The organism is Nocardia sp. NPDC058176, from assembly GCF_042883805.1.
Taxonomy (GTDB): domain Bacteria; phylum Actinomycetota; class Actinomycetes; order Mycobacteriales; family Mycobacteriaceae; genus Nocardia.
The window spans coordinates 1,530,472-1,643,676 of the sequence record NZ_JBHVVA010000001.1 but is presented as its reverse complement, the minus strand read 5'-3'; the positions used below and the strand labels follow the sequence as shown (position 1 = coordinate 1,643,676).

At 68.3% G+C, this 113,205-nt stretch carries 104 protein-coding genes, 1 pseudogene and 1 riboswitch (2 of these 106 cut by a window edge); of the genes and pseudogenes, 47 read left to right on the top strand and 58 right to left on the bottom strand.

Features of this window, described 5'->3' with window-relative positions:
- On the bottom strand, positions 1-906 hold the 5' portion of the coding sequence (locus ACFVVM_RS07730) for a glutathione S-transferase family protein (RefSeq protein ID WP_387614342.1). It extends 111 nt beyond the left edge of the window; 906 of the gene's 1,017 nt are visible here — the first part of the coding sequence; its start codon is at positions 904-906; its stop codon lies off the left edge, out of view.
- A gap of 104 nt (positions 907-1,010) precedes the next feature.
- On the opposite strand from ACFVVM_RS07730, the gene ACFVVM_RS07725 reads away from it, so the two are divergent.
- The gene (locus tag ACFVVM_RS07725; protein WP_387614339.1) at positions 1,011-1,934 is read left to right on the top strand and encodes a D-alanyl-D-alanine carboxypeptidase family protein; all 924 of its coding nucleotides are present in this window, start codon (positions 1,011-1,013) and stop codon (positions 1,932-1,934) included.
- A gap of 72 nt (positions 1,935-2,006) precedes the next feature.
- Positions 2,007-3,551 (top strand): MFS transporter, encoded by a 1,545-nt coding sequence (locus tag ACFVVM_RS07720; protein WP_387614337.1) that lies wholly within the window; start codon positions 2,007-2,009, stop codon positions 3,549-3,551.
- 3 nt (positions 3,552-3,554) lie between these two features.
- On the opposite strand, the gene ACFVVM_RS07715 is transcribed toward ACFVVM_RS07720, so the two are convergent.
- The 10 genes from ACFVVM_RS07715 to ACFVVM_RS07670 form a co-directional block, all read right to left on the bottom strand.
- Positions 3,555-4,940 (bottom strand): DUF1254 domain-containing protein, encoded by a 1,386-nt coding sequence (locus ACFVVM_RS07715; RefSeq protein ID WP_387614334.1) that lies wholly within the window; start codon positions 4,938-4,940, stop codon positions 3,555-3,557.
- 115 nt (positions 4,941-5,055) lie between these two features.
- Positions 5,056-5,529, bottom strand: coding sequence for a hypothetical protein (locus ACFVVM_RS07710; RefSeq protein ID WP_387614331.1), 474 nt, complete (start codon positions 5,527-5,529; stop codon positions 5,056-5,058).
- Positions 5,530-5,622: 93 nt separating this feature from the next.
- Positions 5,623-6,516, bottom strand: coding sequence for a sulfurtransferase (locus tag ACFVVM_RS07705; protein WP_387614328.1), 894 nt, complete (start codon positions 6,514-6,516; stop codon positions 5,623-5,625).
- A 96-nt stretch (positions 6,517-6,612) separates the two neighbouring features.
- Positions 6,613-8,412: a fatty acid--CoA ligase FadD11 gene (fadD11, locus tag ACFVVM_RS07700; protein ID WP_387614327.1), complete on the bottom strand. Its 1,800-nt coding sequence runs from the start codon at positions 8,410-8,412 to the stop codon at positions 6,613-6,615.
- Positions 8,409-9,656, bottom strand: a complete 1,248-nt coding sequence (locus ACFVVM_RS07695) for an alpha/beta hydrolase fold domain-containing protein (RefSeq protein WP_387614324.1) — start codon at positions 9,654-9,656, stop codon at positions 8,409-8,411. The genes fadD11 and ACFVVM_RS07695 overlap by 4 nt, the downstream gene beginning before the upstream one ends.
- Positions 9,653-10,528 (bottom strand): short-chain dehydrogenase/reductase, encoded by an 876-nt coding sequence (locus ACFVVM_RS07690; protein WP_387614321.1) that lies wholly within the window; start codon positions 10,526-10,528, stop codon positions 9,653-9,655. Before ACFVVM_RS07690 ends, ACFVVM_RS07695 begins: the two co-directional genes overlap by 4 nt.
- Positions 10,525-11,982 carry a flavin-containing monooxygenase gene (locus ACFVVM_RS07685; protein ID WP_387614319.1) on the bottom strand — a complete coding sequence of 486 codons (1,458 nt, stop codon included), beginning with the start codon at positions 11,980-11,982 and terminating at the stop codon, positions 10,525-10,527. Before ACFVVM_RS07685 ends, ACFVVM_RS07690 begins: the two co-directional genes overlap by 4 nt.
- A 3-nt stretch (positions 11,983-11,985) precedes the next feature.
- Positions 11,986-13,473 (bottom strand): aldehyde dehydrogenase family protein, encoded by a 1,488-nt coding sequence (locus ACFVVM_RS07680; protein WP_387614316.1) that lies wholly within the window; start codon positions 13,471-13,473, stop codon positions 11,986-11,988.
- A 19-nt stretch (positions 13,474-13,492) separates the two neighbouring features.
- Positions 13,493-14,524 carry a PDR/VanB family oxidoreductase gene (locus tag ACFVVM_RS07675; protein WP_387614314.1) on the bottom strand — a complete coding sequence of 344 codons (1,032 nt, stop codon included), beginning with the start codon at positions 14,522-14,524 and terminating at the stop codon, positions 13,493-13,495.
- The gene (locus tag ACFVVM_RS07670) at positions 14,521-15,402 is read right to left on the bottom strand and encodes a metal-dependent hydrolase (protein ID WP_387614311.1); all 882 of its coding nucleotides are present in this window, start codon (positions 15,400-15,402) and stop codon (positions 14,521-14,523) included. The genes ACFVVM_RS07675 and ACFVVM_RS07670 overlap by 4 nt, the downstream gene beginning before the upstream one ends.
- A 98-nt stretch (positions 15,403-15,500) precedes the next feature.
- Here ACFVVM_RS07670 and ACFVVM_RS07665 point away from each other — a divergent pair, with 98 nt between their 5' ends.
- Positions 15,501-16,112 (top strand): TetR/AcrR family transcriptional regulator, encoded by a 612-nt coding sequence (locus ACFVVM_RS07665; RefSeq protein WP_387614308.1) that lies wholly within the window; start codon positions 15,501-15,503, stop codon positions 16,110-16,112.
- 28 nt (positions 16,113-16,140) lie between these two features.
- Here ACFVVM_RS07665 and ACFVVM_RS07660 read toward each other — a convergent pair whose 3' ends face one another.
- Entirely contained in the window at positions 16,141-17,289 is a 1,149-nt protein-coding gene (locus ACFVVM_RS07660; protein ID WP_387614305.1) for an acyl-CoA dehydrogenase family protein, read from the bottom strand.
- A 195-nt stretch (positions 17,290-17,484) separates the two neighbouring features.
- Here ACFVVM_RS07660 and ACFVVM_RS07655 point away from each other — a divergent pair, with 195 nt between their 5' ends.
- Genes ACFVVM_RS07655 through ACFVVM_RS07645 form a run of 3 tightly spaced genes read left to right on the top strand, consistent with a single transcriptional unit; the run spans position 17,485 to position 21,560 of the window.
- Complete coding sequence (locus tag ACFVVM_RS07655) at positions 17,485-18,696, top strand: acetyl-CoA C-acetyltransferase (protein ID WP_387614302.1); 1,212 nt, start codon at positions 17,485-17,487, stop codon at positions 18,694-18,696.
- Position 18,697: 1 nt separating this feature from the next.
- The gene (locus ACFVVM_RS07650; protein ID WP_387614299.1) at positions 18,698-20,857 is read left to right on the top strand and encodes a 3-hydroxyacyl-CoA dehydrogenase NAD-binding domain-containing protein; all 2,160 of its coding nucleotides are present in this window, start codon (positions 18,698-18,700) and stop codon (positions 20,855-20,857) included.
- Positions 20,858-20,867: 10 nt separating this feature from the next.
- The gene (locus tag ACFVVM_RS07645; protein WP_387614296.1) at positions 20,868-21,560 is read left to right on the top strand and encodes a TetR/AcrR family transcriptional regulator; all 693 of its coding nucleotides are present in this window, start codon (positions 20,868-20,870) and stop codon (positions 21,558-21,560) included.
- Here ACFVVM_RS07645 and ACFVVM_RS07640 read toward each other — a convergent pair.
- Positions 21,529-22,713 carry an AI-2E family transporter gene (locus ACFVVM_RS07640; protein WP_387614294.1) on the bottom strand — a complete coding sequence of 395 codons (1,185 nt, stop codon included), beginning with the start codon at positions 22,711-22,713 and terminating at the stop codon, positions 21,529-21,531. The two genes, ACFVVM_RS07645 and ACFVVM_RS07640, sit on opposite strands and share 32 nt — an antisense overlap.
- A 135-nt stretch (positions 22,714-22,848) precedes the next feature.
- Here ACFVVM_RS07640 and ACFVVM_RS07635 point away from each other — a divergent pair, with 135 nt between their 5' ends.
- The 3 genes from ACFVVM_RS07635 (at position 22,849) to ACFVVM_RS07625 (ending at position 26,252) form a co-directional block, all read left to right on the top strand.
- Complete coding sequence (locus tag ACFVVM_RS07635; RefSeq protein ID WP_387614291.1) at positions 22,849-23,484, top strand: hypothetical protein; 636 nt, start codon at positions 22,849-22,851, stop codon at positions 23,482-23,484.
- A gap of 142 nt (positions 23,485-23,626) precedes the next feature.
- Positions 23,627-25,282 carry a bifunctional 3'-5' exonuclease/DNA polymerase gene (locus ACFVVM_RS07630; protein WP_387614289.1) on the top strand — a complete coding sequence of 552 codons (1,656 nt, stop codon included), beginning with the start codon at positions 23,627-23,629 and terminating at the stop codon, positions 25,280-25,282.
- A gap of 151 nt (positions 25,283-25,433) precedes the next feature.
- Entirely contained in the window at positions 25,434-26,252 is an 819-nt protein-coding gene (locus tag ACFVVM_RS07625; RefSeq protein ID WP_387614286.1) for a cyclase family protein, read from the top strand.
- Between the two features lie 7 nt (positions 26,253-26,259).
- Here the strand turns inward: ACFVVM_RS07625 and ACFVVM_RS07620 are convergent, their stop codons facing one another.
- The 4 genes from ACFVVM_RS07620 to ACFVVM_RS07605 form a co-directional block, all read right to left on the bottom strand.
- Positions 26,260-27,822 carry an FAD-binding oxidoreductase gene (locus ACFVVM_RS07620; protein ID WP_387614284.1) on the bottom strand — a complete coding sequence of 521 codons (1,563 nt, stop codon included), beginning with the start codon at positions 27,820-27,822 and terminating at the stop codon, positions 26,260-26,262.
- Positions 27,823-27,994: 172 nt separating this feature from the next.
- A complete protein-coding gene (locus tag ACFVVM_RS07615; protein ID WP_387614282.1) occupies positions 27,995-28,255 on the bottom strand; it encodes a hypothetical protein in 261 nt (86 codons plus the stop codon).
- 193 nt (positions 28,256-28,448) lie between these two features.
- Positions 28,449-29,246, bottom strand: coding sequence for an SAM-dependent methyltransferase (locus tag ACFVVM_RS07610; RefSeq protein ID WP_387614279.1), 798 nt, complete (start codon positions 29,244-29,246; stop codon positions 28,449-28,451).
- A 179-nt stretch (positions 29,247-29,425) separates the two neighbouring features.
- Complete coding sequence (locus ACFVVM_RS07605) at positions 29,426-30,211, bottom strand: GTP pyrophosphokinase family protein (RefSeq protein ID WP_387614276.1); 786 nt, start codon at positions 30,209-30,211, stop codon at positions 29,426-29,428.
- A gap of 95 nt (positions 30,212-30,306) precedes the next feature.
- Here ACFVVM_RS07605 and ACFVVM_RS07600 point away from each other — a divergent pair, with 95 nt between their 5' ends.
- Entirely contained in the window at positions 30,307-30,927 is a 621-nt protein-coding gene (locus ACFVVM_RS07600; protein WP_387614274.1) for a LysE family translocator, read from the top strand.
- A gap of 128 nt (positions 30,928-31,055) precedes the next feature.
- Positions 31,056-31,520: a hypothetical protein gene (locus tag ACFVVM_RS07595; protein WP_387614271.1), complete on the top strand. Its 465-nt coding sequence runs from the start codon at positions 31,056-31,058 to the stop codon at positions 31,518-31,520.
- Between the two features lie 86 nt (positions 31,521-31,606).
- Here ACFVVM_RS07595 and ACFVVM_RS07590 read toward each other — a convergent pair whose 3' ends face one another.
- The 7 genes from ACFVVM_RS07590 to ACFVVM_RS07560 all read right to left on the bottom strand — a co-directional run bounded on the left by ACFVVM_RS07590 (position 31,607) and on the right by ACFVVM_RS07560 (position 37,601).
- The gene (locus ACFVVM_RS07590) at positions 31,607-32,317 is read right to left on the bottom strand and encodes an ESX secretion-associated protein EspG (RefSeq protein ID WP_387614268.1); all 711 of its coding nucleotides are present in this window, start codon (positions 32,315-32,317) and stop codon (positions 31,607-31,609) included.
- Complete coding sequence (locus ACFVVM_RS07585) at positions 32,317-33,642, bottom strand: hypothetical protein (protein WP_387614265.1); 1,326 nt, start codon at positions 33,640-33,642, stop codon at positions 32,317-32,319. The genes ACFVVM_RS07590 and ACFVVM_RS07585 overlap by 1 nt, the downstream gene beginning before the upstream one ends.
- Before the next feature lie 59 nt (positions 33,643-33,701).
- A complete protein-coding gene (locus tag ACFVVM_RS07580; RefSeq protein ID WP_387614262.1) occupies positions 33,702-34,346 on the bottom strand; it encodes a DUF3558 domain-containing protein in 645 nt (214 codons plus the stop codon).
- Positions 34,343-34,708: a hypothetical protein gene (locus ACFVVM_RS07575; protein ID WP_387614259.1), complete on the bottom strand. Its 366-nt coding sequence runs from the start codon at positions 34,706-34,708 to the stop codon at positions 34,343-34,345. Before ACFVVM_RS07575 ends, ACFVVM_RS07580 begins: the two co-directional genes overlap by 4 nt.
- Before the next feature lie 69 nt (positions 34,709-34,777).
- On the bottom strand, positions 34,778-35,380 hold the full coding sequence (locus ACFVVM_RS07570) for an LppA family lipoprotein (RefSeq protein ID WP_387614257.1): 603 nt from the start codon (positions 35,378-35,380) through the stop codon (positions 34,778-34,780).
- 29 nt (positions 35,381-35,409) lie between these two features.
- Complete coding sequence (locus ACFVVM_RS07565; protein ID WP_387614254.1) at positions 35,410-37,284, bottom strand: alpha/beta hydrolase; 1,875 nt, start codon at positions 37,282-37,284, stop codon at positions 35,410-35,412.
- Positions 37,281-37,601: a hypothetical protein gene (locus tag ACFVVM_RS07560; RefSeq protein WP_387614251.1), complete on the bottom strand. Its 321-nt coding sequence runs from the start codon at positions 37,599-37,601 to the stop codon at positions 37,281-37,283. The genes ACFVVM_RS07565 and ACFVVM_RS07560 overlap by 4 nt, the downstream gene beginning before the upstream one ends.
- Before the next feature lie 123 nt (positions 37,602-37,724).
- Between ACFVVM_RS07560 and ACFVVM_RS07555 the strand changes: the two genes are divergently transcribed.
- On the top strand, positions 37,725-38,204 hold the full coding sequence (locus ACFVVM_RS07555; protein ID WP_387614248.1) for a hypothetical protein: 480 nt from the start codon (positions 37,725-37,727) through the stop codon (positions 38,202-38,204).
- A 34-nt stretch (positions 38,205-38,238) separates the two neighbouring features.
- On the opposite strand, the gene ACFVVM_RS07550 is transcribed toward ACFVVM_RS07555, so the two are convergent.
- The 4 genes from ACFVVM_RS07550 to cynS are packed head-to-tail and all read right to left on the bottom strand — an operon-like array spanning position 38,239 to position 41,703.
- Positions 38,239-39,054, bottom strand: coding sequence for an ABC transporter ATP-binding protein (locus tag ACFVVM_RS07550; RefSeq protein ID WP_387614245.1), 816 nt, complete (start codon positions 39,052-39,054; stop codon positions 38,239-38,241).
- Positions 39,055-39,089: 35 nt separating this feature from the next.
- A complete protein-coding gene (locus tag ACFVVM_RS07545) occupies positions 39,090-39,977 on the bottom strand; it encodes an ABC transporter permease (RefSeq protein WP_387614242.1) in 888 nt (295 codons plus the stop codon).
- Complete coding sequence (locus ACFVVM_RS07540) at positions 39,974-41,221, bottom strand: ABC transporter substrate-binding protein (protein WP_387614239.1); 1,248 nt, start codon at positions 41,219-41,221, stop codon at positions 39,974-39,976. Before ACFVVM_RS07540 ends, ACFVVM_RS07545 begins: the two co-directional genes overlap by 4 nt.
- A 29-nt stretch (positions 41,222-41,250) precedes the next feature.
- Positions 41,251-41,703, bottom strand: a complete 453-nt coding sequence (gene cynS / locus ACFVVM_RS07535; RefSeq protein WP_387614236.1) for a cyanase — start codon at positions 41,701-41,703, stop codon at positions 41,251-41,253.
- A 230-nt stretch (positions 41,704-41,933) separates the two neighbouring features.
- Here cynS and ACFVVM_RS07530 point away from each other — a divergent pair, with 230 nt between their 5' ends.
- Positions 41,934-42,692: a helix-turn-helix domain-containing protein gene (locus ACFVVM_RS07530; RefSeq protein ID WP_387614233.1), complete on the top strand. Its 759-nt coding sequence runs from the start codon at positions 41,934-41,936 to the stop codon at positions 42,690-42,692.
- 12 nt (positions 42,693-42,704) lie between these two features.
- Here the strand turns inward: ACFVVM_RS07530 and ACFVVM_RS07525 are convergent, their stop codons facing one another.
- Entirely contained in the window at positions 42,705-43,751 is a 1,047-nt protein-coding gene (locus ACFVVM_RS07525; RefSeq protein WP_387614230.1) for a 2Fe-2S iron-sulfur cluster-binding protein, read from the bottom strand.
- A gap of 99 nt (positions 43,752-43,850) precedes the next feature.
- Here ACFVVM_RS07525 and ACFVVM_RS07520 point away from each other — a divergent pair, with 99 nt between their 5' ends.
- The 6 genes from ACFVVM_RS07520 to ACFVVM_RS07495 all read left to right on the top strand — a co-directional run bounded on the left by ACFVVM_RS07520 (position 43,851) and on the right by ACFVVM_RS07495 (position 49,913).
- Complete coding sequence (locus tag ACFVVM_RS07520) at positions 43,851-44,855, top strand: alpha/beta hydrolase (protein ID WP_387614227.1); 1,005 nt, start codon at positions 43,851-43,853, stop codon at positions 44,853-44,855.
- A gap of 2 nt (positions 44,856-44,857) precedes the next feature.
- Positions 44,858-45,757, top strand: a complete 900-nt coding sequence (locus ACFVVM_RS07515) for an SDR family NAD(P)-dependent oxidoreductase (RefSeq protein WP_387614224.1) — start codon at positions 44,858-44,860, stop codon at positions 45,755-45,757.
- A 1-nt stretch (position 45,758) separates the two neighbouring features.
- Entirely contained in the window at positions 45,759-46,679 is a 921-nt protein-coding gene (locus tag ACFVVM_RS07510; RefSeq protein ID WP_387614221.1) for a ferritin-like domain-containing protein, read from the top strand.
- A complete protein-coding gene (locus ACFVVM_RS07505) occupies positions 46,676-48,193 on the top strand; it encodes a flavin-containing monooxygenase (protein WP_387614218.1) in 1,518 nt (505 codons plus the stop codon). Before ACFVVM_RS07510 ends, ACFVVM_RS07505 begins: the two co-directional genes overlap by 4 nt.
- Before the next feature lie 100 nt (positions 48,194-48,293).
- A complete protein-coding gene (locus ACFVVM_RS07500) occupies positions 48,294-49,079 on the top strand; it encodes a MerR family transcriptional regulator (RefSeq protein WP_387614216.1) in 786 nt (261 codons plus the stop codon).
- Between the two features lie 312 nt (positions 49,080-49,391).
- Entirely contained in the window at positions 49,392-49,913 is a 522-nt protein-coding gene (locus ACFVVM_RS07495) for a hypothetical protein (protein ID WP_387614213.1), read from the top strand.
- A gap of 102 nt (positions 49,914-50,015) precedes the next feature.
- On the opposite strand, the gene pepN is transcribed toward ACFVVM_RS07495, so the two are convergent.
- On the bottom strand, positions 50,016-52,493 hold the full coding sequence (gene pepN, locus ACFVVM_RS07490) for an aminopeptidase N (protein WP_387614210.1): 2,478 nt from the start codon (positions 52,491-52,493) through the stop codon (positions 50,016-50,018).
- A 237-nt stretch (positions 52,494-52,730) separates the two neighbouring features.
- Here pepN and ACFVVM_RS07485 point away from each other — a divergent pair, with 237 nt between their 5' ends.
- The 3 genes from ACFVVM_RS07485 (at position 52,731) to ACFVVM_RS07475 (ending at position 55,472) form a co-directional block, all read left to right on the top strand.
- Positions 52,731-53,546, top strand: coding sequence for an NAD(P)H-binding protein (locus ACFVVM_RS07485; RefSeq protein ID WP_387614208.1), 816 nt, complete (start codon positions 52,731-52,733; stop codon positions 53,544-53,546).
- 76 nt (positions 53,547-53,622) lie between these two features.
- Complete coding sequence (locus ACFVVM_RS07480; RefSeq protein WP_387614205.1) at positions 53,623-54,447, top strand: DUF1684 domain-containing protein; 825 nt, start codon at positions 53,623-53,625, stop codon at positions 54,445-54,447.
- Positions 54,444-55,472 carry an LLM class flavin-dependent oxidoreductase gene (locus ACFVVM_RS07475; RefSeq protein WP_387614203.1) on the top strand — a complete coding sequence of 343 codons (1,029 nt, stop codon included), beginning with the start codon at positions 54,444-54,446 and terminating at the stop codon, positions 55,470-55,472. Before ACFVVM_RS07480 ends, ACFVVM_RS07475 begins: the two co-directional genes overlap by 4 nt.
- On the opposite strand, the gene ACFVVM_RS07470 is transcribed toward ACFVVM_RS07475, so the two are convergent.
- Together ACFVVM_RS07470 and ACFVVM_RS07465 are read right to left on the bottom strand one after the other, a co-directional pair.
- A complete protein-coding gene (locus ACFVVM_RS07470; protein ID WP_387614201.1) occupies positions 55,469-56,035 on the bottom strand; it encodes a type 1 glutamine amidotransferase domain-containing protein in 567 nt (188 codons plus the stop codon). The two genes, ACFVVM_RS07475 and ACFVVM_RS07470, sit on opposite strands and share 4 nt — an antisense overlap.
- Before the next feature lie 16 nt (positions 56,036-56,051).
- Entirely contained in the window at positions 56,052-56,309 is a 258-nt protein-coding gene (locus ACFVVM_RS07465) for a hypothetical protein (protein ID WP_387614200.1), read from the bottom strand.
- 156 nt (positions 56,310-56,465) lie between these two features.
- On the opposite strand from ACFVVM_RS07465, the gene ACFVVM_RS07460 reads away from it, so the two are divergent.
- Positions 56,466-56,822 carry a hypothetical protein gene (locus ACFVVM_RS07460; protein WP_387614197.1) on the top strand — a complete coding sequence of 119 codons (357 nt, stop codon included), beginning with the start codon at positions 56,466-56,468 and terminating at the stop codon, positions 56,820-56,822.
- 43 nt (positions 56,823-56,865) lie between these two features.
- Here ACFVVM_RS07460 and ACFVVM_RS07455 read toward each other — a convergent pair whose 3' ends face one another.
- Complete coding sequence (locus ACFVVM_RS07455) at positions 56,866-58,230, bottom strand: NtaA/DmoA family FMN-dependent monooxygenase (RefSeq protein ID WP_387614195.1); 1,365 nt, start codon at positions 58,228-58,230, stop codon at positions 56,866-56,868.
- A 9-nt stretch (positions 58,231-58,239) separates the two neighbouring features.
- Positions 58,240-59,448 carry an LLM class flavin-dependent oxidoreductase gene (locus ACFVVM_RS07450; protein WP_387614193.1) on the bottom strand — a complete coding sequence of 403 codons (1,209 nt, stop codon included), beginning with the start codon at positions 59,446-59,448 and terminating at the stop codon, positions 58,240-58,242.
- Between the two features lie 264 nt (positions 59,449-59,712).
- On the opposite strand from ACFVVM_RS07450, the gene ACFVVM_RS07445 reads away from it, so the two are divergent.
- The gene (locus ACFVVM_RS07445) at positions 59,713-61,164 is read left to right on the top strand and encodes an MFS transporter (RefSeq protein WP_387616788.1); all 1,452 of its coding nucleotides are present in this window, start codon (positions 59,713-59,715) and stop codon (positions 61,162-61,164) included.
- On the opposite strand, the gene ACFVVM_RS07440 is transcribed toward ACFVVM_RS07445, so the two are convergent.
- From ACFVVM_RS07440 to ACFVVM_RS07430, 3 genes are all read right to left on the bottom strand, one after another.
- Complete coding sequence (locus tag ACFVVM_RS07440; RefSeq protein ID WP_387614190.1) at positions 61,090-61,887, bottom strand: SDR family NAD(P)-dependent oxidoreductase; 798 nt, start codon at positions 61,885-61,887, stop codon at positions 61,090-61,092. The two genes, ACFVVM_RS07445 and ACFVVM_RS07440, sit on opposite strands and share 75 nt — an antisense overlap.
- Before the next feature lie 112 nt (positions 61,888-61,999).
- Entirely contained in the window at positions 62,000-62,173 is a 174-nt protein-coding gene (locus ACFVVM_RS07435) for a CsbD family protein (RefSeq protein WP_387614188.1), read from the bottom strand.
- A gap of 97 nt (positions 62,174-62,270) precedes the next feature.
- Positions 62,271-62,432, bottom strand: a complete 162-nt coding sequence (locus ACFVVM_RS07430; protein ID WP_387614185.1) for a hypothetical protein — start codon at positions 62,430-62,432, stop codon at positions 62,271-62,273.
- A gap of 207 nt (positions 62,433-62,639) precedes the next feature.
- On the opposite strand from ACFVVM_RS07430, the gene ACFVVM_RS07425 reads away from it, so the two are divergent.
- Positions 62,640-62,954, top strand: a complete 315-nt coding sequence (locus ACFVVM_RS07425) for a hypothetical protein (RefSeq protein ID WP_387614182.1) — start codon at positions 62,640-62,642, stop codon at positions 62,952-62,954.
- Between the two features lie 21 nt (positions 62,955-62,975).
- Here the strand turns inward: ACFVVM_RS07425 and ACFVVM_RS07420 are convergent, their stop codons facing one another.
- From ACFVVM_RS07420 to ACFVVM_RS07405, 4 genes are all read right to left on the bottom strand, one after another.
- Positions 62,976-63,842, bottom strand: coding sequence for a universal stress protein (locus tag ACFVVM_RS07420; RefSeq protein ID WP_387614180.1), 867 nt, complete (start codon positions 63,840-63,842; stop codon positions 62,976-62,978).
- Positions 63,843-63,936: 94 nt separating this feature from the next.
- Entirely contained in the window at positions 63,937-65,682 is a 1,746-nt protein-coding gene (locus tag ACFVVM_RS07415) for a GAF domain-containing protein (RefSeq protein ID WP_387614178.1), read from the bottom strand.
- A gap of 26 nt (positions 65,683-65,708) precedes the next feature.
- Entirely contained in the window at positions 65,709-66,356 is a 648-nt protein-coding gene (locus tag ACFVVM_RS07410; RefSeq protein ID WP_387614175.1) for a response regulator, read from the bottom strand.
- An 82-nt stretch (positions 66,357-66,438) separates the two neighbouring features.
- On the bottom strand, positions 66,439-66,849 hold the full coding sequence (locus ACFVVM_RS07405; protein WP_387614172.1) for a hypothetical protein: 411 nt from the start codon (positions 66,847-66,849) through the stop codon (positions 66,439-66,441).
- A 121-nt stretch (positions 66,850-66,970) separates the two neighbouring features.
- On the opposite strand from ACFVVM_RS07405, the gene ACFVVM_RS07400 reads away from it, so the two are divergent.
- From ACFVVM_RS07400 to crcB, 3 genes are all read left to right on the top strand, one after another.
- Positions 66,971-68,659, top strand: coding sequence for a SulP family inorganic anion transporter (locus ACFVVM_RS07400; protein ID WP_387616786.1), 1,689 nt, complete (start codon positions 66,971-66,973; stop codon positions 68,657-68,659).
- Positions 68,660-68,676: 17 nt separating this feature from the next.
- Positions 68,677-68,764: riboswitch (Fluoride riboswitch) on the top strand.
- Positions 68,765-68,781: 17 nt separating this feature from the next.
- The gene (locus ACFVVM_RS07395) at positions 68,782-69,273 is read left to right on the top strand and encodes a fluoride efflux transporter FluC (RefSeq protein ID WP_387614169.1); all 492 of its coding nucleotides are present in this window, start codon (positions 68,782-68,784) and stop codon (positions 69,271-69,273) included.
- Entirely contained in the window at positions 69,270-69,635 is a 366-nt protein-coding gene (gene crcB / locus ACFVVM_RS07390) for a fluoride efflux transporter CrcB (protein WP_387614167.1), read from the top strand. The genes ACFVVM_RS07395 and crcB overlap by 4 nt, the downstream gene beginning before the upstream one ends.
- A gap of 18 nt (positions 69,636-69,653) precedes the next feature.
- Here crcB and ACFVVM_RS07385 read toward each other — a convergent pair whose 3' ends face one another.
- Positions 69,654-70,655, bottom strand: coding sequence for an Acg family FMN-binding oxidoreductase (locus ACFVVM_RS07385; RefSeq protein ID WP_387614164.1), 1,002 nt, complete (start codon positions 70,653-70,655; stop codon positions 69,654-69,656).
- Between the two features lie 181 nt (positions 70,656-70,836).
- On the opposite strand from ACFVVM_RS07385, the gene ACFVVM_RS07380 reads away from it, so the two are divergent.
- Genes ACFVVM_RS07380 through ACFVVM_RS07365 form a run of 4 tightly spaced genes read left to right on the top strand, consistent with a single transcriptional unit; the run spans position 70,837 to position 73,878 of the window.
- Positions 70,837-71,235, top strand: coding sequence for a molybdopterin-binding protein (locus ACFVVM_RS07380; RefSeq protein WP_387614162.1), 399 nt, complete (start codon positions 70,837-70,839; stop codon positions 71,233-71,235).
- An 11-nt stretch (positions 71,236-71,246) separates the two neighbouring features.
- Positions 71,247-72,023 (top strand): molybdate ABC transporter substrate-binding protein, encoded by a 777-nt coding sequence (gene modA, locus ACFVVM_RS07375; protein WP_387614159.1) that lies wholly within the window; start codon positions 71,247-71,249, stop codon positions 72,021-72,023.
- Positions 72,020-72,832: a molybdate ABC transporter permease subunit gene (gene modB / locus ACFVVM_RS07370; RefSeq protein ID WP_387614155.1), complete on the top strand. Its 813-nt coding sequence runs from the start codon at positions 72,020-72,022 to the stop codon at positions 72,830-72,832. Before modA ends, modB begins: the two co-directional genes overlap by 4 nt.
- A complete protein-coding gene (locus tag ACFVVM_RS07365; protein WP_387614151.1) occupies positions 72,829-73,878 on the top strand; it encodes an ABC transporter ATP-binding protein in 1,050 nt (349 codons plus the stop codon). Before modB ends, ACFVVM_RS07365 begins: the two co-directional genes overlap by 4 nt.
- Here the strand turns inward: ACFVVM_RS07365 and ACFVVM_RS07360 are convergent.
- Entirely contained in the window at positions 73,866-74,402 is a 537-nt protein-coding gene (locus tag ACFVVM_RS07360; RefSeq protein WP_387614148.1) for an AAA family ATPase, read from the bottom strand. The two genes, ACFVVM_RS07365 and ACFVVM_RS07360, sit on opposite strands and share 13 nt — an antisense overlap.
- A 108-nt stretch (positions 74,403-74,510) precedes the next feature.
- On the opposite strand from ACFVVM_RS07360, the gene ACFVVM_RS07355 reads away from it, so the two are divergent.
- The 3 genes from ACFVVM_RS07355 to ACFVVM_RS07345 all read left to right on the top strand — a co-directional run bounded on the left by ACFVVM_RS07355 (position 74,511) and on the right by ACFVVM_RS07345 (position 76,501).
- Positions 74,511-75,098, top strand: a complete 588-nt coding sequence (locus ACFVVM_RS07355; protein WP_387614145.1) for a phosphatase PAP2 family protein — start codon at positions 74,511-74,513, stop codon at positions 75,096-75,098.
- Positions 75,099-75,188: 90 nt separating this feature from the next.
- The gene (locus ACFVVM_RS07350; RefSeq protein ID WP_387614143.1) at positions 75,189-75,680 is read left to right on the top strand and encodes a GNAT family N-acetyltransferase; all 492 of its coding nucleotides are present in this window, start codon (positions 75,189-75,191) and stop codon (positions 75,678-75,680) included.
- Positions 75,681-75,970: 290 nt separating this feature from the next.
- Complete coding sequence (locus ACFVVM_RS07345) at positions 75,971-76,501, top strand: hypothetical protein (RefSeq protein WP_387614140.1); 531 nt, start codon at positions 75,971-75,973, stop codon at positions 76,499-76,501.
- A gap of 9 nt (positions 76,502-76,510) precedes the next feature.
- Here the strand turns inward: ACFVVM_RS07345 and cydB are convergent, their stop codons facing one another.
- The 3 genes from cydB to ACFVVM_RS07330 form a co-directional block, all read right to left on the bottom strand.
- Entirely contained in the window at positions 76,511-77,539 is a 1,029-nt protein-coding gene (cydB, locus tag ACFVVM_RS07340; RefSeq protein WP_387614138.1) for a cytochrome d ubiquinol oxidase subunit II, read from the bottom strand.
- Positions 77,540-77,548: 9 nt separating this feature from the next.
- Positions 77,549-79,054 carry a cytochrome ubiquinol oxidase subunit I gene (locus ACFVVM_RS07335; RefSeq protein WP_387616784.1) on the bottom strand — a complete coding sequence of 502 codons (1,506 nt, stop codon included), beginning with the start codon at positions 79,052-79,054 and terminating at the stop codon, positions 77,549-77,551.
- A gap of 146 nt (positions 79,055-79,200) precedes the next feature.
- Positions 79,201-79,980: a uracil-DNA glycosylase gene (locus tag ACFVVM_RS07330; protein ID WP_387614135.1), complete on the bottom strand. Its 780-nt coding sequence runs from the start codon at positions 79,978-79,980 to the stop codon at positions 79,201-79,203.
- Positions 79,981-80,083: 103 nt separating this feature from the next.
- On the opposite strand from ACFVVM_RS07330, the gene ACFVVM_RS07325 reads away from it, so the two are divergent.
- Both ACFVVM_RS07325 and car read left to right on the top strand, forming a co-directional pair.
- Positions 80,084-81,607: a carboxylesterase/lipase family protein gene (locus tag ACFVVM_RS07325; RefSeq protein WP_387614133.1), complete on the top strand. Its 1,524-nt coding sequence runs from the start codon at positions 80,084-80,086 to the stop codon at positions 81,605-81,607.
- Positions 81,604-85,083 carry a carboxylic acid reductase gene (gene car, locus ACFVVM_RS07320; protein WP_387614130.1) on the top strand — a complete coding sequence of 1,160 codons (3,480 nt, stop codon included), beginning with the start codon at positions 81,604-81,606 and terminating at the stop codon, positions 85,081-85,083. Before ACFVVM_RS07325 ends, car begins: the two co-directional genes overlap by 4 nt.
- Before the next feature lie 4 nt (positions 85,084-85,087).
- Here car and ACFVVM_RS07315 read toward each other — a convergent pair whose 3' ends face one another.
- Together ACFVVM_RS07315 and ACFVVM_RS07310 are read right to left on the bottom strand one after the other, a co-directional pair.
- Positions 85,088-86,860, bottom strand: a complete 1,773-nt coding sequence (locus tag ACFVVM_RS07315; RefSeq protein WP_387614127.1) for an FAD-dependent oxidoreductase — start codon at positions 86,858-86,860, stop codon at positions 85,088-85,090.
- Positions 86,853-88,262, bottom strand: a complete 1,410-nt coding sequence (locus ACFVVM_RS07310; RefSeq protein WP_387614124.1) for an NAD(P)/FAD-dependent oxidoreductase — start codon at positions 88,260-88,262, stop codon at positions 86,853-86,855. Before ACFVVM_RS07310 ends, ACFVVM_RS07315 begins: the two co-directional genes overlap by 8 nt.
- Positions 88,263-88,442: 180 nt before the next feature.
- On the opposite strand from ACFVVM_RS07310, the gene ACFVVM_RS07305 reads away from it, so the two are divergent.
- Positions 88,443-89,081 carry a TetR/AcrR family transcriptional regulator gene (locus ACFVVM_RS07305; RefSeq protein WP_387614122.1) on the top strand — a complete coding sequence of 213 codons (639 nt, stop codon included), beginning with the start codon at positions 88,443-88,445 and terminating at the stop codon, positions 89,079-89,081.
- Between the two features lies 1 nt (position 89,082).
- Here ACFVVM_RS07305 and ACFVVM_RS07300 read toward each other — a convergent pair whose 3' ends face one another.
- Entirely contained in the window at positions 89,083-90,033 is a 951-nt protein-coding gene (locus ACFVVM_RS07300) for an oxygenase MpaB family protein (RefSeq protein ID WP_387614119.1), read from the bottom strand.
- A gap of 116 nt (positions 90,034-90,149) precedes the next feature.
- Between ACFVVM_RS07300 and ACFVVM_RS07295 the strand changes: the two genes are divergently transcribed.
- Entirely contained in the window at positions 90,150-90,845 is a 696-nt protein-coding gene (locus ACFVVM_RS07295; RefSeq protein WP_387614116.1) for a TetR/AcrR family transcriptional regulator, read from the top strand.
- Here the strand turns inward: ACFVVM_RS07295 and ACFVVM_RS07290 are convergent.
- Entirely contained in the window at positions 90,801-91,403 is a 603-nt protein-coding gene (locus ACFVVM_RS07290; RefSeq protein ID WP_387614114.1) for a GDSL-type esterase/lipase family protein, read from the bottom strand. The two genes, ACFVVM_RS07295 and ACFVVM_RS07290, sit on opposite strands and share 45 nt — an antisense overlap.
- 134 nt (positions 91,404-91,537) lie before the next feature.
- On the opposite strand from ACFVVM_RS07290, the gene ACFVVM_RS07285 reads away from it, so the two are divergent.
- The 4 genes from ACFVVM_RS07285 (at position 91,538) to ACFVVM_RS07270 (ending at position 99,056) form a co-directional block, all read left to right on the top strand.
- Positions 91,538-92,083 carry a hypothetical protein gene (locus ACFVVM_RS07285; RefSeq protein ID WP_387614111.1) on the top strand — a complete coding sequence of 182 codons (546 nt, stop codon included), beginning with the start codon at positions 91,538-91,540 and terminating at the stop codon, positions 92,081-92,083.
- Between the two features lie 876 nt (positions 92,084-92,959).
- Complete coding sequence (locus tag ACFVVM_RS07280; RefSeq protein WP_387614109.1) at positions 92,960-93,661, top strand: IS5 family transposase; 702 nt, start codon at positions 92,960-92,962, stop codon at positions 93,659-93,661.
- Positions 93,662-93,919: 258 nt separating this feature from the next.
- The gene (locus tag ACFVVM_RS07275; RefSeq protein ID WP_387614107.1) at positions 93,920-98,191 is read left to right on the top strand and encodes a hypothetical protein; all 4,272 of its coding nucleotides are present in this window, start codon (positions 93,920-93,922) and stop codon (positions 98,189-98,191) included.
- Between the two features lie 367 nt (positions 98,192-98,558).
- Positions 98,559-99,056, top strand: a complete 498-nt coding sequence (locus tag ACFVVM_RS07270; protein ID WP_387614105.1) for a hypothetical protein — start codon at positions 98,559-98,561, stop codon at positions 99,054-99,056.
- A gap of 128 nt (positions 99,057-99,184) precedes the next feature.
- Here ACFVVM_RS07270 and ACFVVM_RS07265 read toward each other — a convergent pair whose 3' ends face one another.
- The 3 genes from ACFVVM_RS07265 to ACFVVM_RS07255 form a co-directional block, all read right to left on the bottom strand.
- Positions 99,185-100,474: a hypothetical protein gene (locus ACFVVM_RS07265; protein ID WP_387614103.1), complete on the bottom strand. Its 1,290-nt coding sequence runs from the start codon at positions 100,472-100,474 to the stop codon at positions 99,185-99,187.
- Complete coding sequence (locus ACFVVM_RS07260; protein WP_387614100.1) at positions 100,471-102,300, bottom strand: AAA family ATPase; 1,830 nt, start codon at positions 102,298-102,300, stop codon at positions 100,471-100,473. Before ACFVVM_RS07260 ends, ACFVVM_RS07265 begins: the two co-directional genes overlap by 4 nt.
- Before the next feature lie 938 nt (positions 102,301-103,238).
- Entirely contained in the window at positions 103,239-104,606 is a 1,368-nt protein-coding gene (locus ACFVVM_RS07255) for a flavin monoamine oxidase family protein (protein WP_387614097.1), read from the bottom strand.
- Positions 104,607-104,667: 61 nt separating this feature from the next.
- On the opposite strand from ACFVVM_RS07255, the gene ACFVVM_RS07250 reads away from it, so the two are divergent.
- Positions 104,668-105,267 carry a TetR/AcrR family transcriptional regulator gene (locus ACFVVM_RS07250; protein WP_387614095.1) on the top strand — a complete coding sequence of 200 codons (600 nt, stop codon included), beginning with the start codon at positions 104,668-104,670 and terminating at the stop codon, positions 105,265-105,267.
- Positions 105,268-105,576: 309 nt separating this feature from the next.
- Here ACFVVM_RS07250 and ACFVVM_RS07245 read toward each other — a convergent pair whose 3' ends face one another.
- Positions 105,577-106,809 carry a PucR family transcriptional regulator gene (locus ACFVVM_RS07245; RefSeq protein WP_387614092.1) on the bottom strand — a complete coding sequence of 411 codons (1,233 nt, stop codon included), beginning with the start codon at positions 106,807-106,809 and terminating at the stop codon, positions 105,577-105,579.
- 235 nt (positions 106,810-107,044) lie between these two features.
- Between ACFVVM_RS07245 and ACFVVM_RS07240 the strand changes: the two genes are divergently transcribed.
- Positions 107,045-108,283 carry a hypothetical protein gene (locus tag ACFVVM_RS07240; RefSeq protein ID WP_387614089.1) on the top strand — a complete coding sequence of 413 codons (1,239 nt, stop codon included), beginning with the start codon at positions 107,045-107,047 and terminating at the stop codon, positions 108,281-108,283.
- A gap of 8 nt (positions 108,284-108,291) precedes the next feature.
- Positions 108,292-109,590 (top strand): NADH:flavin oxidoreductase, encoded by a 1,299-nt coding sequence (locus tag ACFVVM_RS07235; protein WP_387614086.1) that lies wholly within the window; start codon positions 108,292-108,294, stop codon positions 109,588-109,590.
- A gap of 243 nt (positions 109,591-109,833) precedes the next feature.
- On the opposite strand, the gene ACFVVM_RS07230 is transcribed toward ACFVVM_RS07235, so the two are convergent.
- The 4 genes and pseudogenes from ACFVVM_RS07230 to ACFVVM_RS07215 form a co-directional block, all read right to left on the bottom strand.
- A complete protein-coding gene (locus tag ACFVVM_RS07230) occupies positions 109,834-110,199 on the bottom strand; it encodes a hypothetical protein (protein WP_387614083.1) in 366 nt (121 codons plus the stop codon).
- Positions 110,200-110,282: 83 nt separating this feature from the next.
- Positions 110,283-111,413, bottom strand: a complete 1,131-nt coding sequence (locus ACFVVM_RS07225) for an alpha/beta hydrolase (protein WP_387614081.1) — start codon at positions 111,411-111,413, stop codon at positions 110,283-110,285.
- Positions 111,414-111,468: 55 nt separating this feature from the next.
- Positions 111,469-112,278, bottom strand: a complete 810-nt coding sequence (locus ACFVVM_RS07220) for an MFS transporter (protein WP_387614079.1) — start codon at positions 112,276-112,278, stop codon at positions 111,469-111,471.
- A gap of 79 nt (positions 112,279-112,357) precedes the next feature.
- Positions 112,358-112,603: pseudogene (locus ACFVVM_RS07215) on the bottom strand (MFS transporter); the annotation flags it as partial.
- A gap of 232 nt (positions 112,604-112,835) precedes the next feature.
- Here ACFVVM_RS07215 and ACFVVM_RS07210 point away from each other — a divergent pair.
- Positions 112,836-113,205: the beginning of a helix-turn-helix transcriptional regulator gene (locus ACFVVM_RS07210; protein ID WP_387614076.1), read on the top strand. Its footprint extends 545 nt past the window's final position; only the first 370 of its 915 coding nucleotides appear in the window; the start codon lies at positions 112,836-112,838; the stop codon falls past the right edge of the window.

Below are 113,205 nucleotides of genomic sequence, written 5' to 3'. Positions count from 1 at the left end.
CAGGTCAGGGCCCGCCGGGACGATCCCCGTGGGGTTGATGTCGCGGTGCACCACGTAGTAGTGCTCCTTGATCTGGCCGAAATCGACGGTGTCACCGAAACCAGGAGTCTGGAACAGGTCGCGGGCATAGGCCCACAGGACCGGCATCTCGCTGAGTTTGCTGCGGTTGCACTTGAAATGACCGTGATAGACCGGATCGAAGCGCGCCAGGGTGGTGAACAGCCGCACATCGGCCTCGGTGATGGTGTCACCGACCAGATAGCGCTGGGTGCGCAGGCGCTCGGTGAGTCGATCGAGAGCGGCGAACAGGCGGTCGTACGCGGCGTCGTAGGCGTCCTGCGCGCCGGCGAAACCGCAGCGGTAGACCCCGTTGTTGACGTCGCGGAACACCTCCCGATTGATCTCGTCGATCTGCTCGCGCAGCGGTTCGGGATAGAGCTGCGGTGCGCCGGGCCGGTGGTAGTCGGTCCATTCGGTGGAGAAGTCGAGCGTGATCTGGGCGTAGTCGTTGGTGACGACCTGGCCGGTCGGGATGTCGACGACGGCGGGCACGGTGATGCCGCGCGGGTAGTCGGGGAACCGGGCCAGATAGGCGTCACGCAGGTAATGGATGCCCAGGACCGGGTCGACCTCGCCGGGGTCCAGATCGAAAGTCCAGCTGAGTTTGTCGTGCGTCGGCCCGCACAGGCCCAGCGAGAGCACGGGTTCGAGGCCGAGCAGTCGGCGCACGATCAGGGTGCGGTTGGCCCACGGGCAGGCGCGGGCCGCGACGAGGCGATAGCGGCCGGGTTCGACGGGATAGCCGTCGCGACCGTCGGCGGTGATCCGCGTGGTGATGTAGTTGGTGTCGCGGCGGAACTCCCCGGCCTCGACGTAGCTGCCCGTACCCGCATCGGTATCGCTCACCACCCCAGTCTGGCAGATCCCGCCACTGGTGAGCGCGGACCGGACTCGCGGAATCGGGGTCGGAAATACCAGGTGTCGAGGGTGTCGTACGGCAGGATGTCGCCATGCGGACATTTGCCCGGGTGTTGCACGCTGTTGTCGCTGGGGTCGTCATCGCCGTCGCGGCCGGTCACGGAGTCGCGGCCGCGGTGCCCGCCGGAAGCTCCGATGGTCTGCTGCCCTGGGCGGCGCGCGGGCCGGACGGCCTCCAGGCGACGGGCGCGGCGCTGGCGGACGGACTCACCGGAACGGTGCTGTGGTCCCGGGAGGCGAACACGCCGGTCCCCATCGCGAGTATCGCGAAGGTGATGACGGCGGTGGTCGTCATCGTCGATGGTGATCTCGAACGGCCGGTCACCATCCCGGGGGAGGTCGTCGGCTACTGCGCGCAACACAATGGCAGCACCGCCGGGCTCGCACCCGGCGAGGTCCTCACCGCGCGCCAGCTGCTGTACGCGCTGCTGCTGCCGTCCGGCTGCGACGCGGCGTATGCGCTCGCGGAGTCCTTCGGTCCCGGCCAGGGCGGTTTCCTGGCCAGAATGAACGACACCGCGCGGTTCATGGGTCTCGGGGGAACGCATTTCACCGACCCCAGCGGGCTGCCCAACCCGGGCGACTACACCACGCACTCCACCCCGGCGAATCTGGTCACCCTCGCCGTGCGCGCGATGAGCCTGCCGGTGTTCCGCGAGATCGTCGGTGCCAGGGACTTTTACGTGCCCGCGGGCCCGGGCAACCGTGAGCGCCTCTGGAAGACGACGAACCGGCTGCTGCAGGAGTACCCCGGCACGATCGGCATCAAGACCGGCAACACCAATGCCGCCGGACACTGCCTGCTGTTCGAGACTGTCCGTGCGGGCATCCCGCTGATCGGCGTGGTCCTGCACAGCTCCGACCACAGCAGCGCCGCGGCCAAGGACGACGCCGTGCGCATGCTGAACTGGGCCTACGATCCGATCCTGCGTGTCCTGGAACCTGCCGCGGGCTGAACACCGCGTGGCGCAGCGACGTTCGCGCAGCCGCCGTGATGATCTTGCCGCTACCCTGTGCCGGTGAGACCGATGGCCAAAGCCCCGGGTGCGCCGGGACGGCCGGGCATCGCACTGAGCGCAGTCGTGATCGTGGTGTTCGTGACCTTCTTGGACACCACCGTCGTGAGCGTGGCGCTCGGCGATATCCGGAGCGAGCTGAGTACCGATGTCACCCTGCTGCAGTGGGTGGTCAACTCCTACACGGTGGTCTTCGCCGGGTTGATGTTGGCGGGCGGCTCGCTCGGTGACCGCTTCGGCCGCAAGCGGGTCATGATCATCGGCCTGGTGATCTTCTGCGTCGGCTCGGTGGTCTGCGCGGCCGCGAGCAGTGTCGCGATGCTCATCGCCGGTCGCGCGATCATGGGCCTCGGTGCGGCAGCCTCGGAACCGGGGACGCTGTCGGTGCTGCGCCACGTCTTCCCCGACGGCCGCACCCGCGCCAAGGCGATCGGTGTGTGGGCGGCGGTGTCGGGCCTGGCGCTGGCGGCGGGGCCGGTGCTCGGCGGTGTGCTGGTGCACGCCTACGGGTGGCGGTCGATCTTCTGGTTCAACCTGGTGGTCGCCGGGGTGGCGCTGATCGCCGCGCTGTGGTCGGTGCCGGAGAGCTCCGATCCCAGCGACGCGCCCGTCGACTGGGTCGGCGCCCTGCTGGCCGCAACGGCTTTCGGCTCGGTCGTCTATGCCGCGACCGTCGGCCAGGACTGGGGGTACACCTCGCCGTCGGTGCTCGCGCTGTTCGCGATCGGCGCGGTGGCCCTCGTCGCGTTCATCACCGTGGAGCGACGAGCGCGCGCACCCATGCTCGACCTGCGCTATCTGCGGCTGCCCGCCGTGCGCGGGGCGCTGGTGGTCGCCTTCGCCGTCTACTTCGGCATCTTCTCGATCTTCTTCTTCACCGCGCTGTATCTGCAAGTGATGCAGGGCTATTCGGGGTCGCGCACCGCCACCGTGTTCGCGCCGATGGCCGCCGCGATCGTGGTCGGGTCACTTGCCGCGGGCTACTGGGTGGCACGGCGCGGCGCGCGGGTTCCGATGGTCCTCGGCTGTGTCCTCGGCGCGGGCGGGATCCTGTTGACGCGCTACGAGCTGGCCGGAGAACTGCACGATCCCTCACTGTCGGCCGCGATGGCGGTGGCGGGCTTCGGCTTCGGGATCGCGGTGGTGCCGCTGACCTCGGCCGTCATGTCGGGTGTCCCGCCGGAACACTCGGGCATGGCCGCCGCGGTGACCAATACGATGCGGCAGGTCGGTTCGGCCTTCGGCGTGGCGATCCTCGGGGCACTGGTGAGCGCGTTCCTGTCCTCGGATCTGAAGGCGCGCATGGACGAAGTGGGCCTGCCGACCACCCTGCAGCCCGATGCCATTCAGGCGGTCGAACGCGGGCGTATCCCGGAGGGCACCAACATCACGCCGTATCTGCAGTATCTGTCGAAGGTCAACGAGGCGATCGAGGCCGGAAAGGTCGCGTTCCATCACGGCCTCGATGTGGCTCTGCTGGTCTCGGCCTGCCTGATCCTCGCCGCCGCGGCGTTCACCGCGATCGACTCGGCGCGCCACCCCGCGAAGACGACCTGAGGATCACCCGTGGCGGCGGAAATCCGGTAGCCGCCAGGTGCCGTCGAAGGCCGGACCGTCGGGGCCGTAGATGCGGAAGTAGGTGAACCAGCCTGTGCCCGGGACGGTTTGGATCCAGTGGTCGGTGGAGGTGTTCGCCGGTGGGGTCGGCCCGAAGTAGAGCGTGAGCGGGGCGGTGTCGTCGATGTCGGCGAGTTCGTACAGCGAGCGCAGAGCCGCTCGGTTCTGGGGCGCCTTCAGCTCGCTGCGGGTGCGCGCGTCATAGGCGGTGATGGACCAGAACAGGGTCGCCGGAACCGGCTGCGGCACGGTGAGGCTGTAGTAACCCGCGCCCTCGAGATAGATACCGGCGCTGTCGCGCAGGCCGAGCCAGTACAGCGAGCCCGCGCCCGGCTCGCGGGCGAACATGGCGGGGGATTCGATCTGGGCCTGATAGAACCACTTCTCCCGCGCGTAGAGATCGGTGTAGCCCTCGGCGTCGAAGGTCCCGTTCTCCGGGCGGAGCACGGCCCACTCCCAGCGGCTGTCGGGCCAGACGAACCGGTCCGGGCGGCGGTCGGCGAAGGACTGGACACACAGGTGCAGATGGCCGCGCCGGGCCGCGTCGGTGAGAATCGCCGTCATCCGCCGGTCGGGTGCGAACGGTGCGCCGCGCACGATGCCGAGGGCGGCGAGTTCGCCGTACTGGTACCGGTAGGCCGGGGCGGGCGGTTCGGTCTGCAGGATCTCGTGCAGGACCCGCCAGTAGTCGAGGCCGCGCTCCCAGCGCACCGGCGAGAAGTCCAGCCCCTTCTGCACCGACAGGTCCACCCAGTCCAGGGGATTCGAATCGGCTTCGGCACCGAGCGGGTACACCTTCACCTGCTGCATCAGGGCGATGGCGGCGTCGGTGTCGGTGCCGTGCGGCAGTGCGCGCACGAGTACGAGAACCCGATCGGTCGTTGCCGTTCCGGTGAAGTACCCGTCGGGGACCGGCCCGTCATGGCCCGGTGGCAGGAGCAGGTGCTTACCGCCCTCGGCGCCGGCGGGACCGGGCAGGCCGAGGTCGAGGACCCAGAGCTGGTTGAGATCGTTGGCCGTGCCCATGAGCGTGCCGGGCGGCACCTCCACCACCATCGGCCCCTCGGACAGATCGATGGTCAGTCCCGAATAGGGCGTGTCGGAATTGGCGGTGAACACGTACTGGTCGGGGGTGCCGACCAGCAGTGCCATCACCCTGTTGGGCACCGCCCCGGCGGCGAGGTTCTCCCGCCACGTCGCCTCCAGCGACACGGTGGGGTAGAAGAACCGGTACATCGCCAGCGCCCGGTGGTAGTCGAGCTCGTCGTAGGCGCGCCGTACGGCCACACTGGTCGGAAAGCCCCCAAGGATGTCCTGCGGTGCAGTCATTGCCCGACCTCTCCTCGAACAGGGTTCAGCCCGTCCTGGGCGAGGCTAGGCGGCCTGTGGGCCGGGCGACTTCACCCGAAACGGATGAGATGCGTCCGTTCGATCGTCGGCATGCTCAGGGCATTTCGACGGTCTCGGCCCTGGCGATCTCGGCGACGGCGTGCTCGACGATGCGCTGCGCCGGGACCCGGGCCCGGGTGGCGAGGTGATCGATGAGCAGGATCGCCGCGGGCTGAGGATTGGTGCGGGGACGATCCGGTTCGTCGGGGTCGTCGACACCGAGTGCGCCGGTCAGGATGCTGACGACCGTGGCGGGGTCGAGGGTGGGGAGCCAGGTGATCGAGCGGCGCACGACCGCATCCAGGACGGTTCGGATGTCGTCGCCGGTGAGTCCGTCCGGGTGCGCGATCTCCAGCAGTTCGCGCACCATCGTCGACAAGACCGAACCCACCTGATAGGCGGGGAGCGCGGCGAGGTCGGTGACCGCGGTGGTGAACTCGGATTCGTCGGCTGCCTGCGCGGCGATGACAGCCGATTCGATCGTGGTCGCGATCGCGCGGGCTGGCGTCGGCCAGTCGGACGGCCACATGGGCGCGGTTTCTCCTCACAGATCGGGACAGGCACACCGTCGTGCGCCGCTGCCAGCCTAGCGAGCGGAGATCCGGGGGAGCAGAGGGACAGGTCAGGGGTGCGGGTGGTCGGCGTGGGGTGGTTCGCCCAGCACCAGGGGTAGGGCGGGGTCGGCGGTCCATGCGGTCAGGGATCCGTCGTAGACGGCGACGTCGTCGCGACCGGCCAGGGCCAACGCGTGGGCTACGCCGGTTGCCGCGACTCCGCCGCCGCAGTAGGTGACGGGCGTGATTGTCGGGTCGAGCAGGCCGACGTCGGCGAACAGGGAACGCAGTTCCTCGACGGGGCGCAGGGTGCCGGTTGCGGGGTTGCGGATCTGGTCGATGGGCAGGTTGATGCTGCCGGGGATGTGGCCGGGGCGGGGGAAGGGGCTGGTGTCGCCGCGGTAGGTGGCGGGGTCGAGGACGGCGACGAGCACGGTGTTGTCGTCGCCGATCGCTGTCAGCACCTCGTCGGTGGAGCGGAGCAGTGCCGAGCGGCGGCGGGTGGTGAAGGTGGTGGGGGCGGGTGCCGTCGGGGAATCCGAGATCTCGGCGCCCGCCGCCTGCCATGCGGGAAGTCCGCCGTCGAGGACCGCGACGTCGTCGAATCCCTCCAGGCGCAGCTGCCACCAGAAGCGGGTGGCCCAGATTCCGTCACGCTGGTCGTAGACGACGACCCGTACCCCGTCGCCGATGCCGATCGCGCCCGCCGCCGCGGCGAAACGTGGTGAAGACGGTGCGGTACACGGTTGGTCGGACGACGGGTCGGCGAAGTCGGTCAGCAGATCGGCGAACACCGCGCCGGGAATGTGCGCGTCGCGATAGGCGGCCCGGCCGGGCGTGAGGGTGAATTCCCCGTCCTCGGCCACGAACTCGACGCTCGAGTCCACGACGAGCAGACCGGGCTCGCCCAGGTGCTCACGGAGCCAGGTCACCGACACGGAATCCGCACTGTCCTGCCCCATGAGCACCTCCGAATCATGCGCGCGTGCACTACCTCTCGAATCTAGAGAGTCGTGCCCGGCCACGACCAGAGCACCGATCGCCGTGAGCGCAATTCGCTACTGAGGGCCGAGGATTCCCGCGTGCGGGTCCGCGGCGTAGAGCTCGTCGATCTCGGCGGCGTATTTGGTGACGATGACACGGCGCTTGAGTTTCAGCGTGAGGGTGACCTCGTCGCCGCCCGCTTCCCAGAAGGTCGGCAGGATGCGGAAGCGCTTGAGCTGCTCCACGCGCGAGAGTGCGCTGTTGCCCTGGGCCACCCCGGCGCTGATCGCGGCGATCACGCCCGGATCGGTGGACAGGGCGGCCGGCGAGGCATCGGGGAGGCCGTGTGCGCGGGCGTAGGGTTCGACCGATTCGGCGTCGAGCACGATCAGCGCGGTGTTGTAGGGCCTTCCGTCGCCGATCACCGCCATGGCGCCGATCAGGGGAGTGGCGGCCTTGATCGCGTTCTCGATATTGGTCGGGGACATGTTCTTGCCCGCCGCGTTGATGATCATCTCCTTCTTGCGGTCGACGACGGTGAGATAGCCGTCGGCGTCGATGCTGATGATGTCGCCGGTGCGCAGCCAGCCCTCGGCGTCGACGGCCTCGGCGGTCTGCTCGGGTTGACCGCGATAGCCCTTCATCACCAGCGGTCCGCGTACCAGGAGTTCACCGTCGTCGGCGACCCGGGACTCCATGCCGGGCAACAACTTTCCGACCGCACCCAGCTTCGCGTCGCGCGGGTGGCTCACACTGCAGATGCAGGCCAGCTCGGACATACCCCAGATCTCGGCGATGGGAATGCCGAGCCCGGCGAAGAAGGCCAGGGTCTGCGGCGGGATCGGGGCCGCGCCGGACAGCGCCCAGCGCACCCGGTCGAGGCCGAGCGCGGCGCGCAACTTGCTCAGCACCAGCTCGTCGGCGCGCGCCCACTCGGCGGCCAACTCCGCGGGGACGGGTTCCCCCGCGAGCTGATGGCGGCTGCGGGCCGCGGCCACCGACAGCGCCCACTGCATCCCCTGCCGCCGGGTCTCGTCGGGCTCGGCGGCGACCTTGAATTCGATGGCGGCCTTGAGCTTCTCCCACACCCGCGGCACCGCGCCCCACACGGTCGGGCGCAGGTCGGCCAGCGCGGCGGCGATCTGCTTGGCATCGCCCACACTGGTCACCTGGGTGCCGAGCACCTCCTGCACGTAGAGCGCGGTGAGCCGGTCGGCGATGTGGGCGGTCGGCATGAACGAGGTGATGGTGTCACCGAATTCGATACCGAGGACATCGGCGATGCCGTGCACCTGGAACAGCAGGGCGGCATGGGTGGTCTCCACGCCCTTCGGGGCGCCGGTGGTGCCGGAGGTGTAGATCAGCGTGGCGACATCGTCGGGGCCGACCGCGCGCCAGGTGGCGTCGAAATCGAAGCCGGACGGCGCGGCGGCGAGCAGCTCGGGCACCGACAGCGTCCCCTCGGGCGCGTCGTCGACGCACACGATGTGCTCGAGCTCCACCCCCGACGAGGCGATCAGCTTCGCGTACTGCGGCTCACAGATCACCACGCGGGTGCCGGCATTGCCCAGCACATAGGCGAGCTGTTCGGGGGAGAGCGTGTTGTACACCGAGAACGAGGTGGCGCCGACGTGCTGGGCGCCGACCTCGAGCGGATAGAACTCCACGCGGTTGCTCATCATCAAGGCGACGGTGTCGCCGCGGCGCACCCCGAGCCCGGCCAGGCCTGCGGCGACCGCGCGCACCCGGTCGGCGTAGTCGCGCCAGCTGATGGTCTGCGTGTCACCGGGGGTGCGCAGGGCGACGGCGTCGGGATCGATCGCGGCGGTGTGCTGGAAGGCGGCGGGCAGGGTGTCGAAACGGGGAGTGCTCACGAGGCAGCGACTTTCTGGGTGATGACCGCCGGGGCGGTGCCGAGATGGGAGGCGACGAAACGCGCCGCCGCGCGATAGGCCGTCCTGGATTCGGGAACCATGACGGGCAGGGTCTGGAAGGCGTGCATCTGATCCGGCCACACCCGCAACTCGCACCGCGCCCCGGTGGCCCGCCAGCGGCGCGCCAGTTCCGTCGCATCGGCCCCGAAGTACTCGGTGTCGCTGGCATGGATCAGCGTGGGCGGCAGGCACATTCCCGGTTCGGGCCGCAGATCGAACGGCGCGTCGGTGAAGTGCGCGATGGCCCGGCGGGCGAGCCGGGTGGACAGCAGCCCGTCCCGGTCGGCATTGCGGTGCCCGACGGCCAGCACCAGGCTCAGATCGGTCATGGGGGAGAACAGCACCAGCGCCGCCGGGGGCGCCAGACCCGCGCGAGCGTTCTCGACGGCGAGGTGAGCGGCGAGAAACCCACCGGCCGAATCCCCGGCGACCACGACCCGGTCCGGTCCGAACCGGGCGGCCAGCCATCGGAACGCCGCGGCCACATCCACCGGTGCGGCCGGAAAGGGATGTTCGGGTGCGAGCCGATAGTCCAGGTTGAACACGATCAGCTCAGTTGCGGTCGACAAACGGGAGGCGACTCCGCGATACCCGAGCGCCGACCCGGCGACGAATCCGCCGCCATGGACATAGAGGACAACCGCGTCGGTGCGGTCGGCCCGTGGCCCCCGCACCCACTCCCCACGAATCCCGTGCTCGGCGACCGCATCGTGCGCGATCGCATGCGCTGCCACCGACTCGCCTGTGGCCGCGCGTGCCGCCGGCGACTCGCCTGCGGTCTTGCGTGCCGCCGGCGTCTCGCCTGCGGTCGTGTGTTCGGCCGGTGATTCGGCCGCGGTCCTGCGCTCTGCCACTGATTCGCCTGCCGTCCCCTGCCCCGCCTCGACCTCGGCCGCTGTTCCGTGCTCCGCTGCCGGCACGGTCGTGGTTCGGCGCCCAGTCACCCACTCGGCCGCGGACCTGTGCACGGTCGCCGCCGGGGCTGCCGTCGTGCGCTCTGTCACCGCCACTGCCGTTGTCCCGCGCAACGGTGGCGCCGCCGCCCGCAGCGCTTGCTCGACCAGCAGGCGCGCGGTGGGCAGCGTGTAGGCGTTGACGGGGGTGAGTTCGGCGATCCGCGCGGCCGTGAGGGCGGAGACCTGCCGGACCGTGCGGGCTCGCAGCGACCCGCGTTCGGCGGTCATCGTCGCTGCTCGATCGCGTGGACGAGGCGGTGCACGGTCGAGTCGGTTGCCAAGTGCCGGTCCAGCACCACGTTCACCACTCCGCGCAGCAATGCGTAGGGCTCCCAGCCGCTGGGTGCGATGGTGCGCGGCGCGCGGCGGGCGATGCCGTCGGCGATGGTGCGGGCCGCCTGCTCGGCGGTGATCCGGACACTGAGCGGCCAGGGCAGCAGGGCGTCGAGCCGGCGGCCGAGCTCGTCGGCGTCGAGCATGTCGTGGGTCATGGACGTCTCGACGATGCCGAAGTACGCCACCCCGGCACTGGCCCCGCTCGCGGCGAGCTCCACCCGCAGCGCCCGGCCGAACTGTTCGACCGCGGCCTTGCTCACCATGTACGGCGAACCGCCCATGCCGGGTGCGAACGCGGCGCACGAGGACACCACGACCACATGCCCGTGCGCGGCGACGATGTGGTCCAGGGCCGGGTGCACGGTGTTGAACACCCCGGTCAGGTTGATGTTGAGCACCCGGTCGAAATCCGCGGGGTCCATGGTGCGCACGGTCGAGGGCACCGGCGTGACACCCGCATTGGCCACGACCACATCGAGACGACCGAACCGCTCCACCACCTCCGCGACCACCTCGCCCATCCGGGCCCGGTCGGTGACATCGGCGCCGAAGGCGTGCGCCCGCGTCCACAGGTCGGCGGCGGTGCGGCGGGCCGCCTCGGCGTCGACATCGACCACGACGACGATCGCGCCGCGGCGGTGCAGGAGGGCGACGAGTTCGCGACCGATCCCCTGACCCGCACCGGTGACCAGGACGACCTTGTCGCGCACGTCGTAGGTGGGCGCGAACCAGGACGCCGGATCGAGATCGGGCAGCCGAATCATGCCGACACCTCATAGGACTCGATGTCGAATCGCCTTGTGCGCCGCCGGTATTCGAAACTCCAGTTCGGATACAGTCCGGCATTGCCGCCATCGGGCGTGGTGTAGTAGCTCTCGCAGCCGCCGGTCAACCAGACGGTGTCGGCGCTGCGGCGCCGCATCTCCTCGACGAAGTCGTCCTGCACCTGCCCGCGGACCTCGACCCGGCGTTCGCCGCGAGCACGCAGCGTGGTGAGCGCGTCGACGATGTAGGCGATCTGCGATTCGAGCATGAAGATCGCCGACTGGTTCCCGGCCGCGCCGAACGGGCCGAGGGTGCAGAAGAAGTTGGGGAACCCGGCGACCGCCGCGCCGAGGTAGGTCTGCGGGCGCTGGTGGTAGAGCTGGGCGATCGAGACCCCGTCACGGCCCACGATGCGGTCGAACGCGGTGGGGATCGAGGTGAACCCGGTGCCGAAGATGATGGTGTCCACCGGGATCTCGGCACCGGAGTGGGTGATGATCGAGTGCGGGCGCACCTCGGCGACACCGTCGGTCACCACCTCGACATTGTCCTGGTCGAGGGCGGGCAGGTAGGCATCGGAGAAGATGGCGCGTTTGCAGCCGATCATGTAGTCCGGGGTCACCTTGGCGCGCAGTCCGCGGTCGCGGATCTGGCGGCGCAACTGGATCCGGCCCAGCAGCTCGTAGGGGTGGCGGAAGCGGTTGTCGACGAAACCGACGAGGCCGAAGCCTTCGATCAGGGTGTACCAGGTGCCGCGAACAGCCTTCTGCGCCAACGGGATCTGTCGCAGCAGGAGGCGTTCGAGGCCGAGCGTCGGACGGTCCAGGCGCGGCACGATCCACGGCGCCGAACGCTGGAACACCGTCAGCGCCTCGACCTTCGGCTGGATCTCCGGCACGAACTGGACCGCGGAGGCGCCGGTGCCGATCACCGCGACCCGCTCGCCGGTCAGATCGTGGTCGTGGTCCCAGTGCAGGGAGTGGAACGAGCGGCCCGCGAAGGTGTCCAGGCCCGGCAGCGACGGATACTTGGCCTCGGCGAAAACACCTGCGGCGGAGATGAAGTAGTCCGCGGTGAGCTCGCCGCGCGAGGTCTCGATCCGCCACAGCGCGTGCTCGTCGTCCCAGCGGGCGTCGAGCAGTTCGGTGCCCAGGCGCAGGTGCCGGAGCACGTCGTGACGCTCGGCGACGGTGCGCAGGTAGTCGAGGATCTCGGGCTGTTTGCCGTAGGTGCGTGACCACTCCGGGTTCGGGGCGAAGGAGAAGCTGTAGAGCTGAGACGGCACGTCGCAGGCACAGCCGGGGTAGGTGTTGGCCTGCCAGGTGCCACCGAGATCGTCGGCACGCTCGAGCACCACGATGTCGTCGAAACCGGCCTCCCGCAGCTTGACCGTCAGCCCGATGCCGCCGAAACCGGCGCCGAGCACGGCGATGTGCGTGTGTTCTGTGGGCATGGGTCAGCCGATCCTTCCGTGCAGCACCGACACCAGGCGATCGACGGCACTGTCGATCGCGGCGCTGCGGGTGAATGTCGTGAGGGCCAGCGGCGAGGGGAACCGTTGCCGGGTGGTCGCTTTGGCGTAGGTGAACTCGCGCAGGCCGTCGGGGCCGTGCACGCGGCCGAAGCCGGAGGCACCGACCCCGCCCAGCGGCAGGGTCGGGATGGTGGCGTGCGCGACGAACGCGTTGATCGAGGTACCGCCGGACTCGATCCGGTCGGCGATCGCCTGGCCGTGCCTGCGAGCGAAGACCGTGGCACCGAGCCCGTAGTCGGAGTCGTTGACCCGCTCGACCGCCTCGTCCATGGTGGCGACCCGGGTGACGACCAGCGTCGGCCCGAAGGTCTCCTCGGTGACCGCGGCCGAGTCCTCGGGCACGTCGACGAGGATCGTGGGCTGCACGAACTGGCCCTCGATGGCGTCGAGCCCGCCGAGCAGGGCGCGGCCACCGCGGGCGATGGCGTCGTCGATGTGGCGGCGGATCACCTCGAGCTGCTTGGGCATGGTGATCGGGCCGATCTTCGCGTCGCCGGACCCGGCACGCAGTTCGCGGGTCTGGTCGAGGAGTTCGGTGAGGAATGCGTCGTAGACATCGGTGTGCACGTAGACGCGCTCCACGCCGAGGCAGGTCTGCCCGGCATTGGACATCCCGCCCCACAGCGCGGCATCGGCGGCCGCGCGCAGGTCGGCGTCCGCGTCGACGATCAGCGCGTCCTTGCCACCGCACTCCATCAGCACCGGAGTGAGCCGCTGCGCGCAGGCCGCCAGCACCCGCTTGCCGGTCTCGGTGGACCCGGTGAACCCGATCTTGCCGACCCGGCTGCGGCACAGTGCCGCCCCGGTGTCACCACCACCCGTGACCACCTGCAGCACAGGATGTTCCGGCACCGCGCGGGCGAAGGCGTCGGCCAGCCAGACCCCGACGCCGGTGCTGTACTCGCTGGGTTTGAACACCACCGTGTTCCCGGCCGCCAGCGCGAACGAGATCGAACTGAGCGGGGTGAACACCGGATAGTTCCACGGGCCGATCACCCCGACCACGCCGAACGGCCGGTATTCGACTCGGCAGGCGTGATTGAGGGTGAGCAGGCTCGGCGTGACCGAGCGCGGGCCGAGCACCTTCTCGGCATGGCGGGCGGCCCATTTCAGGTGTTCGAGGGCCATCACGATCTCGAGCTTGGCGTCGGAGCGCGGCTTGCCCATCTCGGCGTGCACGAGATCGGCCAGCTCGTCGCGGCCACGGGTGATCTCGGCGCGCCAGCGATCGAGGCGGCGGGCGCGTTCGGCGAAACCCGCTGTCCGCCACCAGGTCGCCGCACCGTGGGCGCGGTCGACCGCGGCCTCGACGGCGAGCTCGTCGTGGCTGGGATAGGTCCCGACGACCGTGCCGGTCGCGGGGCTGTGGACGTCGAAGGTGGTCGGGCGGTCGACAGTGAGTGAGGTCATGGGACCGTGCCTTTCGCGGTCAGAGGTCCAGCGTGAGAACGCCACCGGCGGACCGGGACACGCAGGTGAGCAGGTGATCGGGGCGCTCGGCCGGGGTGAGCAGCCGGTCGCGGTGGTCGACCTCGCCGGCCAGTACGCGGGTCTTGCAGGTGCCGCAGAAGCCCTGCCTGCAGGAGAAGACGACATCGGGTCGCACCCGGCGCAGAGCGTCGAGCGCGGTCTCGGTGCTGCCGACGCGCACGGTCCTGCCGCTGCGGGCCAGGACCACGTCGAACTCCCTGCCATCGGTGACCGGGCGGGCCGAGAACAGTTCGGTATGCAGCGAGGCGGTGGGATTCAGTGCGAACAAGGTGCGTTGCGCGAGGTCGAGCACCGGGGGCGGGCCGCACACATAGACCGCCGCGCCCGGCGCCGCCGTGGCGAGCAGGGCGGGGATGTCGGCGGCACCGGCCTCGTCGTCGGGCCGGATCTCGGTGTCGCCGGGCACCTCGTCCAGGAACGGCATGGTGTCGCGGGACCGCCCCAGATACACCAGGCGCCCGCGCGTACCCGCCGCACGGGCCATCGGCAGGAGCGGGGTGATCCCGATGCCCGCGGCGACGAACAGATACGACGGTGCGGTCTCGACGAAGGTGAACGCGTTGCGCGGGCCGCGGATGCGCAGCCGGTCACCGGCCCGCAGCGTGTGCATCTCGCGGGAGCCGCCGTCACCGTCGGCGATGCGGCGCACCGCGATGCGGTACCGATACCGGTCGCGCGGGTCACCGCACAGCGAGTACTGGCGCTGGCGACCGGATTCCAGGAACACATCGATGTGCGAGCCGGGACGCCAGCTCGGCAGCGACTCGCCGCCGGGGCGGGTCAGGACCAGGCTCACCACATCCGTGGCCTCGGCGCGCACCGATTCGACCGTCACATCGAGATCGAAACCGCTGTGCCGCACCGGATGCGGCGGCGAGATGGCAGGACGGGTGAAGACCTTCTTGTAGACGTCGACGGCGACAGCGATCGCCCGCAGGCTCGGTGTCGCGACGTCGGCCGCAGTGCTCACCCGCGCGCCGCCGGGGAGTGCGCCAGATACCGCAGGGCATTGTCCATCGAGCCCAGCTGGGAGGGATGGAAGCGCGGGTTCAGATAGCGCGGCATCTCGGTGACGAACGTGGTGAAACTCGGAATCACGCCCCGCGCGGTCGCGCTCACGAACTGCCTGGCCCACGAGCGGCCCTTGTCGGTGCTCGGGTCCTTGCGATACAGGTAGGCCGTGGAGATCACGAACAGCGGCAGCAGCGCGCCGCTGGCGAGCAGCCCGGTGCGCGCGCGGCGGGCGTAACCGCCGTCGACATGCATGTACGCGTCGAACACCACGCTGCGGTGCTCGACCTCCTCGGCCCCGTGCCAGCGCACCAGATCGAGCATGGTCGGATCCATTCCGGCCTCGCTCAGCGTTTCCGACTCCAGCAGCCATTCGCCGATGACGGCGGTGAAGTGCTCCATCCCGGCGAACAGGCCCAGCCGTTCCTTGAGCCACTCCTCCTTGGCCCGGCCGGTCAGGCCCTGATCACCGAGGACCCGGTCGACCAGCCAGGCGATCTTGGCGACATAGGACTCGACGTCGAGTCCGATCGACTGCAGATGCCGCCGCGCGCCTTCGTGACTGCTCGCGTGCATCGACTCCTGACCGATGAATCCGGTGACCTCCTCCCGCAATCGCTCGTCCTCGATGTGCGGAAGGGCCTCGGCCAGGCAGTTGGCCATCGCCCGTTCGCCCTCGGGGAGGACCAGGTGCATCACGTTGGTGACGTGGGTGGCCAGCACCTCCCCGGGGATGTAATGCATCGGCACCGAGGAGAAGTCGAAATGCACATCTCGTGCCTGGATCGCGTGCGCTTCTTCCTGATAGGAGCGCGTCGTTGCACTGTTATCAGCCATGTTCCGACCGTACAGTGCAACAAATAACATCGCAATGTTGCAGAGAGAATTGGTCCGCGATGTCCGGTGCTCCCCGCCGTGCCTGCTACCGTCGAGGCGTGCTCTCCACCGCCGCGACCTCGGGAAACCCGCCCACAGCCGACTCCGTCGAAGAACGGATCATCGATGCCGCCCTCGTGCAGTTCGAACGGGTGGGCGTGCGGAAGACGACGATCGAGGACATCGCCAGGGCGGCCGACGTCGACCGGGCCACTGTCTACCGCCGGATCGGTTCGCGCGACGATGTCGTCAACGCGGCCTTCGAGCGGGAGGTGCGCAGGCTGCTGGCGGATCTGAGCGAGATCCCCGCCCGCCACGACACTTTCGACGCGATCGTCGCCGACGTCTTCACCACGGTGATCATCCGGTGGCGGACCCATCCGCTGGTCGAGCGGCTGCTGACGCTCGAGGCCGACCGCATCCTGCCGCAGCTCACGGTCGACGGTGCGTCGTTCTTCCTGCTCTCGGTGACCGCGTCCACCGAGGTGCTGCGCAAAGCGCTGGCGGACAACCGGTTTCCCGACATCCCCGACCTCGCCGCGCGCATGGAAGTGGCCTGCCGGGTCGTGCACTCGCTGATCCTGCAGCCGGTCGGCACCATCGACACCTCCGACGAGCGGGCGCTCGCGGAGTTCGCCCGCACCTACGTGGTCCCGATCCTGACTCGGTGAACCGCCGACGGGCGCGGGCGATCCGGGCTCAGAGGAAGCGGGCGATGAGATCCTTCATGACCTCGTTGGCGCCCGCGTAGATGCGGGCGATGCGGCCGTCGGCCCACATCCGCGCGATCGGATACTCCTCCATGTAGCCGTAGCCACCGTGTAGCTGGACGCACCGGTCGATCACCTGGGACTGCTGATCGGTGGTCCAGTACTTGACCATCGCAGCGGTCTTCACATCCAGCGCGCCGCGCAGATGCTTCTCGACGGCGGAGTCGACGAAGGTGCGCACCACCTCGGCGATCGTCGCGCACTCGGCCATCTCGAAGCGGGTGTTCTGCATGGCGAACAATGGTTTGCCGAATGCGTTGCGCTGCTTGACATAGGCCAGCGTTTCGTCGACGGCAGCCTCGATCGCCGCGGCGGCGGCGACGCCACAGATCAGCCGCTCCTGTGGCAGCTGCTGCATCAGCTGGATGAAGCCCTGGCCCTCGGCGGTGCCGAGCAGATTGGCCTGTGGCACGCGCAGTTCGTCGAAGAACAGCTCGGTGGTGTCCTGGCCCTTCTGACCGATCTTCTTCAGCAGCCTGCCGCGTTCGAAACCGGGGGTGTCGTCGGCGACCTCGGCGACCACCAGCGAGACGCCCTTGGCGCCCTGGTTCGGGTCGGTCTTCACCGCGATGATCAGCAGATCGCAGTTGCGGCCGTTGGAGATGAAGGTCTTGGCACCGGTGATCAGGTAGTCGTCGCCGTCCTTGATCGCCTTGGTGGCGATGTTCTGCAGGTCCGAGCCGGTGCCCGGCTCGGTCATGGCGATCGCGCCGATCCACTCGCCGGAGGCCAGCTTGGGCAGCCAGCGCTTCTTGTTCTCCTCCGAGGCGTAGGCGAGCAGGTAGTGCGGGACGATGCCGGTGTGCACGCCGAGCTGCATCGAGGAGTCGCCGCCCTTGACCTGCTCGGTGAACAGCACGGCCTCGTGGGCGAAGGTGCCGCCACCGCCGCCGTATTCCTCGGGCACCGACATGCACAGCAGGCCCAGCTCGCCGGCCTGGCGGTAGACCTCGCGGCTGGGAAAGCCTTGTTCGGCGAACTCCTCGCGCCGCGGCGCGACCGTGTTCGCGAAGAAGTTGCGGGCCAGCTCGGACAGGCCCTGCAGTTCCGACTCGGCGTCGATGTCGACTGTGCTCATCGAGTTGTTCTCCTCGTTGTCGATGGACTGCGCTCAGCGTGACCACTCTGTTGGCGATATGTCAATAGTAGTTCCAGACTGTTGACATATCGCCAATAGGGGTGTCATCGTTCACGTGATCGGACATCCGACTAATGGATCACCTCCGACCTCCCCATCGACTCGCGCACCCGCTCGACGACCAGACGAGGAAACATGACCGAGGCATTCATCTACGAAGCGATCCGCACTCCACGGGGGCGCGGGAAGAAGGCCGGCTCGCTCCACGGTGTGAAGCCGCTGGACCTGGTGGTGGGGCTCATCGACGAGCTGAAGGCTCGGCACCCGGGCCTGGACCCGCGGCTGATCGACGACATCGTGCTCGGTGTCGTCTCACCGGTGGGCGATCAGGGCGCCGACATCGCCAAGACGGCAGCGCTCGCCGCCGGACTGCCCGACACCGTCGCCGGTGTGCAGCTCAACCGGTTCTGCGGCTCGGGCCTGGAAGCGGTGAACACGGCGGCGCAGAAGGTGCGCTCGGGCTGGGAGCAGCTGGTGATCGCCGGTGGCGTGGAGTCGATGTCGCGGGTGCCGCTCGGGTCCGACGGCGGTGCGTGGGCGATGGACCCGATCACCAACTACGAGTCCTACTTCGTCCCGCAGGGCATCGGCGCCGACCTGATCGCCACCATCGAGGGGTTCTCCCGCGAGGATGTCGACGCGTTCGCGGTGCGCTCGCAGCAGAAGGCGGCCGCGGCCTGGGCCGGTGGCTACTTCGCCAAGTCGGTGGTCCCGGTGACCGACATCAACGGCGCCGTCGTCCTCGACCACGACGAGTTCATGCGACCGAACACCACCGTGGAAAGCCTTGCCGGACTTGCCCCGTCGTTCGCGGCGATGGGAGAGATGGGCGGCTTCGACGCCGTGGCGCTGCAGCGCTATCACCACGTGGAGAAGATCGACCACGTGCACCACGCGGGCAATTCCTCCGGCATCGTCGACGGCTCCGCCCTGGTGCTGGTCGGCAGCGCGGAAGCCGGGCGGGCCGCCGGGCTGACCCCGCGGGCGCGGGTCGTGGCCTCGGCGGTCAGCGGCAGCGACGCCACGATCATGCTCACCGGCCCGATCCCGGCGACGGAAAAGGTCCTGGCGCTGGCCGGGCTCACCGTCGACGACATCGACCTGTTCGAGCTCAACGAGGCGTTCGCCTCGGTGGTGCTCAACTACCAGAAGAAGCTGTCCATCCCCGACGAGAAGCTCAACGTCAACGGCGGCGCCATCGCGATGGGCCATCCGCTGGGCGCCACCGGCGCGATGATCACCGGCACCATGGTCGACGAGCTGGAACGCCGGGGAGCGCGCCGCGCGCTGATCACGCTGTGCATCGGCGGCGGCATGGGTATCGCCACCATCATCGAGAGGGTCTGACATGACCACGATTTCCTGGGACCTCGGCGCGGACCGCGTGCTCGTCCTCACCATCGACGACCCGAGCCAGTCCACCAACACCATGACCGAGGCGTTCGCCCGCGATCTCACCGCGACCGTCGACCGGCTCGAAGCCGAGATCGACACCTTCGACGGCGTCATCCTCACCTCGGGCAAGGACACCTTCTTCGCCGGTGGCGACCTGAACCTGCTGATGAACGCCACCCCGGAGACCGCGCCGCAGATCGCGCTGGGCCTCGACACCTACAAGGTCGCGTTCCGCAGGCTGGAGCGACTGGGCAAGCCCGTCGTCGCGGCGATCAACGGGACCGCGCTCGGCGGCGGCTTCGAGGTCGCCCTGGCCACCCATCACCGGATCGCCCTGGACGCCAAGGGAAGTCTGCTCGGCCTGCCCGAGGTGACCTTCGGTCTGCTGCCCGGCGCGGGCGGTGTCACCCGAACCGTGCGGCTGCTCGGTGTCACGAGCGCGGTGCTCAACGTGGTCGGGCAGGGCCAGCGGATGAAGCCGGCCAAGGCGTTGCAGGTCGGCATCATCGACGAAGTGGTGGCGACCCGCGAGGAGCTGTTCGACAAGGCCCGTGCCTGGATCGCGGCCAATCCCGAGGCGGCCCAGCCCTGGGATGTGAAGGGCTACAAGATCCCCGGTGGCACCCCGTCGAGCCCGGCGCTGGCGGCCAACCTGCCCGCCTTCCCGGCGAATGTGCGCAAGCAGCTCAAGGGCGCGCCGATGCCCGCGCCGGTTGCGGTGCTGGCGACGGCGGTCGAGGGCGCGCAGGTCGACATCGACACCGCCTTCGCGATCGAGACCCGCTACTGCACCAACCTGATCTGCGGTCAGGTCTCGACCAACATGATCAAGTCGCTGTTCTTCGACCTCGGCACGATCAACAAGGGCGGCAGCCGCCCCGACGGGTTCCCCGTGCGCACGCCGGAGAAGGTCCTCGTGCTCGGCGCGGGCATGATGGGCGCGGGCATCGCCTACGTGCAGGCCCGGGCGGGCATGCAGGTGGTGCTGAAGGACGTCACCATCGAGGCCGCCGAGCGCGGCAAGGACCACTCGCGCAAGCTGCTCGACAAGGCACTGCGCAAGGGCGCGATCACCCAGGAAAAGTACGACGAGATCCTCGGCCGCATCCATCCCAGCGCCGATCCCGCCGACGCCGCGGGCTGCGATTTCGTCGTGGAGGCGGTGTTCGAGGACCCGGGCCTGAAGAAGAAGGTGTTCGGCGAGATCGAGGCGCTGGTGAACCCGGACGCCCTGCTCGGCTCCAACACCTCCACCCTCCCGATCACCGACCTCGCCACCGGGGTGGGGCGCCCGGCCGACTTCATCGGCCTGCACTTCTTCTCGCCGGTGGACAAGATGCCGCTGGTGGAGATCATCGTCGGCGAGCAGACCAGCGACGCGGCGATCGCGCGCGCCATCGACTACACCCTCGCCATCAAGAAGACCCCGATCGTGGTGAACGACAGCCGCGGCTTCTTCACCAGCCGTGTCATCGGCCAGTTCATGGACGAGGCGATCGCGCTGGTCGCCGAGGGTGTGCACCCGGCCTCGGTCGAACAGGCCGCCACCCAGGCGGGCTACCCGGTCGGGGCGTTGGCGCTGGCCGACGAGATCAATCTGAAGCTGGCCCAGAAGATCCGGCGCAGCCTGAAGGAGAACCTCCTGGCGGAGGGACGCCGCTGGACCGAATCGAAGGCCTACCCGCTCGTGGACGCCATGGTCGACGACTTCGACCGCCCCGGCCGGCTCGAGGGCCGCGGCTTCTACGAGTACGACGCCGACGGCAAGAAGCTCGGCCTGTGGCCCGGCCTGGCCGAGAAGTACACCCGCGACGACCACGGCATCCCGTTCGTCGACATGCAGGAGCGGATGCTGTTCGCCGAATCCCTCGACACCGTGCGGTGTTTCGACGAGAACGTGCTGCGCACGGTGCCGGACGCCAACATCGGGTCGATCTTCGGCATCGGCTTCCCGGCCTGGACCGGCGGTGTCGTGCAGTACATCAACCAGTACGCGGGTGGTCTCGCCGGATTCGTCGCGCGGGCCGACGAACTGCGCGCCGCCTACGGCGACCGGTTCGAGGTCCCGGCGTCGTTGCGGGCCAAGGCCGCCGCCGGGGAAACCCTCGACTGAGTTGTCGCCCATGACGATGACGCACAGCGACATCCGGCATCCGGTGAACCCGGATGCCGGATGTGCGGCCGTGGGCCCGGCACACGATGTCCGCGGCCCCGGCCTGCGCGCGCACCGGCGCCGCACGGCCATGGCGGCGGCGCGCGAGGTGTTCGTCGCGCACGGGTATCACGGCGCGCGAATGGACGAGATCAGCGCACTGGCCGGGATGAGCAAACCGACGCTCTACAGCTATTTCCCCGGCAAACTCGACCTGTATCTCGCGGTGCTGCAGCACTATCTGGACTGGATGGTGGCCGGAGTCCGCGATGCCCTCGCCGCCGATGTCGGGCATCGGGAGCGGGTCCACCGTGCGGTCGCGGTGTACTTCGACTTCGTCGACGAGGACGCGGGCGGGCACGTGCTGGTCTTCGAATCGCCGGTGCCGAGCGAACCCTGTGTCGAGTGGCGGGTGCGCAACGCGATGAACGAATGCGCGGTCCTGGTCGGTGCGCAGCTGCGTGCCGCGGGCGCGGCGGGGTTCACCGCGGACGCCTGCGCGTGGGGTCTGGTCGGGGCGAGTCACCTCGCCGCGCGCCACTGGCTCGACGCGGGGCGGCCGATCCCCAAGAACGAGGCGGTCGACACCGCGGTGGCGTTGTGCTGGAACGGCTTGTCCGCCGTGGATCGGGTCAGCTCGTCTCCGACTCGTCGGTCGGCGTGACGTCGGGACCGTGGGCGGGTGCCTTCTCGGCGCGTTTGCGGCGGGGGATGGTCTGGTCGATCCGCGAATCCTCGGTCACCGCATAGTGTTTGACGTATTCGGACAGGAACGCCTGCACGGTCGCCGTGGCCGGAATGGCCAGCAGGGCACCGACCGCGCCGAAGAGCGCGCCGCCCGCCAGCACCGACAGCAGGGCGACGGCGGCGTTCACGTCGACCGTGCGCGCGGTGATCCGCGGTTGCAGCAGATAGTCCTGGAACCACTGGTAGGCCACCGCGAAGATGATGATCCACACCGCGTCGAGCGGGTCGACGGTCAGCGCGACGAACACGGGCAGGATGGCCGCCAGATAGGTACCGACCGTCGGAATGAACGCGGAGATCACCCCGAACCACACGCCGAGGGCGATCGGGTTGGGGAGCCCGAGGATCGCCAGGAACGCGCCGTGCACGATCGCGGAGATGATGGCGAGCAGCACCCGTGAGTACAGGTAGCCGCCGGTCTTGTCGATGGCCAGGTCCCACGCGTGCAGGAAGGTCTGCTGCCGGGCGGGCGGCAGCAGCGAACACACGGTGCGCCGCACCTTGGGCCCGCCCGCGGTGAGATAGACGCTGAACAGCGCGATCGTCAGGACCTGGGCGAGTCCGCCGAGCACCGTCGTCGACACACCCCAGGCATTGTTGGCCGCGGTGTGCGCGTACCCCTCGATCAGGCTCGATTCGTGCAGCAGCCGCTGGCTCAGATCGTGCATCGTGAAGTGCTGACCGAAGGTGCGATTGATCCAGTCGACACCCTCGTCGAGCAACCGCGGCGTCTCGTGGGCCAGATTCGTCGCGGTCTCCACCAGCAGCGTCACCAATGCGCCGAGAAAGGCCAGCACACAGGCGAAGGTGCCGACGAACACCAGACCGGTGGCCAGACCACGGCGCACGCCGTGACGCACCAGCGCCGCGACCGCCGGTTCCATCGCCAGCGAGATGAAGAAGGCGACCACCAGGACGATCAGCAGGCCGATCAGCCGGTGGAACGCCCAGTCGGCCAGCAGGAACAGCCCGAAGAACACCAGGGCCAGCACCATCGCCTTCGGCAACCACGGCGGCATCCTGGTACGGGTGCTGACCTGCGGAGCATTGTCCGGGGAATCGGTGTCCACGGTTCCCAGTGTCGCCCCGAACGGGCCCGCTCCCCGGCACCGACGCGGCCGAGTGTGCGACCGGGCCTGCGCCTCGGGCGCGACCATCTCGCTGGTGGCGGTGCGTACTCGGCTGTGCTCGGTACTTTGGTCGTCATGAAATCTCGCGCACCCCAGGGCATTCCCGTCGACAACGCTTCGGAAATGCTGCGGCGGATCCACCTGCTCCGCGAGCGAACGGAAACCGTCGACGATCGCCTGGCGGCCATCGAAGTCCAGCTGTCCGCGGGGGTCGAGGATTTCGACTACCGCTACGACGGTGGCGGCTACATCTACGACGGTGGCGGCGGACTCGACCTGCCCGCGGGACGCGAACTCACCGACCTGCCCGCCGCACTCGTTCGGCTGTACGCCGAAACCGATGGCGCCACGTTCGGCCGCGTCGAGCTGTCCCGCGCCGCCGACTTCCGCGCGGTCACCGCGGTGGACTCGCTCGGTGAATCCGCCTACGACGGACCGCTGCTCGAGATCGGCGACTGTCTGGAGAACAAGATCTTTCTCGACACCGACACCGGCGCCGTCTTCGTCTACGACGACCTGTACTTCAAGTGGGGCCTCGCCACGGGCTTCCTGCTGGAATGCGCCGATGTCGCGGAGTTCGTCGCCACCGTCGCCCTTGGCCCTCGCTACACCGAACTCCTCGGCACCACGAACGTCGACGAGACCTGGTGGCGCACCGACGCCTGGTACCACTATCTCGCCGAACTCGGCCTCTGCCCACCGGTGCGATGAACCGGCTCGCCCGGGCGCCCCGGCAGCGCTGTCGAGGCCGCACCGAGCGGTCGGCGCACCGACAGCGGCCACGGGTTCTTCCGCCCCCGACGGTCGCGCGCCGCGGCCGTGCGTGTCGGACCCCGGTGTCAGACTCTGGGGCGTGCGATGGGCCGTGGCGGAGTCGGGGGATGGGGGTGCGCGGCTGTGCCCGCTCGATGCGGAGGGTCGGCCCGCGGGCGCGGTGATCGAGGAGAGCTCGCTGGTCGAGGCGATACGGTCGCGACCGCAGGTGCAGCGGTGGGTGTGGCGGTCGACGGCGGAGATCTCCCGGACGTTGCTGGCGGCCGGGGTGCGGGTCGAACGCTGCTATGACGTGCAGGCCGCGGAGGCGCTGCTGATCGGCTACGAGGAGGGGCAGTCGGGCCAGGCCCGTTCGCTCCCGGCGGCCTGGGCTCGCCTGCGCGATCTGCCCGTGCCGTCCGACGCGCCCGCGCGGGCCGCCGATACCCAGCCCTCGCTGTTCGAGTCGGCGCCGGTGCCATTGCCCTCGGGCACCGATGAGTTCACCGCGCTGGTCGAGGTCTACGCGGGACAGCTCGCCCGCACGGCGCGGACCGAGCACCCGGACCGTATGCGACTGCTCATCGCGGCGGAGTCGGCGGGCATGCTGGTCGCCGCGGAGATGTCGCGGTCGGGAATTCCCTGGCGTGCCGATGTGCACCGCGAACTGCTGGACACGATGCTGGGTGAGCGTTTCGCGGGCGGGTCCGAACCGCGCAGGCTGGCGGAGCTGGCCGATGATGTGTCGCGGGCGTTCGGCGGCGTGCGGGTGCGGCCGGACCTGCCCAACGAGATCGTCAGAGCCTTCGCCCGCGCGGGAATCCTGGTGTCCTCCACCCGGAAATGGGAGCTCCAGCAGATCGATCATCCGGCGGTGGCGCCGCTGCTGGAGTACAAGTCGCTGTATCGTCTGTACACCGCGCACGGCTGGTCGTGGCTCGAACAGTGGGTACACGGCGGCCGGTTCCGTCCCGAATACCTGCCCGGCGGCACGGTATCCGGTCGCTGGACCACCAATGGTGGTGGCGCCCTGCAGATTCCGAAGGTGATCCGGCAAGCGATCCGCGCGGACCCGGGCTGGACCCTGGTCGTCGCCGACGCCGCCCAGATGGAGCCGCGCGTGCTCGCCGCCGTCTCGCGCGATCCGGGGCTGATGGAGGTCGCCGCCCGGGACGCGGATCTGTACGCGGACCTGGCGGTTCGTGGTGTCGGCGGTGACCGCGCCCAAGCCAAACTCGCGCTGCTGGGTGCCATCTACGGACAGACCTCGGGTGACGCGTTGACGCACATGGCCGGTCTGCGGCGGCGTTATCCGGTCGCGATGGCCTTCGTCGACGATGCGGCGCGCGCGGGAGAGGAAGGCAGGCTGGTGCGGACCCGGCTGGGCCGGACCTGCACCCCGGTCTCGGTCGACGCGCCGGATCAGACCGACCTCAGCGGGTATGCCGGAACCGCCGCGTCGCGCGCTCGCGGACGCTTCACCCGGAACTTCGTGGTGCAGGGCAGTGCCGCGGACTGGGCGCTGCTGCTGCTCGCGGGCGTGCGCCACGCGATCGCGCGTGCCGGACTGCGCGCCGAGCTGGTCTTCTTCCAGCACGACGAAGTGATCGTGCACTGTCCGGTGGACGAAGCCGCCGAGGTCGCCGCGGCGATCACGGCCGCCGCTGACACCGCGGGCCGGCTCGCGTTCGGCCCGACGCCGGTGCGGTTCCCGTTCACCACCGCGGTGGTGGACTGCTACGGGGACGCCAAGTAGGCCACCACCGACCGGCGATCATCCTGCGCGCTCTGGCCAGCCGGACACGCCACCGGCGGATCCGGCGCCTGCCCCGGACCGCTCGGGCAACCCGGACACGCCACCGGCCGATCGGGCACCGGACCCGGACCACTCGACTATCTTGAACCGGATGTGTTCGCCCGAGATCGTCCGTCGCGCCCGTGACGGTGTGCCGCAACCGAGTCGACGGGCCCTGTTCGGCCTGGCCGGTATCACCGCCCTGGCCGCGGTGTCCCCGGCGCCCGCGCTCGCCGCGCCCCGGCCCGGTGCCGTCGTCGATCTCACCCACACGCTCACCCCGCAGCTGCCGGTCTGGCCGGGGAATCCGCCGATCGCCATGGTCCCGGTCGCCTGGCATGCCTCGGGCGGGTTCGGGCAGCTCGCGCTGGGATATTGGGAACACACCGGCACCCATCTCGACGCGCCTGCCCATCGGATTCCCGGCGGTGCCACGACCGAGGCCCTCGCGGTCGAGGATCTCCTCGCGCCGCTCGTCGTCATCGACATCAGCGCCAAGGCCGCCGTCGACGCCGACGCCGTGGTGACCGTCGCCGATCTCGACCGCTGGCGCGCGCGGCACGGTGAGATCCCCGAGCGGGCCTTCGTCGCCATGTACTCGGGGTGGGAGCGGCGCATCGCCGAACCGTCGACCTTCCTCAATCTCGACCCGCAGGGCAGGCCGCACGCACCCGGCTTCTCGGGGGAAGCCGCGGAATACCTCGTCGCGCAGTGCGGGATCGTCGGCGTGGGCGTCGACACCCTCAGCCTCGATTGCGGCGCCGACCCCGATTACGGCGCGCACACCGCCGTCCTCGGCGCCGGGCGCTACGGCGTGGAGATGCTCGCCAATCTCGCGACGGTGCCGCCCATCGGTGCCCGCGTAGTCGTGGGTGCGCCGAAACACGCGGGCGGCACCGGCGGACCGTGCCGGGTGCTCGCACTCACCTGAGGCCAGCTCACCAATCCGGCCGACCGATCGAAAGCTGGTGCGCGAAGGCGTTTCCCGGGTCCCATTCGGCTTTGATCCGGCGCAGGCGCGGGTAGTTGTCGCCGTAGTAGAAGGCGTGCCACGGCAGACCCGAGGTGTTCCAGTCGGCATCGGCCAGATCGGGATCGGGATAGTTGATGTAACTCCCGCCGTACGCCTCGTTCGGCACCGGAACCCCGCCGGTCTCGGCATGCACCTCGCGATACATCTCGCGGGCCCACCGCACATACCGGTCGTCGTCGGCGGGTGAGCGCCAGGCCGCGTGGATGAGCATCTTCATGAACGAATCCCGGGCCGGCATGGCCGTGGCGTCGGGCGCGACGGCGTTGATCGCGCCGCCGAACGGCAGGAATTCGAGCTGGGAATCGCCGAGGAAACCGAGATCGGTGATGTAGCGGTAGAAGATCCGGAGCTGCGCGGGCGAGTACGCCTTGCGCAGGTAGGTGGCCTTCACCTTGACCCGCAGGGCACTCTCGGCCTTGGCGTAGTAGGTGCGGTCGACGGTGTCCTGATAGGACAGCCGCTCGACCGGCAGCAGGACCGGCGGTGGGAACACGCCCTCGCTCACCGTGGCCACGAACTCATCGAATCGCGTTCGGGCATCGGGGGAATCGGCATCGGAGAGGATCAGCAACTCGGCCGCGGCGGTCCCGGTCGTCCGGATCATCAGCGGTGCGTACAGACCGGCGAAGTCATTGCCCGGCGCGCTGTGTCGTTCGAAGAACCCGAGGTAGTTTCCGAGGAACCGGACGAACGAATCCTCCGTGGCGACAGGCAGGATCAGGCGGGCGTTGAGCATGTCGGCGGGCGGTTTCGGCAGGGCGCGGGTGGGATCGGTGCCGTCGGCATCGGGGGAGCGGAACAGGAACCGCGTCACCACACCGAAATTGCCGCCACCGCCACCGGTGTGCGCCCACCACAGGTCGTGGTCGGGTCCGTCCTTGGTCGCGAGGACGATCTTCGCGACGCCGTCGGCGTCGACGGTCACCAGCTCCACCCCGGCCAGATGATCGGCGACCAGCCCGAAGCGCCGCGACAGAGGTCCGTAGCCGCCGCCCGGGACGTGGCCACCCATCCCGACGCCCCGGCAGATCCCACCGGGCACGGTGACGCCCCACCGGTGCAGGGCTTCGTACACCGTGCCGATATCGGCGCCCGCGTCGACCGAGAAGGCGCGCTGATGCTCATCCCAGTAGACAGAGTTCAGACGGCCGAGGTCGATGATCGACCGGGTGCGCGCGTTGTCGACGAAGTCGTCGAAGCAATGCCCGCCCGAACGGGCCGCGATGGCCGAATCCTCGGCGACCGCCGCGGCGACCGCACGTCGGACCTCCTCGGCGCTGGTCGGCACGTAGATCTTGTCCGGCCGGGCGAGAAAGCGCCGGTTGTAGCCACGCCGGGCGAGCGCCTGGAACTCGGCATCGCCTGCGCCGAGTACCCGCTCGCCGGCCCGGGCGGACGGCATACCGAGTGCGGCGACCGCACCACCGATCGTGGCCGCGGTGATCAACCGTCGACGGGAGAGCGGCACCGGAACTCCTCTCGCTCACCACAGATCCGAACGAATCTGTTCGGACAGTAGCGGAATCACCGGTGCGATGCGCCCACCTCGGCCGCGACGGAGGAGAGCAGAAGAAGATGGCGGGAACGGGGTGTTCGAGTCCCGCGGGACGAAGCTTCCCGATGGTGTGGTGAACGGCTGGTCAGGCCGCTTGGATGGTGACCGTGGTGTCGGAGCTGGGGTAGTGGAGAACGCGCAGGCGTCCGCTGGCGACGTCGACCGCGTCGGCGACCACGGCGCCCGTCTCCGGTGTCTCACCGGCGAAGCTCGTGCTGATCACCCGGTAGCTGCGCCCGGTCTGGAGCACGATGTCGCCCGATCTGAGTTCGCCGGCCGGGGTGGGCGCGCCGTCACACTCGTCGACAGTGCCGTTGCGTCGGATGACACCGATCAAACTCAGCATTCTCTTCTCCACCTGTGCAGCGTCGCGAATCCGCGTCCCGTTTGCCGGATGCGCGAACGGGTATACGAGGGTCTTTTACCCGCGATCGCCGCGTTCGAACCCTCGAATTCTCGAGTCGGCTCGAATCCGGTCCACCGGCGCGAGGTGGTCTCCGGCGCCGGTGCGCGGAAACCACCTCGCGGTGCGCCGAGGATCAGGGCTTGCGGGCGACGGCTCCGTAGGCCGAGATCGGCTGGATCTCGCCCACCTCGACGCCGTCGGGCTGCCACTGGGTGATCGACACGAAGCCGGGATCGACCAGCTCCAGGCCGTCGAACACGGCCCGGATCTGCGCCTGGGTGCGCGGGATGTAAGGGGTGCCGCCGGTCCCGGTGTAGTTCTCGCACAGGGTGACGTAGGCCTGGCTGTCGTCGCTGCCGTCCCACATGATCAGGTGGCTGCCCGAGGGCACCTCGGCGAGCACGGTGCGCACGATCCGCAGCAGGTCGTCATAGGTCTTGGCGTGGCCGAGCACGCCCATGAACATCACCGCGATCGGCTCGTTGAAGTTCAGCACATTGCGGGCGTCGGCGACGATCCGCTCGGGATCGTGGAAGTCGGCGTCGATGTAGGTGGTGACGCCCTCGGGGGTGGTACTGGTCAGCAGCGCCCGCGCGTGGGTGAGCACCAGCGGATCGTTGTCCACGTACACGATGCGGGCATCGGGGGTGACGCCCTGGGCGACCTCGTGGGTGTTCTGCATCGTCGGCAGCCCGGTGCCGATGTCGAGGAACTGCCGGATACCGCGCTCGCGGGCCAGGAAGCGCACGGCCCTGATCAGGAACTGGCGCGACTGCACGGCCATGGTGGAGATGTCCGGGTCCACGGCCAGGCCCGCGTCACCGGCGATCTTGTCGATCTCGTAGTGGTCCTTGCCACCCATCCAGTAGTTCCAGATCCGCGCCGAATGCGGGATGTCGGTCCGGATCACCGGGGTGTGCACGTCGGTCATGAGCCCTCGCTCCTCTGCAAAATTTTGACAGCGGTGGTACCCACCCTGGGCAGGAGCCACCAGCGGCACAGCATCTGATCTGTTTGCGACAGTACAAGATTCATGCCGCCGAGGGGTGCTGGATGAAGCATGCGGATCAGCGACGATCAGCGCGGGGAACGGTCGGGAGCGAGACCGGCTCAGGACGGCCGATCGCCGGGGCGCCGGTTCACGGCATGTTCGGCGACGAGGTTGTTGTAGAGCACGCTCAGATCGAGCGAATCGGCCGGGCCCGATCTGGCGTGCGCGCCACGGTCGACCTGGCGGTGCAGTGCTTCCATCTTCTCGTCGAGCTGGGTGGCGACCTCGGCGGCCTGGGCCAGGTCGGCGCGCAGATTCGGCGGGACCTCACCGCGGTACTTGTAGTAGATCTTGTGCTCGAGGCTGGCCCAGAAGTCCATCGCGATCGTGCGGATCTGGATCTCCACCGGAATCCGCTCGGTGCGGTCGGAGCGGAACACCGGGATCTGCACGATCAGGTGCAGGCTCTGGTAGCCGTTCGGCTTGCGGTGGGTGATGTAGTCGCGCTCCTCGAGGACGGTGATGTCCTCCTGACCGGCCAGCATGTCCCGGATCGCGCCGATATCGGAGATGAAGCTGCAGACCACCCTGACCCCGGCGATGTCGAGCACGTTCTCGCGGATGGCGGCCAGGTTCATCGCGTAGTTCTTGCGCTGAACCTTCTCCAGCACGCTCTCGGGAGATTTGAGTCGCGAGCCGACGTGCTCGATCGGGTTGTACTCGTGGGTGTTGTTGAAGTCCTCGCGCAGGATGTTGATCTTGGTGGTGACCTCGTCGATCGCGAACTTGTAGCCGAGCATGAAATCGACGAACTGCTCTCTGAGTACCCGGAGGTCGTCGACGGCGATCTGCTCGCCGTTGCCGAACGGGCCTTCGGTGCTGTGGTCGAGCTGCCAGGGTCTCATCGACCTCCATTGTGCCTTTCCCGTTCCGCGGGCTGCCGTGGTGCTGGTCACGGCGGTGATCCAGGCCACGACCGGCCGGTGTCTACCATGGTCGGATGCTTGCCGCGGTCCTGTCGTTCACCCTCGCGTCGATCGTCCTGGTCCTGCTCCCCGGACCGGACACGCTCGTCGTGATCCGGAGCCTGGTGCGGGGCGGGCGCGGTGCCGGGATCCGGACGGCCGCGGGCGTGCTGTGCGGGCTGGCGGTCTGGGTGGGCGCGGCGGTCCTGGGCCTGTCCGCCCTGCTGCGCGCCAGCGAGATCGGCTACGACGTGCTCAAGGTGGTCGGCGCCTGCTACCTGGTGTGGCTCGGTGTCCAGTCGCTGCGCGCGCTGCGACAGCCTGCCACCTACATCGAGGTGGGGCCGACGGCGCCGATGGACCGGCTCGGCAATTTCGGCGCCGGCTTCCTGACCGACATCCTGAATCCGAAGATCGGCGTCCTGTTCGTCAGCTTCCTACCCGGCTTCGTCCCCGACGGCTACTCCCCGGTCTGGACCACCCTCGGCCTCGGCGCGCTCTACATTGCCCTGACCGCGCTGTACTGCGCCGCGCTCGTCGTCGCCTCCGGGTCGATCTCCACCTGGATGCGGACCACCCGCATCCGCCGCCGCATCGACGCCGTCACCGGTCTGGTCCTCGTCGGCTTCGGCGTCCGCCTGGCCACCGAGTCTTGAACCTGGTCCCGGACTTTCCCGGCCCGCCACCTTCTGGCGTGGCTAGGGTGGTGTTCGTCGCCCGTCGTGAGTTCGTGCGCCGCCGGGCGAGCGCTACCCGTCCAGCAAGCTCGAAGGGATTGGTTCAGTTGACTACACCCACAGGCTCGCGCTCGATCTGTTTCACGGCGATCGGCGCGGTGTCGGCCGCGATGGTCTTCACCGCACCCCTCGCCGCCGCCGAACCGCAGGCCTCGGCAGACAAGTTGTGCGACTTCATCTATCCGACACCCGACGACTTCGAGGTGATCGCCAACAGCACGGCGATCGCGGTGTCGAACGCCGATGGCGCGGTGCATCTGGAACTGCACACCGACGCCAATTCCGAGACCCCGTACGAGCAGCGCTTCTCGGTCATCTGGGCCAATCTCGACACCGGTCGCAACGGGTCCGAGCAGGTGACCGCCACGGTCCAGGGGCCGGACAACGTGCTGTCGATTCCGCGGGTGGTGACCGAACCGGGCCGCATCGCCTTCGTGCTCGCCGCCGCCAACCACGGTTCGGACCAGAACTACACCAACGGTGACTGCAGCGCGGAATACACCGTCCGCTGACCGGTCCGCCGCGGCCGTTCGTCAGCGGCCGCGGCGGGGTGTGGGACGGTCGGCGCGGCCGAGCAGTCCGCACGCCTGGTCGCGGTTCAGGACGGGCCGATCAGCCGCGACACGATTCTGTCGAAGCGGGCCGATGAACAGGGTTCGACGGCGAGCAGGCCGCGTCCGTAGCGGTACACATATCGGCCGTCGCCCTCGGCGTCGAACCAACTCAGATACCGCCGTGCCGGGTCGTCGCCGTGGTGTCCTCGCACGACCTCGATGTGCCCCTGTCCTGAGCGAGGAGTCGTCAGCAATTCGTGCATCCGGTCCGTGGTCGACACCTCGCCGTAGTCGAGGCCGAGCGCCTGGGCGGGGGAGTGCAGCACGTCGACCGATTCCGTCATCTTGGGTGTGGAACCGGCCGGGCGGTCGCCGGCGAATCTGGCCACCCAGGAGACGACCGATTCCGCTGTGCCGGTACGGATCACCACGTTTCCGCCGACTTCGGCGGTCGAGCCCGGCATCTGGGCGAGCGCCACCGCGCTCTGCTGTATCACCGCGCAATACAAGCGAATCGGGTCGCCTCGGGTGCCGATCACGGTGATCGCGGTGTCGGGGCTTGCTGCCAGGTGCAACACCGCGGACAGATCCGGATCGTCGCGCACCGACAGGTGCTGCCGCAGGTTCGCGACGAGTGCGTCCCATTCGTCTCGCCAGCGCACCGACGGAACCACCACCAGTGGCGCCGGAATCCGATCGGCGCCGATCTCACCCCACACGTACATGAACTCGTCGGGGGTGAATTCCCATCGCACTATCTGCGCTCCCGATCCGAACGCGCGGGTCGCTCCGGTACAGCCCCGATGACCGGAGGCACAGTTCCCTGCGGGGGACCGACCAGGTCGTGGCGGTTCCGAGGATGCATCAGCAGCTCGGAGCGCCCGTGATGCTCGTCGTCGTCCTTCTTTCCCTGACGTGCCGCGCCCGGTGCACCCGCCATGCCCGGCATTCCGTGCGCTCCCGCCGCCCGAACGCCGGAACCGCCGACCTGCGCGGGAGTGCTGCCGGACCCCGGCGTCCCACCCCGCAGTGCACCGCCCGGACCCGGACCCCGACCAGCCTGTCCGCCGGGCGAGCCCACCGGTACACCTGTGCCGCCTGTTCCGGGCCCACCTACGCCGGGGCCGCCGACGTTCGGCGAGCCCGAACCGGTCGGAGCGCCGGGCTGGGACGCGGTGGGCGTTCCCGCCGCCGGTTGCCCCGCAGCGGCAGCGGTCGTTCCGGTGCCCTCGGACTGCGCACCGGAACTGGCGCCATCTCCGGAACCGGTTCCCTGCTCAGCTGAGCCCGCACCAACCGAGTCACCGCCCGGGCCCGGCTGAACGGAGTTCGGGGTGCTCGCTGTTTCGGATTCCGTCCCGGAATCGTTCCCGGCACCGGGGCCACCCGAGACCGGTGTGCCCGTGGTACCGGTTCCGCCCGGAATGTCGTTGTGCCCCAGGCCCGTCGCGGTCGGAAACACCGGAACATCCTGCCCTGCAGGCTCATAGGTGGGTACGTAGTTGTTGCGCATCGTCCAGATCGCGGCCTGCCACGCATCCGAGGCCGCTTTCGCCGCGTCGATCGCATCGATCGGATTCTCGGCACCCGGAATCAGAGGTCCGGTCGACGAGGTCGGGGGCGGCTGTATCTGCGCTTTCACGACTTCGGCACCGTGTGCGACGGCATGGACCCTGTACCCCACACCCTGCGCGACGTTCTGCACCTCGGACAACAACTCCGTCATCGCCCGGGTCGCGGCCAGGATGGCCTCGCCCGTCTGCCCTTCCCAGCCGCGCGCGATCGTCCCGTTCACCTTCGCGTTGAGCCCGATCATGTTGGCGGTGAGCGAGGTACTGATCGTCTCCCACCGCTCGGCCACCTGGCTCAGCACGCCGGGCTGCATCTGCTGCGCCTTGGCATAGAGGTCCGCGTGCGGCATGCTCGCGAACTCCTCCATCATCTGGATGTAGGCGGGATCGGCACCGGCCGCCCCGGCCGCGAGCTCGGCCGCCTTGCGCTGCGCGGCGGTGGCGGCGTCGAACGTCGCGGCAGTCTCCGTGGATGACGCCGGCTGTTGGGCGACCACCACCCCGAGCACGCCTGGTATCAGTGGATTCTCACCTGTCACTGTCCCCGCCCGTCATCACTTCGGCCATGTCAGTTACCGGCGCCGATCACGGGCTCGAGGCCCCGCGCGAATTCGATCGCCTTGTCGCAGGGTGCGATCGCGCCGGGCTCCGCCGCGAACTCGAGTGCGGCTTCGACCCCGAAGTAGCCGACGGAGGTCCTCATGTCCACCGCGCACGTCGCATCACCGTTCTTCACGGTCATGACCGATGGGCGGCCGTTGACATCGATGTTCTCGAACCGGCCCTCGTACTTCTGGCGAACCTCATCCAGTGAAACGTTGCCCGAATCGATCTGAACGGTCCACAGTGCCTGCGTCGGCGCGCTCGCGAAGCCACACGTGAGGAAGGTGTATTCGGCGACGAGGTCGGTCCCGCGTTTGCGGGTCGCGGGGTCGAGCCCGAGCCCGCTGATCGTATCGTCGGGTATCCATGTACAGGGATCGACGAGAACCCTCGGACGTCCCCCCGCATTCGTGTATCGGTTGTCCTGCTCCGGCGGTTGCAGCTTCGCGTCGGTAAGTGTCGGACGAACAGTCACCGATGTGGGCGACCCGACTCCGTTCGAGGGGCCAGCTGATGGTGTCGGCGCGGGGTCGCCGCTGCCACAGCCCGTCACCAGCGAGAACGCCACCAGCCCGGCCAGGGCGTGCCATACGATGCTCTGCCGGTTCATGACACCTTCTCGGCATGATGGATCATCGCGGCCGCGGTGGTCAGGTCCTGCTCGGCGAGCAAGCCTCCGGCGCGGAGGACGGCGGCCTGCAACTCTCGACACGTCTGCCGGGCACCGGTCAAGGCGTCGACGGCTTGCTGGGCCTTGCCCTCGAACCCGCCCTGTAGCTGTTGCGCGGAGTCGAACCCGCCGAATCCTGACAGCCTGTTGAGCTCCCGGGCTTCACCGATCCGCGCCGTCAGCTCTTCGGCGATCCAGCCGTAGTGCGCTGCACACTCCCGTGCCGCATCGGCCTCGAGCCGGAATCGACCGTCACCAGCCGCCTGCCACAGACCTGTCGGCGAGGTGTCATCGATTGTCATGGTGTGACTCCGAATCGTCGATGAACCAGAACCGTCGGTCGAACCGCGGCCGTTCGCTGCTGACCTCACTCATCGCGTCGGCTCCACCGACGAACTCAGTGCCGCGGCGGGCAGATGGCAGCCGATGTCCAGGATGAGGTACGTCACGTCGGCCGACTGTGCTGTTCGATTGGTCTTGAGCAGGATTCGAAGATCGCCATCGGGGGTCTCGAATTGGATCCGATTGGCGGCGGGCTCGCTCACGACCAACTCGATGCCGAGTTCCCCAGCGGCGGCCAAAGATTGATCCCGCAGCGCGGCCCATTGATCCTCTGGGAACGGGCTGTTGCCGCGATAGTCGCGCCCATCGACTTTTCTGCCGTCCGTGATGCTGAACGGCCCGTCGCAGTGGGTGATCGAACTGGCCTCCGGCGGTCGGAACTGAAAGCCGGGGACGAGCTCACCGGCAACGCCGCGCAGTCGCTCGACCAGTTGCTCGCCCCTGGCCTCGGCGTCCTCGAGCGAACTTCGTGTGCGCAGCTCGGCGTCCGCCTTCGCGGCGTCTTCCGGACTGATGATCTGGGACTCGTATCCGCTGTCGCGGGCTGCCCAGCCCCACAGGAGAATCGCGACGACCCACAAGGCGATGAACGCGGCGACACCCAACACGACCGTCAGTACGAGCACCTCCACCGTGGATGCACCCTTGCGACCCGTTCTGCTCACCGGACCGTCCTCGGGTCGGTGGCGTTCTCGGGTAGTCCGGCGACGATGGCGGCGAGGTTGTAGCCGGAGCGGTGCAGATTGTTGGTGGCGCCGTCGGTGCGGCCGTACTCGGAGTGCCCGCTCGCGCCCGAATAGTGCTGGCCGTCGACAGTGATCGGGTCGGTGCTGAGATGGGTGACCCAATCCATCTGGTGTGGGCTCCGCCCGAATCCGTCGAGGTCGGCGACCGGGTCGTCACGTTCGGTCATCTCGTAGACGTGTCCGGGCCGTAGGCCGAGGTCCTCGGCACTGGTGACCGCGTCGTTGACCCCGAGTTCGGTGATGAATCCGCCGTTGGGAGCGAAGTGCGGAATGTTGGGCAGATCGGGCACGTTGCGCCCCAGACCGGGGGAGCCGTAGAACACGGCATCGTCGACGACACCTGACTGCTCCTGCAGGGCGAGGCTGGTGGTCAACGAGCCATAGGAGTGTCCGAGTGCGGTGATGTGCGGATCGCTGGTCTCATTGGCGACGTCGAGTCCGGTGAAGAACGAGGCCAGCGGCTGTGCGCCCTCTTGCGCACGACCCTGGAAACCGACGTTCGACATGTCCGCCTCGAGATCGGACAGGCTCCCCAAACCGCCCTGTGGCGGGTCGTAGCCGAACCACGCGATCGCGGCGATCTCCTCGCCTGATCTGCCGTCGACCCCCTCGAGTTGCCGCGTCGAGGTGGCGATCAGTTGCTCGGCTTCGCCCAGCATGCCGCCCTTCGGATTCTTCGGATCTCCGCCACCGAGCAACGTGGATTCCAGATTCGATCCGAGCCCGGGGGTGGTGACCGCGATGTGATCCGCGGTATCCGGATTGCCGACCGAGACCGCGGCACGGCCCTGCCGACCCGACTGCATGTCCAAAGCCATCAACATCCGTGGTGGTTTGCTGTCCGCGTTGACGGCTGTCTCCACCACCGACAGGTCGGCCAGTTTCTGTCGCGTCCGGTCGAGGCTGGTCTGCGCATCGCTCAGTGCCACGGAATCCCGCGTGGTGGCGGCGGCCGCCACCACGGCGGTCAAGGTGGCTTCATCCGCTTCGAGCCTGGCGCGTTCGATCGGGATCATCGCCCGGTTCGCTGTGTCCCGCACGTCGGCGGGCAGCCCATCGAGGTTGCCGATCGAGCCGGGGGAGTTCGACGCGATCTCATCGCGTTGGGCCGTGGTGAGCGAGTCCCACCATGCCCGGTTCTCCTGTGGCGTACCACCTTTCGGTGGCTGCGGAGTGACGGTCGCCGACGTGGTCGCGTTCCCGAACGAATCCGGTGTCGGGAGGTTCGCGAACGCCGCCTCGATCGCCTTCTTTGCGCCGGTGTCGGCGTCGGCGGCGCCGTTGAGCGCGGACTTCACCGCGATCGTGTGCGTGTTCGCCTCGACCTGCAAGGCCGCGATGCCCACGGCGTATTTGTCGGCGATGGTGGCCGCGTTGTTGTCGCCGACCGAGGCGGCGACCGAGGAGTACAGGCGTTGCTTGGTCGTCTCGCTGATCACGCAGGTGCCGTCATCGCGGACTTCGAGCCCTTTGCCGATCGCCTCGGTCTTCTTCGTCACCAGGAATCGCTGCGCCGAACCGACCGACGATTCTGCCGATGTGGCGGCGTCGCGCCCGCGTTCGAGCGCGTCGGCGATGATCAACGCCTTCTGGTGCACTTCGTCGTATCGGGCGCGCATCGCGTTGCCGGTCTCGCGGCGGAAGGTGTCCCGCGATCCGTCGACGGCGCGGTGCTGGCCATCGACGGCCGTTCGCAGCTCGCCTGCCTGCCGGGTGAATTCGAGTGCCTGCGCGCCGAACGCGGCCGGTTTCCACGCTTCGACCAGCGGAACCGTCAGATGCCCGCTCATCGTTCGCCGATCGCCTGCAACTCGGCCGCGCGCCGCTCGTCCTGCTGCCCGAAGGTGATGACAGCCGCGACGGTCTTGCCGCTGAGCTCGGTCAAGGCGGTTCCCACGGCGCCCATCGCCTTGTCGGCCGCGCGCGCCGCGACCTGATACGCCTTCGGGGTGTCCCCGTTGGGCATGCACTCGAAGACGCCGTCGGCGAGCGCCCCGCCCTTCCCGATGAGCTGGATGTCCTGTCCCGCGGTCCCCATCCCGGCGGCGAGCGCGCGCACCGCGTCGGGGTCGAGATCGAACACTTCGGTACCCGGTGTCGGACTCAACGGATTCCTTCCCCCGTGGTGGTGCCGCGCCCCTACGCGATCGCCTGCCGTGCCAACTATAGCTGTCATGACATCTATAGTTGGCATGAGCACCGTCGCGGCGATCGAACAGGGGGAACTGTCATGACCGGCGCACTCGACCCGCTTCCGGCCACCACCGACCAGCTCCACGCCGGTCTGCACGGGCCCGCGTCCGCCGCGCAGGCAGGGGAGGTCGCCGCCGTGCGGGTCGGTGTCGACGGAACCCTCGAATCGATCACGCTGACCGAGGCCGGTCGTCGGCTCGACCCCGACGCTCTCGTCGACGCGATCGTGCGCCTGCACGTGGCCGCGATGGCGCAGTCGCGTCGAGCCGTCGCCGACGCGGTGGCGCGCCTCGAGCAGGATCCTCGGCTACTGGCAGTCCGGGAACGCTACGTCGACGCCCTTCAGCAACCGCATCCGGCCGCCGAGCCACCCGGACAGTCCCAGCCGGTTCCACACCAGCAGCCCCAGCACACCGAGCAGCAGGTGGGCTGGGGCACCTCGTATCGCGAGCCGACCGACGAGGACGACGAAGCCGACGACGAGTACTTCCAGCGCGATACCTGGCTCGAGTACTGATGCCTCGGTCCGCGCTCGGCGATCCCCGGAGCCGTCAGGCGGCGGCGGGGTGCGGTGCGGTCAATGACGTCAGCAGGGTGCTGCGCAATTCGTAGAAGGCCTGGTCGCGGTTGAGTTCGGCCTGGTCGCGCGGGCGTGGGAAGGTGACGGGGATGTCCTCGGACACCGTCGCCGCCGGACCGTGCGACATCACCAGGATCCGATCGGACAGCACGATGGCCTCGTCGACATCATGGGTCACCAGGACGACGGTGCGCCGTTCGGACTCCCACAGGCGCAGCAACTCGCCCTGCAGGTCGACGCGGGTGAGCGCGTCGAGGGCGCCGAAGGGCTCGTCGAGCAGCAGCACCTTGGGTTGCAGGGCGAAGGCGCGCGCGATACCCACCCGCTGCTGCATGCCGCCGGAGAGTTCCCTCGGCTTCTTGTCCTTGTGCTTGCCCAGTTTCACCGTGTCGAGGTAGTGGTCGGCCAGGTCGGCGCGCTCGGTTTTCGACAGCTCGCCCCTGGCACAGTTCAGCGCGAACAGCACGTTCTCCCGCGCCGTCAGCCAGGGCAGCAGCACATGCTGCTGGAACACCATCCCACGGTCGCTCCCCGGACCGGTGATCGGTTGACGGTCGAGCCAGAGGATGCCGCCGTCGGGTTCGGTGAGCCCCGCGATCATCGACAGCACCGTGGATTTGCCGCAGCCCGACGGACCGATCAGCGTCACGAACTGGCCCTCCTCGATGGAGATCGTGGTGGGCGCGATGACCTGATTCCAGCCCGTTTTCGCCGGATACCATTTCTCGACGTTCTCGAGGACCAGTGAGCCGCTGCGCACGTCGTCCGAATCATTCTGTGTGGCCATGGTTTTCACTTCCTGTTCGCAAAGAGGTCGGTGGGTCAGCCGTGCGGGATCTTCGTCGCGCCCCACACCACGAGCCGGTCGAGCGCGAATCCCACCGCGCCGATCAGCAGGATCGCGACGAGAATGGCGGGCACCGACAGCCGATTCCACTGGTTCCACACGAAATAACCCATGCCCCGGCTGCCGACGAGCATCTCCGCGGCGATGATCACCAGCCACGCCGTCGACAGCGACAACCGCAGACCCGTGAGGATCGACGGCAGCGCGGCGGGCAGCTGGATGGTGCGGATCACCTGCGCGCGTGAGGCTTCCAGCGTGCGCGCGAGCTGCATGTACAGCGGATCGACCTTCTGCACGCCCTCGATGGTGTTGAGCAGCATCGGCCACAGCGAGGCCATCACGATGACGAAGATCGCCGTGTTCTCGGCATCGCGCAGCAGCGCCAGACCCAGGGGCAGCCAGGCCAGTGGCGAGACCGGGCGCAGCACCTGGACGAAAGGCTCCACCGCCCAGCGGATCCGGGTCGCGTTCCCGAGGACGAAGCCGAGCGGGACCGCGATCACCGCCGCGATGAGGAATCCGGTGAGCACCCGCTGCAAACTGGCCACCAGATGCCAGAAGATTCCGACACTCGCCGGGCCGGAGACATAGAAGGGGTCGCGGAGGATGGTCACCAGCTGATCCCAGGTTCCGCCCGGGGTCGGAGCGAGTCCGTCGGCGCCCTGGTCGGCGGTCATCACCGACCAGATCCCGAGGCCGAGCACGCAGATCACCACGAACAGCAGGACCGCGCCGGCCACCCGTGCGCGGCGCGCGGCCCGGTCGGCGGCGGTTTTCGCGGCCAGACCCAGGGAGATCTCGCGCGGTTGGGTGCTCGTGGGCGCCGGGCCCGGCGGTACGGTCGGTTCTTGTACTCGGGTCATGTCGTCGATACCTGCTTCGCGGTCCAGTGCAGAAAGTTGTCGGGTTCGAATCGGCGGCCGTTGATGTCGAGGCCGGTCGCCGGTGCGGGGAGTGGGGCGCCGAGCGCGTCGAACGCCGCGCGCGATGCCTCGGCGTCGAAGACCGCGCCGACGGTGTCGCGATACTGCTGTGGTGTCGCCCAGCGGTCGGCCCCGGCCAGGCCCCACCGCTGGAACTGGGTGAGCATCCAGAGGCCGAACGCCTCCTGCGGGTAGGGCTGGAACCGGACTCGATCGGGCACCCGCCGCGGGATGCCGGTGCCGTCCTGGTACTCCCCGGTGAGGATGGATTCGAGCAGCGCCGGTTGCTGGTTGAGGAACTGCTCGGGTGCCATGGACCGGGCGGCCGTCGAACGGTTGTGCGCCTGGTCGCTCCACAGCGCCGCGTCGTGGATCGCGCGGGTGAGGGCCTGATAGGTGACCGGGTTCTCCCGGGCGAACTCGTCGTTCACCCCGAAACTGCAGCAGGGATGCCCGTTCCACAGATCGCGGGTGAGCGTGAACAGGTACCCGGCGCCGGTCGCCACCGCCCGCTGATTGAACGGGTCGGGTCCGAGGAAGCCGTCGATGCCGCCGGTGAGCAGATTGGCGACCATGTCCGGCGGGCGCAGAATCCGCAGTTCCACATCGACATCGGGATCGAGCCCGCCCATCGACAGGTAGTCCCGGAGCAACAGATTGTGCACCGAGTAGTCGAACGGGATGGCCAGCCGGAAACCGGCGAAGTCCGCGGGTTCGCGCACCCTGCCGAGATGCTTGCGATGCAGCGTGATCGCCTGACCGTTGGTATTGGTGATCAGCGGCAAGCGGGTGCGCATCCGGCTTGAGGCCAGCCCCTGGTCGATGGCCAATGGCATCGGCGCCAGCATGTGCGAGGCGTCGATCTCGCCGGTGGCGTAGGCGGCCCAGACCTCGGCCCAGCCGGAGAACTTCTTCAACGTGACATCGAGGCCGTGCTTGGCGTAGATCCCCAGCGCCTTGGCGTTGACGATGGGCGACGAGCAGGTGATCGGAATGAAGCCGACGGTGATCTTCGGCTTCTCGATGCCGGGCAGCGGTCCGACGGTCGCGCCGGGCGCGGCGGCCGCGCTCGACGGGGCGGCCGCGGGCGGAGCGGGCGCCAGTGGTGCGCAGGCGGTCGCGGCGAGCGCCCCGGCGACGCCCGCACCGGCGCCCAGCAGTCGCCGACGGCTGATTTCGGCCATCCTCGGGTTCCTCTCGGTGAATCGTGCGGTCAGAACCGGTAGTCGAGGAATTTGCCGTCGAATGTCACGACCACGCGATCGCCATCCGGATCGGGCCGGCGGTCGACGGTCAGCGTGAAATTGATGGCGCTCATGATGCCGTCCCCGAATTCCTCGTGGATCATTTCTTTGATGGCGGGTCCGTAGACGGTGAGCGCCTCGTAGAACCGATAGATCGTGGGATCGCTGGGAATCGGATTGTCGAAGGTGCCGCGATAGGGCTGGGTTCGCAGCGACTCGATCACGGCCTCGTCGAGGTCGAGCAGGGCGCCGACGCCGCGCGCGTCCGCCTCCGGCATCGGGTGCTGACCGTGCAGGGCCGCGATGGTCCAGGCCAGCGGTTTGCCGATCTCTTCGGCGATCTCGCGCCAGGTGAGCTTCTTCCTGATCCGCTGCGACACAATGTGTTTCGTCGCCTCGGACTTGTCCATGATGGCGGTCATCGGCACTCCTTCGTCACTGGCGCCGCTCGATGTCCGAGCGGCGCGCTCGCTCGTTCAGTCGACCATTTCCGGGATGGCGCGCAGAAGCGAAAAGGGCGCACGAGAAGGGGGCAATTCGCGCGTGAATCACCCTTCCTGGACCGATTAACGGCCACGTAACCGGTCGCGGCCGGGGACGTAACAATGCCGTACCTACACTGGGATTTTCCGGGACGGAAGCGCGACGACAGATGAGTACAGCCGCCATTGCCGTGGCACGGCAGGTGATCGGGTCGATGGATCAGGCCGCCTGGGTCATCGACCCCACCGGACGCATCGTGATGATCAACCGCTCGGCACTGTCGGTGCTCGGGTACCGCACCGATGACGACGTGGTCGGCTGCTGTAGCCACGCCGCGTTCCATCATCACCACATCGACGGCGAGCCCTACGAGCCGTCCAGCTGCCCGATCCTGCACGCCACCCGGCGCCCGCTGCGCTATCGCGGTGGTACCGAATGGATGATCCGCCGCACCGGCACGGCGCTCCCGGTGTCCTGGTCGGCCTCGGAACTCCAGCTCGACGCGGCGAAACTCATGCTGGTCACCCTCACGGTGCTCGACCGGTTGGACGACGAACCCTTCGCCGTCCGTGAGCGGGCCTCGGCGCTCGAGCGGCGCGCACTCTACGAGAAGGCCTGCGATCTGATCGCCGTCCAGGCCGGCGATCCCGATCTTGCACCGAATGCCATCGCGCATCAACTGCACGTATCGCTGCGCCACCTGCAGACCGCGTTCGCCGAAGCGGGCACCTCACCCGCCCGCAGCATCCGTATCGCCCGCCTGACGAGGGCGGCGAACCTGCTCGAATCCGGATTGACCGTCACCGAGGTCATCGATCAGTCGGGCTTCGCCGACCCCTCCACCTTCCGGCGTGCTTTCCGGCGCCACTTCGGCACGCCACCGACCGCATTGCGGGCCACGACGGTCCTCGGGCGTACGGCTCCCTGACGCGCCGGGAGATCACTGGTCGAAGACGATGTCGAGGGTGTCGCTGCGCGGCTCGGATTGGCAGGCGAGGCGGGTGCCGCGCGCGAGATCGTGCTGGTCGAGGGTGTGGTTCTCGCGCATGTGGACCTCACCTCGGCGCAGCGTGAACGCGCAGCCGCCACAGGTTCCCTCGCGACACACGTAGGGCGCGTCCAATCCCTCGGCGAGCAGGACGTCGAGGAGCACGGTGTCATCGGGCCAAGTGATGGAATGGGTCTCGTCGTCGAGTTCCACCGTCGCCGTGGCGGTCGTGGCGCTTTCGCTGATCACGGGTGCGGGGGCGGCGCTGAACGGGTCGGTGGTCAGCGACGTGAAGACCTCGGCGTGAAGATGTGCCGCGTCGAGGCCGTTGGCCTCCAGGGCGGTGCGGGCGGCTGCCATGAACGGCGCCGGTCCGCAGAGATAGGCGTGTGATCGCGGCGCGGCGGTGAGCCAGGACCGCAGTGCCGCCGCGGTGGGCCGCCCGGATTCGGACTCCAGCCAGTGCGTGACGGTGAGTCGATCGGGGTGATCGCGGGCCAGTGCGTCCAGTTCGCGGGTGAAGATGACGGAGGCGGCGTCGCGGTTGGCGTAGGCGAGCGTGATCGGATTGTCGTGGATGGCCAGCGCTGTCCGCAGAATCGACATGATCGGGGTGATTCCGCTGCCCCCGGCCACCAGGAGGAACGGCGCGCTCCAGTCCCGCGGGACGAAGCCGCCCGAGGGCAGAAGAACATCGAAAACGCTACCGGGAGAGGCATTGTCGCAAATCCAGTTGGACGCGCGACCGTCGGGAACGCGTTTGACCGTGATGGTCGGTGGCGTGTCCGAGTGCGGGGAGCTGGACAACGAGTAGCAGCGGGTGAGTGGCCCGTCCTGGCACGGCACGCGCAGCGTGAGGAACTGCCCCGGCCGGTAGTCGAACGAGGCCGTCGGGCCGGTCGCGGCGTCCAGGGTCAACGACACCGCATCCGCTGTCTCCTGGATGACATCGCGGACTTTCACCTGGTAGGCGAGCCGGTGGAGATCGGTGGCTGACATCGTCGGACAAACTCCCTCATCGTGGGTGGCGCTCTCTCCAGAGTGTGGACCATGAATGTGCCATTGACAACTGGCACATACCGTGGTGACACTGTGGTCATGACAACAACTAGGTCAACGGCGACCTCACGGTTGGCGACCCCGGTGCCGGTGACACCCACCCGGCGATCACGGCTCGCGCTGACAGCGGGTCGCGCTGTACTCCGTCCGATCAACTGCGCGCTGCCGCACAATCGGCTCGGCATCGCGGCAGCCCGGGGAATGGTCGCGGCGATCATGGCCGCGGGTGGCCCCGTCCCGCCGGGAACCCGGGTGACGCCGGTGCGCTCGGGATCGGTGCGCGGGGAATGGGTTCGCGCCGCGGGTGTCGAGTTCTGTGACCGGGCCGTCTATTTCGTGCACGGGAGTGGCTATGTACTCTGCTCGGCGCGCACGCACCGCGGGCTGGCCGCGCGGTTGTCACGTGACACAGGTCTGCCGGTGTTCGTGGTCGACTATCGCCTCGCGCCCGAACATCTGTTCCCCGCCGCGGCCGACGATGTCGTGGCCGGCTACCGGTGGTTGCTCGGAAACGGCTATCGGGCCGCGGATGTGGTGATCGGGGGAGACTCCGCCGGTGGTCATCTGGCCATGGATCTCCTGCTGGAGAATGCCAGGACCGGGACCCCGCAACCCGCCGGTGCCGTGCTGTTCTCGCCGCTCATCGACCTGTCGTTCGCCTTGGCCGAGTACCACGAACGCCACGGCACCGAGGCCATGGCGTCGGCGCGGGTCGGCCGTCGCGCGGCGGAGCTCTATATCGACCAGGCACCGGCCGACTCGCCGCGTCTGCGCTTGACCGTGCCGCCGGGCACGGCGCTCCCGCCGCTGTTCGTGCAGGCCAGTGACGCGGAGATGCTGGCCGGTGACGCCCTGCACCTGCGCGACATGGTGGTGGCCGCGGGCGGTTCCTGCGAGCTCGAGCTGTGGCCCGGGCAGGTCCACGTCTTCCAGGCGCTGCCCCTGCTGGTGCCCGAGGCGGCACCGGCCCTGCGCCGCGCGGCCCGCTTCCTCGCCGACGCGCTGGCGACATCCGATGCCTCGACCCGAGAGCGAGTGAGCTGATCATGGGAATTCTGGACAATCTGCTGGGCAACAGCCGCCGGTCCTACGGCGCGAAGGCCGTGGTCACCGGCGCCGGGAGTGGTATCGGACGGGCGTTCGCGCTCGAGCTGGCCGCTCGCGGCGGACAGGTGGTCTGCGCCGATGTCGACAAGGAACGCGCCGACGAGACGGTGCGCCTGATCGCCCGGGTGCACGGCGCGACCGCGCACGCGCTGTTCTGCGATGTCGCCGACCGTGGCGACATGGAGAGCTTGGCGCTGCACACCGAACTGCTCCTCGGCGGCCCGCCCACCCTGGTGATCAACAACGCGGGCGTCGGCATCGGTGGCAGTCCGGTGGGCGCCGTCGGTCTCGACGACTGGCAGTGGGCGCTCGGCATCAACCTGTGGGGCGTCGTCCACGGCTGCGAACTGTTCACCCCGCAACTGCGGGCCCGCGGCAGCGGCGGCATCATCAATGTCGCCTCGGCGGCGGCCTTCACCGCCGCCCCGACCATGGGGCCCTACAACGTCTCCAAGGCGGCGGTCCTGTCGCTGTCGGAAACCCTGGCCGCCGAGCTGTCCGGCAGCGGTGTCGCGGTCACCGTGCTGTGCCCGACCTTCGTCAAGACCAATGTCGCCCGCGACGGCCGGATCGACGCCGCCGCGATGAACCTGGCCGAGACGCTGATGCGCTGGACCGGCTATTCGCCCGAGCGCGTCGTCCGGATGACCCTCGACGCCAACGACCGCGGTCGGCTCTACGTGCTGCCCCAGCTCGACGCGCAGCTGATCTGGCTGCTCAAGCGGCAATTCCCCACGCTGTACACCCGCGGCCTCGGTGCTCTCAATCGTCTGCTCCCGGAGAGCGATTCGACCCCGAGTGCCACCGCGACCATCGACACCGAGAAGACAGGAGTCTGAGATGTCCTTCGACTTCGACGACATGCTCGCCAAGATCAAGGCCCGCCAGTGGGCACTGGCCGACATCGACTGGGACGCACCGGGTGCCGAACTCATCGACCCCGAACTGCACGCCAAGCTCAAGCCGTTCATGGCCGATCTGATGTGGATCGAGAACGTCGGCGCCCGCGGTTTCGCGGCCATGGCGCAGAAGGCGCCCACCGAGACCCTGAGCGAGATCTACCGCTACTTCCACGCCGAGGAGCAGCGCCACGCCAATGCCGAATTGGCGCTCATGCGCCGCTGGGGCATGCTCGACGGCGACGAGATCCCCGAGCCGAACATCAACGTCAAACTGGTGATCGACTTCCTGGACAAGTACGCCGACGGCATGTCGCTGTCGTTCCTCGGCACGGTCATCCCGATGCTCGAGGTCGCCCTCGACGGCGCGCTGATCAAGTTCATCACCGACGAGATCACCGACCCCGTCGCGCAGGAGGCGTTCAAGAAGATCAATGCCGACGAATCACGGCACCTGGCCACCGATTACGCCGTCATGGAGCTGCTCGGCCACTCCACCGCCCGTAAACTGTTCATCGATCTGGTGGGCGGCTGGATCAAGCCGTCGCTGCTGATCGGCGTGCTCAGTTACGTGCCCCTGCTGAACAAGATGCGCGACAACGTCGTGGAGATGGGCGTCGACGAGGAGCGCCTCTACGCGGCCATGCGGCGCTTCAAGGCCGTCGGCGAACGCAATCCGATCGCCAATCGCGTGCCCATGTACCGGATCGTCAAGATGCACGCCAACTGGGTGATCAACCGCGACCACCCGTACCACCTGCTCGCCGACGCACTGGTGAAGATCACCGCGCGCGTTCCCGATCGCTTCCTCGGACCGCAGCCGACCTGGTCCAAGGAACTCACCTACGAGCCCGTCGCGTGAGCGCCGTCGAGCCACTGGATGTGGCGATCATCGGTGCGGGCTTCGCCGGTATCGGCGCCGCGATCCGCCTGCGGCAGAAGGGGATCACCGACTTCGCGATCTTCGAACGTGGGACCGAGGTGGGTGGCACCTGGCGCGACAACACCTATCCCGGCGCCGCGTGTGACATTCCGTCGCGGCTGTATTCCTACAGTTTCGCGCCGAATCCGGACTGGTCGCACACCTACTCCGGCAGCCGGGAGATCCTCCACTACATCGAGTCGATGGTCGCCGAATTCGGGCTCCGCGGTCGGATCAGGTTCGGGCACAACGTCTCCGGTGTGGTGTTCGACGAGACGGACGCGCTGTGGAACATCACCCTGGACGGTCGCGACACGGTGCGGGCGCGCACCGTGGTCCTGGCCTCCGGGCCACTGGCCAATGCCAGTTTCCCGAAGATTCCCGGGATCGACGACTACCAGGGCCACAAGATCCACAGTGCCCGGTGGGATCACGACTACGACTTCACCGGCAAGCGGGTCGCCGTGGTGGGCACCGGTGCCAGCGCCGTGCAGATCGTGCCCGAACTCGTGCGGCGGGCCGCGGCGGTGAAGGTCTTCCAGCGCACGCCCGGCTGGGTGCTGCCCCGGATGAACCGGCCGACGAGCCGGCTCACCAAGCAGATCTACCGGCAGCTGCCCGTCACCCAGAGCCTCGCCCGCCAAGGCTGGTTCTGGGGACACGAATCGGTGGCGCTCGGCGTCGTCTGGAACACGCCGCTGACCAGGGTCGTGGAGTCGGTGGCCAAGCTGCACCTGCGCACCCAGGTGCGTGACCCGTGGCTGCGCCGCCAGCTCACCCCCGGGTTCCGGGCGGGCTGCAAACGCCTGCTGATGACCAGCGACTACTACCCGGCGCTGCAGCGCGACAACTGCACCCTGGTCACCTGGCCGATCGCCCGTCTCAGCGAACAGGGCATCCGCACCGCCGAGGGCATCGAGCACCGTTTCGACTGCATCGTGTTCGCCACCGGGTTCGACGTGTCCAAGACCGGCAGCCCGATCCCGGTGACCGGCCGTGATGGCCGGGTGCTCGCCGACGAGTGGAGCAAGGGTGCCTACGCGTACAAGAGCGTCGCGGTGGCGGGGTACCCGAATCTGTTCTTGACCTTCGGACCCAACTCGGGGCCCGGCCACAATTCGGCGCTGGTGTACATGGAGGCGCAGATCGACTACCTGACCGATGCCATCGGCATGATCCTGCGCCAGAACCTGCGCACGCTCGAGGTGCGCCGCGACAAACAGGACCGGTACAACGAGCGGCTACAGCAGCGGCTGACCGCCACGACATGGAATTCCGGCTGCCGCAGTTGGTATCTCACCGAGGACGGCTTCAACGCCACCATGTTCCCCGGTTTCGGCACCCAGTACGTCCGGCAGCTGGCCGCCGTCGACACCGACGACTACCTGCTCACCCCGGCCGACACGACAGCGGCGATCGGTACCGGCGACCATGCCGTGGTCCCGCTCGGCTAGTCTCGACACAGACCGCCGCGTCCCCGCCCCGGAGGCCGACACCTCCGGGGCAGGGACACAGCACGAGCCGTGGCCGCGAGACGAACAGGAGCGAGACGGGGTGTCGGAGTACCGCATCGACGATCTCGCCCGCGCCGCCGGGACCACCACCCGCAACGTGCGCTCCTATCAGGAACGCGGGCTGCTGCCGGTGCCGACCACCCGGTCCGGGCGCGCGCTGATCTACGACGATTCCCACCTCGAGCGGCTCAAGCTCATCGACGCGCTGCTCCAGCGCGGCTTCACGACCGCGCACATCTCCGACTTCATCACCAGCTGGGAAACCGGCAAGGACCTCATCGACGTCCTCGGGCTGCCGCGCAGCGCCACCACCGACCGCGAGACCGCCTCGCTGGAGGTCCCGCTCGAACTGGTCGAATCCTTCCTCGGTGCCGAGGCGATCGATCCGGCCATGCTGGCTCGCCTCGGCGAACTCGGCCTGCTCCGAGTTCGCGGGGAGACCGTGGAGTTCACCGATCCGCAGCTGCTGGAGACCTTCGCCGACCTGCACGGATACCGGTTCGACCTGCGCCGCCTCGCCGACCTGCAAGCGGTGGTCAAACATCATCTCGACGACATCGCGCACCAGATGTTCACCGTCACCAGGGACCATCTCGTCGAACTGCACGGGGAAGGCTGGCTGCCGACCACCGACGCCGAGATCGCCGAGACCACCACGATGATCAATCATCTCCGCGACGTCGCCGTCGCCGCCGTCCAGCACACCCTGGTCCAAGCCCTCGACCGCGCCCTCACCCAGGATCTGAGCGAATACCTCGCCGAAACCGCCGAAAAGCATTCGGTGCGTCGGGGACAGGCGACCCGCGACGAGACGAGCGATCAGTAGCGGGTGCTCGGTCCGGCTCGTCTGGGCGAGACACCGGCACGTATCCATCGACAACCCTACGGTTGCAGGCGATTCGACGCGCGGCGCGAACCTGACCGGCGCATCGCCGCCGAGGTGTGTCGAAGTGATGATGTTTTTCCGGTATGACCGCTGGTGGGTTCCCAGTGGGGCCGACCCGATGTGAAAATGATCTCGGACCGAGATCCGGTCCGGCAGAGGATGTTCCGCCTCGGGTGGCGGGCAGACTGGAGGGGCAAGATGACTTTCGCGTCTCGAACACGTTCTGGTGCACGGCGATGGGGTTCGGTCGCCGTGCTCACCGCGGGGGCCCTCGGCCTCGCGGCCACTGTCGCACAGGCCGAACCAGCGACGGCCGTTCCGGCCGTGCAGGGGATCGAGAAGGGGGTGGCGTTCACGGCCGGCCCGCTCGCCGACGGTTCCGGGGTCACCGCCTCGGTCGCCGACGGCGTCTTCCGGCTCGACGGGGGAGCGGTCACCCTCGCTGATCGCGACGGCCGGGTCGTCGCGTCGGTGCCGACCCGAATCGCCACTGGCGCAGGGGTATTCGACCTGGCCGCGGGCGTCTCCGCCGACGGTCGTTCGGTGACCCTGAGCCCGGTCGCCGCACCGGCCGTCGTCACCGAGAACCTGGCGAGCTTCGTCGACGAAGCCGCCGACACCCAGGCCCGCAAGCAACACAACGCGGGCATCGGCGCCCTCGTCGGCGCGGGCATCGGCGCCGTACTCGGCTTCTTCCTCGGCGGCGTCGGCGCCCTGATCACCATCCCCATCGGTGCGGGCATCGGCGCCCTCATCGGCTACTCGACGCCGTAACGGATCGTGTGGTGGCCGACGAAACAGCCGGCCACCACACGAGTCGGCCCACCGTCAGCGAAACGAACTCAGTGTCGGCGGACCGGTTCGACGGAGCTGAGGTCAGTGGGTGTGGGCGCGTACTCGGAGATCGCGGGCGAGGTGGTCGCGTTGTTCGATCACCAGGCGGCGTAGGGCGGCTGGGGCGTTGGGGTTGGTGGTGAGCCAGGTGTCGACCTGGTCGAGTGAATCGGTGGCGGGGAAGAGGCCGAGGACGATGCGGCGGGCGATTTCGATGCTGCGCTGTTCCCATACGGGGCGCAGGGCGGTGAAGTACTCCTCGTCGTAGCGGGCGATCAGGTCGCGGTGGCCGCCAGCGCGGAAGCCGTCGATGACGGCGTCGAGGTGGTCGTTGGTGAGGGTGGTGTCGGTGAGTGCCGCGGTCCAGGCCGCCGCCTTCACCTCGGGGTCGGGACGGGCCGACAGTGCCCGGCGGTGCGCGGTGCGGCCCGAGGCGGTGGCGTCTCGGCCGAGTTCGGCGTCCATGTCGGCGGCTTCGGCGGCACCGGTGGCCGCGAGCGCCGTCCAGAGGGCCCAGCGCAGGTCCGGATCGAGGGCGAGGCCCGTCGGTGGCGGTGTCTCGCCGAGCAGGATCTGCCGGATGTCGGCGGCTCGGCCGGGGTCGACGGTGGCGGCGGATGCTGTCGCCCGCGCCCACGCCAGTTGCGCACCGGAGCCGGGTTCCGACGAATGCAGTGTGGCCCAGCAGGATTCGAGCCACTCGCCGCGCCACCGGTCACGCGCGGCTGCGGGCAGGTAGTGGTTGATGGCGAAGGACGCGTTCGCCAGTACCGCGGTGAGCAGTGCCATGTTCGACTCGGTGGGCGCGAAGTCACGTGCCATCCGCAGATAGCGGTCGACCTCGAGCTCGCCGTCGCGCGCCGCGTTCCATAGCGCCGACCAGATCAACCCGCGTGCCAGCGGATCGGTCACCCGGTCGAGCGAACGCTCCACCGTCGCCAGCGAATCCGGGTCGAGCCGGACCTTCGCATAGGTGAGGTCGCCGTCGTTGAGCAGGCGCAGGGGAGCGGGCGGGAGGTCGACCGGCGTGCGCTCGGCGACGAGGTCGAGCTCCACCCGCTCGCGGCGGACCAGATCGCCCGCGTCGTCGAAGTCGTAGAGGCCGACGGCGAGCCGGTGCGGTCGCGGATCGGTCTGCACGATCTCGTCGCTGTCGAAGGTGAGCGTCGAGACCCCGGACGTCTGCAGCCAGGAGCGCGCCCAGCCCGCCAGATCCCGCCCGGATTCGGCGGACAACTCGGTCAGCAGGTCGGCGAGGGTCGTGTTGCCGAACGCGTGTGTCCGGAAGTACCGGCGGGCACCGGCGAAGAACTCGTCCCGCCCGACATAGGTGACCAGCTGCTTGAGCACGCTGGCACCCTTGGCGTAGGTGATGCCGTCGAAGTTGAGCTTGGCGGCTTCCAGATCGGTGATGTCGGCGACGATCGGGTGCGTCGTCGGCAGCTGGTCCTGCAGGTACGCCCAGGCCTTGCGCCGATTCGCGAAGGCCACCCAGGCATCGGTCCACTCGGTCGCCTCGGAGCCGGCCAGTGCGCCCATGTAGTCGGCGAAGGACTCCTTGAGCCACAGGTCGTCCCACCACACCATCGTCACGAGATCGCCGAACCACATGTGCGCCATCTCGTGCAGGATCGTGTTGGCCCTGCCCTCGTACTGGGCGGCCGTCGCCGCGCCGCGGAACACATAGGCCTCGGTGAAGGTGACCAGGCCCGGGTTCTCCATGGCTCCGAGGTTGTACTCGGGGACGAAGACCTGGTCGTACTTGCCCCACGGGTACGGGTAGTCGAACTGCTCGGCGAAGAAGTCGAGTCCCTGCTCGGTCACTGTGAGGATCGTGTCCGCGTCCAGGTAGCGGGCGAGCGAGGCCCGGCACAGCACACCGAGCGGAACGGTGAGTTCTGCTCGTGTCCAGGAGGATTCGACCCGGAAGTACGGTCCGGCCGCGATCGCGGTGATGTAGGTGGAGATCGGCAGGGTGGGGGAGAACTCGACCCGCTGCAGGCCCCCATCGGTCTCGACCGCGGCGACCGGCCGGTTCGAGACGACCTCCCATTCCGACGGCGCCGTGACCACGAAGGTGAACGGCGCCTTCATGTCCGGCTGTTCGAAGCACGCGAACACCCGGCGCGCGTCGGCGGGCTCGTACTGGGTGTAGAGGTAGGTCTGCCCGTCGACCGGGTCGAGAAACCGATGCAGACCCTCACCCGAACGGCTGTAAGCACCCCGCGCCCGGACGACGACCACATTCGACTCGGCCAGGCCACGGAGCGTGAGCCGCGCACCGTCGTACTCCACGTCGACCTCGGCGCCGTTGACCGTCACCGACTCCACCGACAGGCCGAGGAAATCGAGCCACGTCTGCTCGGCGGTGGCATCGAACTCGACGGTCGTCGTGGTGGGGAAGCCGTCGACGGATTGCTCTGGGGCGCCGGACAAATCGAGTTCGACGCGGTAGGCGCGGACGGTGACCGCGGCCGAACGCGCGGCGGTCTCGGAGCGGGTCAGGTTCGCGGTGGACACGCCGTCGATCCTGCCAGCTCGGCTGTTCTCCGACGCCCCGGGTTCCTGCTGCAGGCAGATGCCGATACGCAGATATGCGCATTAAAACATGTATGCGTCAAACGATCCGACGGCCATGACGAAACATGGACCAAAAGAAGCTGAGGACGGCAGGGGGCCACCACGAAATCGCCATGTGCGCCGCGCGAAATCCGTTGGCAGGATGGAGCGGATCTGATCAACGACGGAGGGGTGTAGATGACGATTCTCGTAACAGGCGCTACCGGAAACATCGGACGGAAGGTCGTCGACCAGCTGCTCGCTCGGGGCGCCACCGATGTTCGCGCGCTCACCAACAACCCGGGTAAGGCGGCATTACCCGCCGGCGTCGAGGTGGCGGAGGGATATCTGGGGCGGCTGGACAGCCTGCCCCCGGCATTCGCGGGAGTGGACCGGATGTACCTGGCGCCCGCGCCGGGCAATGTCTCCGAGGTGCTCGCGTTGGCGCGGGAAGCGGGCGTGCGGCACGTGGTCGATCTGTCCGGTGAACCGGAGAGCTGGTGGGGGAGCGTGTGTACCGCCGTCGAGGGCAGTGGCTTGGCGTGGACCCATCTGTGGCCTGCGGACTTCATGGAGAACACGCTGATGTGGGCCCCGCAGATCCGGGAGACCGGCAGTGTCCGCGAGCCGAGGCCCGAGAGCGCGAGCGCGCCCATCGCCATGATCGACATCGCCGCCGTCGCCGCGACCGCCCTGCTGTCCGACGGGCACCTCGGTCGCGCCTATTCGCTCGGCGGGCCCGAAGTCCTTTCCCGCACCGCCCTCGTCGGCCACCTCGCCACCGCGCTCGGCCGCGACATCACCTTCATCGAGTCCAGTCGCGACGAGACCATCGAGGCGCTGCGGTCGGCCATGGGCGACCGGGCGATCTGGTATGTCGACAACGTCCTGACCGACTTCGATCCGGATCCCGAATCCCTGCCCATCACCAGCGTCGCGGACATCACCGGCCGCCCCGCGACCACCTTCGCCGAGTGGGCGACCGACAACGCCGCACTCTTCACCGCCGACTGAGCACGGCGACGGCCGGATTGCGTTCGGCCTGAGCGCAATCCTGGTCGTTAGCCGAGGCATCGGGTTGGATCGATGCATGGCTACACAGGCAACGCCGGTCACCGACGCGGACACCTTCACCGCCGAGTGGCAGGAATGGCATCGGCGACAGGAAGCGCACCTGTCGGATCGGCACGGATTCCTCGCCATCACGAGCCTGCACTGGCTCTCCGAGACCCCCGAGCGTTTCGATGACGCGCCGGGCGCCTGGTCGACCGGGTCCGAGGGCGTGGTCGTCGTGCTCGACGAGGGTGAGGAGATCGTCATCGACGGCGAGCCCGTGCGGGGCCGCCACGAGTTCGGTGTGATCGCCGAGCGTGACAGCGTGAACGTCGCCTGGGGTGACGCGGTGATCGAGGTCGCCAAGCGCGGTGGCAACGACATCGTGCGCCCCCGGCACCCGGACAACCCCCTGCGGACCGCCTTCCACGGCACCCCGGCCTTTGCGCCCGATCCGAAGTGGGTGGTGTCCGGTCGCTATGTGCTGTTCGCCGAGCCGCGCCCGACCACGGTCGGCGCCTCGGTCGAGGGGCTCGAGCACGTCTACGACGCGCCGGGCCAGGTCGAGTTCGAGGTCGACGGTCAGCGGTTGCGCCTGACCGCGTTCCCCGGCAAGAACCCCGGGGATCTGTCGGTGCTGTTCACCGACGCGACCTCCGGGGTCACCACCTACGCGGCGAACCGTGTCGTGCAGGTGCCGACGCCCGCGGCCGACGGCACGGTCGTGCTCGACTTCAACCGCGCGGTGAATCTGCCGTGCGCGTACACGGATCTGGCGACCTGCCCGCTGCCGCCCGCGGAGAATCGGCTGCCGATCGCGGTCGAGGCGGGCGAGAAGATCCCGTACGAGCGCCAGGGATGAGCGCTGATGCCCCGCGGATCAGCACCCTCGCCTTCCTGACCCCGGGCAACTACCTCGACGACGATCCCTACACCGGTCTCGAGGAGACGCTGCAGCTGTTCGAATACGGCGAGCGCCTCGGATTCGACGGCGCGTGGGTGCGGCAGCGGCACCTCGAGCACGGCGTGGGCTCGGCGGCGGTCTTCCTGGCCGCCGCGGCGCAGCGCACCAGCCGGGTGGAACTCGGCTCGGCCGTGATCCCGATCGGCTACGAGAGCCCGTTCCGGCTCGCCGAGGACCTCTCCCTGGCCGATGTGCTGTCGAAGGGCCGGTTGCAGCCGGGTTTCAGCGCGGGCACACCACCACACGCCGACCTGATCGGCGACCTGGTCTTCGACGGTGACTGGCGCTCCTTCGACCTCGGCTACGGCCGGGTGGCCCGGCTGGTCGAGAACCTGCGCGGCAACTACCTGGGCGATCCCGACACCGTCATCCACTCACCGGGCAATACGCAGCGCCCACGGCTCCAACCGCACAGCCCCGGCCTGGCCGACCGCGTCTGGTACGGCGGCGCGAGCCCCCGATCGGTGCGCTGGGCGGCGGAGAGCGAGCTGAATCTGCTCACCGGCAATATCGTCTCCGGTGAGCGCAGCGACGATTTCACGACCGCCCAACTCGGCCTGATCAGCGACTACCGCGCCCTGATCGATCCGACGCGGCCCGCGCGAGTAGCGGTCGGTCGCGTGATCGTCCCGTTCGACAGCGCCGATCGCGCGACCCGCGAGCGGTACCGGGCTTATGCCGCGAGCCGCTACGAACGCACCCTCGGCCCGCAGGGCGAGCGACGGGTGCTGTTCGCCCCGGATGTCGTCGGAACCGCCGAACAGATCCTGGAACAGCTGCGGGCCGACCCGGTCCTCGCCCAGACCACCGAGCTGCGCCTGGAACTGCCCTACGAATTCCAGCGCGCGGACTACGAACAGATCCTGCACGACACGGTGGAGCTGATCGCGCCCGAGCTGGGGTGGAAGCCCGCGCTGGTCTAGGTGGCGGCGAAGTGCCTGCCCTCGGCGAACTCCTCGACGATCGCGGCGCAGAAGGCGGGCAGATCGTCGGGGTCGCGGCTGGAGACCAGGCCGTTGTCGACGACGACCTCCTGATCGACCACGGTGCCTCCGGCATTGCGGATGTCGGTGCGCACGCTCGGGTAGGAGGTCAGCGTGCGGCCGCGGACCGCATCGGCCTCGACGAGCGTCCACGGTCCGTGGCAGATCACGCCGATCGGTTTGCCGGTCGCGGCGAAGTCCTTGACGAAGCGGACAGCGGCGGGGTCCTGGCGGAGTTTGTCGGGATTGGTGGTGCCGCCGGGCAGGATCAGCGCGTCGAAATCGTCGGGACCGGATTCGGCGACGAGTGCTTCGACGGCGAAGACGTCGCCCTTCTCCACGTCGTGGTTCATGGCCTGGATGCTGCCGGATGCCAGGGAGAGCAGCGCGGTGCGCGCGCCCGCGTCCTCCACCGCCGCGCGAGGCCGGACGAGCTCGACCTGTTCCACACCGTCGGTGGCGAGAATGGCGACCCGCTTGCCTTTCAGTGGCTGTTCGGTCATCGTCGGCTCCTTCCTGTCAGGCGCCGAGCAGGCGGATGTCGGTGTCGAGCACGGCGGCTTGTTCGGCGAGACGGCGTTCGTCGCCAGGGTCGCCGAGGCGGTCGATCAGGTCGGCGCGGGTGATGACAAGCATTCCGCCGCCTGCGTCGTCGCTGCCGGAGTGGATGCCGACCTTGCCTTCGGAGAGCACCAGGCGGGCGTCGGGGGCGGCGGCGTCGAGGAGCCGCCGGAGGTCGGCTTTGGTGATGATCGCGTGTTCGTTCGATTCGTCCACGAGTTTCTCCTCTGCTCCGGCCGGGATGACCGTTGTCTTCCTGGCGGTACCGCGGATTCGGCGTCCTAAACAGGATCGCGGCAGGTGGGCAGTGGCGAATTCGTGTGCTCTGATGGAGAGACGGCCGCCACCACCCAGTTCGGGGAGGTACCAGCAATGGCTGATGACGTCGACAAGCCTGGAAACGACGAGCAGAGTTTTCGGCAGGCAGTGACCTACGGCCTGTCGGTGATCGCGGTCGCCGCCGTGATCGGTGTGCTCACGACCGTATGGGCGGCGAATCGCAGTGCGTGCGTGGCGGCCGACACCCGGCTGTGTGACGACGCGGCCAAGACCGCGGTGCTGTTCGGCCCGGCGGTGATCCTGTTGGCCGGCGGTATCGGCGCGTTCGTGCTCGCTTTCCGGCGGTTCCGCGCGGGACGGAACTGGCGGACCTGGCAGGGCGCGGGCTGGTTTCTGTTCGTCCTGATGACCGCCTACCTGGTGATCGGCGCCGGTTCGCTCGCGCGGTGACCGCTGCTGTGGGCGTTGCGGCCGCCCACAGCAGCGGTGCGTTTCAGGCGTCGGCGGGGACGGCGGCCGAGCCGACCCGAGGCAGCCCGAGGTTGTCGCGCAGCGTGGTCCCGGTGTACTCGGTGCGCAGCGCGCCGCGATCCTGCAGCAGCGGCACCACCCGGTCGACGAATTCGTCCAGGCCGGTCGGCACCAGGTGCGAGCCGATGATGAACCCGTCGGAGCCGTCCTCGGTGACGAAGCTGTCGATCTTCTCCGCGACCTGGGCGGGCGTGCCGACGATCGGGCCGCGCTCGAACTGATCGATCACGACCTCGCGCAGGGTGAGCTTCTTGGCCTCGGCGATCTCGCGCAGCTTCTTGACCGTCGCGAAACGATCCTGGTGCAGGAACGCGCGGCCCTGGATGATCGGCGGCGCGTCCGGATCGGGCTCGATGTCGGGCACCGGGCCTTCGGGGTCGTAGGCCGACAGGTCGCGGTTCCAGATCTGTTCGAGCAGGATCAGCGCGGTCTGCCCGGTGACCTGCTCGTCGCGGATCGCACGGTACTTCTCGATCGCGTCCGCCTCGCTGTCACCAAGGACGAAACTGGCCGACGGCAGGATCTTGATGTCGTCGGCGGAGCGCCCGGCCGCCACCGCGCGGGCCTTGACGTCGCGGTAGAACTCGGCGGCTTCGGGGAGCTTGCCGAACGGGGAGAAGATCGCGTCGGCGTTGGCGGCGGCGAAATCGCGGCCCTGCGGCGAGACACCGGCCTGCAGGATCACCGGTCGCCCCTGCGGGCTGCGCGGCACGGTGAACCGGCCGGCGATGTCGAACTGCTGACCGGCGAACTCGAAGGCCCCCGCGTCGGGACGGGCCAGATACCGGCCGCTCACCTTGTCGGCGACGATGTCGTCCTCGCGCCACGAATCCCACAGGGCGCGTACGGCATTGAGCGTTTCCTCGGCGCGGACATAGCGGTCGGCGGGGTCGAGGAAACCGCCGCGGCGGAAGTTCTGTCCGGTGAACGCGTCGAAGGAGGTGACCACGTTCCAGGCCGCGCGCCCGCCGGAGAGGTGATCGAGGCTGGCGAACTGGCGGGCCAGTTCGTAGGGCTCGTTGAAGGTGGCGTTGATGGTGCCCGCCAAGCCCAGATGTTCGGTGACCGCGGCGATCGCGGCCAGTACACCGAAGTTGTCGGGGCGGCCGATGATGTCCTGATCGAAGATCTGGCCCGCGCGTTCGCGCAGGATCAGGCCCTCGGCGAGGAAGAAGAAGTCGAACTTGCCGCGTTCGGCGGTGCGCGCGGTGTGCTCGAAGGAGCTGAACTCGATCTGGCTGCCCGCCTCGGGATGCCACCAGGCGGTGTGGTGGTTGACCCCACCGAGGTAGGCGCCGAGGATGACCTGCTTACGGGGTGTACTCATCGGTGGACCTCACACGCTCGCGAAACGATTGGGGACGGTGGTCGGCAGGCCGAGCAGCCCGCGCAGCGGACCCTCGGGGTAGCTGGTGCGGAACAGCTCGCGGCGCTGCAGGACCGGGACGAGACGGTCGGTGATTGCGGTGAGGTCGTCGACGGCGACGCCGGGCCGCAGCCGGAATCCGTCGACACCCTGCGCGCTCCAGTCGGCGAGCAGATCGGCGAGTTCCTCGGCGCTGCCGGTGAAAATGGTGGCGTCGGAGGTGAATTCGGCGCCGGAGAGTTCGTCGAGCCGGGCCAGGCGGTCGGCGCCGGTGGCCGTGTCGGTGTCGAGGAAGACGACGAGATCGGCGTAGACCCGCAGCCGTTCACCCACCCGGTTCGCGCTCGCGGCCGCGACCTGGCGCAGGATCTCGGCGGGCCCGGCGGCGCGGGCGGGCGTGACGAAGACCAGATCCGCGGCGGCAGCGGCGAATTCGTAGACACGCGGCGCGTGGGCCAGCGCCGTGACGATCGGCTGACCCTGCGGCGGGCGCGGCGTGATGGAGGGACCGCGCACGCTGAAGTGGCGACCTTCGAAGTCGATGTAGTGCAGTTTGTCGCGGTCGATGAAGCGGCGGGTGGCGACATCGCGGATCTCGGCGTCGTCCTCCCAGCTGTCCCACAGCCGCCGCACCACCTCGACCGCGTCGGCGGCCTCCTCGAACAGGACCTCGGCGTACTCGGGAAGGGTGCCGGTCGCGATGATCTCGGCGAATTCGGCCGGGGTCGGTTCGGTGATCGCGCGGCGACCGAAGTGCTGGGCTTCCTCGGTGGAGGCCGAGACCCTGGCTTGCCAGCCCGCGCGGCCGCCGGAGGTGTAGTCGAGCGTGGCGAGGGCGGTGGAGACGTGGAACGGCTCGGTGTGGGTGGTCGTCACCGTGGGGATGAGCCCGATGTGGCGGGTGATCGGCGCCAGCCGCGCGGCGACGAGATGCGCGTCGAGGCGGGCGCGGACCTGGTCGACGGCCTCGTCGGTGCGGGTGTGCAGCGGACCGGGGACGCGCAGACTGTCCTCGATGGTGACGAAGTCGAGCAGGCCGCGCTCGGCGGTGGCGACCAGATCGGTCCAGTAGGGGGCGCTGAACAGTTCGGTGGGCCGCGAGTCGGGTGCTCGCCAGGCCGCCGGATGCCAGCCCGCGCCGTCGAGCGCGACGCCCAGGTGCAGTGGGTTCGGTGCCATCGTCTGCCATTTCTGTGGTTCGGTGAACGGTCTCCGATGCAACGCCCGATTCGTAGACAGCGGCGAAGGCCGACGCTGGCGAACAGTCAGCGGCTAGGCGGTGGCCCAGGGGTAGCGGGCGTGGCCAGCGGTGCGAGGCACCTTCGCGGTCGGCGACGCCGGTGTCAACCGTTGGATTCAGCTCGATCGGGGGGAAATAGCCTGTCGCGCAGCGCGTATTGAACGCAGCGTGCACCTACTCGACTTCGCCTACCGGGCGTTCCCCTGAGCGCCGTCGCCGCGCCACCACGGCGCGCACGCCTGGAAGTACTGGTCTGCGTCGGCGCGGGCTTCGCCACCCTGCTCGACTCGGCCGCGCTCGGCATCGCGATCCCCGCCATCCGCACGGCCCTGGGCGCGGACGCCGTGCAGACGCAGTGGATTCTGGCGGGCTACTCCCTGAGCTTCGGGGTGGCGCTGGTGCCCGCGGGCCGTCTCGGTGACGTCCTGGGCAGGCGCAGGCTGTTCCTGGTCGGACTCGTCGTCTTCGCGGGGTCGTCGGTGCTCTCGGCGGTGGCGGGCGACGCGTGGTCGGTGGTGGCCGCGCGGCTGTGTCAGGGCGCGGCCGCGGGGGTGATCAGTTCGCAGGTGCTCGGGGTGATCTCGGACCGGTTCACCGGGGTCGAGCGGGCGAAGGCACTGGGCGGCTACGGGGTGGCCGCTGGCCTGTCCGGGTTGGTCGGTCCGCTGGCGGCGGGCACGATGCTGACCGCGTTTCCGGATTGGGGCTGGCGGCTGGTGCTGCTGATGAACCTGCCCTTCGCACTGGTCACCGTGATCGCAGGCGCGGTGGTGTTGCGCCGGGATCGCACGGTGCGTGGCAGTGCGCGATTCGACATCGTCGGGCTGGGGCTGCTGACCGCGGCGACTCTGCTGTTGCTGCTGCCGATGGTGTCCGCGCTCGGCGTGGCGGGGTCGGCCGCGAGTGTGCTCGGGTCGGTGGCGGCGCTGGTGGGGTTCTGGTGGTGGGAGCGCGGCTACCACCGTCGCGGTGGCACGCCGGTGCTGCTGCCCGCGCTGGTGCGGTCCCGCGGCTACACCCTCGGCACGGCGGTGGCGATGTTCTGGTTCGGGGCGATCGTCTCGATCAACACGGTGCTGTGCTGGTACCTGATCGACGGCCTCGGGCTCGGCGCACTGCAGGCCGCGCTGGTGATGGTGGGCGGTTCCACCGCGATGGCGGTGGTGTCGGGCGTGGGCTGGCGGGTGGTGGCCCGGTTCGGCCGGGTGACCGTGGTGTGCGCGCTGAGCGTGCAGTGCGCGGTGATCACCGGCTACATCGTCGTGGTCGAGACGATGACGACCTCGGCGGTGTTCTTCGTGATCGCGGGGCTGGCGGTGACCTCGGGGGCCGTCGGCGGCTTCGTCGACGCGCCGAACCGCGCCATGACCCTCGAGTACGCGCCGGTGGGCGCGAACGGCGTCGCCGCCGGATTCCTGCAACTCGCGCAACGTCTTTCGGCGACCGTGGTGTTGACCGCGGTCGCGGGCCTGTACCTCACGGCGCCGGTCGGCCGCCACGGGGTGGCGGCCGGACTCGGCGTGTGCCTGGTGCTGATCGTGCTCGCGCTGGCGTGCGCGGTCGCCGATCTGCGCCGCCGGTCAGTAGAAGACGGGCCCGGGGACGCCGCCACCTGCCGCGACGGCGTCGCCGGTGATGGCGACACTGCGGGGTGAGGCGAGGAAGGTGACCACGTCGGCGACCTCGCTCGCGTCGATCACCCGGTGCAGGGAGTTCTTCACCAGCCGCCGTTCGAGTTCGGCGATCTCGGTGCCGGACTCGGCGGCCTGCGCGGTGAGCCGATCGGTGAGGCGCTCGGTGCGGGTCAGGCCGGGGTGCACGACGGTCACGTTCACCCCGTGCGGGCCGAGCTCGTCGGCGAGGTTCTTGGTCAGTGCCGAGACGCTGACGTTGCGGATCGTCTGGCCGATCGAATTCGCCTGGCGCGCACCGAGTCCGCTGATGTTGATGATCCGCCCCCAGCCCTGGGCGAGGAAATGCGGTGCGACGGCACGCGCGGTGCGCAGATAACCGAGGACCTTGATCTCGACCTCCCGGCGCACGATGTCGTCGGTGGTGGCCTGCAGATCCGTGCTCGCCCCCGCGCTCCACGGCGTGGCCGCGGAGTTGACCAGGATGTCCACTCCGCCGAGTTCGGCGACGGTCCGCGCGACGAGCTGTTTGACCTGCTCGTCGTCCCCGGTGTCGGTCGGCACCGCGAGGACCCGGCGACCGGTGTCACGGGCGAGTCCCTCGGCCGCGGCGCGCAGTGGCTCGGCCGTCCGCGCCGCGATCACCACATCCACGCCCTCGGCCGCCAGCCCACGCGCCACGGCGAGCCCGATTCCCTTGCTCGCGCCGGTCACGATCGCGCGCTTTCCCTGCAGTCTCAGATCCACGAACCCGACGCTAACAAGCCCGGTCACCGCCGAGAGCGCTCCCGCTCGAGCTGATCGCAACCGCCGAACGGAAAACGGGCCCCGATCCGAGGATCGGGGCCCGCTTCGGTGGTCAGTCGCGGAACGCGTCCTTGACCTTTTCGCCCGCGTCCTTGAGGTTGGACTTGACCTGGTCGCCACGGCCCTCGTTCTCGAGGTCCTTGTCGTCGGTGGCGCTGCCCACCGCCTCCTTGGCCTTGCCGGCGAGCTCCTCGGCCTTGTTCTTCGCCTTGTCCGCGATGCTCATGCTTGTTCCTTCCAGACAGTTCGCTCGGCCATCAGGTGACCGTGGGCCGTCCGTTGGACCCACCGACCGCCTACCCGGGCAGGCGCGGTGCAAACAGCTAGGGGCGATATGGCCCGATCATTCTGGTGGTCGCCATGATCGCGGCGGCCAGTCCCGCGGCGCCGAGCGTCGCGAGGGGGAACGATCCGGTGAGGGTCGCCAGGCCGAACAGAAAGAACACGCAGGTGGCCAGCATGATGGCGGTGCTGGTCAGATCCATGCTCGTCGTACTCGTTGTCCGATTACGTGAGTTGGTCATGTATTCATGAGTAGCCCGCGTGAATGGTTATCAAACCGTGATTGGCGAAAAGGGTGTCGATGGACACCGTATCGACGTGTTTACCTCGCAATCGAGGTGGGTACAGTGCGCAATCCGGACACATTGTCGGTGGCAATTGTATGACCGGCCGATATGTATGGTGAATATATGACACTGCGAAGGAACGTCGCCGCTACGATGTTGGCCGCCGCGGCGGCGGCCGTGTTGAGCGCCGGGTGCACTCAGGTTGAGGAAGCCGTCAACAAGGGCGGCGACACCCCGTGCAGCGAGTACACGGACCAGGACGCGGACAAGAAGCGCATCACCGTCACGAAGTACCTCGACGAGGACCGCGACGGCTCGCCCGAACGCGAGACCGTCGACCTCGCCATCGCGGCCATCGACCTGATGTGCGGCGCCCAGGCCAATCCCGACACCCCGATCCGGGAAGCCGATCTCTCCGGCATCCTGGTCCCGAAGTAGCCGCCGCACCGGCCGTTCAGGTCACTTCTGCTGATCCGCGGACCGGATGACGATCAGCGGGCAGTCGGCGCCGTGCAGGACGGCCTGGGCCACCGACCCCAGCGCCATACCGGCGAATCCGCCGCGGCCACGGCTGCCGACCACCACCAGCTGGGCCTTCTCGGCCGCGCCGAGGATCGCGCGGGCGGGCCGGTCCTCGGTGACGACGCGATCGACCCGCACATCGGGGTACTTCTCGCTGTATCCGGCGAGGCTTTCCGCGAGCACGGCCTCGGCCTGCGTCTGCATCGTGGCGCGCGAGTCGTAGTGGTAGAACTCCGACCAGGTGTGGACCGCGATCAGGCGTGCGTTCCGGTGCGCGGCCTCGTCGAAGGCCGTGGCGACGGCGGCGATACTGCACTCGGAGCCGTCGACCCCGACGACCACCGGCCCGTCGGCCGCGTACTCCTGCTCCGGGATCACCGCGACCGGACAGGTCGCGCGCCGGGCCAGTGACGAGCTGACCGAACCGAGCAGGGTCCGGCGGAAGGCGCCGAGGCCCCGGCTGCCGACGACCAGCAGGCGGGCCGACTTGCTGTACTCGAGCAGCGCCAGCACCGGGGCGCCCTCGGTGATGGTGGTCGTGATCTCGGTGTCGGTGATCGTGCCTGCCCGGCTCGTCGCCGACACCAGCAGGGATTCGGCGTGCTTGCGCAGTGCCTCGTGGTCGAACAGCGGTGCGGAGACGCCGGGACCGTAGTCCATCGGCACGTCGATGACGCAGATCAGCCGCAGCGGCGCGCGGTGTTGCGCGGCGAACGTGGCGGCCCAGCTCAGTGCGGTGCGGGACTGTTCGGAGCCGTCGATGCCGACGACCACCGGCGGATTCGGATTCACAGGGAGAGACATGATGTGTGCCTTTCTGTCCCTGTCCACTGTCCTCCACGGACGCCCCCGGCGGCAGGGCCGCACGGCCCGCGCGGCGGGGTCCTAAGTCGTCAGCTCAGGGCAGCGGCGCCGCCCAGCGCAGCAGGGTGCCGCCCTCGGGCCGGTTCTCGATGGTGAAGGTGCCGCCCGCCTGGTCGGCGCGGGCGGCCAGATTCGCCAGGCCGCTGTGGCGGGTGAGATCACCGTGGAGGCCGATGCCGTTGTCGCCGACCTCGATGGTGACGTCGTCGCGGATCACCAGTTCGACCGAGACGGTGGTGGCGCGGGCGTGGCGCACCACATTGCTCACCGCTTCCCGCAACACCGCCTCGACATCGTCGGACAGCGGCGGTTCGAGCACGGTGACCGGACCGGCCAGCCGGATGGTGGTGCGGATGCCGGTGTCGGCGGTCATGTCGAGGATGATGCCGTGCAGGTGCTTGCGGTATTTCGCCGAATCGGCGGAGGTGTTGGATTGCAGGTCGAAGATGGAGTGGCGGATGTCCTGCACGATGGCCTGGATGTCGTCGATCGTCTCGGTCAGCCGGGTCCGCACCTCGGGCGCGCGGGCGCGCTGCATCGTGCCCTGCAGCGACAGGCCGACGGCGAAGAGCCGCTGGATGACGTGATCGTGCAGCCCGCGGGCGATCCGGTCGCGATCGGAGAGGACGTCGAGTTCGCGGCGGCGCTGCTGGGTGTCGGCCAGTTGCAGTGCCAGGGCCGCCTGATCGGCGAAGGAGGCCATCATCGACTGCGCCGCGGCGGTCAGGGGCGGTGCGCCCGCGGGCAGCACGGTGGTGAGGACACCGGTGACGGATTGTCCGGCGCGCAGCGGAAGGATCAGTGCCGCACCGAATTCGGTGGCCGAACCGGCGATCGGATCGTCGGCCAGCTGGTCGACCGAGACCGGGCTGCCGGAGCGGAACGCCGCACCGGCCTCCGAATCCGCCAGCGAAAGACGCTGCCCCACCAGATGTTCCGCGTCGACGCCGGCCCCGGCGACGATGAGCAGTTCGGTGATCTCGTCGGCGTCGGCATCGGGATCCTCGGGCAGCGCGAGGAAGGTGCGGGCGGACCCGGTCAGCGCCAGGCCGCGCTGGGCGACCAACTCCAGCACCTGATTCGGTTCGCTGCCCGCCAGCAACTCGGTCGCGACCTCACCGGTGGCCTCGAGCCACTGCTGGCGGATGCGCGACTGCTCGTAGAGGCGCGCGTTCTCGACGGCGATCCCGGCCGCGGCGGCCAGCGCCTGCACGACCACCTCGTCGTCCTCGGTGAATTCGAGGCCGTTGGCCTTCTCGGTGAGATAGAGGTTGCCGAACACCTCGTCGCGCACCTGGATCGGGACGCCGAGGAAGGTGTCCATGGGCGGGTGGTGTGCCGGAAAGCCCACCGAGGCGGGGTGGTCGGACAGGCGTGAGAGCCGCAGCGGTTTCGGGTCGGCGATCAGCAGGCCGAGAACCCCGTGGCCGCGGGGCAGGTCACCGATCATCACCCGGGTGCGGTCGTCGATGCCCTCGTAGACGAATTCGGCGAGCTGGCTGCTCGCCTCATCGGTTTCGCGGACGCCGAGCGCGCCGTAGCGGGAGTCGACGAGTTCGATCGCGGTGTGCACGATCGAGCGCAGCGTGTTGTCCAGGTCGAGGCCGGCGGTGACGATCAGCATCGCCTCGATCAGCCGGTCCATCCGATCGCGCACGTCGACGATCTGCGCGATCCGGTCCTGCACCTCGGTCAGCAGCTCACGCAGGCGTAGCTGGGACAGCGTCTCGGTCACCGGAGGAGGACCGCTCGCCGCCGAGCGCGGAGCCTGGTTGTCCATGGCGGCATTCTCCCATGGTGCGAGTCCTAATCCAGCTCCGCGGGGCGGTCGAGTTTGGAGGCGAGGACGGCGGCCTGGGTGCGCCGTTCGACGCCGAGTTTGGTCAGCAGGCGGGAGACGTAATTCTTGACGGTCTTCTCGGCCAGGAACATCCGGGCCGCGATCTGCCGATTGGTCAGTCCCTCCCCGAGCAGCGCCAGCAGGGTGCGTTCCTGGGGCGTCAACGTCGAGAGCGGACCGGTCTCGGCCTCGGCCTCCGAGCGCAGTTTGGCCATCAGCGCCGCGGCCGCGCGGTTGTCGAGCATCGATCTGCCCGCGCCGACCTCGCGCACGGCGGTGATCAGTTCGAGGCTCTTGATGTCCTTGACCACGTAGCCCGCGGCGCCGGCGAGAATGGCGTTGAGCATGGCCTGTTCGTCGGTGAACGAGGTCAGGATCAGGCAGCGCAGGCCCGGTTCGGCCGAGAGCAGTTCCCGGCACAGTTCGATGCCGTTGCCGTCGGGTAGTCGCACGTCGAGGACCACCACGTCGGGGCGCAGCGCGGGGATGCGCGCCATGGCCTCGGCGTAGGTGCCCGCCTCGCCGATCACCTCGAGGTCGGATTCGAAGGAGATGAGGTCACCGACGCCGCGCCGGACGATCTCGTGATCGTCGACCAGGAACACCGTGGTCATCGTGTCGCTCCCTCGGTCGGGCCACGGCGTCGGCGCGTCGCGGCGGGTCTGCGCTCCATTGTCCGCGCCGGGTTCGGGGTGTTCACAGCCGGGCGCGTTCGTCGAGCAGGGCCATTCCCAGCGCCACGACGGCGATGGCGGCGAGGATGCAGACCGGTTGGAGCCAGCTGAGTTCGCGCAGCACCACGATCTGGGCCAGGATCCAGGCGACCAGCGCGAATCCGGCGGCGATCGCGGCGCGGGCGCAACGCCGATCGCCCTGCGCGGCGAGGACGGCGACCACGGCCATCGGTGCGGCCACGACCAGCGCCAGCCCGATCGCCGCGAGCGAAAGACTCTGCCAGGGCAGTCGACGTTCGGCCGCGGCGCCGAGGGAGAGCGCTCCGGTGGCCAGCCCGAGCGCGCCCGCGGCCGCCCAGATCGCCACCATGCCGCTGATCAGGCACAACACCGACCGATGCGAGGTCATCCGGTGCAGGTAGGTGCTGATCATGGATCAATTTTCGTCGGTCGACCGCGTATGGGGCAGGGTCCAATGTCCCCGAGTCGAGGGCCCTAGGTCGTCGCCGCGGGGCCCACGGGCGGACAATGTCGGAACGGAACCGACACGATTTCTGCCCGGACTGCGGCAGTTCGATGGTTACCAGCGCGCGTGGCTACGGCCCGACGTGGTCGCCGGTGTCACCGTGGCCGCGTACCTGATTCCGCAGGTCATGGCCTATGCGACGGTCGCCGGTCTGCCGCCGGTGGTCGGCCTGTGGGCCGCGATCGGTCCGCTGGCGGTGTATCTGCTGTTGGCGACCTCGCGTCAGCTCTCGGTCGGGCCGGAATCCACCACGGCACTGCTCACCGCCGTCGCGCTCGCCCCGCTGGCTGCCGGTGATCCCGGGCGCTATGCCGCGCTCGCCGCGGTGCTCGCGCTGCTGGTCGGCGCGGTGTGTGGCATCGCCGCGCTGGCCCGGCTGGGGGTGCTGGCCGATCTGCTGTCCAAACCGGTCCTCGTCGGCTATCTGGCGGGAACCGCGGGCATCATGATCGTCGGACAGCTGGGCCGGGTCACCGGTGTGCCGGTCGAGGGGGAGTCCGTGCTCGCGCAACTGCGGTCGTTCGGCGCGCACGCGGGCCAGTGGCACCTGCCGACCTGTCTGCTGGCCGCCGCGGTGCTCGCGGGACTGTTGCTGTCGGCGTGGCGGATGCCGCGCCTGCCGTGCCCACTGCTCGCGGTGCTGGCCGCGGCGGGGGCGGTGTGGGTGTTCTCGTTGGACCGCTTCGGAATTCAGGTCGTCGGCGCCATTCCCGCCGGTCTGCCGGTGCCGGGGCTGACGGGTGTCTCGGCCGCCGAGGTGGGGCAGCTGATCCTGCCCGCGATCGGCATCGCGGTGGTCGGTTTCTCCGACAATGTGCTCACCGCGCGGGCCTTCGCGGCCCGCCACGGCAGGCAGATCGACGCCAACACCGAACTGGCGGCGCTCGGCGCGACGAATGTGGCCGCCGGGCTGACGCACGGTTTCCCGGTCAGCTGCAGCGGCAGCCGCACGACGATCGCCGATTCCATGGGCGCGCGCACCCAGCTGTACTCCCTGGTCACGCTGCTGTGTGTGCTGGTCGTGCTGTTCGGCGCGCGCGGGGTGCTCGCGGCGTTTCCGACCGCGGCGCTCGGCGCGCTGGTCATCTACGCGGCCTTGCGGTTGATCGACGTCCCGGAGTTCCGGCGGATCGCCCGATTCCGGCGCAGCGAGCTGGCACTGGCGCTGGTGACGGTGGCCGCGGTGCTGGTGCTCGGCGTGCTCTACGGGGTGCTGGTGGCGATCGCACTGTCGATCTTCGACCTGCTGCGGCGCATCGCCCGCGCGCACGACGCGGTCCTCGGGTTCGCGCCCGGCGTGGCGGGCATGCACGACGTGGACGACTATCCCACCGCGAAACCCGTTGCCGGACTGGTGATCTACCGCTACGACGCACCGCTGTGCTTCGCCAATGCCGAGGACTTCCGACGTCGTGCGCTGGCCGCCGTCGACTGGTCGGCCGAACACGGCGGCGAGCCAGTGCGCTGGTTCGTCCTCAGCGCGGAGGCGAACGTGGAGGTCGACCTCACCGCGCTCGACGCCGTCGAACAGTTGCGCGCGGATCTGGCCGGGCGCGGCATCGTCTTCGCGATGGCGCGGGTGAAACACGATCTGCGCGACGATCTCGACGCGTCCGGGCTCACCGAGCGGATCGGTGCCGACCACCTCTATCCGACCCTGCCCACCGCGCTCGAGGCCTACCGGGCCGCCCGCGAGCACGGGCCGCCCACCGGTTGAGCGGCGTGCGCGCTATGCTTTCTCCTGGCGATGGATCTCCGCCGAGACAACCCCGTGGGATTGTCTGAACCGCCCCGCACCGGGGCTGATGGTTCCTTCCCCCTCGAGGAAGGAGTCTGTCCATGTTCGGTCGCCACGATCCCGATGCCGCGCTGCCGGTCGATCCCGATGCCGACACACCCGTACCCACCGCGCTGCACGTGCGCCCCTCGTCGATCGCGGCGGTGGCCCTCGGTGGTCTGCTCGGTGCCCCCGCCCGGTACGGGCTCGGTGTCGCGTTCCCCGAGACCGCCGGGCAGTGGCCGTTCACGACCTTCGCCATCAATGTGGCCGGTGCGTTCCTGCTGGGCGGACTGCTCGAGGCGCTGACCCGCTCCGGCCCGGACAGCGGGTGGCGGCTGCGGATTCGGCTCGGCGTCGGTACAGGCGTGCTCGGCGCGTTCACCACCTACAGCACACTCGCCGTCGACACCGATCTGCTGCTGCGCGCCGACGAGTACTGGGCGGCGATCACCTACGCGTTCGGCAGTGTGCTGGCGGGGCTGGTCGCCACCGTGCTTGGCATCGCCGCGGGCGCGTGGATGGCGGCCAGGTCCACCGGGGAGCCGACATGATGACGCTGTGGGTCGCGCTGGCCGGGAGCGCGGGCGCGGTCGCCCGGTTCGTCCTCGACGGGATGATCCGCTCCCGGCGCGCCACCGACTTCCCGTGGGGGACGGTGATCATCAATGTGACCGGCTCGCTGCTGCTCGGCTTCGTCGTCGGCCTCGTGCTGTTCCGCGGCGCGCCGAGCGAGGTGCAGACGATCGTCGGCGTCGGATTCTGCGGTGGATACACCACTTTCAGCACCGCCAGCGTCGAAACCGTTCGCCTGATCCAGCGCCGGCGCTACCTGGCCGGAGCGACCAACGCCCTCGCGACACTGGTGGTGACCGTCATCGCCGGTGCGATCGGCCTCGCACTGGCGGGGCTATGAGCGGAATCCCCAACGGTCTCAGGGATGTTCGGTGAACACCTCCGTCAGCGGATGACGCGGCGTCGCCGGCGGACGATCGTTCTCGGGAGCGGTACCGACGCGCAGCAGGACCTGCGGGTTGCCCCGGTTGGTGGTGAATCCCTGGAGCAGGGCACGGCCGGCCGAGGTCTCGGTGATGTGGGTGAGCGGACAGGTGGCCCACCCCGCGACGGTGCATTCGAGCAGGATCGCCGAGAGCGCCTCGCCGGTGCGCAACCACTGCAGGGGTGATTCCTCGGCCGTGCTCAACAGGATCAGGTAGGACTGGTCGATCGCCTCGGCGCGGTGCGCCGGGTGCCGGACCGGCGGGAACGACCGGGCCACACCCACGCGTGCGAGTTCGGTCTCGGTGGGCAGCGCGGCGGGCGGGATGCCGTCGGCGGGCCGGTCGTGACCGGTCCACCAGCGCAGTTCGGTCTGATACTCCATGTCGTAGCGGTGCAGCGCGGCCGACTGCTCGGAGGCGGTGGCCAGGCGGGCGCGGGCGCTGTCGGGCAGCATGTCCAGGTCGACGTCGTGGGTCGCGGCCATCTCGCGCAGCACCACCGGCGTCATCGCGTCCCAGCGCTCGGGGATCAGCATCGGCAGCCGGTCGGTATAGCGACGTTCGATGGCCGCGGCGTGCACGGTGGAGCCGGTGGCCGGGTCCTCCCACAGGCGGAACTCGATGGTCGCCAGAAGGTCGGGATGGTCCGGGTCGGGCAGGCGCACGACATCGGTGTGCCAGCCGAGCGCGGCGAAGATCGTCCGCACGTGATCGAGGACGGCGCCGCAACTGATCACGAGCTGACGGCCCTCCGGGTCGGCGACCGGCAACTGCCGTTCGGGATCGCTGAACAGGTGTAGGCGCGCGCCGTCGAAGAACCACCGCCACGGTTGCGAATTGTGGACCGAGGGGGCACGGCAGCCGCGGAGCAGCGCGGCCCGCATCGTCGGTTCGTCGGGCGTGGTGGGTGCCGAAGAGTTGCCGAGGACTGTCATGTGGTCAGTCTCGTCCGCGAACGGCCGGGCGGAAATGGTCTTTGAGCACCATCGTGAGGGACCTCCGGCCCCTGCTTGCTGTCCTTGCGCGGACCGGGCCGGTGGGTGGTCGTGGCTGCCGGGGGATTGTGCGTTGCCGAACCGTGTCGCGATCCGCATCTACGTCGAATATGCTCATCCGGTGTCGAATCTGCGGATCAGTGAAGTAGCCGCCCTCATGGGTGTCAGCGATGACACCGTGCGGCGCTACATCGACCAGGGCCGGCTGACCGCCGTCCAGCTCGACAACGGCCGCAAGGGGGTGGACGGGCGCGAGGTCGCGGAGTTCCTGCGGGCAGGCGCGGACCGTCCCGAGCCGGGTGTCACGATCGCGACCTCGGCACGCAACCGGATGACCGGGATCGTCACCCGCGTCGTGAAGGACACCGTGATGGCCCAGGTCGAGATGCAGGCCGGTCCGTTCCGCCTGGTGTCACTGATGAGCCGGGACTCCGTCGACGAACTCGGCCTCGAGGTCGGCAGCGTCGCGGTCGCCTCGGTCAAATCGACGCACGTCGTAGTAGAAATCCCGGAAAGTTGATGAGGTCGAACATGATTCGTACAGTGCGCGCGGTAGCCCTCGCGGGGGCCATCGCCGTGGCCGCGGTGGGCTGCGGGAACGACACCACCGAGCCCGCGGCGGGCGAGGAGCTCGGCGGCACGGTGACGGTGTTCGCGGCCGCCTCGCTGACCGAGACGTTCACCGAGCTGGGCAAGCAGTTCGAAGCCGCGCATCCCGGGACGAAGGTGGTCTACAGCTTCGGTGCCAGTTCGGCCCTGGCCGAGCAGATCAAGCAGGGCGCACCGGCCGACGTGTTCGCCTCGGCGGCGCCGCGGAACATGCAGCAGGTCGTCGACGCGGGCGAGGTCACCGCGACTCCGGTGACTTTCGTGCGCAACCGCCTCGAAATCGTGGTGCCGCAGGGCAATCCGGGCAACATCACCGGCCTGGCCGATTTCGGCAAGACCGAACCCAAGATCGCGCTGTGCGCCGAGCAGGTGCCCTGCGGCGCGGCGGCCAAGACGGTGTTCGAGGTGGCCGGGGTCGACCCGCAGCCCGACACCAGGGAAGCCGATGTGAAAGCGGTGCTGACGAAGGTCACCCTCGGCGAGGTCGACGCGGCGCTGGTCTACCGCACCGATGTGCAGGCCGCGGGCGACAAGGTCGAGGGCATCGAGTTCCCGGAGGCGGACAAAGCGATCAACGACTACCCCGTCGCGCCGTTGGCCAAGGCGCCCAATGCGGCTGCCGCGGCGGCGTTCGTCGAGTTCATCGGGTCCGAGCAGGCCCGCACGGTGTTCGGTCAGGCGGGATTCGACACTCCGTGACCCGGGTCGCGCGACGGCGGGCGGTGCGTGGACGGCGACCGCTGATCCTGGTGCTGCCCGCCGTGTGCGGTCTGGCGTTTCTGATCCTGCCGCTGCTCGGCCTGCTGCTGCGCGCGCCGTGGCGGAGTCTGCCCGAACGGCTGTCGAGTCCCGAAGTCGGTGAGGCGCTGCGGCTTTCGCTGGTGTGCGCGACCGCGGCGACGGTGGTGTGTCTGGTGTTCGGCATTCCGTTGGCGTGGTTGCTGGCGCGCGGTGACCTGCCAGGGCTCGGGTTCGTTCGCGCGTTGGTGACGGTGCCGCTGGTGCTGCCGCCGGTGGTGGGCGGTGTGGCGCTGCTGCTGGTGCTGGGGCGGCGGGGGATCATCGGGCGCCACCTCGAGGAGTGGTTCGGGTTCTCGCTGCCGTTCACCACGCCCGGGGTGATCGTGGCGGAAGCCTTTGTCGCGATGCCGTTCCTGGTGATCGCGGTCGAGGGCGCCTTGCGCGGGGCGGACCCCCGCTACGAGGAAGCCGCCGCGACCCTCGGCGCGTCACGCTGGTTGACCTTCCGGCGTGTCACTCTGCCCTCGATCATGCCGGGCGTCGTCGCGGGCGCGGTGCTGTGCTGGGCGCGGGCGCTCGGAGAATTCGGGGCGACGATCACCTTCGCCGGCAACTTCCCCGGGACCACGACCACCATGCCGCTGGCGGTGTACATGGCGTTGGAAACCAACCCGGAGGACGCGATCGTGCTCAGCCTGGTGCTGCTCGCGGTGTCGGTGATCGTGCTGACTGCGCTGCGTGATCGATGGACGCGGGGGCCGATGTGACCTTGGATGCCGCGATCCGCGTTCGCCGCGCGGAGTTCGAACTCGATATCGCGTTCACCGTCGCGCCCGGGGAGGTGGTGGCGCTGCTCGGGCCCAATGGCGCGGGCAAGACCACCGCGTTGCGCGCACTGGCCGGGTTGACGCCACTGACCGACGGCCGGATCCGGCTCGACGAGCATCGGTGGGACGAGCCGCCGGGGTGTTTCGTGCCCGCGGATCGGCGTTCGGTCGGGGTCGTGTTCCAGGACTATCTGCTGTTCGCGCACCTGAGCGCCAAGGAGAATGTCGCGTTCGGGCTGCGGGCGCGCGGTGCGCATCGCCGGGAGGCTCGGCAGCGGGCCGCGGGTTGGTTGAAGCGGGTCGGTCTCGGTGAGCATCTCGAGGCGAAGCCGCGGTCGCTGTCCGGTGGGCAGGCACAGCGGGTCGCCCTGGCGCGGGCGCTGGCCACCGATCCGGACCTGCTCCTGCTGGACGAACCGCTGGCCGCGCTCGACGCGGGCACCCGGCTGCAGGTCCGTGCGGAACTGGCGAGTCATCTCCGGGACTACCCCGGCCACACCGTGCTGGTCACCCATGATCCGCTCGACGCGATGGTGCTGGCCGACCGGCTGATCATCATCGAGAAGGGCGCGATCGTGCAGGAGGGCGCCCCCGCCGATGTCGCCCGCCACCCGCGCACCGACTACGTCGCCGACCTGGTCGGCCTGAACCTGTATCGGGGCACCGCCGAAGGCACCACCGTCGACCTCGGCGACGGCGCCCGCCTCACCATCGCCGAACCCGCCGACGGCGCCGTCCATCTCGCCTTCGCGCCGAATGCGGTCAGCCTGTATCCCGAACGGCCCGAAGGCAGTCCGCGCAACACCTGGCAGGCCACCGTCGTCGGCCTCGAACAACACGCCCACACCACCCGCGTCCGCCTCGACGGCGCCCCCTCGGTCCTCGCCGAAGTCACCCCCGCCACCGTCGCCGAACTCCGCCTGCACACCGGCGCCCGCCTCTGGGCAACCGTCAAGGCCACCGAAATCCGTACCTACCCGGCATGATCCGCGCCGTTCCGCGGCACGCCGTCCAACCACCGCCGAACCTCGCTCGCTGATTCCAGGCGCACGATGTCGACAGCCGGAAAGCGGGCGATTCTTTGTGCGGTGCGTTCCCGCCGTGCTTGGTGTTGGCTCCAGGCCCAGCGAATCGGATGGTCCGGTTTCGGCCAGTCACGAAAGGACTCGCGGTTGCCGTTCCACAGCTCGCGGCGGTCGATCGCGCGCGTGAACGAGCGCCGGACGACGCGGGTCATGACGGTGGGTTTCGGCAGATCGAGCCAGATGACGGTGTCGGCCCTGGTCCACAGCAGATCGCCGAGCAGGCGCTGGTATTGGTCCTCGGTGACCCATCGCGACCCCGCGGCGAACCGCTCGACATCGTCCTCGAACTCGGGGCGCTTCACCCAGCCCGGGCCGTGGTGCAGGGCATCGAGTTCGTAGCGGGGGAGTCCCAATCGATCGGCCAATGTGGTTGCCAGCGTGGTCTTTCCGGCTCCCGAGATGCCGCTGATCAGAATCCGTTCCACCCGAATACTCTAAGTGAGGCCTCCCGAGTGGAGTTCGAAGGCTGACATCGAGCTGCTCGGTCTGGCGCCGCGTGGCACGGAATATCGGGACAACGGGAGGGTTTCGCCGTGACGGAGACGATGGCGCCGCCAGCGCGCGCGGCTCGGGTGATCACCGAGCTCGGAGCGCCCTGGGTGATCAACATCGTGACCGGGACGATCGCCGGGTTCGCTGTTGGTGCTCCTGGCTGGGGGCTGTTCGTCGCCGCGATCACGGGCGGGATCCCGATGATCATCATCCTGGCCGGTGTGCGGCGCGGCATCGCGAGCGATCACCATGTGACCGACATCGACGGCCGACGCTGGGTGATCCCGGCGATTCTCGGCATCGTGGGTGTCGGCCTGATCATCGAGATCGTGCAGGGCGCCCCGCGCGCGCTGATCGCCTGGACGGTGGCCGGGCTGGTCGTCCTGTTCGGCATCGGCGTCGTGACCGTGCTCGGCAACTGGAAGGTCAGCGTCCACACCGCCGTGAGCGCGGGAACAACGGTCCTCCTGGCCTTGATCGCCTCACCGTGGTTCCTCGCCGCACTCCCACTGACCGCCGTCAACGGCTGGTCCCGGGTATGGCTGGGTGACCACACCCGCGGCCAGGTCGTCGCCGGCTCCATCATCGGCGCGACGCTCGCGACAGTGGCCTACTTACTGATGGCCTGAGCTCGCGAGTTCGTTGCGCGGCTCCGGCAAGATGGACTCGTGAACCGCGACCGCACCCTTCCGCGCATTCCGGCAGGTTCGGGGGATCCCGTGATCACTGTCCGCCCCAGAACCGCCGATGATCTCCCCTCCTGCATCACGGCTCTTCGCGCGGTGCACGAGGCCGACGGCTATCCGGCAGGGTGGCCTGAGGATCCCGCGGCCTGGTTGAGCCCGTCGAAACAGCTCGACGCCCGCGTCGCCGAAGCCGACGGTGCGATAGTCGGCCAAGTCGGGATCGGCACGAGCGCCCTGCCCCCACAGGTCCGCGCCGCCGCACCCGAGAGCACCCTCGCCTCGGTGATCCGCCTGTTCGTCACGCCGCCCCACCGCCGCCGAGGAACAGGCCGCCACCTCCTCACCGCCGCGGTGACCATGGCCCACGGGCGCGGATACCGCGCGATCCTCGACGTGGAAGTCGGCGCCACCGCCGCCCGGTCCCTTTACGAATCGGCAGGTTGGACCCGAATCCATACCGCACCCGGCAACTGGACCACCACCGATGGCCGCCCAGCAACCCTGCTCTACTACCTGAGCCCTTGAGCGGTCCCGGCCGAGTCGATCGTGGGCCGCGGAAATTGTTGTGTGGGTGCCGGAATCGTCGCGGTAGTGTGACCGCGGTGAGGGGCGACAGGTTGCGGGTTCGACGGCATCCTGCGGCGAGGTCGGTCGAGGAGGCGCTGGAAGCGCTGGATGATGCGTTCGCCACGGTCGCGCCACCCTCGGTCATCGACGTGTGCCCCTGCTGCCGTCGCGCGGAGGACTACACCCAGCTCTTGACCCGGCCGCGCCACCAGCTGACCGGTGCCGACCTCGGCGACTACACGGTCCGCGTGCTGGGCACGGTCGGATCCGCTGCCGACCTGCGCTATCTCACCGGACGAATGCTCCAGCTCCTACACGCGGGTGACGGCGACATGCCCGCCATGGAACTGGTTTACAGCAAGCTGCATCGAGCGGGCTGGCGATCGTGGCCGCAGGCCGAGGCCATCAATGTGGTGCTCGATGCGCTGTGGGTCGATGTGCTCACGAATGCCGTCTCGCGGGAGAGCATCGACAGCGTGCTGTGCGTCCTGGGAACGATGGAGCCAACAATCGCGTCGCGCTTGGATGAGTTCGGCGATCCCGCCGGGAGCCGGCGACTGCACGAGTTCGCCGTTTACCACTGTCGAGTCGAGAACGGTCTGTTGATTCCCGGTAATGCCTACTGGGACAGGGTATCTCCCACCTACGACGAGTTGACCACCTGGTTGAACGACGGCTCGGCGCTCGATGCCGTCACCACCGCTTTCGATCGAGTCGATGATCCGGAGCTGCTGGAGCTGATCGCCGAAACTCACAGTGTGCTCACCCGATTCGGATGACGTTCGCCCTTACGTGTTCTTGGACAGGGGGAGTCCGGTGGGGGCGGGGATCTGGTCGACGGTGAGGCGTTGGCGGAAGACCCAGTAGGTCCAGCCCTGGTAGAGGAGGACGACCGGGGTGGCGAGGACGGCGGCCCAGCTCATGACCTTGAGGGTGTAGGGGGTGGAGGAGGCGTTGTCGATGGTGAGGTCGAAGGCGGGATCGATGGTGGAGGGGAGGACGTTGGGGTAGAGGGAGCCGACCAGCAGGGCGGTGGCGGCGGCGACGGTGAGGGTCGTACCGAGGAAGGCCCAGCCGTCGCGGGAGACAGCGGTGGATCCGGCGGCGACGACGAGGCCGAGGACCGCGGCGCCCAGGGCGATCCAGGTCCACCAGGTGCCGTAGGCGAGTTGGGTCCACAGGCCGAATCCGCCGACGATCAGCACGGTCGGGATCAACAGGAGACGGGCGGCGCGCTGGGCGTCGTCGCGGACCTCGCCGCCGGTCTTGAGGACCAGGAAGATCGCGCCGTGCAGCGCGAACAGCACGCCGGTCGCCAGCCCGCCCAGCAGCGCGTAGGGACTGAGCAGATCCCACACCGACCCGACGATCTGCTTCTTCTCGTTCAACGGCACCCCGCGCACGATGTTGGCGAACACCCAGCCCCACGCCAGTGCCGGTATCCACGAACCGATCCCGATCCCGACATCACACCAGGCCCGCCATTTCGGATCGTTGATCTTGGCCCGGTACTCGATCGCGCAGATCCGCAGGATCAACGCCACCAGCAACAGCAGCAGCGCCAGATAGAACCCGGAGAACAGGCTCGCGTACCACTCGGGAAACGCCGCGAACATGGCACCGCCCGCGGTGATCAACCAGACCTCGTTGCCGTCCCACACCGGCCCGATCGTGTTGAGCACGACGCGTCTGCGCCGATCGGACCCGCGGCCGAGGATCGGCATGAGCATGCCAACCCCGAAATCGAAGCCCTCGAGCACGAAGTAGCCCGTGAACAGCACACCGATCAGCACGAACCAGAACAGTTGCAGAGTCATCGCAGGCTCCTAGTACGCGAACGACAGCGGTTCGACGGGCGGCTCCTCGGGCTTACGGTGCCTGCCGCCGCCACCCTCGTCATCAGGACCGGACTCGTCCTCGGTGACCGCGCCCGGACCCGGCTCCGGCCCGGCGACGGTGTAGCGATGGATCAGGTAGTACCAGACCACCGCAAGCGCACCGTAGAGCAGCGTGAACACCACCAGCGAGAACACGACGGTGGCCGGCGCGTGATCGGAGACGCCCTGCGCCACGGTCATCCGCACCTCCTGGTCACCGGTGGGATTGGGCACGACCACCCACGGCTGGCGCCCCATCTCGGTGAAGACCCAGCCCGCGCTGTTGGCCAGGAATGGCGTCGGGATGGCCAGCAGGCTGAGCCACGAGAACCAGCGCTGGTCGGGCACCCGCCCGCGCCGCGTCAGCCAGAGCCCGGCCAGCAGCAACAGCACCGGACCGGCGAGCAGACCGATCATCACGCGGAACGACCAGTAGGTGACGAACAGATTGGGTCGGTAGTCGCCCGGCCCGAACTTCTCCACCGCGGCGCGTTGCAGATCCTCGACACCCTGCAGGGTGACGCCGGTGAACTGGCCCTCGGCCAGGTACGGCAGCACATAGGGCACCTCGATCAGGTGGTCGACGCTGTCGCAGTTGTTGTGCGTGCCGACGGTCAGGATCGAGAACTTCGGGTCGGTCTGGGTGTGGCACAACGATTCCGCCGAGGCCATCTTCATCGGCTGCTGCTGGAACATGAGCTTGCCCTGGATGTCACCGGTGATCGCGACCACGACGACCGAGATCGCGATCACGAGCATCGACAACCGCGCCGCCGGGCGCCACATGGTCTTCGCCTCGGCGATCTTGGTGGCATCGCCACTGCGCGCGTTGCGCACCATGTACCAGCCCGCGATCCCGGCCATGAAGGTGGCCGCGGTGAGGAACGAGCCTGCGATCACGTGCGGAAACGCGGCCAGGGTGGTGTTGTTGGTGAGCAGTGTCCAGATACTGTCCAGTTCGGCGCGCCCGCTCTCGGGATTGAAACGCGCGCCCACCGGATGCTGCATGAACGAGTTCGCGGCGATGATGAAGTACGCGGAGGCGTTGACCCCGAACGCGACGATCCAGATCGTGGCCAGATGCACGAGTTTGGGCAATCGCGTCCAGCCGAATATCCACAGCCCGATGAACGTCGACTCCAGGAAGAACGCGACCAGCGCCTCCAAAGCCAGTGGCGCGCCGAAGATGTCACCGACGAAACGGGAGTATTCGCTCCAGTTCATCCCGAACTGGAACTCCTGCACAATGCCGGTGGCCACCCCGATCGCGAAATTGATCAGGAACAGCTTGCCGAAGAATTTGGTGAGCCGATACCAGTGTTCCTTACCGGTGACGACCCAGGCGGTCTGCATCATGGCGATCAGTGGGGCGAGCCCGATGGTGAGCGGAACGAAGATGAAGTGATAGACCGTCGTGATCCCGAACTGCCACCGCGAGATGTCGAGAGTGCTCATCGCCAGCGTGCTCATCGTCGGGCCTCCTGCGGTCGCGGTGATCGAGTCATCGAGCGGATGCGGGAAAGGTGACGCCGTAATCGCGATTGATCGTAAATGCCCGCAGGTCAGGGCCGGTGAATATCGAACCTTCGGTGCGTCGACTGCTATTCGAGACCGGCGAGCGCTTTCGCCCGCGACAGGACATTCTCGAGCATGAGCGGAGTGAGACGGCCGGTGAAAGTATTGTGTGGGCTCACGTGATAACAGCCGAGCACGGTGACCGTTCGCCCATCGGGATGGGACAGGGTGATTTCCGCGCCGTGTCCGAAACGCGGACGTGGGCGGGGAATGGTCCAGCCACCCTCGGCCAGCACGGTGAACAATGCCTGCCAGCCGAATCCGCCGAGCACCATGATGACCTTCAACGACGGCCTGAGCAGTTCCAGTTCACGGCTCAGAAAAGGCGCGCACCGGTGCCGTTCTTCCGCCGTCGGTTTGTTCTCCGGTGGCGCGCAATGCACGGGCGCGGTGAGCCGGGTGCCGATCATCTCGATGCCGTCCCCGGCGCTGACCGGATGCGCCCCGGTCGCCAGCCCGACCGCGTGCAAACCGGCGAACAGGACATCACCGCTGTGGTCACCGGTGAACATCCGCCCGGTCCGGTTGCCGCCGTGCGCGGCCGGGGCGAGTCCGACGAGGAGCAGGGCGGCGTCGTCGGGACCGAATCCGGGCACCGGGCGGGCCCAGTAGTCCTCGTCTCGAAACGCGGCCCGCTTGACTCGGGCGACCTCTTCGCGCCAGGCCACCAGGCGCGGGCAGGCGAAGCAGGACGAGACCAGACGGTCGAGTTCGGCGATGCTGTGCACGGTTCCCGCCGCCAGAGGCGCCTTCTCCGGGCCGTCGGGGAGGAGGTCGGTAGGTTCGCAACGCCCGTCGCCCGCCATCGTCCCAGCGTAGTCGTCGTGACACGCCAGTTCCGGATCCGTGCAGGCGGTTAGCCGGGCGAACCTCCTGCGCGGTACCGGCGGTACCACGTACTGTGAGGACATGGTGTCCACCGAGATCGTGACCGCCGACGGAGTCGTGCGCGGTCGTGCGGGCAGTCGAGTGGTGCGCTGGCGCGCGCTGCCCTATGCCGCCGCACCCACAGGAGATTCGCGGCTGCGTGCGCCGCAACCGGTCCAGCCGTGGAAGGGAGTGCGCGAGGCGACCGAGTTCGCCTTCGCCGCCGTGCAGAACCCCGGCGGTGCGCGCACCGGGCCGCGCACCTGGCAACCCACCGGCGAGGACTGCCTGACCCTCAATGTGACCGCGCCGGTGACACCGTCGGCGACGCCGCGACCGGTGCTGGTGTTCATCCACGGCGGCGGATATCTGCTCGGCACGTCGAGCATGTATTCCGGCGCCCGGCTGGCGCTGCGCGGTGACGTGATCGTGGTGTCGGTGAACTACCGGCTCGGCGCGTTCGGCTATGTCGACTTCAGCGAATTCTCCACTGCGGAAAGGTCATTCGACTCGAACCTCGGTCTGCGGGATCAGGTCGCGGCACTGGAGTGGGTGCGGGGCAATATCGCCGCGTTCGGCGGCGACCCCGACAATGTCACCATCTTCGGCGAATCGGCGGGCGCCCACGCCGTGATCACCCTGCTGGCCACGCCCGCCGCGCGCGGCCTGTTCCACCGGGCCATCGCCCAGAGCGCCCCCGCCGACTGGACGATGCGGCCCGAAGAAGCCGGTCGGTTCGCACACCGCGTCCTCGACCGGCTCGGCGCCGACCCCGCCGATGCCACGACCGTGCTGAGCAGTGTGCCCGCGAGCGAACTCGGCCGCGCGGGGGACCGGGCGCTGGGCCGCGCCCTGCGCGACGAACCGGGCAGCTTCCCCTACGCTCCGGTGGTCGACGGCGACTACCTGCCCGAGGCGCCCCTGGACGCGATCGCCGCGGGCCGCGCGCACCCGGTGCCGCTGATCATCGGCACCAACCGCGACGAGGTGACGCTGTTCCAGCGCTTCGCCAAGTCGGTCCCGCACACCCCGCCGCAGCTCACCGCGGCCTTCGCGCGGTACGAACCGGGCACCGAGCAGCGGGTGACCAGCCGCTATCCCGGCTATCCGGCGGCCAGAACCGCGGTCCGCGTCGGCAGCGACTTGATGTTCCTGCGCCCGACCCTGGCGGTGCTCGAAGGCCACAGCCGCCACGCCCCGACCTATGCCTACCGCTTGGATTTCGCGCCGCGCGCGCTGCGGCTGGCCGGTCTCGGCGCCACCCACGCGCTCGACCTCGTTCCCGTCTTCGGCTGGGTCGACGGCCCGGTCGGCCGGGCCATGACCGCCGCCGGTGGCAGGCGCGGATTCCGCGCGGTCCAGGACTTCATGCAGGACAACTGGACGAGCTTCGCCCGCACCGGCCGCCCGCGGTCGAGCTGGCCGGCCTACACCGCCGAACGCCGAGCCACCTGCATCATCGACCACCCACCGCGCGTGCTCATCGACCCGGACTCCGCGCAGCGCGAAGCCTGGCAGGGCATTCGGCTCGTCGAGACCGCCACGGATCGGAAGAACGAGGCATGAGCGTCGATGGCGGGCGCCTGGCGCACCGCATCAAGGAGCTCTACGCCAACGACGCCCAGATCCAGGCGGCCCGGCCCGACGACGCGGTACACGCTGCTGTGACCTCGCCCGGGCTGCCGCTCGCGCGCATCGTCGCGACCGCGATGACGGGCTATGCCGAGCGCCCGGCACTCGGTGCCCGGCGGACCGAACTGGCCCGCGACCCAGTGACCGGCCGCGCCACCCGGCGGCTGCTGCCGGAATTCGAGCTGCTGAGCTACGGCGAAGCATGGGAGCGGGCCCGTGCGCTCGCGGCCGCGTGGCATGCCGATGGATTCGGTGCGGGCGATTTCGTCACCATGCTCGGGTTCACCGGAGTCGACTACACGGTGCTGGATCTGGCCGCCATCCACCTCGGCGCGGTCGCGGTGCCCCTGCAATCGGGCGCGGGCCTGGCCCAGCTGCGCTCCATCCTCGACGAGACCGCGCCGCGGATCTTCGCCGTCGACACCGCCCACCTCGGCATCGCCGTCGACGCGATACTCGCCGGGGCGACACCACGCACCCTGGTCGTGTTCGACCACCACACCGACGACGACGACCACCGCGACGCCCTCGCCGCCGCCCGCACCCGGCTCGGCGTCGCCGGGTCCGGCGTCGTGCTGCACACGCTCACCGACCTCGTCGACCACGGCAGGCACGCCCCGGCCGCCCCACTGTCCGAGCCCGCCGAGGGCGAGGATCCCCTAGCCCTGCTGATCTACACCTCGGGCAGCACCGGCACACCCAAGGGCGCGATGTACACCCAGCGGCTGGTCGCGGTGGGCTGGCAGCCGCCGCGTCCGCTGGCCGCGATCAATGTCAACTTCCTGCCGATGAGCCACATCGCCGCCCGGCTCACCCTCAACAGCGCGCTGGCCCGCGGCGGCACCGCCTATTTCGCCGCGGCACCGGACATGTCGACCCTGTTCGAGGACATCACGCTGGTGCGGCCCACCGAGATCTTCCTCGTGCCCCGCGTGTGCGACCTGATCCAGCAACGGTTCCGGCACGAGGTCGAACAGCGCGGTGGCGTCGACAGCGAGGCGCTCGCCGAACAGGTGCGGACCGAATTGCGCGAACAGTTCCTGGGTGGCCGCCTGCTGTCGGTGCTGTGCGGCAGCGCGCCGATCGCGCCCGACCTGCGCGTCTTCGTCGAATCGGTACTGCAACTGCGCCTGCACGACGGATACGGCTCCACCGAGACCGGCGGCGGGGTCATCTTCGACACCAAGGTGATGCGCCCGCCGGTGCTGGACTACAAGCTCGTCGACGTGCCCGAACTCGGCTACTTCGGCACCGACAAGCCGTATCCGCGCGGGGAACTGCTGCTCAAGACCACCACCATGATCGCCGGGTACTACCGCCGTCCCGAGGTGACCGCCGAGGTGTTCGACGCCGACGGGTTCTGCCGCACCGGTGATGTGGTGGCCGAGCTCGCGCCGGACCGGCTGGCCTATGTCGACCGGCGCAACAATGTCCTCAAGCTCTCCCAAGGCGAGTTCGTGACGGTGTCGCGGCTGGAAGCGATCTACGCCGGGGCCGATCTGGTGCATCAGATCTATGTCTACGGCAGCAGTGAGCGCGCGTACCTGCTCGCGGTGGTCGTGCCGACCGCGGCCGCGCTGGCACTGCCCGCCGCGGAACGGCGTGGCGCGGTGCGGGCCTCGCTGCACCGTGCCGCCACCGTGGCAGAACTCGAATCGTTCGAGATCCCGCGTGATTTCCTGCTCGAACCCGAACCGTTCACGGTCGCCAACGGTCTGCTCTCCGGCGTCGGGAAACTGTTGCGGCCCAAGCTGAAACAGCATTACGGCGAGCGCCTCGAAGAGCTCTACGCCGAGGTGGCGCGCGATCAGGATGACGAACTCCAGCGCCTGCGCCGCGACGCACCCGGCCTGTCCGTCTACGAGACCGTCGCCCGGGCGGCCCGCGCCGTGCTCGGTTGCGCCGCCGAGGACCTGCGCCCCGACGCGCGGCTCGCCGACCTGGGCGGGGATTCCCTTGCAGCACTGTCGTATTCGACGCTGCTGCGCGAACTGCTCGCCGTCGAGGTCCCGGTGAACGTGCTGCTCGGCCCGGACAGCGACCTGGCCCGCATCGCCGACTACATCCGGCTGGAGCGCGAACCCGGCTCGCGCAGAATCGATGTCGACGCCGTCCACGGTGCCGGCGCCACCGAGATCAGGGCCACCGACCTGGTGTTGGAGAAGTTCCTCGACGCCACGACTCTCGCAGCGGCGGCCGAGCTGCCCGCGGTCACCACGGTGAACACCGTCCTGATCACCGGCGCGAACGGCTATCTCGGCCGGTTCCTGCTGCTGAGCTGGCTCGAACGACTCGCACCACACGGCGGCACGGTGATCTGTGTGGTGCGCGGTGCCGATGCCGCCGCGGCCCGTGCCCGCCTCGACGCGGCCTTCGCCACCGACGACGAGCTGAGCGAGGAATTCCGGCTCCTGGCGAAACAGGCACTGGAAGTGCTGCCCGGCGACATCGGCGAACCGGAACTCGGTCTGCCGCAACCGGTGTGGCGGCGGTTGGCCGACCAGGTCGACCTGATCGTGCACTCGGCGGCGCTGGTGAACCACGTGCTGCCCTACCCGCAACTGTTCGGCCCGAATGTCGTCGGCACCGCCGAGGTCCTGCGGCTGGCCTTGACGGCGAAACGTAAACCGGTGAGCTATCTGTCGACCGTGGCTGTCGCGGCGCAGGGGGAGTCCTTCGCCGAGGACGGCGACGTGCGGGTGATGAGCCCGGTGCGGCGCATCGATGAGAGCTATGCGAACGGGTACGGCAACAGCAAATGGGCCGGTGAGGTCCTGCTACGGGAGGCCGCGCAGCGGTTCGGGCTGCCGGTGGCGGTGTTCCGTTCGGACATGATCCTGGCGCATTCGCGCTATCGCGGGCAGCTCAATGTGCCCGATGTGTTCACCCGGCTGCTGCTGAGCGTGCTCGTCACCGGGCTGGCGCCGAAGTCGTTCTACCGCACCGGCTCCGACGGTGAACGTCAGCGCGCACACTACGACGGTCTGCCCGCCGACTTCGTCGCCGCCGCGATCACCGAACTCGGCGCCGCGGCGACCAGCGGCTACCGGACCCACGACGTCCTCAATCCGCACGACGACGGCATCAGCCTCGATGTCTTAGTCGACTGGCTGATCGCGGCGGGCCACCGCATCGACCGCATCGACGACTACGACGACTGGTTCGCCCGCCTCGACGCCGCGTTGCGCGCACTGCCGGATCGGCAACGCAAACACACCCTGCTGCCGCTGCTGCACGCCTACCGGCGACCGGGCCGAGCGCTGCCCGGTTCGGCGCTGCCCGCCGAGGGATTCCGGGCCGCGGTGCGCGCGGCGCGGATCGGCGCCGACCGGGACATCCCGCACCTCGGCCCGGAACTGATCGACAAATACGTCCGCGACCTCACCGAACTCGGCCTGATCGACCCTTGATCGTTCAGCCGTCAAGCAGGTGTGGCAGCCCGGCCCGGAACCGGTCGGCGTCGATCGCCTTGGCGGCGTCGAAGACGGGCAGCGAGACCAGCGGCAGGATCGGTACGCGCGGGGCGGGATCGTCGGCGGCGTCGAGGATCGCGTTGGCGACGGCCCGCCCGGATTCGTTGGCGCCCTCCATGGTCGCCAGGTCGATGTGGCTGCGCACGTGGTCGCCGCCGAAGAACAGGTTCGGGATCGCGCAGTGGGCGTCGGGCCGGTTGTCGTAGGAGCCGACGGTGTTCACCAGCAGCGGGGTGGCGTTGTGGATCGCGCCGCCGGACCAGGTGATTCCGGGGTCGAGGTGCCAGGAGTGGATGTCCTCCTTGCGCAGCCAGCCGGTTCCGGTGTTGAGCCAGGCTTGCAGTTGCGCCCAGACCTCGGTGGCGATCTCCTGCGCGGTGCACTCTTTCGCGGTGCGGCCGTAGCGGATTCCGGGGGTGTCCCAGTCGGAGATGTCGACGGAGAGGCATTCCACCACCGAACCGTCGCCATAGGTGGCCGCGAAATCGCCGACCCACATGGGCGCCTGGCGCAGGGCGGTGATGGCCCAGGGCGAGCCGAGCGCGGCGATGTGGCCCTCGGGGATGTCGGTCGGGCGGCGCAGGAAGTACTGGATGCCGACCATCCAGTCGGTGTGCAGGTGGCGGATGCCGTCCAGGCGGGGGTCGGCGTCGAGGATCGCGCCGCTGAGCAGCGGTGCGGCCCGGTCGACCGGCATCGCGCACACATAGTGGTCGGCGGTGACGGTGCTGGTGCCCGCCGTGCCGGATACGGTGGCCGAGGCGATCCGGCCGCCGCTGAGGTGCAGTGCGCTCGCACCCTGGCCGAGGACGAATCGCACGCCGAGCGCGCGCAGATGCTCGACCCACGGATCGATCCACGCGGCATTGGTCGGGCGATTGAGGATCCGGTCGACCCCGCCGGAGAATTCGGGCACCACCCCGCTGCCCGCCAGGACCAGGGCCTCACCGATCGTGCCGATGGTGCGCGCGGAACTGGTCTGCGGTTTCGCGGCGACGGTGATCCGGGTCAGCGCGTTGACCAGGTACTTGCGATAGGCGGGCGACTTGCCCTCGGCGCGCATGATCTGCTCCCACGTCACGTACTCCCACTGCCCGAAACGGCGTTCGGTGCTCGAGGTGAACCAGACGAGCATCTGCTTGGCGAAGAACGCCAGCTCGTGCGGGGGCAGCTCCGGGACGAAGCCGAGCGTGCCGATGAGGTTGTTCTGCAACACCTCCGGGGTGAGCTGCCGCAATCCGCCGGGTTCGACGGGCAGGAAGATCGGTGGCAGATCCTGGAACCCGGCGATCGTGCCCTCCACCCGCACGAGATTGTCCAGGACGCCGTTCGGGTTGCCGGGGAACGGGATTCGGTTCATGGTGTCGGGCACATTGCGATAGCAGCCGGGGAAGAAGCGGAAGCCGTGCTCGCCGGGCAGGTCCTGTCGGCCCCCGGCGGCGGTGCCGGCCACTCCGAGACTGCGGGCCTTGCCGCCGAGGAAGGCGGGCTCGTAGACCGTCACCTGATAGCCGCGTTCGACCAGTTCGTGCGCGGCGCTGAGTCCGGCCATCCCGCCGCCGAAGATCGCGACGGTCTTGCCGCCGGTGCGGAGCAGCGGGGACCGGCGGGCCGCGCTCGCGACGGTCGGGGTGGTGATGGCGAGCGCGGCGCCCGCGGCGAGTCCGGCCCGCAGCGCGGTGCGACGGGTGATCGAGGGCAGTGGGTCAGACATGCTGTTCTCCCGGAGCGGTGGAGCGCGCCGAGCGAGCCTCGGGCGGTGTGCTGACGGGCGCGAGCGAGCCGCGCAATGTCGTTCGCGCGGTGCGCCATTCGTGCGCCGCGCCGCGGATCTCACTGCCGATGTCGGTGAGCACGGCCGCGGTCGGCTGCCGGCGGAGCGCGCTGAGCGCCAGGCCCGCGGCGCGCACCGGGGTGGACAGCTCGGCGGGGCGACGGGTGCGGGAGAAGATGCCCGTGGTGATCTCGGCGAGCTCCGGGTCGGTGGCGGCCCGGCGATAGAGCTCGATCTCCATGGGGCGCAGTGGTTCTCCGCGCGCCAGCCGGTTGGTCCAGTGGAAGATCTCGCGGCATTCGATGATGCGCCGTCGCTCCCAGGCGGCCAGCGCCAGGTCCAGTGCGGGCGGATCATCGAGGACCTCGGCGACCGATTCGGCCAGCAGGCGTCCGTAGTGCAGGGCGTCGCGAATGCCCTGGGCGGTGACGGGATCCTTGAAATGTCCGGCGTCACCAGGCAGCGCCCAGCCCGGGCCGGTGGAGCGACGGAAGTAGGAGGAGAGGTGGGTCGCCGCGCGGACGCGCCCCACCCGCTCACACCCGCGTAGTCGCTCGGCCAGCGCCGGAATCCGCGCCACCGCTTCGGTATAGCGCCGCTCCGCCGCGGCCGGACCCGGCCGGTCGTCGGTGGCGGGTGGTTGCACCAGGCTCAGCAGGAGGCCGTCGTCGCAGGGAAACGCCGTGCCGAGATCGGCGCCCGCGCGCCACTGGGCGGCGATGTGGCGGGCGCCGTCGACGGTGTCGCGCCAGTAGGCGAAGTAGCAGTCGCGTCCGCTGGGCACCGACAGGAACGGCTGCTCGGCGCCCACCGCGCGGGCGACGGTGCTGCGCCGGCCGTCCGCGCCGACGACCAGTGCCGCCCTGAGCTCGACCACCGCGCCGGTGCTGTCGGTGTAGCGCACGCCGACGCACCGATCGTCTTCCCACACCAGGGATTCGACGCGACACCGCTGCCGCACCTCGGCGCCCGCGGCGATCGCGGTGCGGGCGAGAACGCCGTCGAGGCCGGTGCGCCGCACACACAGCGCGTAGTCGATGCCGTCCACGGCGGGAAACGCGGTGCCGATACCGAAACCGGCCGCCTCGGCGTAGGCCCGCGTCAGCCGGGGCGCGCCCAGGGCGGTGACCTCGTCCAGAGCGCCGAGGCGTTGCAGCTCGGCGACTCCGGCGGGCCAGAGCAGGTGCGTGGACAGCGTGTCCGACGGCAAGGCGGCGGCATCGAGGACGACCACGTCACGGCCCGCCTTCGCCAGGGTGACGGCGGTGGCGGAACCCGCGCAGCGGGCGCCGACCACGACCACATCGGCCCACTCGATCGCGGTGACGGGGGAATCATCCATGGGAACCGCCTCGGTCATCGAGTCTCGGACAGTGTGTCCGATTCGATGATGAGGTGACGGCGGTCACATGTCAATACCGCACCGCGCCAACGGGATTGCCGTGGCCGACACCCCGCGGACGCGGGGCGGGCACAATGTGGGCATGGTCAACGCCCTCCCGACCTCGGTGCCGGGTCACCGATGCCCTCGCTGACCCGGGTCCCGCGCTCGGCACGCAAACCCGCCGAGGACCGGCGGGTCGACTTCGAACGCCGGGTCCTGCGCGCGGTGGAAGACCTACTCGCCGAGGGCATTCCGTTCACCGAACTCGCCGTGCAGAAGATCGCCGCCGCCTCCGGCTCGGCCAGATCGACCTTCTACCGGTACTTCCCGGACAAGAGCAGCCTGCTCATCCGGATGGCGGAGCTGGCCACCACCGACCTCTTCGCCGCCGCCGAACAGTGGTGGAGTGCCGAACACACCGATCGCCGCGCCGGTGTCGTGCGGGCGATCGGCGCGATGATCGACGGGTTCCGCGCGCACCGCTATCTGCTGCTGGCGCTGAGCGAGGTGGCCACCTACGACCGTGAGGTCGGCGCCTACTGGCAGTCGCGCGTCGCGACTTTCGCGGCACTGGTACACACCCGCCTCGACACCGACCGCGCCGCGGGCCGCCTCGCCGAGGACCTCGACCCGCGGGCGACCGCGCTGGTCCTGACCTCCATGGTCGAGCGCACGATCACCGTCGCCTGCGGCCTCGACACCGGGCTCACCGACGAGGAGGTGGCCGAAGCGCTCGGTCGCGCCATCTGGCTCGTCGTCTACGGCGACGCGCCCTAGTTCACACGCTGGTGCGCGAACGGAAGGCGACGTCCGGGGTGAACGAGGTGAGGCCGACATCGCGGTAGCGGGTGACCAGCCGCTGGTAGGCCCGGCGATTGCGGGCCATGGGGGAGTCGGTCAGGTACGTCGGCAGGCGGTCGAAGGCGACGCGCAGCACCGCGGTGATCGCCTGGAACTCCCGATCGTGGCGGCGCGTCCAGGTGTAGGGCATCCGGGCACGCACATCGGGATGCATGATGCCGCAGCCGAGGACCATCACCACATGGGACAGCGCGGGCGAACCCACGCGCCACAGCGGTCCGGTGAGCGCGGGCAGGAAGTCCGGGCGCGGCGCGTGGCGGATCGCGCTGGTCGCGGCCTGCAGCGCGGGCGTCTCGCGCAGTTCCTCGGCGGCCATCCGCTCGTAGTGGGCGACCAGGTCGGGGTAGTGCCGGATCGGGCTGGACTGGCCGGGCAGGTGCAGGCCCTCGGTCTTGTGGCGGTAGTGGTCCCAGATCGCCTGGTTCTCGGCCGCGGTCGGTTCGGTGCCGGTCAGCGCGATGTAGGCGCCGCGCTGGACGAAGAACGCCGAGTACAGGATCCAGTTCCACGCTTGGGGGTTCAGTGCGGAGTACCGCTGCCCGTCCGGGCCGACGCCTTTGACATCGCGGTGCAGCAGCATCAGGCGGTGCGCCTCGGCCGCGCGATCGTCGTCTTCCCCGTGGTAGATCAGCTGGTCGGCGGCCGCGGTGCGGATCGCCCTGGCCCAGGGCTGATACCGCGAGCGACCGGTCGCCTCGAGCGCCGCCGAGACCGGCGGCAGCATCGGCTGATCGAACAGGCCGACGGCGAACAGGCCGAACAGGACCGAACCGCCGACCCGCTCGAAGCGTTCGACCGCGGCGGAAACGTGGTGTGGCGGTGCGAATTCGGTGGGAAGCGTCTGCTGGTGCGGCACGGGACAGGTCATCGGTGAACTCCTTTGTTCCAGCGTCGGGACCGTGCCGGCCCCGACGCCCTTCCGCAATTCTGGTGCAATGCGACACCAGAAGTTTGTATGGTGTCAGGGTGCACCAGAATGGGGAGATGGTCAAGAGTCCGCACCCCGACGTAGCTCCGCGCGCCTACGGCGGTGTGACCGCCGACGAGCGCCGATCCCGGCGTCGCGCCGCCCTGCTGGACGCCGCACTCGACCTGCTCGCCGAGGACGGGGCACCAGCGGTCACCAAACGCGCGGTCTGCGCCCGAGCCCGCCTCAACGACCGGTACTTCTACGACCAGTTCGCCGATCGCGACGCGCTGCTGGTGGCACTGGCGGAGGAGCTCACGGCCCAGGGCATCGCCGCCGTCGTGACCGCCACCCACGCGGCCGCTCCCGATGTCCGCAGCCAGGTCCACGCCGCCGCCGACGCCGCGCTCGGCTTCCTCCTCGCCGACCCGCGCCGCCACGCCCTACTGATCGACGCGCACAGCACCGCGGCGCTGCAGACCGCGCGTCTGGCCACCCAGCACGCCATCGCCGATGCCATGACCGCTGTCGGCCGGGAGCTGCGCCCCGACCCAGACGATGACCCGACCTACGCCGCGATGAACGCCTACGCCCTGGTCAGCGGCGCCCTCGAACTCGTCGCCGCCTGGATGCGCGGAGAATTCGACACCACCCGCGCTCAGCTGACCGACCTCATCGCCCGCCAGTTGCTGCAGGCCGCCGATCAGCCCCGGTCCGGCGGGTTCGCCTCACGGGTGGGCGATCCAGTCCCGCCAGCCGCCGTCGAGGACTAGATCGGCCAGGCGCCGATAGCCGCCGCTGCCCGGGTGGGCGCCATCGCCTGCCCGCACCTCCTCGACCCAGACGGGGTCGTCGGCCAAAAGTTTTGTGATGTCGATGAATCGGACATCGAGGGAACGGCACAGCGTCGACATCGCCTCCGCCAGTTCCGTCGTTCTACATAGGTGCTCCTCGCCCGCGTCGACCACCGGGGGTGGGCCGATGACCAGGGGATGGATCGCGCGGTGCCGGGCCTCGGTGAGAAGCGCGGACAGATTGTCGAGAGTGCGCGCGTGCGTCACACGCACAGCGCCGTTCTCCTCGACTGCGTCATTGCTGCCGAAGGAGAGGACGAGTCGATTGTCGGCCCCGGGCAGGAATCGAGGACCCACCTCGGACCAGCAGCGGCGGCGGACATCATCGGAGGTGTTGCGTCGGATGCCCAGATTGAAGCCCGTGATCTCGGCACCGGAGTCCGCGAGGACCCGACCGACCCAACCCCGGTACTCCGGGTCGCCGATGCCCTGAACAAAGGAATCGCCGACGAAACAGATACGTAGATCTCCGCTCACCCCAGAAACCTAACAGGAGCTCGCGGCACCGATCCGGGGTGTGCCGACCCCGTTCGACTGTCGCCGAACAGTGTCGCGGGGCAGAATGAGCCAGGTAACCGACTGCAGTGCTTCGCTTTTGGGGAGGAGGCGCGGTGAGCACCATACTTCTCGCCGTCCACGACGGAATCGGCACCGTGCTGGCACAGGAACCGACCACACCGGTGTTCGCACCGGAGGCCCCGCCACTGTCGGACAAGTACCTGCAACTGGTCAGGTACTTGACCTGGTTCCTGGTCCTGCTGATCCCGGTGGTCGTGGTCATCCTCGTGATCGTCCTGGTACGCGCGTCCCGCCGCCGCTCCACCGAACCGGGAAGCCACCTGAACTGGACCCCACAGAATCCCGGTGCGGGAGTCGACCCATCACACCCGAACTCCGAGCCGCCCGGATCCGCTGACATCACGCCGGAACCCGAAGCCGCACAACCCGATCCGGTGTTCCGCCAGAACCCACAGGGAGTCCCCCACAACCCCACCCCCGCCCGCCACATCCCAGGCGCCGTCCACCGCACCGCCGGCACCCCACCGCCCAACCCGATCGTCCCGCCACCGGGCTCGGCACCCACCCACGAAATTCCCGGCCCCGACGGGTGGGGACCGCCGGATCCCACGGTGTGGGGACGACCGAACCAGCGCTGATCCGCTGGCGCGTCACGACAGGCTTGCGAATGCTGTCCGTGTGGACGCTTGATTGGTCATGAAGTCGGCACACCGTTTCCGCAGGTTCCCGAAGGTGCCCGACTCTTCCCATGATTTCCCTGTCTTCGCAGGTAGATGACTATCTGGCAGCCCTGACGCTTCCCATCGCTTCCAGCAAGACTCGATGCAAACCCGTCTGCAAATCGTAGAAGAATCGTAGAAACACCGGCGATGGAAGCTGGTAGCCCGTTACCGGAATGAGGGATTGCGGTACACCAGCATCCAACCAGAGTCATTGGTGAGCGCTTGAAATCCTGGGTCTATCGGGTGTCGCGAGAGGCGGCGAAAGGTGATCGAGATGGTGCGCCCGGACGTTCGGGTGACTGGTTCTGTTCCGGCGATGCTAGAGACACTGTCGGAATTGGAGTTCACTGGTCGGTTTGTTCCGCAGCCCGAAGGAGCTGCGCCGCGAGGTTGTGGTCGTGGTGCTGGTACCGCTCCTCATCTTCAAACCGGGCAGCACATACGTGGGGTAGTTGGGCTTGGATCTCTGCGACCAGCCTCTCGAGAGGGAGCCACGGCGGCACGTCGCGAATGTGAGTGGCGATGGTCGCCGCTTCACCAGTAGTGGAGTGGCGTTCGATCCATGTCGCCGCAGCGTTGAACACTGCATGGAGCAGACCTGGTTCACGGTCGAGGGCGTCGGTGATCGTGGCGGCTAGGTTCTGTCTCGAAGTGAGTGACGGGGTGGCCCCGCGTAGCAGTGCCACCCCCATCAGCAACTTTGACTGAAGCTGTTGCCCGCGTTGGCATATAGGTGAGGTCTCCGGTATTCGGATTAGCGACCAAGCAAATCTGAACAGCCCCGGAGACCTCGTGACCAGCCTAGCGGTGGCGGGGCGAGCGGACCTGACCGATGCCCAATGGGCCCGGCTGGAACCGCTGCTGCCTCGACCGAAGAAGGCGGGACGCCCGCCGAAATGGACGAAACGGCAGCTCATCGACGGGATCCGATGGCGGTGTCGTGCCGGAGTGCCGTGGCGGGACGTGCCAGCCGAGTACGGGTCCTGGCAAGCGGCATACGGGCTGTTCCGCCGCTGGCAACGAGCCGGGGCATGGGCCGCGATCGTGACCGCGCTGCAGGTCCTGGCCGACGCGGGTGGGGTCATCGACTGGCAGGTCAGCGTGGATTCCATGATCACCCGAGCCCACCCGCATGCCGCCGGTGCCCGCCGCGAGGGCGGCGGGCAAGCCGAATCACCGGCCGGCCCTGGTCAGTGCGAGCCGGCCGATCGCGGGCTGGGACGGTCACGGGGCGGGTGGACCAGCAAGCTGCATCTGGCGTGTGACCAGGGCTGCCGAGTGTTGTCGGTACTTGTCACCGCAGGTCAGGCCGGTGACAGTCCGCAGTTTCAGGCAGTGCTCGATGGCATCGCGGTGCCCAGACTCGGTGGCGGGCGAGCGCGAGTGCGGCCGGAGCGGGTGCTGGCCGATAAGGCCAGCGCTTTGAACAGCCTCGACAGCCTACTCAAAGCGACTGGGCGGCTCGGCAAACTCAAGAAGCCCGATAGCTCTTGAATGTAGTGCACACGCTGGTGGTGTCTGGTTGGGATACACCCCAACCAGACACTCGCGGCGGACCTGTTTCCGGTTGGAGGGCGCTGTAGTCGACGTTGGGCATTGCGGGTGCCCCGCTGACGTCTGACGACGAGCGGAATAGATCGTCGGGGCGGGTCGCTCGAGCGCTAGTATTTCTTGCCGCCCGGGTGGTGAACGGCAGTCCGGGAGTGGGCGCGAGCACTCTATCGTGTGGTGTTGGAGGGGAGTGGATGTGTGGTGAGTTCGGGATCCGAGGTGCGGCTGCGGGACATTCGTGTGCATGAGGGTGATCAAGCGCGCGCGTGGGAAGAACTCGTCTACCAATTGCGCCCGCCGGTCGGCGGTGGCCATGTCGAGACTCGTAAGACTCGGGCGCCCGATGGCGGGGTGGAGTGGTATGAGCTCTACGACGACGGCCATCACGAGGGCTTCCAGGCCAAGTTCAACGCGACGCTGGCCGACGCGCTGGGCGGCATGCGGGAATCGGTGAAGGCTGTTGCGAGCAAGCGGCCGCAGATGACTCGCCTCACCTTTATTGTGCCCTACGATTTCACCGACGCAGCATCGGTCAGATCCAAATCCGACCAGGATCGTTGGGATGATGCCGTCAAGGGCTGGAAAGCCGATATCTGCGGGGCCGATCGTCTCACCTTTGCCGTGATACGTGCAGGTGATGTGCTCGATACGCTGATGCGGCCCGAGCACGTCGGTCGCCGCACGTACTGGTTCGGGGCGCTCGAACTGACGGATGACTGGTTCTCGCAGCGGTGGGCGGAAGCCTGCAGCGTCGCCGGTGACCGCTATACCCCGGAAGCCGATGTGGCGTCGAGGATCCAGCAGGTCCTCGACGCCGTGTCTGGGGCCGAACCGTTCCTGGCCACTCTGGATTCGCTCATTTCGAAGACCGTCGCCGCGTGCCTGCTTGACCGCGGAGTGTGGGACGGCGGTTTCCCAGAAGTGCAACAGTATGTCGGTGCCTTGCAGGCTGCACGCGAGAAGTGTCTTGGGTCGGTCGGTAGCGAACCAACACATCTTGCGAGCTCCGACGTCGACTTCGCGCAGATACTTGAGTCCGCGCAAAGCCTCATCTCGCTCGCACACGATCATTGGCCTCATTCCGGCCTCGATGACACCCACCAGCATCGCCGCATCATGTCGGCGCTGGACGCACTGGTTGCGTTTTCGACGAGTCGGTCGCGCGAGGTGTACGAGGCCCGCGCTGTGGCGATCGAGGGCGCCGCAGGGCAGGGCAAGACACATGCGTTGGTGCACGCGGCGAAGGTCTTGCTAGACCACGGTGTGCCAGCGATCGCGATTATGGGGCCCCGAGTCCGGGATACGAACTGGTGGACTGCATTCAAAGATGTCCTTGGTGGCGTACCGGTTACCTGTGACGAGTTCCTTCAGGCGCTGGATTCGCTGGCCGAGGCCAGGGCGTGTCGCGCGGTGATTCTGGTCGATGCCCTCAACGAGGTGCAGCGCCCGCGAATGTGGCGCGAGGAACTGCCGGCGCTGCTGACTCAGGTAGGCAAGTACGCGCATATCGCGCTGATCGTGTCCTATCGCACGGACTACCGAGAGATCGTCGCGCCGCCGCCGTACCTGCGACGTGTGGTTCATCCCGGGCTGGCCGGTCATGAAGACGAAGCGTTGGCGGCCTATTGTGCGTTGTACGAGATCCCGGTGCCAGCCCACGCGCAGCTCGATCCGGCGTTCAGCAACGGCCTGTTTCTGCGCATGTACTGTGCGGTCGCCGCGGACGGTGCCGGCGCGATGGCAGAGCTGCCCACGCGCACGTCTCTATTCGCGCGTTTCGCCGAGATGCAGTCCCGCAGAGTGCGTGACCACTTGGGCTTGCCGCCGATTTCGGGGGTGGTATCCGAGGCGCTGGATCTGGTGGCCGACCGGTTGCTGGCCAACGATGGGCAGGCGGTACTTCGTAGTGATCTTGAGCCCGCCGTGGATGAATTGGCCCCTGGGCGGCACTGGCCCGAGACCTTGTTCGCTCGGCTGGTCAGCGAAGGACTTCTCGAAATGCGGCCCGGCTACGATGGAATCGAGTCGGTAGCATTTCCGTTCCAGGCCTACTCGGAGCAGCTGCTTGCGGCGCGAATACTGACAGTGCTCGACGCACATCGCCCGTCGTGGGTGGCGCGAGTTCTGCGCCGCGAGGGCAGCTACCGGAGACTCTCTCTCGTGCGGCGCCTGCGTGACGCTCCATGGTTGTGGTCCGCGATGAGCGTGTTGCTTCCCGAGCGGCGCGAGGTCGAGCTGATAGATCTGCTCCCGGACCTCGCCGACGAATATCTTCTGGGCGAGGCGATCCGGGCGAGCCTGATCGATCGCACGACCGCGTCGTTCGGACCGCGGGCGCTGTCGCTTCTCGAGGTCGGTATCGATACCCGCGAGCCCGAGTGGATGGACGCGGAGCTGTCGTTGGCGCCCCGGGTGGGCCATCCGGCCAACGCCGATTGGCTCCACCAGCGATTGGTATCGGTTCCCATGGCCGAACGCGATGCGTCCTGGTCCATCGACACCTTCACTGTTGACGACGATTCCGCGGCGTTTGAGCGTCTTGCCGTGTGGGCGGAGAACGGAGCTGCTGGGGCGAGGACTGAGCAGGTACGGCTGGCCGGGCTCACTTTGATGTGGCTATTGACCTCACCAAACCGGTTTCTGCGTGACCGGGCGAGTAAAGCCCTGGCCGCGCTGTTGTCACGCAAACTGACTGCGGCGGTGCCGCTGCTTGCCGCCGCCCGAGAGGTCGATGACCTCTATGTCCAGGAACGGATGTTGACCTGCGTCTATGGCGCGGTGATCGTAGGAGGTGACGGCGACCTCGACGCAGTCACACGGATCGTCGAGGTGCTGAATGGCTGGCTCGATACCGGGCTTCCTGTCCATGTCTTGGCTCGTGACTCGGCCCGGGGAATTGTGGCGTGGGCTTACAGCCGGGGCCGGGCGTACGCGGGTTTGGTAGAGCGTTTCGTACCGCCCTACGGCGCCGAGGCTCCTATCGAACCGCCCACCGCCGACGAACTCGAGGAGAGACACGGCCGGATCAAGGACAGCGCCGGCACCCGCGGCGACGGGCGCGCGCAGACGATCTTGATGTCCTGCTTGGACTGGCTTGGCGACTTCAACAAGTACGTCGTCAAATCCGACGTTGGGTTTTTCAGCGACCACCCATTGTCAGGACCTGCGCCCACGGAGAGGAGGTACAGCGACCCCGAAGGCGTCGTCGATGCCGATTGGGCTGGACGGTGGATCGCAAGTCGCGCGATCGAGCTCGGATGGACGGCCGAGCGTTTCGCCGAGTTCGAGAAGCGTCACGATCTGCGGAAAGGCAGGGAGGCACACAAAGCCGAACGATTCGGAAAGAAGTATCAGTGGCTCGCACTGCACGAACTACTCGCACGCCTGGCAGACAACCGTCACCCCGCCTACGAGGCCTGGAACCCCGACCCGATGACCTATCAGGGCCCCTGGAATTGGTCCGGCCGTGACTTCGACCCAACTCTCCCGCCGAGTGTCCGCCAGGACGAGACGAGCATATGCCCAGTCCCGCGACGCGACCGCGACCGATGGGCGGCCTTGAGCCCGCCCATCTTCGACCTGTCGCGACCGGGGGACGAGTGGATAGCTGACCTCGGCGATCTACCCGCCGCTGGTACCCTCTTCGCGCCAACTGATATCGGGGGGCGCGAATGGATCGCGCTGCAACGCCACTCCAGCTGGCATCGTGACAACGCCCTCCGGCGAGGGACCACACAGCGAGAACGCGACCTCTTCTTTCTCCAGTTCTCCTGGCTCACGCCCCGCAATCAAGGGAGCCCGGTCTACGACTACCTGGCCGAGCGGGGGCTGGGCGGGCGCTGGATGCCCAATCCCAAGAGCCGCCCCTACACTCAATACCTCGGCGAGCAGCGCTGGGCGCCGGTCGTGTACGCGTCTGCTGCCGAAGATAGCGATCACGACATCCCGCGCGAACTGCGCGAGCGTGACCTACAGGTGCGGCCAGCGATCGAACAGTACGTGTGGGAGGGCACCGCTCTGGACTGCTCACTCGACGAATCTGTGAATTTCTATCTCCCGACAGCAGAACTGCTAGGTTCCGCGGTATGGGTAGCCAATACCGCCGAATGGCGCGAGGGAAACGCTGTTATAGCCAAGACAGTTCGCATCGAGGATGGCGAGAACGGGCAAGACGTCCTACTCGCGGATCCGGATTGGCTCGACAAGCGTCTGCGTGAACTCGATGCCGATCTGATCATCGGCACGTTGAGTGAAAAGCTCGCGCAAATGGGAGACGACAACGACCGGGTCGTCTACTCGACCATCTGGTACGTCGCCCGGATGGCGCCAGCGGAATCACTCAACTGCACCGGTCCGCACCTTCAGGTGCCCGACCCCGGCGAGGCGCTCACGAAGCTACACACCGAACCACCGGCCGACGCTACGGCACCCGCCTCGACCATCGAAGACGCCACCAACTGTGAACGCGAGTAGACCCGGAAGGACGGGAGCGCCCGCTACTCGATCAACCCGTACTTGGCTTGCAGCGAGGGCAATCCAGGCTCATGACCGCCCGCGAGGTCCCGATCAGATCAATATCTGGCAGACAGGCCCAGTGTCATACGCATCGGACGACACAGCCAACAGCTGATCGTGCCCGACCTCCGATAGCGCCAAGATGGGCGCCTTTGCCGAGTTCGAGCGTTCCTTGATCCTGGACGCCAACGCGCAGGCATCGCCCCGGCCAAGACCCGGCGGCGCCTCATCCTGTTCCGCTCGACCGACTGAGCCTCGTCGAGGCCTTCGCTCGCCCGTTTGCGGCAGCGGTACCTCGGTGCCGACTGCGTGCTATAAGAACAGGGTGGATGTTGCCGCGCTTGTGATTTCGTTTCTCGCCCTGGCCGTATCAGGCTACTTCGCCTGGCAGGCGGTGAAACTTTCGCGGCAGGCAAATGCCAGTCGAGTACTGATCGACTTGTTCACAGAACATCGCTCGGAACGTCTCGCCAAGGCGCGGCACTTCGTGCATAACGAACTGCGGCCCTACGATCCGCGAGACGGACTGGACGCGCTGCCACCTGACAAGCGGGCGCTCGTCCAGGATCTGGCGTGGTACTACGACAACCTGGGTGTCCTGGTCCATCACAAGGTTGTCGACATCAAACCGATCTCCGGCTACTTGGGCGGGTCGGTTCTGGACGTCTGGCCAAAACTCAAGCCATTCATCGATGCCGAGCGAGAAAAGCGACGAGTCGCTGGTACTGCCCACCCTGGGCGGTGGCAGATCTACTTCGAAATCTTGCACCAGCGCGTCCAAGAGCAGCCGCCAGAGAAGGTGCTTCCGCACGCTTCTCGATAGTGCTCACCCTGTTCAAGAAGCACGCGGCCTCGGCGCGCTCTGCGGCAGTAAGGCCGCCGCGTCACTGCCGACCTGCTGGCTCTGGACTTTGACGAGGCACCGTGGTAACGCGTTCGCGTCGTTTCTGGCTACCTGAGGTGTGGTCGCGGAACCAGCTGCTGCATCGCGGCAATGCAGTGGTTGGCGGTGACGGGTAGGCGTTGGAATCTGACTGTGTGGCCGATGGTGGTGATCCATGGGCCGAGTCCTTCTGCTCGCGAGATAGCGGTCTGCCCAGGGAAATCGACGTAGGCCAGCATGCCCAGCGGGAGTGGTGCGCTGGCGTGTGTGCCCAGGTAAGCGTTGATCTGGTACAGGTCTTCACGTACGACACCGACGGGGTCGACCAGGCGCTTGTATTTTGCGTCGACGATTGCCCACGGGTGTCGGAGTGGGCCGATGACGACGTCAGGGTAGAGCCGTCCCAGTGTGCGAGCGGGGTTGTCGATGGCGTGCAGGAGTGCGCCCGAGTTGGTGAGCCGGGTGCCGTGAGTGACGTGCGCTGACCCGTACGCGCGGCGGGCGCAGTGCAGGACGAATAGTTCCCATAGTTCGGCGACGTCGATGAGGAGCCCGCTGTCGGTGTGGTCGGCGGCGTTGGCGAGCAAACCTCGGTGGCGTGCGATGCGCCAAGACAGTTCGGCGGCGCCACGATAGGGCAGCGTGATGGGGGTGTAGCGCACGCGGGCGAGACTGCGCTGTGTGGGGAGGGCGGGTCGGCTGCCGACCGCGGCTTTGAGTTGTGGCAGCAGTTCATCGATGCGTTGCCCCCGCCATCCTGTGCGGTGCAGTGCGCGATCGAGTACGCGGTCGGCGAGCACGATTGTCGAGGAGATCGGGTTGTCGAGTTGTTTGGGCCTGCTCGTCGAGACCACATTCGGGCTACGCGCCGACCTCAACGCCAGTGTCGCTGGTAGGTCCAATCGCCCACGGACGTGGGGCGATACGTGACGCACTGGTGCACGGAGTGCGGGTGGTCCGTGGCGTGCGGCGCTGGTGACGGTGGCACGCCAGGCGGCGGCGAGTAGTTCGGCGACAAAACTGGGGGAGTGTGCGTGTTCGGCGGCATCGGGCACGATGCGCACGTTCAACGCCGCACCTGCCCATGCTGCGATTGTCTCGATTCCCAGTCGGGGCCGGATTTCGAGGACGCGGCCGTCTCGGTAGATCTCGCCGATGTACCGTCCGGCCCGCCATATTCCGTCTGGTCCACACTGCACGACGGGCTCTGGAGTACTGGCAGTGATCGATTGTCCGAAATCGATGACGTAGTCGCTGGTTGTGGTGTCCTGGGCCAGTTCTTCGAGCCACCGGCGCTCGTCCTCGGACGGGGTGGTGTCCAGAGGTGCAAGGTCGTGGATGACGATCCTGTTGCTCATGGTCGGCCGAGGAATGCTTCGGCGAAGCGGCTGATTTCGTCGGTCCGCAGGTCCGATCCCGCGAGGTATTGGTGCAACAGCGGCTCCAGGGATCGCTGCCACAGATCGGTCAGTGGAGGTTGGGGGTTGCCTCGGCTGTTCCACAAGTACGTGCCGTTGGGCGGTCGGTTTCTACGGCCTTCTGTCCAGGTGCCGACGAAGAAGGTGATGTCGGCGAAGTAGGTGTGGCCGATCTGATAGTGGCGGCCGAGCTCGGCAGAGTTCTCGATCTCGGCGTTGAGTGCTTCTGCCCGGTCGGCCAGCATGTGGACTTGCTCGATCGCGGCCTCGTCGAGACCGAACCGCGCGGTGATGTCTTGGGACCAGCGGCTGGAGATGATCTCGATCAACGCGTCACGATCGAAAGGGCATTCGCGCCACAGGAATCGGCGGCGCAGAGCGAAGTCGAGACTTTCCACCGAGTGATCGATCTCGTTCATCGTGGCGATCACATACAGATCCTCGGGGATTACCAGGACATCCGGTTGTTGGCCCTCGTCGAAGCCAGGCAGCTGGACCGGTTTGCCGCGCTGGTCGCGTTCGAGCAGGCTGAAGGCCTCGCCCAGCATCTCCGAGACGTTGGTGCGGTTGATCTCGTCGAGAATCAGAACTCCGGGCAGTGACGCCAGCCCGTCTGGATGGTGCTGGGCTTCGAGCTGAGTGACAACCCAGGGCAGATATCCAGGGCGATACCGGGTGACATTGCCCTCGAGGCGCAAACCGCGGATGAACTGCTCGTAGCCGATCCCGGGGTGGAGCTGCAGCCGGAACACGTTGTCCTCGACGGCCTTATCCAGCGCCTGAGCATGGGTGAAGAACTGCTTGGCACCCCACCGTTTCATCGCTTCCTGCCGGATGAGGGTTTCGGCGAGCTTGCCGGCCTGCCAGGTCTTGCTGGTTCCGGGAGGGCCGTAGAGCACCAACTGTTTCTTCCACAGCAGAGTTTCGATGTCGGCTACCCCGTCACTCGATCCAGATGACGTGGTGCCCCATACAGCGTGCAACGGCTGATGATAGAAGTCGATGGAGCTGCGGCCGTCGTGGGTGTTGCCGTCGGGCAGAAAGCTCTGTAGGCGCTGGCGGATTGCGAAGAGCCGTTCATCGACGTCAACGGGTGCGTCGGTGTCGAGGAACCCAGCGAATGCTTTGGCGATCTGGCGTTTGTGTGCTCCGCTGGAGATCCGCTCGAACTCGTCGGGACACAGCAGATGTAGAAGGATGTGTCGCATCTCGTTGGTCGACCATCGGGTGTCGTCAGCGAAGTCCCTGAGTTGCCAGGGGTTTTCCAGCAGTTCGATCCTCTCGTCGAGAGGTTGCTGTTTGAGCCGGAGTACGAACTCGATGAAGTAGCCGAGCTGTAGATCGCGCCGGAGGTTGAACCGCATCCCGGGATCGCCGATACCCTCGCCCAGTGCGGCATCCACCGAGGCGGGCAAGCTGACTCCCGAGTCCTGCATGGTGCGTTCGATCGTCCGCCGCTTGCCCGCGGTGGTCATGGCGCTGGAGAACAGCAGATGCACGAGCATGGCTTCGGCGGTGAGGAGCCGCACCTCGACCGATGCGGTGGACAGCTGTTCGTCGAGCTTGGTGAAGAACCGCCCACCAGCGGCCTCGCCAGCGAGGGGGTTGTCGTTGAAGAGTCGGTGTAGTTCCTGCAGCCTGTCTACCGACCACAGACCGGGGAAGTCCGCGAAGACGAGTGGCTCATCGCCGAGCAGGCACTGCGACTTCCACCGGTGCACAGTCTGATCGAGCTGTCCGCGTTGATGCTCGGTGTACCGGGCCACCACACCTCCTGAAGTACATGCCCCACTGACTCATCCGTCGTCGAGAATCCTAGAGCGGGAAGCGCATTGGCCAGCACACGTAGTGCCGCGCGGCCAGAGACAACGCCTCGGTGATATCGACGTGTCCCAAACTCTCAGGTGCCGTCGGTGTTCGTGGTGGTTATGGCCTGAGGAGCTGCACCGCGGACTGATCTCGCATAGCCGCGTTCACGCCACTGATCGGACCGGGCGGACGACGGGCCCGGATTCCGGGCGGTGCCGGGTAGCCGGGGCGTCAGCGGCCAGTGCGGGGCACGGTTGGTCCGGCGTCACGGCGTCCGTCTCCAGTGCCAACGTCTTCTCCGGTTGGCTACTCAATCGTGGCAGGTTCGCTGATCTCGGCGGAGTCGGTCGCCCTCTGTCAAACCTCGCCCCTCCCGCTTCTCACCTGCGATTCGGGAATACAGATAGGTGATACACGTGTTGGAAATCCTGGGTAAATCGTAGAAAGCAGGGGTGGGCCCCAAAGATGACCAGGTCAGCGGTGGTATAGGCTTTGTCGGTCATGAAGTCGGCGCAGTGTTTCCGCAGGTTCCCGAAATTGCTCGACTCTTCCCGGTAGCACCTTGTCTGTGCTGGCAGATAGCTATTCAGGCTCCCTGAAACTACGGACAACAGCGAATCTCGTGTGGTCACAGTCATCGCATCGACTCCAAGCAGGCCGCTATGGCTTCGAGTGCGGCGCTGGTCGTCGGTGGCTGCGGACTCGACGGTTGGGACCACCCGGTCACGCCGATCTGCGACTGCGCCCGCCACCGGGGACGTCAGGCCGATACGCGCACCGGAGGTGCGAGATCGCTATGCGGTTGGACAGCAACCAGGTGGCGAAGGGCCGACCACTCGACGATCCGGCCCGGCTCGGTGATCACGGCGGTCACGGCGTCGACCTCGCATGGACGCTAGCGAGATGCCCGAGCGGATACTTTCCGGACGACTTCCAGGGCAGCGCGTTGGCCTGATTCGGCGGCACCGTCCATGGCTCCCACCCAGGTGGTGGCGGTTTCGGCACCGGCCCAGTGCAGAGGGCCGATCGGTGCACGCAGGGCGTGACCGAAGCGGGTCAGTGTTCCAGGCGTGGTGAAGGAGTGGTAGCAACCGCCGCTGTATTCCTCGGCGGCCCAGTCACGTTCGATGTATTCGATGTAGTTCTGCGCTGCGGGCCCGAAGTAGCCGACCAGGTCGCTGATCACACTGGCGCGACGCTCGTCGAAGCTCATTCGGGCGCAGGTGTCGGCGTCTTTGCCGTCGACGAAGCCCACCAGAACTCCCGTCGAGCTGTCCAGGGGCGTGTTGTCCATGACGGTGCTGACCAGTCGGCGGTCGCTGTTTGCCAGTCCGCTGAGACCGCTCGCACGCCAGAACGGTTTCTCGTAGGCGACATTGACCTTGATCACCCGGCCCGAGGCCATCCGTTGCACGAGTTGTTCGCGGTCACCGGGCAGGCCGGGTGCGAAACGGATGCGCCCGGTCAGCGGGGGCGGCATGGCGATCACCGCACGCTGCGCGCGCACGGTCGTGCCTCCGGCGACGACACGCACGCCCTGCTCGCTCCAGTCGATGTCGGTCACCGCTGCATTGAGCAGGATTCGTTCGTCGAGCTGTTCGGCCAGAGCCAGCGCGATGCGCTGAGAGCCGCCGACGATGCGGTCTTGCTGCGCGCCACCTGCGAAGCTGATCAGTGGATCCAGACCACCTGCGCCACCGATGTAGAACGCGGCCCACAGAGCTGAGAAGTCCTCCGGCTCGGCTGCGAACACGACCTCGGTGATCGTGCGGAAGAACGAGTATCCGCTCGCGGTGTAGGCGGCCTGCCGGAGCCAGGTCGCGAAGGTCTGGCCGTCGAGCTCCTCGGCGCGGGCGCCGTCCCACGGATCGGCGGCCGCGACCTGGCGTGCCATTCGATCCAGCCGCCACTGGATCTGGCCGATATCGGCCAGGACCAGCGGGTTCATCTTGGGGACTTTGCCGGTGTACTGCGAGCGCGTTTCGCCGATCTCGGCGATGTTGCGGCCTGCGGTATGGGTGGGATAGGTCTGCAGGCCCAGTTCCTCGATGAGGGCATGGATCCGGTGCTGACCCGGTCCTACCCATTCACCACCCACCTCGATGGGCTCGCCTCCTGGAAGTTTCTCGTTCAGGATGCGCCCACCCACCCGGTCACGCGACTCGAGCACGAGCACCTCGAGGCCCGCATGTACCAGGTCGCGGGCGGCCACCAGGCCCGAGATCCCGGCACCGACAACGACGACATCCACTGAGCGTTCCACTTCGACTCCGATCTATACAGCATGTATCAGATATACAGAGTGTATATGGTATCCATGGGGTGTGGAATCGCTTCGGGACAAGTACACCGAGAACACCCGCCAAGCCCTGCTCGACACCGGGTTGAGGTTGTTCGTCGAGCGTGGCTACGACAAGGTCTCGGCCGAGGTGCTGGTTCGGGCCGCCGGTCTGTCCCGCGGTGCGCTGTACGGTCACTTCGGGGGGAAGAGCGGGCTTTTCGAGGCGATCTTCAACGATCTCGAAAGCCATGCGGCGCAACGTATCCGAGCCGCGATCGACGCGGTGTCCGACCCTTTCGAGCGTGTCGATCGCGGTGTCGCGGTGTTTCTCGACGTCTGCGGGGAGAACGACTACCGCCAGATCGTGATGGTGCAAGGCCCCATCGCGCTGGGCTGGGAGCGCTGGCGCGAGCTCGACAAGCACCACCTCGGCAGCCTCTTGCTCGCGGCCGTGGACACGCTGCGCGAGTCCGGACTGGTCAAGCCCTATCCGGCCGACCTGATCGCCCGCGCCTTCTTCGGCAGCCTGACCGAACTGTGCTTGGGCATGGCCGAGGCCGAGGACCCTGTGCTCGCCCGCAGGCAGGCGGCGGATCTCATCCACGATCTGATCGGCGGATTGATGATTTCCGATCGGCCGTGATCTGCGAATCGGGGGTCGCGCGATTCGAGAGAGGTTGACCAAGCTCGACGAAATGGCCCGGGGGTAGCTACCGTCGTGCGGGAGGCACCTGGTTGCTGTTCCAAGATGGGAACGCAGGCGACCTGGGAGATTGCTCTGGCCAACTGGTTGTCGAGGCGGATTTCTCCCTGGGCTGACAGAGGGTGCGGTGCTCCTCGGACCAGCCCGCCGGTTCCCGCATTCGAGTGAACCCGGAGCGGGGCACGATCGACCGCGCGGGCAGTGTTGATCGCGCGATTCTGCACCATGCACCACCGTGTCGTTTGTCGGCTAGGGGGTCCGGTCGTCGGGGCCGCTCCGCCAATGTCGGATCTCCAGCGCCATCCCGATGTTCAGCGCATTGTCTTCGAGGGGGTGGGGCAGTAGCTCATTCGCGCGCTTGATGCGCCGCAGCACCGTGTTCCGGTGAGTGAACAGCCGGTCCGCCGTGTTGGACACGTTGCACAGTTCACTCAGGTACACGCGCATCGTGTCTCGCAGTTCCGGATAGTTGTCCAGCGGCCCGAGCGTCGACGCGACAAACCTGTCTGCCAGATCGGGTGAGGCCGTCAGCAGCAGGACACCTTCGACATCACCGAAGGTCGCGACGCCGCGACCGGTGTCCAGGCGCGCCATCATCCGCTGCGTCCTGACAGCGTCCAGGTGCGACGTGCGAAATCCGTCGATTCCATGTCCTGTCGACCCGACGGCGACCTGGCAGTGGGGCCGCGCACCGACGATGCTCTCGATAGAGCTCAACTGGTCCGTGTCGATTTCGCCGAGCCAGGCCCAGATGGTGCCCGCGCTGGCGACGGCGCGCACCACACTCGTCGCTCGCAGATGGCGTGCTACCTGGTTGACCACGCGGTCCAGTTCGGACAGCTGCGGCGCTGCGTCGGTGGTCCACACCACGACCGCTGTGTGTGCCTGATCGAGCCGATAGCCGAGGGCGCGCTCGATGGAAGCAACGTTGGCCCCGCCGCCACCGATGACCAGCGATACCGCCTCCAGCCTGGCGGCGTCTTGGCCGCGGAGCAGCTGCTCGCGTTCGGCGGCGATCCCGGCAGCGAGCGCGGTGATGGTCTCATCGATGAAGGTTCCCATCGACTCCGCGGTGATATCCAGCATGTCGCGCAAGTCATCGGTATTCGTCGTCAGATCGAAGGCGATGTTCATCCAGCGTCGCCACGCGACGTTGTGCCCGAGGCGATACGCATCGACGCTGGCCTCGGTGTGGCCTCGAAAGACGAGGCTCCTGGCGATCATTTCGACATCGTCGACGAAGGCCGGGACGGGGCGTCCGGGATCTCTCATGTTGGCGGCCACCCAATGCTGCACATGGGCGTGTATGTCCCGCAGAAAGAGCTCCCGAACCTCCGGGTCGGCCGAGAAGGGTGCGATGTCGGCAGCCGAGAACGCCGCCTCGTCGACCTCGGCGATCCATTCCGCCGATCCCGCGGACACTATTGCGGCTGCTCGACGTATCAACTCGGCCACCGCGGGCCTGATTCTGGCCGATTCCATGGACCGAGCATAGAGGTGCGGTGCATAGTGCACAAAGCTGCTGCCAGATTGGTGTGGTTGCCCCTTCCGTAGGCGAGGGTGTGGCGCGCATCATCGAATCAGCCCAACGTGCCAACGTCGGCCCGGGGTGGAGGAGTCCAGAAATGCGTCGATGTCGAGTTTCCCTGGGGCACACCGGTTTGGCCTTACCGTCATGGACGGACGCAGGACAGCATGAAAGGAGTCAGGAAGCCTGATGGGCACCGCACCACTGCACACTCCGATTCGTATCGGCAAGCTCGACATCGGCGGTCGCCTTTTCAAGTCGGCCACGCACGAAACGCGTGCCACCGAGGATGGCGCTGTGACGGACGAACTACTCGATTTCTATCGCCCGATGGTGGAAGCCGGCACCCCCCTTATCGTCACCGGCAACATGTTCGTGTCATGGCAGGGCAAGTCGGCCTACCGGCAGGCCGGCATCCACTCGGACCAGATGCTTCCGGGGCTGAAGGAGTGGGCCGATCTTGCCCATTCCGGTGGGTCGAAGTTGTTCGCCCAGCTCAACCACGGTGGCCGGCAGATGGTGCGACCAGCACCAGGCGTTCCCGAGGCCATCTCGGCCTCGGCCAGGCGGGAGAAGGCACAGGGAACAATGCCGCGACCGCTACGACTCGACGAATTCCCCGCACTCATCGAGTCCTTCGCTGCCGCTGCGGCTCGAGCCCAGAACGCCGGTATGGACGGTGTCCAGATTCAGATGTCACACGGCTACATGCTCAGCCAGTTCCTCAGCCCGGAATCCAACCGCCGAACGGATGCGTACGGCGGCAATGCCCGCAGTCGCATGCAGCTTCCGCTCGAGATCTATCGAGCCGTGCGTCAGCGGGTCGGCCCCGACTTTGCCGTGATCATCAAGCTGAACGGCACGGACACGATCCCCATCGGGGGTGTGCGACTCGACGATCAGATCGAGCTCGCCCTTCGCCTACAGGACGAAGGGCTCGACGGGGTCGAGGTCACACGCGGGCATTTCGCGTCTTTCCCGAGCACAACCTCCGGGCACTTTCGCGGGTACGTCACGGCACAGCTGACGAAAGGGGCGATGCAGGAAGCGTCGATGCTCCGGCGGCTGACCTTTCGCGCATTGGCACCCGTCATCGAGTTCGGCCTGGAACGTGCCTTTCCATACCGCGAGGGGTACAACCTTCCCCAGGCGCAAGAGTTCACGAAGGCCCTCGACATCCCGGTGATCACGGTCGGAGGCTTCCAGACACCAGCCGCGATGGCCCAGGCGATCCGTTCGGGTGCGACCGACGCGGTCGCTTCCGCACGCGGCCTCATCGCCAACCCCTACCTCTACCGGGACCTCGACAAACCCCGAACCGAGGTTCCCGCCTGCACCTACTGCAACAAATGCATCGGCGTCGCCGGCGGCCTCCCGATCGCCTGCTACGACCAGACCGTGGGCTCCCCGCTCGCCCGCACCCTCTAGGAGTCACGATGCCCACACCCGGTACCCCGCTGCGGATCGGCACGATGGAAGTGACGGGACGGCTCTACAAGTCGGCCACCAGCGAGACCCGTGCCAGCGACGACGGCTACGTCACAAACGACCTGCTCGACTTCTATCGACCGATGGTCGCGGCAGGCACGCCCCTCATCGTGACCGGCAACCTCTTCGTTTCCCGCCAGGGCAAGTCGGCAGGACGACAAGCAGGTATCGACACCGACGAGAAGATCGTCGGGTTGGCCGCATGGGCACGTCTGGCGCACAGTGGCGGGACGAAACTGGTGGCTCAGCTCAACCACGGTGGCCGACAGGTGGCCAAGGCTGCGCCCGGCGAGCGTATCGTCTCTGCCTCGGACGTCCGGGAGCCGATGTACGGCTGTAAGCCCAGCCCCCTGCGGCGCGACGAGCTGCCCGGCATCGTCGACTCCTTCGTGCGGGCAGCGGGCCGAGCGGTAGCGGCGGGAATGGACGGACTGCAGATCCACGCCGCTCATGGCTACCTACTGAGCCAGTTTCTCACGCCACACACCAACAGACGAAACGACGATTACGGTGGCTCGCTCGAGAATCGAGCACGCCTCTTGCTCGACGTGATGGCCGCGGTTCGTGCCGAAGTCGGCGACCGTTTCCCGATTCTGGTGAAGATGAACGGGACCGATGACCTGCCGTATCGCCGAGCCTGCACGACCTCCGAACTCATCCGGGTCGCACGCTGGCTCCAAGATTTCGGCGCCGACGCGATCGAGATATCACGCGGCCACTACGAATCATGGCCCGGAATGGTGCAGGGAAACTACCGAGGATTCGTCTACAACAGTGTGACCCGGGGGCCGCTCGCGTCGTCCTCCCGCGTTCGCAAAGCAGCGATGCTCGCTGTCGGACCAGTCATGGAGCGTGTGGCCGGCCGACTGCGGCCGCCAACCGAAGGCTTCAACCTCGACAGCGCCGCCCAATTCACCGAGGTACTCTCCATCCCGGTGATCTGTGTCGGCGGATTCCACACCAAGCAGGGTATCGAGCAGGCGATCGGCAGCGGCAAAGTCGACGCAGTATCGGCAGCTCGCGCTTTCATCGCCGACCCCCACCTTTACCGCAACGTGGTATCTCATCCGACTCGAGATCGCCCGGTCTGCGGATACTGCAATATCTGTATCGCGTCTTTCAGCACTACACGGATCGACTGCGGCAGCGAGGACATTCGCACATTCCGCGACGCGAACGTCCGTCGGCTCAGCGCCGACGAACTGAGCATTACTCCGGCAGACCGCGTACCCACCGCGCCATCCTGATCATCACCGGCCGAACATGGAATCGCCCACAGCCCAGTTCGCGGACAGTCTTCGTCCTGGCTATGACGGTCCGGGCTGTGGCCCGGTGCGGTCGATCCTTCTACATGGTCACAGACGAGACGGTAACCCTGTGGTCATCGTGGGTGCCTACAGGCTATAACTCCGGGCCGATCTACCTGTACCCGCTCTCGTGAGGAAGCGGGTACGGGTAAAGCGGGACGAGTTGTGCGGATCGAGCGGGGGCTATCCGACGCCGATTGTGGTTCGGAACGGTCGCTGTTCGGTGTGGATTGCCCAGAGTTGTTCGGCGAGAGCTTCGGGTGCGTACTGTGGGTCGCCGCCGCCGATGGTGCCGGGGATGATCACCTGCCCGACCCGGATATTGCGTGGCTCGAGTGCTTCGTGGAGCATCGCGCCGTAGGCGGATTCGCCCGCGAATGCGATCGAGGTGCCCGCGACGTTGGTGTTGGGTTGAGTTGCGCTGGAGCCGTTGACGAACAGGATCGTGCCTCGGCCGAGTTCGGTCATTCCGAGTACGTGCTCGACGGCGGTGGCGGGTCCGAGGATGGAGAATTCGGTCGCGGCGGCCAGGGCTGGCCGGTTCTGCACATCGGTGGCATACCCGGCAGCGGTGATGCGGTCCTGGGCCAGTTCGTCGACAAGCCGGTCGAGTTTGTCCCGAGTGCGCGAGATCAGCGCAGGTTGGTCTGGAAGAACGAGGTCAGCTTGTCGAAGGGGATGAGCTCGGTGCGGTCGTAGAGGTCGACGTGTCCGGCGCCGGGGACGATGACGAGTTCCTTGGCGGTCCCGGCGCGCTGGTAGGCGTCTTCGCTGAACTCGCGGGAGTGGGCGTTCTCGCCGGTGACGAACAGCATCGGGCGCGGGGAGATGGTTTCGATGTCGTTGAAGGGGTAGAAGTTCAGGAACTTGACGTTGCTGGACAGGGTGGGGTGGGTGGTGGTTTCCGGGGTCGCGCCTTCGGGAGTGACCGCGCCGCGCTGGGTGCGGTAGAAGTCGTAGAACTCGCGCTCGATCGGGGTCGATTCGGCGGTGAGTTCGTGGACGGTGCCGCTCGTGTATTCGGTGGGGCCGCCGGTGAATTCGATGTCGCGCTGGTCGGCAGCGGCGTCGATCATGGTGCGGCGCTGGTCGAGGGTGACCGAGTGGTTGAGCCCGTTGCGGGCGGCGGCACCCATGTCGTACATGCTCACCGTGGCGACGGCCTTGATGCGTGGGTCGATCTTGGCGGCCGAGATTACGAAGCTGCCGGAACCGCAGATGCCGAGCGCGCCGATGCGTTCGGGATCGACGGTGTCCTGGGTGCGTAGGTAGTCGACACCGGCGGAGAACGCTTCGGCGTAGAGGTCCGGTGCCACGGCGTTGCGGGGTTCGCCTTCGCTGCCGCCCCAGAACGGCAGGTCGATCGAGAGGGTGACGAAGCCCTGCTCGGCCATTTTCGTGGCGTAGAGGTCGGCGCTTTGTTCCTTGACCGCGCCCATCGGGTGGCCGACGACCATGGCCGGTGCGCGGGTGCCGGTCGCGAGGTTGTTCGGGACGAACAGGTTGCCCGCCAACTCCATCCGGTACTGGTTCTGGAAGGTCACCGGTTGCCGGGTGACCTGGTCGCTGGTGTAGAAGTTGTCCGCGCCGTGGGACAGGTCGCCGGTGGCCAGGTTCGCCACCGGGGAGATCGGGGCGGAGCTGGTGGTGGTGTCGGCACCGGAGCAGGCGTCCGCGGCGAGTACCGCCAGGGTGGTGATTCCGGCTCCGGTCAGCTTCCGCAGGCGGTGGCTGCCGGTTGTGGGAGAAAGATTGGGACGCATGGTGATGACTCCTCGATCGTGTGGAAGTGGTGGAAGAGGTTTCGGGGCTGGGTCGTTATCGGGCGAGGGCGAGCTCGTGAGTTCCGGGTAGTGCGGGGAGCTGGCGGGGGCGCGCGGCGGCGAGGAAGGCGAGTGGGATCAGCGCCGATGCGGTCAGTCCCGCCCCGAGTACCGCGGGCCCTACTACGCCCAGCGTGGTGGTCAAGGTGGTCGCGGCCACAGCCGATCCTGCGGCGGTGCCGAGGTTGAACGCGGCGGTGGCCAGCGACGACGCGAGCGTCGAACCGGGTGCGGCGTGGCGCATGGTGTGCGCGATGAGCACCGGATTGGCGCCCAGACCGGTCGCGCCGAGCACCACGACCACCGCGACAACGATCAGCGAGTGCGACGCGGTCGCTGCCAGGACGAGTAGCAACGTGGCGGTGGCGGTGATCGCGGCGGCGATGACCGGCAGCGGGAACCGGTCGCCGAGGCGGCCCCCGAGGGCTGTACCGCCGGCCGCGCCGATCCCGAAACCGACCAGCACCAGCGGAACCAGCGTGGTGGCGATGCCCGCGCGGTCGGTGAGCAGTGGGCTGATGTAGCTGTAGGCGCCGAGGAACCCGGCTTGGGCCAGCGTGATCACCGCGAGCACCAGCCACATCCGCCACGGCCGCACTGCCGCTACCTCGGCCGACAGCTGCGTCCGCAGCGACAGACCTGCGGTGTCGGCGTTGTCAGCGGGGGCCAGCTTGGCGACCGCCGCGATCGTCGCGAAGGACAGGATCGCGAGGAGCCAGAACGACCCGCGCCAGCCGATGAGCTGCCCAGCGAGGGTCCCCAGCGGGACACCGGCGACCACGGCCAGGCTCAACCCACCCGACATGACCGCCAGCGCTCGCGCCCGGCCCGGCGGCGCGAGCTGCCGTCACGGCCCCGACGGCCCAGAACGTGCCGGTCGCCAGCGCGGTGACCACGCGCGAGACCGTGACGACAGTGAACGAGTCACTCACCGCACCGAGGACGTGGCCGAGCCCGAAGACCGCGAGGGCTCCGATCAGGGTGGCCTTGGCCGGGAGCCGGACGGTGGCCAGCGCCATCACCGGCGGGCCGATGATCATCCCGACCGCGAACGCGGTGATCAGCAGTCCGGCCTGGCCGATGTCGACGCCGAGGTCGCCGGCCACCTCGGGCAACAGGCCCGCGAGCATGAACTCGGTGGTGCCCATGAGGAAGATGCCTGCCCCGAGCACGTAGACCACGCTGGGTAGCCGGGTTGCCTGCGTTGTCACTGCCGCCTCTTTCGTCGCTGCTGGTTCGCTGTCCGGAATCCATGCAACGCCGGAAGCGGCGTGGGTGGGAGGTGAGGACCAGAGGGGTGCCGGCAACACCCCCCTCGCAGCACCTGGCACCGGTGGTGAGCTGGGCCGTAGCCTCGCAGACATGGACAGCCAGCAACGCGCGGCCCAGATCGGGGAGTTCCTCGCGTCCCGGCGCGCCAAGATCACCCCCGAACAGGTCGGATTGCCGGTCTATGACGCCACCAAGCGCCGGGTGAAAGGTTTGCGCCGCCAAGAGGTCGCCACCTTGGCCGGATTGTCGGTGGACTACTACACCCAGATCGAACGCGGCAAGGTCACCGGTGTCTCCGAGCAGGTCCTCGACGCGATCGCCCGCGCCCTCGAACTCGACGAAGCCGAACGCTCTCACCTGTTCGACCTGCACCGCGCGATCACCACCGGCCCGCAACGCGCCCGGCCCCGCCGCACCAAGACCACCCGTCCGATAGTGCAGCGCCTGCTCGACGCCTCGA

What these genes read in the sequence shown, in the direction of transcription:
- ACFVVM_RS07530 (WP_387614233.1), top strand. Translation starts at nt 41,934, where the DNA reads ATGAGTACAGCCGCCATTGCCGTGGCACGGCAGGTGATCGGGTCGATG.
- ACFVVM_RS07225 (WP_387614081.1), bottom strand. Translation starts at nt 111,413, where the DNA reads ATGCGTCCCAATCTTTCTCCCACAACCGGCAGCCACCGCCTGCGGAAG.
- ACFVVM_RS07335 (WP_387616784.1), bottom strand. Translation starts at nt 79,054, where the DNA reads ATGAGCACTCTCGACATCTCGCGGTGGCAGTTCGGGATCACGACGGTC.
- ACFVVM_RS07540 (WP_387614239.1), bottom strand. Translation starts at nt 41,221, where the DNA reads ATGGCCGAAATCAGCCGTCGGCGACTGCTGGGCGCCGGTGCGGGCGTC.
- ACFVVM_RS07245 (WP_387614092.1), bottom strand. Translation starts at nt 106,809, where the DNA reads ATGGAATCGGCCAGAATCAGGCCCGCGGTGGCCGAGTTGATACGTCGA.
- ACFVVM_RS07425 (WP_387614182.1), top strand. Translation starts at nt 62,640, where the DNA reads ATGACACTGCGAAGGAACGTCGCCGCTACGATGTTGGCCGCCGCGGCG.
- ACFVVM_RS07695 (WP_387614324.1), bottom strand. Translation starts at nt 9,656, where the DNA reads ATGACCGCCGAACGCGGGTCGCTGCGAGCCCGCACGGTCCGGCAGGTC.
- modA (WP_387614159.1), top strand. Translation starts at nt 71,247, where the DNA reads ATGATTCGTACAGTGCGCGCGGTAGCCCTCGCGGGGGCCATCGCCGTG.
- ACFVVM_RS07485 (WP_387614208.1), top strand. Translation starts at nt 52,731, where the DNA reads ATGACGATTCTCGTAACAGGCGCTACCGGAAACATCGGACGGAAGGTC.
- ACFVVM_RS07520 (WP_387614227.1), top strand. Translation starts at nt 43,851, where the DNA reads ATGACAACAACTAGGTCAACGGCGACCTCACGGTTGGCGACCCCGGTG.
- ACFVVM_RS07430 (WP_387614185.1), bottom strand. Translation starts at nt 62,432, where the DNA reads ATGGATCTGACCAGCACCGCCATCATGCTGGCCACCTGCGTGTTCTTT.
- ACFVVM_RS07265 (WP_387614103.1), bottom strand. Translation starts at nt 100,474, where the DNA reads ATGAGCAACAGGATCGTCATCCACGACCTTGCACCTCTGGACACCACC.
- ACFVVM_RS07645 (WP_387614296.1), top strand. Translation starts at nt 20,868, where the DNA reads ATGACGATGACGCACAGCGACATCCGGCATCCGGTGAACCCGGATGCC.
- crcB (WP_387614167.1), top strand. Translation starts at nt 69,270, where the DNA reads ATGATGACGCTGTGGGTCGCGCTGGCCGGGAGCGCGGGCGCGGTCGCC.
- ACFVVM_RS07600 (WP_387614274.1), top strand. Translation starts at nt 30,307, where the DNA reads ATGCTTGCCGCGGTCCTGTCGTTCACCCTCGCGTCGATCGTCCTGGTC.
- ACFVVM_RS07690 (WP_387614321.1), bottom strand. Translation starts at nt 10,528, where the DNA reads ATGATTCGGCTGCCCGATCTCGATCCGGCGTCCTGGTTCGCGCCCACC.
- ACFVVM_RS07655 (WP_387614302.1), top strand. Translation starts at nt 17,485, where the DNA reads ATGACCGAGGCATTCATCTACGAAGCGATCCGCACTCCACGGGGGCGC.
- ACFVVM_RS07385 (WP_387614164.1), bottom strand. Translation starts at nt 70,655, where the DNA reads ATGACAGTCCTCGGCAACTCTTCGGCACCCACCACGCCCGACGAACCG.
- ACFVVM_RS07470 (WP_387614201.1), bottom strand. Translation starts at nt 56,035, where the DNA reads ATGACCGAACAGCCACTGAAAGGCAAGCGGGTCGCCATTCTCGCCACC.
- ACFVVM_RS07300 (WP_387614119.1), bottom strand. Translation starts at nt 90,033, where the DNA reads ATGACCTGTCCCGTGCCGCACCAGCAGACGCTTCCCACCGAATTCGCA.
- ACFVVM_RS07395 (WP_387614169.1), top strand. Translation starts at nt 68,782, where the DNA reads ATGTTCGGTCGCCACGATCCCGATGCCGCGCTGCCGGTCGATCCCGAT.
- cynS (WP_387614236.1), bottom strand. Translation starts at nt 41,703, where the DNA reads ATGACCGCCATCATGGACAAGTCCGAGGCGACGAAACACATTGTGTCG.
- ACFVVM_RS07550 (WP_387614245.1), bottom strand. Translation starts at nt 39,054, where the DNA reads ATGGCCACACAGAATGATTCGGACGACGTGCGCAGCGGCTCACTGGTC.
- ACFVVM_RS07670 (WP_387614311.1), bottom strand. Translation starts at nt 15,402, where the DNA reads ATGGCTGATAACAGTGCAACGACGCGCTCCTATCAGGAAGAAGCGCAC.
- ACFVVM_RS07315 (WP_387614127.1), bottom strand. Translation starts at nt 86,860, where the DNA reads ATGTCTGACCCACTGCCCTCGATCACCCGTCGCACCGCGCTGCGGGCC.
- ACFVVM_RS07475 (WP_387614203.1), top strand. Translation starts at nt 54,444, where the DNA reads ATGAGCGCTGATGCCCCGCGGATCAGCACCCTCGCCTTCCTGACCCCG.
- ACFVVM_RS07615 (WP_387614282.1), bottom strand. Translation starts at nt 28,255, where the DNA reads ATGCTGAGTTTGATCGGTGTCATCCGACGCAACGGCACTGTCGACGAG.
- ACFVVM_RS07580 (WP_387614262.1), bottom strand. Translation starts at nt 34,346, where the DNA reads ATGAACCGGCAGAGCATCGTATGGCACGCCCTGGCCGGGCTGGTGGCG.
- ACFVVM_RS07720 (WP_387614337.1), top strand. Translation starts at nt 2,007, where the DNA reads ATGGCCAAAGCCCCGGGTGCGCCGGGACGGCCGGGCATCGCACTGAGC.
- ACFVVM_RS07450 (WP_387614193.1), bottom strand. Translation starts at nt 59,448, where the DNA reads ATGGCACCGAACCCACTGCACCTGGGCGTCGCGCTCGACGGCGCGGGC.
- ACFVVM_RS07420 (WP_387614180.1), bottom strand. Translation starts at nt 63,842, where the DNA reads ATGTCTCTCCCTGTGAATCCGAATCCGCCGGTGGTCGTCGGCATCGAC.
- cydB (WP_387614138.1), bottom strand. Translation starts at nt 77,539, where the DNA reads ATGACTCTGCAACTGTTCTGGTTCGTGCTGATCGGTGTGCTGTTCACG.
- ACFVVM_RS07660 (WP_387614305.1), bottom strand. Translation starts at nt 17,289, where the DNA reads ATGAGCACAGTCGACATCGACGCCGAGTCGGAACTGCAGGGCCTGTCC.
- ACFVVM_RS07605 (WP_387614276.1), bottom strand. Translation starts at nt 30,211, where the DNA reads ATGAGACCCTGGCAGCTCGACCACAGCACCGAAGGCCCGTTCGGCAAC.
- ACFVVM_RS07555 (WP_387614248.1), top strand. Translation starts at nt 37,725, where the DNA reads ATGACCGGCGCACTCGACCCGCTTCCGGCCACCACCGACCAGCTCCAC.
- ACFVVM_RS07625 (WP_387614286.1), top strand. Translation starts at nt 25,434, where the DNA reads ATGTGTTCGCCCGAGATCGTCCGTCGCGCCCGTGACGGTGTGCCGCAA.
- ACFVVM_RS07725 (WP_387614339.1), top strand. Translation starts at nt 1,011, where the DNA reads ATGCGGACATTTGCCCGGGTGTTGCACGCTGTTGTCGCTGGGGTCGTC.
- ACFVVM_RS07610 (WP_387614279.1), bottom strand. Translation starts at nt 29,246, where the DNA reads ATGACCGACGTGCACACCCCGGTGATCCGGACCGACATCCCGCATTCG.
- ACFVVM_RS07525 (WP_387614230.1), bottom strand. Translation starts at nt 43,751, where the DNA reads ATGTCAGCCACCGATCTCCACCGGCTCGCCTACCAGGTGAAAGTCCGC.
- ACFVVM_RS07240 (WP_387614089.1), top strand. Translation starts at nt 107,045, where the DNA reads ATGGGCACCGCACCACTGCACACTCCGATTCGTATCGGCAAGCTCGAC.
- ACFVVM_RS07405 (WP_387614172.1), bottom strand. Translation starts at nt 66,849, where the DNA reads ATGATCAGCACCTACCTGCACCGGATGACCTCGCATCGGTCGGTGTTG.
- ACFVVM_RS07705 (WP_387614328.1), bottom strand. Translation starts at nt 6,516, where the DNA reads ATGGGGCAGGACAGTGCGGATTCCGTGTCGGTGACCTGGCTCCGTGAG.
- ACFVVM_RS07515 (WP_387614224.1), top strand. Translation starts at nt 44,858, where the DNA reads ATGGGAATTCTGGACAATCTGCTGGGCAACAGCCGCCGGTCCTACGGC.
- ACFVVM_RS07305 (WP_387614122.1), top strand. Translation starts at nt 88,443, where the DNA reads ATGCCCTCGCTGACCCGGGTCCCGCGCTCGGCACGCAAACCCGCCGAG.
- ACFVVM_RS07220 (WP_387614079.1), bottom strand. Translation starts at nt 112,278, where the DNA reads ATGTCGGGTGGGTTGAGCCTGGCCGTGGTCGCCGGTGTCCCGCTGGGG.
- ACFVVM_RS07680 (WP_387614316.1), bottom strand. Translation starts at nt 13,473, where the DNA reads ATGACCTCACTCACTGTCGACCGCCCGACCACCTTCGACGTCCACAGC.
- ACFVVM_RS07435 (WP_387614188.1), bottom strand. Translation starts at nt 62,173, where the DNA reads ATGAGCATCGCGGACAAGGCGAAGAACAAGGCCGAGGAGCTCGCCGGC.
- ACFVVM_RS07415 (WP_387614178.1), bottom strand. Translation starts at nt 65,682, where the DNA reads ATGGACAACCAGGCTCCGCGCTCGGCGGCGAGCGGTCCTCCTCCGGTG.
- ACFVVM_RS07480 (WP_387614205.1), top strand. Translation starts at nt 53,623, where the DNA reads ATGGCTACACAGGCAACGCCGGTCACCGACGCGGACACCTTCACCGCC.
- ACFVVM_RS07710 (WP_387614331.1), bottom strand. Translation starts at nt 5,529, where the DNA reads ATGTGGCCGTCCGACTGGCCGACGCCAGCCCGCGCGATCGCGACCACG.
- ACFVVM_RS07330 (WP_387614135.1), bottom strand. Translation starts at nt 79,980, where the DNA reads ATGGCGGGCGACGGGCGTTGCGAACCTACCGACCTCCTCCCCGACGGC.
- ACFVVM_RS07325 (WP_387614133.1), top strand. Translation starts at nt 80,084, where the DNA reads ATGGTGTCCACCGAGATCGTGACCGCCGACGGAGTCGTGCGCGGTCGT.
- ACFVVM_RS07715 (WP_387614334.1), bottom strand. Translation starts at nt 4,940, where the DNA reads ATGACTGCACCGCAGGACATCCTTGGGGGCTTTCCGACCAGTGTGGCC.
- ACFVVM_RS07460 (WP_387614197.1), top strand. Translation starts at nt 56,466, where the DNA reads ATGGCTGATGACGTCGACAAGCCTGGAAACGACGAGCAGAGTTTTCGG.
- ACFVVM_RS07455 (WP_387614195.1), bottom strand. Translation starts at nt 58,230, where the DNA reads ATGAGTACACCCCGTAAGCAGGTCATCCTCGGCGCCTACCTCGGTGGG.
- ACFVVM_RS07685 (WP_387614319.1), bottom strand. Translation starts at nt 11,982, where the DNA reads ATGCCCACAGAACACACGCACATCGCCGTGCTCGGCGCCGGTTTCGGC.
- ACFVVM_RS07310 (WP_387614124.1), bottom strand. Translation starts at nt 88,262, where the DNA reads ATGGATGATTCCCCCGTCACCGCGATCGAGTGGGCCGATGTGGTCGTG.
- ACFVVM_RS07545 (WP_387614242.1), bottom strand. Translation starts at nt 39,977, where the DNA reads ATGACCCGAGTACAAGAACCGACCGTACCGCCGGGCCCGGCGCCCACG.
- ACFVVM_RS07510 (WP_387614221.1), top strand. Translation starts at nt 45,759, where the DNA reads ATGTCCTTCGACTTCGACGACATGCTCGCCAAGATCAAGGCCCGCCAG.
- ACFVVM_RS07575 (WP_387614259.1), bottom strand. Translation starts at nt 34,708, where the DNA reads ATGACAATCGATGACACCTCGCCGACAGGTCTGTGGCAGGCGGCTGGT.
- ACFVVM_RS07650 (WP_387614299.1), top strand. Translation starts at nt 18,698, where the DNA reads ATGACCACGATTTCCTGGGACCTCGGCGCGGACCGCGTGCTCGTCCTC.
- ACFVVM_RS07565 (WP_387614254.1), bottom strand. Translation starts at nt 37,284, where the DNA reads ATGAGCGGGCATCTGACGGTTCCGCTGGTCGAAGCGTGGAAACCGGCC.
- ACFVVM_RS07235 (WP_387614086.1), top strand. Translation starts at nt 108,292, where the DNA reads ATGCCCACACCCGGTACCCCGCTGCGGATCGGCACGATGGAAGTGACG.
- car (WP_387614130.1), top strand. Translation starts at nt 81,604, where the DNA reads ATGAGCGTCGATGGCGGGCGCCTGGCGCACCGCATCAAGGAGCTCTAC.
- ACFVVM_RS07410 (WP_387614175.1), bottom strand. Translation starts at nt 66,356, where the DNA reads ATGACCACGGTGTTCCTGGTCGACGATCACGAGATCGTCCGGCGCGGC.
- ACFVVM_RS07635 (WP_387614291.1), top strand. Translation starts at nt 22,849, where the DNA reads ATGAAATCTCGCGCACCCCAGGGCATTCCCGTCGACAACGCTTCGGAA.
- ACFVVM_RS07295 (WP_387614116.1), top strand. Translation starts at nt 90,150, where the DNA reads ATGGTCAAGAGTCCGCACCCCGACGTAGCTCCGCGCGCCTACGGCGGT.